Below are 114,148 nucleotides of genomic sequence, written 5' to 3' on the forward strand. Positions count from 1 at the left end.
CGCCCCTCGACGGGCGTCCCGCCGCAGCGCCGCGCGGCGCGGCGCGACCCACGCTCATGCAAGAACAACGATCACCGGCGGCCGGACATTCCCGCTCTGGGCCGGACAGCGCAGGTCGCGCGGAGCGCGCTTCGTGCTGTGCACCGTGCGCCGTGCGCCGTGCGCCGTGCCAGGCTCAGCCGCCGAGCGGCGTCTCGTCGTCCCGGCCGCGGCGGAACGCGAGGAAGTTCTCGAGCTCGGCGGCGATCTCGTCGGCCGAGGGCAGCTCACCGTCCTCGTCGGTGAGCGGCGACCGGAGGACGGTGTCCTCCATGTAGGAGTCGTGGCGTTCCTCGAGCGTGCCGACGAGCTTGGCGAGCTCGGCGTTCGTCGCCACCTGCTCGTCGATGCGTCCGCGGAACTCGCGCCCGCGTTCGCGCAGCGCGTCGGTCGGGAAGATACGCCCCGTGGCCGCGGTGATCGCCTCGAGCGCGCTGATCGCGGCCGACGGGTACTCGGTGTCGGAGAGGTAGTGCGGCACGAGCAGGACGAACCCGGTGACCGGCCGGTCGAGGGCCTGCAGCTGGTACTCGACCAGGTGCAGCGCGTTCGCGGGCGCCTCGGTGGTGGGCCGCCACACCGACATCGCGTCCGTCAGCTCGGGGCGGTTGCCGCTGACCGTGAGCGAGATCGGCCGGGTGTGCGGCACCGGCATCGGGATCGCGTTGACCCAGGTCAGGCTCGAGACGCCCAGCTCCTCGATGAGGCCGAGCACGGCGGCGCCGAAGCGATTCCACTGGAAGTCGGGCTCGTACCCCGTCAACAGCAGGAACTGCTGACCGATCTCGTCGCGCGCGAGCCGGAGCTGGAGCTTCGGCGGCCGGTAGTCGCCCAGGTGGTCGCCCTCGAACAGGATGATCGGACGGCGGGCCCGGTAGTCGAGCAGCTCGTCGGCGTCGAACAGCGCCACGAGCGTGGAATCGAGCGTCGAGAGCAGGTACTCGGTGGTCTGTGCGACCGCAGCGCCGGCGTCGGCGAACCCGGTGAGCCCGGCGACGAGCGGGAGCCCCTGGGGCACCGTGACGTCAGCGGTGAGCTCGTACAGGGATCGGGGATCGCGCATGCTTCAAGCGTACTGAGGCCGCGCGGGAGGTCGGGCGAATGCCGCCGCAGGCGCCTGTGCCGAGAGCGAACACCGTCCCGCGCTGAACGCATAGCATCGAGCCATGTCGATCCCCACGCTCGAGCTCAGCTCATCGCCCGTCTCCGAAAGCTCCGCCGACGTCCTGGTCGTGTTCGCCACGAGCGCTGACGACGGTCCGGCGCTCGTCGCGGCCACCGAGGCCGACTGGGTGGTCGGTCAGTTGAGCGCGCTCGGCGCCTCGGGGTCCGCGGAGGAGCTCACGCGTCTTCCGGGCCGCGAGGGCGGCGCGCGCGTCGTCCTGGTCGCCGGCGTAGGCGAGCGGGCGGATGCTCCGAGCCTCCGACTGGCCGCGGGCGCCGCGCTGCGCGGGCTGAACGACGCCCCGCGCGTGGCCCTCGACCTGGCGGGGCTTCCCGCCGAGGCCGTGGCCGCCGCGCTCGAGGGCGCGTCGCTCGGCGCGTACCGCTACAACGAGTACCGCTCGGAGCCGAAGCTCGGCGCCGAGCTGATCACGGCGCACACCGGGCACTCCGCCGAGTCGGTCGGCGTCGACCGGGTGCGGGTCGTCGCCGAGGCCGTCGCGCGCACGCGCGATCTCGTGAACGCCTCGCCGGCCGAGCTGTTCCCGGAGGCGTTCGCCGATCGCGCGGTGCAGCTCGCGGGCGACGCCGGGCTCGAGGTCCGGGTGTGGGATGACGCGGCGCTGCGCGCCGACGGCTTCGGCGGCCTGGTCGGCGTCGGGCAGGGGTCGTCGCGCGGTCCGCGGCTCGTGCGCATCGAGCACGCGCCGGAGGGCGCGACGTTCACGCTCGCGCTCGTGGGCAAAGGGATCACGTTCGACTCCGGCGGGCTCTCGCTCAAGCCCGGCGCGTCGATGGTCGGCATGAAGGGCGACATGGCGGGCGCGGCCGCGGTGCTCGAGACGATCGTGGCGCTCGCCCGGCTCGACGTGCCGGTCCGCGTCGTCGGGTGGCTGTGCCTCGCGGAGAACCTGCCCTCGGGCACCGCGCTCCGCCCGAACGACGTGCTGCGCATCCACGGCGGGAAGACGGTCGAGGTGCTCAACACGGACGCCGAGGGACGGCTCGTCATGGCCGACGCGCTCGACGCCGCGAGTGCCGAGCAGCCCGACGCGATCATCGACGTGGCGACGCTGACCGGCGCGCAGATCGTCGCGCTCGGCCATCGCATCAGCGGCCTTATGGGCGACACCGGCCTGGTCGAGCAGATCTCGCGCGCCGCAGAGGCCGTCGACGAGGCGGTCTGGCCGATGCCGCTGCCCGACCACCTCCGGCCGCTGCTGAAGTCCGAGGTCGCCGACCTCGTGAACACGAAACTCGGCACGGTCGTTCCCGGCATGCTGCTCGCCGGGGTCTTCCTGCGCGAGTTCGTCGGGCGCGACGCGAACGACACGCGCATCCCGTGGGCACATCTCGACATCGCCGGACCGGCCGATCACACCGGCGGCGGCTGGGGCTTCACGGTCCCCGGAGCGACCGGCGTCGCGGTGCGCACCCTCGTGCGCCTGGGCGAGGACCTCGCGGCCAGGTAGTAAGGTCGTGTGGGGCGAAATCACGTCCCAGCAGCCCGCGTCCGAGCACGATTCGGCGCGGTCCGTGCGGCAGGCCTGATCGCAAGGGAGATATCCGTTTGTCCGAGCAGAACTTTGACCTCGTCGTCCTCGGTGGCGGCAGCGGCGGGTACGCGGCGGCGCTTCGCGCCGCAGAGCTGGGCTCCACCGTCGCGCTGATCGAGAAGGACAAGCTCGGTGGCACGTGCCTGCACCGCGGCTGCATCCCGACGAAGGCCCTGCTGCACGCGGCCGAGATCGCCGACAACGCGCGCGAATCGGCGAAGTTCGGCGTTCAGGCGACGTTCCAGGGCATCGACATGGCGGGCGTCGCGACCTACCGCTCCGACATCATCACGAGCAAGTGGAAGGGTCTCCAGGGGCTCATCAAGGCTCGCAAGATCACGGTCGTCGAGGGCGAGGGCCGGCTCGTGGGCGGCACGACCGTCCAGGTCGGAGACGACCGGTACACGGGCAAAGACCTGGTGCTCGCGACGGGCTCGTACTCGCGCTCGCTTCCCGGCCTCGAGATCGGCGGCCGCGTCATCACGAGCGAGCAGGCACTCGAGCTCGACGTCGTCCCCGGCAAGGTCGCCGTGCTCGGTGGCGGCGTGATCGGCGTCGAGTTCGCGAGCGTCTGGAAGTCGTTCGGCGCCGACGTGACGATCGTCGAGGCGCTCCCCCACCTCGTGCCGAACGAGGAGGAGTCGATCTCCAAGCAGCTCGAGCGCGCCTTCCGCAAGCGGGGCATCGAGTACAAGCTGGGCGTCCGCTTCCAGAGCGTGACCCAGAACGATTCCGGCGTGGTCGTCACGCTCGAGAACGGCGACACCGTCGAGGCCGAGTACCTGCTGGTCGCGGTGGGCCGCGGGCCCTCGACCGCGAATCTCGGGTTCGAAGAGGCCGGGCTCACCATCGACCGCGGCTTCGTCATCACCGACGAGCGCCTGCGCACGAACCTGCCGAACGTGTACGCGGTCGGCGACATCGTGCCCGGTCTCCAGCTCGCACACCGCGGCTTCCAGCAGGGCATCTTCGTCGCAGAGGAGATCGCGGGCCTGAACCCGATCGTGGTCGAGGACGTCAACATCCCGAAGGTCACCTACTGCGACCCCGAGGTCGCGTCGGTCGGCTACACCGAGGCCCGCGCCGCCGAGAAGTTCGGCGCCGACCAGGTCTCCTCGTACGACTACAACCTCGCGGGCAACGGCAAGAGCCACATCCTCGAGACCAGCGGCTCCATCAAGGTCGTCCGTGTCAACGACGGCCCCGTGGTCGGCGTGCACATGATCGGCGCGCGTGTGGGCGAGCTCATCGGCGAGGCCCAGCTCGCCGTGAACTGGGAGGCGTACCCCGAGGACGTCGCACCGTTCATCCACGCCCACCCGACGCAGAACGAGGCGCTCGGCGAGGCCTTCCTGAAGCTCGCGGGCAAGCCGCTCCACGCGCTCTGAGCGCCAACACGACTGCAATAAGCTAGAACGCGTCCCACGCTGTGAAGGAGACAAGCGCATGAGCGAATCCGTCAGCCTCCCGGCACTCGGTGAGAGTGTCACTGAAGGCACGGTCACCCGCTGGCTGAAGAACGTCGGCGACCGTGTCGAGGTCGACGAGCCGCTGCTCGAGGTCTCGACCGACAAGGTCGACACCGAGATCCCCTCGCCGGTCGCCGGCGTCATCGAGGAGATCCTCGTCCAGGAGGACGAGACCGTCGAGGTCGGCACCGCACTGGTGACGATCGGCGACGGCTCGGGTGGCGGTGAGGCTCCCGCTGCTGAGGCTCCTGCTGCTGAGGCTCCTGCTGCTGAAGCCCCCGCCGAGCAGGCGCCCGCTGCCGAGGCCCCGGCTGCTGAGGCCCCGGCTGCTGAGGCCCCCGCTGAGGAGGCGCCCGCCGCCGAGGCGCCCGCGGCACCGGCTGCGGAAGCCGCGCCTGCCCAGGCAGCTCCCGCCGCGCCGGCGCCCGCACCAGCCCCGGCAGCTCCCGCGCCCGCTGCTGCCCCCGCTCCGGCGGCCCCCGCACCGGCCGCTGCTCCCGCAGCACCGGCACCCGCGGCCGCACCTGCACCCGCAGCACCGGCACCCGCGGCAGCACCGGCACCCGCGGCTGAGGCACCGTCCGGCGCACACGCAGGCGGCCCCGGCTATGTCACGCCGATCGTCCGCAAGCTCGCGAACGAACAGGGCGTCGACCTCGCCTCGGTCACCGGAACCGGCGTCGGCGGGCGAATCCGCAAGCAGGACGTGCTCCAGGCGCAGAGCGGCCAGGCCGCCCCTGCGGCTGCCCCGGCCCGACCGCAGCTGGAGACCTCTCCGCTGCGCGGCACGACGGTGCCCATGACCCGCCTCCGCAAGGTCGTCGCCGAGCGGGCGGTCGTCTCGATGCAGTCGACCGCGCAGCTCACCTCGGTCGTGGAGGTCGACGTGACGCGCGTCGCCCGCTTCCGCGACCAGGTCAAGGGCGACTTCCAGGCCAAGACCGGCAACAAGCTGTCGTTCCTGCCGTTCTTCGCGAAGGCCGCGGTCGAGGCGCTCAAGGCGTACCCGATCGTCAACTCGACGGTCGACGGCGACTCCATCGTCTACCCCGAGCGCGAGAACCTGAGCATCGCGGTCGACACCGAGCGCGGACTGCTCACGCCCGTCGTCCGCGACGCCGGTGAGCTCGACATCGCCGGGCTCGCGGCGCAGATCGCCGACCTCGCCGAGCGCACGCGGAACAACCAGCTGAAGCCGGACGAGCTCTCGGGCGGCACGTTCACGCTGACCAACACCGGGTCGCGCGGCGCCCTGTTCGACACGCCGGTGGTGTTCCTGCCGCAGACGGCGATCCTCGGCACGGGCATCGTGGTCAAGCGGCCCGTGGTCGTCAAGGCCGATGGCCAGGACACGATCGCGATCCGCTCGATGGTCTACCTCGCGCTGTCGTACGACCACCGCATCATCGACGGCGCCGACGCGGCGCGCTTCCTGACCGCGGTCAAGGACCGGCTCGAGCACGGTGACTTCGAGGCGGACCTCGGCATCTAGCCGAAGATCTCCCGCAGACGCCAGCCGGCCTCGCTCCTCATCACGAGGACCGAGGCCGGCGGTCGTTCGGGCGACCGGTAGGGCACCTGCACGAGCCACGCATCGCCCATCTCGCCAGTGGCCTTCGCGGACTCCACGTCGAACTCGGGCCGACCGTCGGGCGCGTTCCCATCGCGTGCGGTCGTCAGCGCGTCGCGGTCAGCGGATTCGAGGCCCGAGCCGGGCTGCACGACGTCGGCGAGGCACGCCGCGTCGAGATCGTCGAAGCACCGCGCGCGTTCGCGCAGGAGCTCGACGGTCGCGGCGATCGCCTCCGCCTCGGTCACGGCTGTGGCTGCCGGCGGGACACCGGTTTCAGGCACCGCCTCGGGTGCGCCGTCGGCCGAGCCCGGCGCGGGCGCGGTCACGGGCGGCGGTTTCGGTTCCAGAGCGCCGGAGCTCCCGCCCGCGTCCGAGTCGGTGCCCTCACCGCTCGTGCGCGTCGTGCCCGCCGAGCCGACCGCGGTGGATTCCCCGCCCGGCGGCACGAGCGTCAGCGCGAGCACCAGCGCGCCGCTGCCCGCGAGCCCGCCCACGAGCAGCACCGACCGCCGGCCGGCCAGCATGCGCTGGATCCGGCCGAGGAGGCCACCGCGTCGGGCCGAGCCCGAGCTCACGGCCGGCGCCTCCTCATCGGGCGGCAGCGCCTCGCCGATCACCGCGTCGAAGGATGCGAGCCCACGGGGCAGCCACCGACGTGCCGGTGGGGTGGTCGGACCGACGCTCACGCCACCGGTGCCGACCTCGACGTGGCCGCCGTCGGCGACCCGGTGCCGCCGGCCGCCCGTCGCAGGTGGCGCGAACGCACTGAGCCCGGTCGCGACGGGCGCCGGAGGCGCCACCGCGAACACCATGCGCTCGAGCTCCTCCGCGTGCAGGCGGAACGGTCGTGCCGCGAGCAGCTCGCCGATCAGGTGACGGATCGGATCGAGTGCACCCGGCGGGCGCGTGATCGCACGCATCTCGTCGACGAGTCGCGCGAGCGCCGCGTACGACTCGCGGACCAGCGCGGTGCGTGCGCCCGGCTCGGCGCCGGTCGGGTCGAGCCGGCGCAGGCCGCCCGTGCCGATCAGCCGTGGCCGCCCGGCCTCGTCGAACATCACATCCGACATCGCGAGCCGGATATGGGCGAACCCATGTCGTTCGAGCTCGTGCACGGCCACCACGATGGGCGCGAGCACGGTCACCGCCTCGCCCGCGGTGAGCCCGCCGCCGGTCGCGAGCGCCGCGAGCGTCGGACCGGTGAGCCGCTCCACGACCACGCACGTGCGACCGTCCTCGAGCGTCGCCAGGTCGAGCAGCGCGGGCAACGATGACGCGAGCGCCATCGCCTCGACCTCGGTCATGATCGCCTCGGCGTCGGCGTCGCGTTCGTAGACCCTCAGGGCCACGAGGCCGCGGTGCCCGGCCGTGTCGTCCTCGCCCGCCACGGCACGCCCGGTCACCGGCCCCGGCACGGCCGGCGCTTCCACCGCCCGCCCCGGCGGCTCCACGACGGCCGCGAGGTAGACGTCGGCCCGCTCCCCCGACGCGATGCGTCGCACGAGGCGGTAACCGGCCAGCCGGTCGGTTCCGTCGCGGGCCGAGCCTGCGCGCGGCGCCCCGGCGTCCGGGCCCGGCGAAGCGGGATCCGGTGGCGAGACTCGTTGGCTGCGGGAACGACGGCGCATGCCTTCGATCGTGCCCCGGCCCGAGGCATCCGGAGCCGTTCGCTCCCCGAACCGGGGAACGGCATCCTCCACAGGCCTCCTGTGGAGGATGCGTGCCGACCTAGACTGGGCGCCATGCTCGACTATGTCGTCACGGGGCTAAGCGCCAACTCCGTGCCGTACAGCGAGGGCCTCACCCTCCAGCGCGCCGTCCATCAGGCGGTGGTCGCGGGTTCCTCCCCCGACACCGTCATCCTCCTCGAACACGAGCCCGTGTACACCGCGGGCCGTCGCACCGCTCCCGACGAACGCCCGACCGACGGCACCCCCGTCGTCGACGTGGATCGTGGCGGCAAGCTCACCTGGCACGGTCCGGGGCAGCTCGTCGGCTACCCGATCCTGCGGCTTGCCGAACCGATCGACGTCGTCGGGTACGTCCGCCGGCTGGAGACCGTCCTGATCGGCGTGCTCGCCGACCTCGGCATCGAGGGGCGGCAGATCGCGGGCCGCTCTGGAGTCTGGGTCGACGATCCCGTCGCGGCGAAGATCGCCGCCATCGGCATCAGGGTCGCCGAGGGCGTGACCACGCACGGCTTCGCCCTGAACTGCTCGAACGCGATCGAGCCGTACGAGCGGATCGTCGCATGCGGCATCCGCGACGCGGGCGTGACCACGATCTCGCGCATGCTCGGCCGCGTCGTGGAGCCGGCCGACCTCGTCGCGCCCCTGCGACGCCGGTTCGACGCCGAGTTCGCGGGCGTCGCCGCGTGAGCGCGGCGCCGGAGGGGCGGCGGATGCTTCGCCTCGAGGTCCGCAACGCCCAGACGCCCATCGAACGCAAGCCCGAGTGGATCAAGACCAGGGCGAAGCTGGGTCCCGAATACCGCGCCCTGCAGTCGCTGGTGAAGTCCGAGGACCTGCACACGGTCTGTCAGGAGGCCGGCTGTCCGAACATCTACGAGTGCTGGGAGGACCGCGAGGCGACGTTCCTGATCGGCGGATCGCAGTGCACCCGCCGCTGCGACTTCTGCCAGATCGACACGGGAAAGCCGGCCGAGTACGACGTCGACGAACCGCGTCGCGTCGCCGAGTCGGTCGAGCGGATGCAGCTGCGCTACGCGACGGTCACGGGCGTCGCACGCGACGACCTCCCCGACGAGGGCGCGTGGCTCTATGCCGAGACGATCCGTGAGATCCACGGAAGATCGCCCGGCACCGGCGTGGAGATCCTCGTGCCCGACTTCTCCGGCCGGCCCGAGCATCTCGCCGAGGTGTGCTCGGCCGCGCCCGAGGTGTTCGCCCACAACGTCGAGACGGTGCCGCGCATCTTCAAACGGATCCGGCCCGCGTTCCGGTACGAGCGCTCGCTCGGCGTGCTCACGGCGGCCCGCGAGGCCGGCTTGATCACGAAATCGAACCTGATCCTCGGCATGGGCGAGGAGCGTGGCGAGATCTCGCAGGCGCTCCGCGACCTGCACGAGGCCGGCACCGACCTGGTGACGATCACGCAGTACCTGCGGCCGAGCCCGCGCCACCTGCCGGTGGCCCGGTGGGCGCGGCCCGAGGAGTTCGTCGAGCTCAAGGCCGAGGCCGAGGAGATCGGGTTCCTCGGAGTGCTCGCGGGGCCGCTCGTGCGGTCGTCGTACCGGGCCGGGCGGCTGTGGGCGCAGTCGATGCGCTCGAAGGGCCGGGTCATCCCCGACGAGCTCCTGCACCTCAGCGACCCGTCGCTCGGGTTCGAGCAGGCCGTGGGCTGAGGCATCCGTCACCCGCCCGGCGCGGGCGCGTCGACGGCGCGCCCGCGCCGGGCCGGAACGCGGTCGGAACGGTCCATCATCGCCGGTATCCTGGACCCTATGGCACGCACCAAGGACCGCTCGTCCGCCCCGAAGGAGCCCGGCCGCCTCAAGCAGATGTGGCAGGTCTTCCAGATGACCCGCCGGTACGACACGACGGCTCCCTGGTTGATGCTCCTCGCGTTCCTCGCGCCCGTCATCCTCGCGCTCGCGCTCGCGCTGTGGCTGAGCGGCGGCAACGGGTTCACCATCGCGCTGTGGGTCGTCGCCGGTGCGCTGGCCGGGTTGCTGCTCGCGATGATCATCCTCGGCCGCCGGGCGGAGCGTGCGGCGTACTCGCAGATCGACGGCCAGCCCGGCGCCGTCGGAGCGGTGCTCAGGAGCGGCCTGCGCGGCGGCTGGGTCGGCAACGAGATGCCCGTGGCCGTCAACGGCAAGACGCAGGACGCGGTGTACCGTGCGGTCGGCCGCGGCGGCATCGTGCTGATCGGCGAGGGCGACCCGTCGCGCTCCGAGCGCATGCTGAAAGACGAGGAGCGCAAGGTCGCGCGCGTGCTGCCGAACGTGCCGATCCGCTTGCTCACCGTGGGGCACGGCGACGACTCGGTCGAACTGCACCGGCTCGGCGCGACGCTGCGCAAGTCGAAGAAGGTGCTCACCAAGCCCGAGGTGCTCGCGGTGTCGAACCGTCTCAACTCGCTGCAGAACTCGCTGCCGATCCCGAAGGGCATCGACCCGATGAAGGTCCGCGCGCAGCGCGGCCGCATGCGCTGAACCCGCGAACCTGCTCGTCAGGAGCGGATGACGAGCGTGCCGGCGATCTTGTCGTGCAGGCCACGCTGGTCGGCGTCCCACACGAGCGCGGGGATCACGATCGCCAGCAGCAGACTGCGCACCACCGGCCGCCAGAGCCCGATCCAGCCGCCCATCAGCGGGACCACGTTCAGGCCGACGAGCCGGTGCCCGACGCTGCCGCCGATCGTCGGGATGAACACGATCTGCATGACGACGAACACCCCGAGCGTGACCCACGCGTGCAGCGGCGACTCGTAGGGGACGAAGAACATCGCGACCAGGAGCGCGATCGCCCAGTCGATCGCGAGCCCGCCGATGCGACGGCCGACCCGGCCGATCGATCCCCGGCCGTTCGCGGGAAGGCCGAGACGCTCACCGGGCCACCGGTTGGGCTCGACCCCGCCGATCTGGGACGCGGGCTCGTTCGGATCGCGGGGGGCTTGGGGCATCCGTCGATTCTACCGACCCCGGGTCGCGTAACATGGCCGAAACATTCGCGTCATGGCCGGGAAACGGCTGCCCGTTAGCGTCGGAGGAGCCTCTGCAAGGCCCCGCCGATCCCCCACCGCTTGGAGCGTCGTCACCATGTTCAAAGATTCGTCCGAAGTCCTCACCTTCATCCAAGAGACGGACGTCAAGTTCCTCGACATCCGGTTCACCGACCTCCCGGGCGTGCAGCAGCACTTCAACATCCCGGCGTCGACGGTCGATGAGGAGTTCTTCACGGTCGGTCAGCTGTTCGACGGCTCCTCGATCCGCGGCTTCGCGAACATCCACGAGTCCGACATGCAGCTCATCCCCGACGTGACGACGGCATACATCGACCCGTTCCGCGTCGAGCGCACGCTCATCATGGTGTTCGACATCTATAACCCGCGCAACGGCGAGATCTACGCGAAGGACCCGCGACAGGTCGCGAAGAAGGCCGAGAAGTACCTCGCGTCGACCGGCATCGCCGACACCGCGTTCTTCGCTCCCGAGGCCGAGTTCTACATCTTCGACGACGTCCGCTACGAGGTCACCCAGAACGGCAGCTTCTACTCGGTCGACTCCGAGGAGGGCGCCTGGAACACGGGCCGCAAGGAAGAGGGCGGAAACCTCGCCAACAAGACCCCCTTCAAGGGCGGCTACTTCCCCGTCTCGCCGGTCGACAAGCAGGCCGACCTGCGCGACGACATCTCGCTGAAGCTCATCGACGCCGGGCTCATCCTCGAGCGCGCGCACCACGAGGTGGGCACGGGCGGCCAGGCCGAGATCAACTACCGCTTCGACACGATGGTGCACGCGGCCGACGACATCCTCAAGTTCAAGTACATCGTGAAGAACACGGCCGAGCAGTGGGGCAAGACGGCCACGTTCATGCCGAAGCCGCTGTTCGGCGACAACGGGTCGGGCATGCACACCCACCAGTCGCTGTGGAACGACGGCAAGCCGCTCTTCTACGACGAGGCGGGCTACGGCGGTCTCTCGGACATCGCCCGCTGGTACATCGGCGGCATCCTCAAGCACGCACCCGCGCTGCTCGCGTTCACCAACCCGACCGTGAACTCGTACCACCGTCTCGTGCCCGGCTTCGAGGCCCCGGTCAACCTGGTCTACTCGGCGGGCAACCGTTCGGCCGCGATCCGCATCCCGATCACGGGCACCAACCCGAAGGCCAAGCGCATCGAGTTCCGCGCGCCGGATGCCTCGGGCAACCCGTACCTCGCGTTCGCCGCGCAGCTCATGGCCGGCCTCGACGGCATCAAGAACCGCATCGAGCCGCACGAGCCGGTCGACAAGGACCTGTACGAGCTTCCGGCCGAAGAGGCCAAGTCGATCCCGCAGGTGCCGGGCTCGCTCGACCTCGTGCTCGACGCGCTCGAGGCCGACCACGACTTCCTCCTCGAGGGCGGCGTGTTCACCAAGGAGCTCATCGAGACCTGGATCGACTACAAGCGCGAGAAGGAGCTCAAGCCGCTCGCGCAGCGCCCCCACCCCTTCGAGTTCGAGCTGTACTACGGGGTCTGACGCCCCTGCACTGTGACCGCCCGGGCACCGGCTTCCGCCGGTGCCCGGGCGGTTTCGCGTGAGCGTCTACTTCTGAGCCCGCCGCACGGCGACCAGCTGTGCGGCGCTGCCGAGGATCGCCGGGATCAGGGCCGCGACCGAGACGGCCGGCATGCCGGCGATGACGAAGCCGATCGCGACGATCATGCCCGTCATCGCGAGCGAGTAGGCTCCGATGACGCCGAAACGCACCGCGAAGGCTTCGGCACTGCTCAGGCGTGCGATCGAACCCGAGTACCGATCCTGTGACCGCAAGTGCGAGTCGAGGAGCCGTTCCGCGGCACCGGGGACGATCTCCTCGAAGCCACGTAGCATGGCCGGCGGTGGCAGTGGCCCGCTGGAGATCTGCGTTACCTGGATGAGTCCGCTTCGCTCTCGTCCTCGCTCCACGCTCCGGGCGTGTAGGGCTGCCGGGTCGACGTCAGGAGCCGCTCGATCTCCAATCGCATCTCCGTCGCTCTGGTCCGGTCGCCGGTCAGACCCACGTACGCTCCGTGCAGGAGGCCTCGAGTCACCGCTTTGGTCATGGTGTCCATGGTTCACAACGCCCTTCGATTCTCGGCACGAGTGGGTTCGGAGAGATCAGTGTATATTACCATCTCATCGCTCGCTCACCCCGGAACCGTCGTGACACCACGTCGTCGCATCGCGAGGGCCGCCCGGACCGTGGCGACGAGCACGAGCGCGGTGAATCCCACCAGCACGGGCACGAGTGGCGCCACGACCAGCACGGCGCCCAGCACGAGCACCGGGAGCGCGACGCCCGAGTACGCGATCAGGAAGAGCAGGGCGAGAGTCTCGCCGCGACGCTGCGGGTCCGCGACCGCGCCGGCCGTCGCGACCGCGGACTTGAACAGGATGCCGACGCCGAGCCCGGCGAGCACGCCGCCGCCGATGAAGACCGCGAGCACCGAGGTCACCGCACCGACGCCGACGCCCACGAGCCCCGCACCGCACGCACCCGCCGCGAGCAGCAGTTGCGTCCGCAGACCGAGCGCACCCAGGGCGAGCTGTCCGAACGCGGACGCCCCGAAGATCGCGAACGTCACGGCACCGGCGACGAGGTGGTCGCCCTCGTCGAACGTGTCGACGAGGAACGTCGGCGTGAGCGCGGACAGCAGACCGAACACCGCGAAGCCGGCGAACGCGCCGAACGCGGCCGACCGGAACGCCGACCGTGCGGCGGGCGGGACCGAGAGCCGCTGCGGACGGTAGCCCACCCGCGACACCGGGCGGACGACCGTCTCAGGCACGAGCATCACCACGAGGGCGATCACGAGGAGCAGCACCAGGAACACCACATGCGGCACGACCAGCGGAGCCGGCAGCGTCTCGGCGAGGATCCCGCCGATGAGCGGACCCAGCGCCAATCCACCGAGGTTGGCGGCGCTCGCGATCGACGCCGCGAAGACGGGCGACTCCCCCGGTCTCGCTGCGGCGCGGAGCTCGCCGAGGTAGGCGGTCGCGGTCGCGGTGAACAGACCGATGCTCATGCCGTTCACCAGCCGGGCGAGGGTGAGCCCGGCGACGTCGAGTTGCCAGATCAGGAACATGACCGCCGAGGCCCCGGCCACCAGTGCGGCGATCACGAGGATCCTCCGGCGGCCCACCCGGTCGCTCAGGTGCCCCGCCAGGTACAGCGACACCATCACCCCGAACGCGTACGCCGCGAAGATGACGGTGATCACCGACTCCGGAAACCGGTCGGCGCGCTCGTAGAGCGGATACAGCGGCGTCGGCACCGTCGAGTACGACATGAACAGCAGGAACCCGGCCGCGACGACCCAGAACCCGCGCCCATGCCCGATGCCCACGCGCTCATTCTGTTCCCGCGGCCGCAGTTCCGGCCACCCCGGTCACTCCCAGCGGAAGAGCAGCCCGGCGACGACCGCACCGACGACCACGGAGACACCCAGGCTCAGCACCGAGGCGAGCTCGACCTGCACTCCCGCCCACGCCGCGGAGAGGGCGTCGACCGCGGCGCCGAAGGGCAGCCAGCCGCCGAGCACGGCGAGCGGTTCGGGAAGCGAGTCCTGCCCGCCGAACATGCCGCCGAGTGCGCCGAGCGCGAAGAACGCGATGAGCCCGATCGCCACGGCCGAGTTCGGCGTGGGCGCGATCGCGGCCACGATCATCCCGACGCTGTACATGGCGGTGATCGCGAGGACGCCGACGCCGATGGCGACGCCGAGATCGACGGGCGGGTTCGCACCGAAGAACAGCCCGGCGACCGTGAGCGCGAGGGCGATCCCCAGCACCGCCTGGATGACGCTCACGACGACCTGTGCGACGAGCACCATCGCTGGCGACGCCGGAGTGACGGCGAGGCGTCGGAGGATCCCGCTCCGACGGTAGTACGCGAGGAAGCTCGGCATGTTGATGATGCCGATCGTCGCGATGACCATCACGAGCACGAGCGGCACGACGAACAGGTCGAGCGCGGTGCGGCCGTTCACGATCACCTGCTCCCCCGCGCCCTGGGCGCTCATGATCAGGATGAGCAGCGGAAGGCCGAGCGGCACGACCAGTCCGGCGGTGTCGCGCGCGGTCATCTTCGCCTCGCAGACGATCATGATCAGCATCGACCGCATGCCGGGCCGGCGGGCCTCGATCACGGCGCTCATGCGGCATCCTCCAGATCCTTGCCGGTCAACGCGACGAACGCGTCGTCGAGGGTGTCGACGCCCGCCCGCTCGACGAGGCCCTCGGGCGTGTCGACCGCGATCACGCGACCCGCGTCGAGCAGTGCGAGCCGGTCGCAGAGCCGCTCGACCTCCTCCATCGCGTGACTGACCAGCAGGACCGTCACACCATCCGCCTTGAGCTGCTCGATCGTGCCCCACATGCGGCGCCGCGTCTTGGGGTCGAGACCGGTGGTCAGCTCGTCCAGGATCAGCACCCGCGGCCGGCCCGCGAGCGCGAGCGCGATGGAGACGCGTTGCTGCTGGCCGCCCGAGAGCTTCTCGAAGCGGATGTGTCGTTGCTCCTCGAGCGCGACCATGTCGAGCAGCTCGTCCGAGGACCGCGGATCCGGGTAGAAGCTCCGATACAGCTCGAGGAGCTCCTCCACGCGCAACGCACCGTGCAGGTACGCCTGTTGGAGCTGCACGCCGAGCACCTGACGCACCCGGGCCCGATCACGGCGCGGATCAAGCCCGAGCACCCGGACCTCGCCGCGGTCGGGCGAACGGAGGCCCGCGATCATCTCGACGGTCGTCGTCTTCCCCGCGCCGTTCGCCCCGAGGACCCCGAAGGTCTCGCCGGCCTCGACCCGGAGGCTGACGTCGGCGACCGCGACCTTCTGCCGGTAGTGCTTCGCGAACCCCTCGGCGAGGATCGCGGGTTCAGTCGTGTCCATGGCTTCACGGTATGGATCGGCACCACCCGTCCGCGCGTGCGGATCGTCACGATCCCGGCCCATGACTTTCGGCACACGGACCGTCGCCGGCGTCCTCATAGAGTGGAGGGATGCGGCGGATCGGGACGGATGCGTGGGCGGGGCTCGCGATGCTCGCGATCTCGATCGGCGTGGCCGCGCCCGCGTTGTTCGGCGCGATCGAGCCCGTGATCGCGCGCGGACTCTGGGTCGTGCTGTTCGCCCTGTTCCTCGCGTCGATCCTCATCGCGACCGCGGCGCCGACGTCGAAGCTGCTCCGGTACGGCGGCTTCGCCGTCGCGGTGGTCGCCGCCTGGACGCTCGTCCTCACCGCGCAGGCGACGGGGCTGCTCCTCGTCCTGCTCGTCATCACCGCGGCGACGAGCGTCTACATCGTCCCGCTCTGGATGGGGCTCGTGGTCGTCGCGCTCAACACCGGGGTCGTCCTCGCCGTGACCGTGCCGAACGCGGTCAACGTCACCGAGAGCGTCATCCTCACCGGGTTCTACCTGCTCATCCAGCTGGCGACCCTGCTCAGCTCCGCGACGCTGATCCGGGAACAGCGGATGCGCCGTGAGCTGGCCGAGGCACACGTCGAGCTCCGGGCCGCGAGCGTCATGCTCTCGGAGTCGGCACGCACCGCGGAGCGACTGCGGATCTCGCGCGAGCTGCACGACCTCATCGGGCACCAGCTCACCGTGCTCACCCTCGAGCTCGAGACCGCGCGTCACGTCGACGGCGAGGACGCCCGGGGCCACCTCGACCGCGCCGACCGGGTCGCGCGCGAGCTGCTGCGCGACGTGCGCCGGACCGTCGGCCAGCTCCGCAGCGAGGGGCCCGACCTCGAGCACGCGCTCCGGCAGATGACCTCCGAGCTGCCCGGGCTCGCGGTCACCATCGACGTCGACCCGCAGCTGCGGATCGGCGAGGCGCAGAGCGCAGCTCTCGTGCGTGCCGCGCAGGAGATCGTCACCAACACGCTCCGTCACGCCGAGGCCCGCGAGCTCTGGATCGAGGTCCGCTCGGAGCAGGACGCCGTTGCGCTGCGCGCGCAAGACGACGGGCGAGGCGCGCCTGACGTCGTGTTCGGCAACGGACTCGAGGGGTTGCGCGAGCGGCTCGCCGAGCTCGGCGGCGAGATCTCGGTCGACGGTCGGCGCGGCTTCGCGGTCGCAGCCAGGGTGCCCGCATCATGACGCGCGTGGTCATCGTCGACGACCAGGCGCTCATCCGTCAGGGCATCGCCGGCCTGCTCGCAGTCGCCGGGATCGAGGTCGTCGGCGAGGCCGACGACGGCCGGACGGCGCTCGAGCTGATCGCGACCACGGACCCGGATGTGGTCATCCTCGACATGCGGATGCCCCGCTTCGACGGCGTCTGGACGCTGCAGGAGCTGCAGCGGCTGGGCAGCGAGATCCCCGTCCTGGTGCTGACCACGTTCGACGACGACCTGCTCGTCCTCGATGCGCTGCGCGCCGGGGCCCGCGGCTACCTGCTGAAGGACGTCACGCTCGAGCAGCTCACGCACGCGGTCGACACCCTCGCCGAGGGCGGCACGCTCATCGCTCCGGCGCTCACCGACCGGCTCCTGCGCGCGATCCGTTCAGGTCCGTCACCGGTCGCCGCCGACGCTCCGGCGGCGCAACCGCTCACCGACCGCGAGCTCGACGTCCTGCGCCTGATCGCATCGGGGTATCCGAATCGTCAGATCGCCGACGCCCTGTTCATCGCCGAGGGGACCGTGAAGAACCACATCTCGGTCATTCTCACCAAGCTCTCCGCGCGCGACCGCACCAACGCGGTCCTCCGCGCGCTGCACGAGGGCATCCTGAGCTGATCCGAGCGGGTGCGCGCGCTCAGCGCGTCGGCTCACGGCGCGACTCGACGCCGTAGAACCCGCGCTCGAACACGGCGCGCGCCCGGCGGGTGGCCGCGAGGTAGTCGTCCTCGAGCGCACTCGCCGAGCCTGGCGGATAGCCCATGATGCGAGCGACGCCCTCGAGCTGGGCGCGTTCGACCGGCAGGACGTCGGTCGTCTTGTCGAGCCAGAGCGTCAGCGCGGAGCGCGCGCGGGACGCGATGATCCAGGCCGCGCGCAGCGTCTCGGCATCCTCCGCCTCGATCAGCCCGGCGTCGACCGCGTGCGCGAGCGCGTCGAGCGTCGACGTCGTGCGCAGTGCGGGCACCTCGGCGGCGTGCTGCAATTGCACGAGCTGCACGTACCACTCCACGTCGGAGAGCGAGCCGCGGCCGAGCTTGAGGTGTCGTGCGGGGTCGGCGCCCTGCGGAAGACGCTCGTTCTCGACCCGCGCCTTGATGCGCTTCACCTCGCGGACGTCGCGCTCCGAGATCGACGGCGGGTAGCGCACCGTGTCGGCGAGCTCCCGGAAGGCCTCGAGCAGCGAGGCGTCACCGGCCACCCCGCGCGCCCGCAGCAGTGCCTGCGCTTCCCAGGTGAGCGACCAGCGCGCGTAATACGCGCGGTACGCGTCGAGCGAGCGCACGATCACGCCGTTGCGCCCCTCGGGCCGGAGGCCCGCGTCGAGGTCGAACGGGAGTCGCGCGTCCTCGGTGAGCCGCACGAGCTCGGAGACGATCCGTTGTGCGCGCGGGTGCGCGCCATCCGCGTCATCGCCCGTGGCACGGTACACGTACATGATGTCCGCATCGGACCCGATGCCGAGCTCGCGCCCGCCGAACCGCCCCATGCCGATCACGGCGAACTCGATGCCGTCCGGATTCGCCGCGCGGATCGCCTCGACGACACCCGCGATGTGGTTCTCGGCGACGTCGCTGAGCCCGTGCCCCAGCTCTTCGATGCTGCATACGTCGAGGATGCCGGCCAGGGCGAGCCGGAGCACCTCGCGGCGCCGCATCGCGCGCATGACCTTCGCCGCGGCGTCGGGGGTCGTGTGCCGCGCGAGCACCGCGCGCGTCTCGTCCCGCAGCGCGGCGAGACTCCGCGGCCGCAGTTCGTCGAGGTCTTCGAGCCACGCGACCGCCTCGGGCGTGCACTCGAGCAGCTCGCCGACGAACCGCGAGCCGGCGAGCACGCGCGTGAGCCGCATGGCCGCGTCGGACGAGTCGCGCAGCAGCCCGAGGTACCAGTGCGTGCCGCCGAGCGCGTCGCTCAGCCGCCGGAACGCGAGCAGCCCGTAGTCGGGATCGGCGCCCTCGGCGAACCACGACATGAGCACGGGCATGAGATGCCGCTGGATGGTCGCCCGCCGGGAGACGCCCGCCGTCAGGGCGCCGATGTGCGCGAGCGCGCCCCGCGGGTCACGGAAGCCGATCGCCGCGAGCCGGGCCTCGGCCTGTGCGCTCGTGAGCTCGAGCCCGCTCGCGGGCAGTGCCGCGACCGCCGACAGCAGCGGCCGGTAGAACAGCCGCTCGTGCAGCCCGCGCACGCGTTGCCGAGTGGCCTGCCAGGCGAGCGTCAGCTCGGCGGCATTGCGTCCGAGCCCTGAGGCCCGGGCGAGCACGCGCCGTTCGGCATCCGTGCCCGGCATGAGATGCGTGCGGCGCAGCCGGGACAGCTGGATGCGATGTTCGAGCACCCGGAGCATGCGATAGTCGAGGCTGAACTCGGCCGCCTCCTCCCGCCCCACATACCCCTCGGCCGCGAGGGCTGCGAGCGCCGGGAGGGTGCCCCGTTGCCGGATCGAGTCATCGGATGCCCCGTGCACGAGTTGCAGCAACTGCACCGTGAACTCGATGTCCCGGAGCCCTCCGGGGCCGAGCTTCAGCTGGACATCCACCTCGTCGGCGGGGATGTGCGCCGTCACCCGCTCGCGCATGCGCTGCACCGACTCGACGAAGCCGTCCTGGGACGAGCTCGCCCACACCTTCGGACCGACCGCCGCGGTGTACCGGTCGCCGAGGTCACGGTCGCCCGCGAGCGGGCGAGCCTTCAGCAGGGCCTGGAACTCCCAGCCCTTGGCCCACCGGTCGTAGTACTGCACGTGCGACTCGAGCGTGCGCACGAGCGCGCCGTCCTTGCCCTCGGGTCGCAGGTTGGGGTCCACCTCCCAGAGCGGCGGCTCGATGCCAGGCTCCCCGATGATGCGCTGCGTCAGCATGGCGAGCCTGGTCGCGATCTCGATCGCCCGGCCGGTCGGCACGGCCTCCTCGTCGACCGACTCCCCCACGTAGATCACATCGACGTCGCTCACGTAGTTCAGCTCGCGCGCGCCCGCCTTCCCCATGCCGATGACCGCGAGCCGGGTCGCCTCGACCTCCTCGGCGGGGAAGACTCCCGGTGCCGCGGGCTCGCCGGGCGCTCGCGAGACCGCGGTACGCGCCAGGTGCAGCGCGGCGTCGAGCGTCGCACCCGCGAGGTCGGCGAGCCCTTCGGCGACCGTGTCGACCGCCTCGATCGCGCTCGGACGGGTGAGGTCCCACACCGCGAGCCGGGCGAGCAGTCGCCGGTACCTGGTGCGCAGCGCGCGGGTCGCGCGGTCGAGGTCGACACCGTCGCCATTCGCCTCGGCGACCGCTTCCGTGAGCCGCGCCGTCGCATCGGCTTGCGGCTCGGGGGCCGACGGCTCGGCCGCCAGCACCGCGAGCTCGCTCGGATGCCGCTCGAAGAAGTCCGCGAGCCCGCGCGAGGCACCCGCCACGCGGGCGAGACGTTCCGCCGCTCGTGCATCGGGGAGGAGCCGGTCGATCTCGTCGGGCGCGCGCTCACGCAGACGTACGCAGGTCGCGAGCGCCGCGTCGGGGTCCGCGGCGACCGCGAAGACCGCGATCAGCCCGTCGGGATCCACTCCGCCGGCCTCCGCGAGCGTGCCGAGTGTGGCCGACGCCCGGTCGAGATCGTCGAACCCGGCGCGCGCCAGCGCGCCGAGCAGGCTGGTCCGACGAGACATCCGCGCTTCGATCTATAGGATCTCGAGGTTCCGCTGCAGCTCGAAGGGGGTGACCTGCGCGCGGTAGTCGCGCCACTCGGCGCGCTTGTTCGCGAGGACGAAGCTGAAGACCTCTTCACCGAGCGTCTCGGCGACGAGCTCCGACTCCTCCATGAACTCGATCGCGTGGTCGAGGCTCGCGGGCAGCGGGTCGTACCCGAGCGCACGGCGCTCGCTGTCGCTCAACGTCCAGACGTTGTCTTCGGCCTCGGGCGGGAGCTCGTAGCCCTCTTCGATGCCCTTGAGCCCCGCGGCGAGCAGCAGCGAGAACGCGAGATACGGGTTCGCCGCCGAGTCGATCGCCCGGTACTCGACGCGCGCGCTCTGCCCCTTGTTGGGCTTGTACAGCGGCACGCGGACGAGTGCCGACCGGTTGTTGTGCCCCCAGCACACGAAGCTCGGCGCCTCGTCGCCGCCCCAGATGCGCTTGTACGAGTTCACGAACTGGTTCGTGACGGCCGAGATCTCGCGCGAGTGCCGCAGGAGCCCCGCGATGAACTGGCGACCGATCTTCGACAGCTGATACTGCGCCCCGGCCTCGTAGAAGGCGTTGGCGTCCCCCTCGAACAGCGACAGGTGGGTGTGCATGCCGCTGCCGGGATAGTCGGAGAACGGCTTGGGCATGAACGTCGCGTACACGCCCTGCTCGATGGCCACCTCTTTCACGACGGTGCGGAACGTCATGATGTTGTCGGCCGTGGTCAGCGCGTCGGCATAGCGCAGGTCGATCTCGTTCTGACCGGGGCCTGCCTCGTGGTGGCTGAACTCGACCGAGATGCCGAGGTCTTCGAGCATGCGCACCGATCGGCGCCGGAAGTCGTGCGCGGTGCCGCCCGGCACGTTGTCGAAGTACCCCGCGGAGTCGACCGGCTTCGGCCCTTCTGGCCCGTATTTCGACGACTTCAGCAGGTAGAACTCGATCTCGGGGTGGGTGTAGAACGTGAAGCCGCGATCGGCCGCGCGCGCGAGGGTGCGCTTCAGCACGTTCCGAGGGTCGGCCACGGCCGGTTCACCGTCGGGTGTGGTGATGTCGCAGAACATGCGCCCGGTCGGGTCGATCTCGCCGCGCCAGGGCAGGGTCTGGAACGTCGTCGGGTCCGGGTACGCGAGCAGGTCGGACTCGTAGGTCCGGCTGAGTCCCTCGATCGCGGACCCGTCGAAGCCGATGCCCTCCCCGAACGCGCCCTCGACCTCTGCGGGTGCGATCGCGACCGATTTCAGGGTGCCGACGACGTCCGTGAACCAGAGTCGGACGAACTTGACGCCTCGCTCCTCGATGGTCCGGAGCACGAAGTCCCGCTGCTTGTCCATGCACACCCTTCCTCGCTCGTTTCAGCGTACTGGCTCGCGGACGCACGGGACGCACCGGCCCGGGCCGAGGCGGTCGCCGGGCCCCTCCGGCCCACGCCGGAGGCATCCGCCCGTATGCGAGACTGTGGAAATGCCTCCTGAGTCGAATCCCGTCAACGCCGACGCCACCGCCCAGCAGGGCGGCGAACAGACCCCATACGGGGGCGCGGCGGCCCCGGCCGGGCCGAAACGGGTGCGCACTCGGCACTTCCAGAACGCCAAGCGCGACGGCATCAAGATCACCGGGCTCACGAGCTACGACCAGCTGACCGCCCGCATCTTCGACGAGGCGGGCATCGACTTCCTGCTCGTCGGCGATTCCGCGGGCAACACCGTGCTCGGCTACGACACCACGCTGCCCGTGACGGTCGACGAGCTCATCCCGCTCACGCGCGCCGTGGCCGGCGCGGTGAGCCGGGCGTTCGTCGTCGCCGATATGCCGTTCGGGTCATATGAGAACGGGCCGGAGGACGCGCTGCACACCGCGATCCGGTTCATGAAGGAGACCGGCGCGCACGCCGTCAAGCTCGAGGGCGGCGAACGCAGCCAGAAGCAGATCCGCCGCATCGTGCAGGCCGGCATCCCGGTCATGGGCCACGTCGGGTTCACCCCGCAGAGCGAGCACGGGCTGGGCGGCCATCTGATCCAGGGCCGCGGCGAGGGCCTCGAACAGCTGCTGGCCGACGCCGTCGCCGTCCAGGAGGCCGGCGCATTCGCCGTCGTGCTCGAGATGGTGCCCGCCGAGGCCGCCAAGCAGGTCACCGAGCGGCTCAGCATTCCGACGATCAGCGTCGGCGGCGGGCCGCACTGCGACGGGCAGCTGCTCGTCTGGACCGACTGGGCCGGGCTCACGACGGGCCGGATCCCGAAGTTCGTCAAGCAGTACGCGAACCTCGCCGGCATCCTGGGCGAGGCCGCGAGGACGTGGGTCGCCGACGTCGCAAGCGGAACCTACCCCGACGCCGAGCACTCGTACGAGTGATCCGCGCAGCCGGGGCCTGCCTCGGACTGCCCGCCTGGAACCGTGTCTAGTCCTCGGCGCGTTCCTCTTCGGCCCACTTCGCGCTGTTCGCCCTGAGGATCTCGAGCGCGTGCTCGGCCTCTTCGCGGGTCTTGAACGGCCCGACACGGTCGACGGACGGTGACTGGAAGCCCTGCTCCACCTCGCCGGTGTGCATGTTGTACCAGTACTGGTGCTCGATATCCTCGGCCATACGCCGATCCTATGCCCGCGACGGCACCTGACGCCCGCGGGTGCGGGCGTGTGGCGCGATAGGGTGACGCCATGGCGACATCCCACGCGATCGGCATCGACATCGGAGGCACGGGCATCAAGGGGGCGGTCGTCGACCTGGCCACCGGTGAGCTCGTGTCCGACCGGCGGAAGCTCGCGACGCCGGCGGGCGGCAAGCCCGCGGACATCCTCAAGGCCACGCGCGAACTGCTCGGCGAACTCGACGACCCGGCCGGCGCCCCGCTCCCGATCGGCGTCTGCTTCCCGGCCATCGTCAAGCGCGGCCGCACGCTCTCGGCCGCGAACATCTCCGACGAGTGGATCGGCCTGCCGGCCGAGCAGATGTTCGAGGACGAGCTCGGGCGGGACATCCATTTCATCAACGACGCGGATGCCGCGGGCATCGCCGAGGTCCGCTTCGGCGCGGCGAAGGGCGCCGACGGCCTCGTCATCCTCACGACCCTCGGCACGGGCATCGGCAGCGCGTTCCTGTACGACGGGGTGCTCGTCCCGAACACCGAGCTCGGGCATCTCGAGATCGACGGGCACGATGCCGAGGACCGCGCGGCCTACTCGGCCATGGAGCGGGAGTCGCTGTCGTGGGAGGCCTGGGCCGAGCGCCTGCAGCGCTACTACTCGGTCGTCGAGTTCCTCTTCTCGCCGGACCTGTTCATCGTGGGCGGCGGCGTCTCGAAGCATCAGGAGCATTTCCTGCCGCTGCTCGACCTCAAGACCCCCATCGTCCCGGCCGTGCACCGCAACAACGCGGGCCTGCTCGGGGCCGCGTCGCTCGCCTCCGACTGAACCGCGCGATACGGTGGTATGCACGGCCGACATCGGTCGTGCTGAGCGCTGAGGAGACGAGATGAGCAACAAGACCCCGGCCGAGGAGAAGATCCGCGAGGAGCGCGAGCACCGTGAGGCGGAGCGCGAGCGCGAGGAGCGTCAGGAAGAGGCCCGCCTGGACGACCAGGACCGCTGAGCGTACGCCCGGTGGTCGAGGAGGGGCGAGGGGTCGCGGTGGATCTCGATGCGCTCCTTCGTCGCTCCTCGATCAGCGGGGCGGCGCCCGCGATCGGCGGGCGGCGTCGCCACGATCAACGGGCGGGGCGGGCGACGTGGGGTGCGTGCGAGCGGGCCGGCTGATACGCCGGGTTCTGTTCACCGGGCGCTTGCGCGACACCGGCTGGACGGCCATCTCTCTCGGGGGCACGTTGCCGTGACCCTCTAGCGGTCTACCCGGGAACGAGGCGGGCCGCCTCATGGTTCCCTGTCTGACCTTGCTCCGGACGAGGTTTACCGAGCCGACCGCGTCACCGCGGCCGCTGGTGGGCTCTTACCCCACCGTTTCACCCTTACCGCAGGCGAGCCTGCGGCGGTCTGTTCTCTGTGGCACTGTCTCGCGGGTTGCCCCGGGTGGGTGTTACCCACCGTCCTGCCCTGCGGAGCCCGGACGTTCCTCGGCGCCCGATCGCTCGGGCGACGCGGCCGTCTTGCCGACCCACTCGCCCTGCCAGGCTATCGGATGTCTCGTCAGAGGCCCGACTCGTCAGAGGCCCGACTCGTCAGAGGCCCGACTCGTCGGTGCGCACGAGGATGCGGTCGCACTCGGGGCACTGCAGCACCTCGTCGTCGGCGGCGCGGCGCACCGCCTCGAGGTCGGATCCGGTGAGCGTGATCGTGCAGCCGCCGCACGTGCGCTGCCGCAGCAACGCGGCGCCGACGCCGCCGCCGCGCGTGCGCCGCTGCTCGTAGAACGTGAGCAGCGCGGCGGGGATGCCCTCGGCGATCACGTCGCGGTCGCGTTCGGCGTGCTCGCGGTCGGTCGCGAGTCCGGCCGCGGCCTCGTCGCGCTCACCCTCGAGCTTGGACTGCGCCACGGCGATGGCCGCGCGCTCGTCGTCGATCGCCGCGACCGCGGACGTCGCCTGCTCGACCCGTTCCATGACCACGAGCTCGGCGTCCTCGAGGTCGGAGAGTCGCTTGCGCAACGAGGCGAGCTCGGCCTCGAGCGCGCTCACGTCCTTCAACGACGAAGTGTGCGTGAGCCGTTCGCTGTCGCGTGCGATGCGTGCCTCGACGAGCGAGACGTCCGATTCGAGCCGCGCCAGCTCGGCTTTGGTGTCTTCGAGCGTGCCGAAGGCCTCGGCGCGCGAGCGCCGGACGGCGTCGTCCTGCGCGGCCAGCTCGGCGAGCGGAGCGGACTGCGGCAGCGCGCCCAGCTTGTGCGCGAGCTGCGCGAGCCGGGTGTCGACGGCCTGGAGCCTGAGCAGCTCCTGCTGTTCGGCGGGAGTGGCCTTCACGTGGTCCTCCAGAGGATCGGGACGGGAGTCGGGTCGGTCGGGGTCCGGATGAGCCCCGTCACTGCACCACCTGGAAGTCCCAGGGGTCGGTGCGCAGTTCGCTCACGGCGAGCTCGAGGTCGGGATGCTCCGCGCGGAGCTGTGCGGCGGCGCGGTCGAGCCAGAGCCACTCGCTGGCCCAGTGCGACACGTCGACGAGCGCCGGCCCGCGGCCGAGCAGCGCCTGCTCGCGGGCCTCGGAGGCGGGATGATGACGCAGGTCGGCGGTGACGTACACGTCGGCGTCGAGCACCGCGGGGTGTGCGAGCAACGAGTCGCCCGCTCCCCCGCACACGGCGACCGTCTCGATGACGTCCTCGTAGCCGCCCGAGACGCGCACGCCGGTCGCGGTGGCCGGCAGCACCTCGGCGAGCCCGCGCGCGAACCGGCCGAGCGTGGTCGGCTCCGCGAGCCGGCCGACCCGGCCGAGCCCGCGAGCGGGATCGACGCCCGGCACGATGGGCGTGGCATCCGTCACACCGAGGCGCTCGGCGAGGATCGCCGACGTGCCGTCCTCGACGACGTCGGCGTTGGTGTGCGCCGCGATCAGCGCGCAGTCCGCACGGATCAGGCGCGCGAGGAGCGCGCCCTTGTACCGGTCTTCCGCGACGCTCGTCACGCCGCGCAGCAGCAACGGGTGGTGCGTGAGCAGCAGGTCGGCACCGGATTCGACGGCCTCGTCGACGGTCGCCGCGACAGCGTCGACAGCGAGCACCACACGCGAGACGGAGCCGTGCGGGTCGCCGGTGACGAGGCCGGGCGCATCCCACCCTTCCGCGCCCGACAGCGGCCACAGTCGTTCGACCGTCTCGAGGAGTTCGCGGAGCGGCACAGGCACCCGCCCAGCCTAGCCGTCAGGTCGAGGTGCGCGACTGCTGCGCTGCCGAAGGCGGATGCCGAGGAGCCGGAGCGCGGCGCTGCCGACCGCTCATCGCGAGTGTCCGAACGTGTGGTCGAAGGTGCGCCGCACATTCGCGAGATAGCGGTGGCGCGGCGCGGGCGCCTCCAGCGCGAACGCCGCGTCCTCGATCCATCGGCACCTCGCGTGGAATCGGATCCGGCGCACCTCGTCGTCAGTGAGCGGATGCCCCAGCGACTCGGCGACCCGGAACGCCGACGCCGGCCCGAGGTCCCTGTGGATCGAGCCGAGGTCGCGGGCCGGATCCGCCCGAGCGGCGTCGGTCCAGTCGATGACGCCCGTGACCCGGCCGACGTCGTCGACGAGGATGTGCTCGGCGCCGAGGTCGTTGTGCTGGGCGATCGCCTCGGGCCGGTCCGACGGTGGGCGTTCGTCGAGGAACTCGCGCACGCGGCGTGCCCGGCGGCCCGCGAGGTGCGGGGCGACGAGCGCGAACGCGCGCGTCGCGTCGCGGTGCCAGGCGTCGTTGGAGTAGGCGTCGGTCGGCAGGAGCTCCGGGTCCAGCGACCGGAGCGCACCCAGCACGTCGATCAACGCGCGCTCCACGCCGCAGGGATCGGCGGAGGGGCGCACGATGAGCGGCGTGCCCGGGAGCCGTCGGTACGCGAACAGCCCGAGCTCGGGGTCGTACATGAGCGGGACCGGCACCGGAACGCTCGTGGCATCGGCGAGGGCGCTCAGGAGCGCGACCTCGCGTGCGAGCGCCTGCGAATCGGCACTCCGCCGCACGACGCACTCGGCCACCGCGAACGTCGTGTTCTCGGTTCCTCGCGCGAGCAGCTCGGGCTCGCTTCCGGCGTCCCACAGCCGGTGGCGACGTCCGAGCTCGAGCAACATCGAACGCTCGTCGTCCTGCAGCACCACGTTCCGATCCCTCGGTCATTCAATGGCCGTGTCCTCCGTCCGGGTCGCCCGGATCGAGAGCCGATCCCGCGGTCGACGCCGGCGTGGGAGGCGACGTCGGTGGGGCGGAAGGTCATGCTGAGCACGGTACCGGTCGGCGCCGCCCGAGCGTCACCGCTCGCGGTCGACACTCACGTCGTCCGGGAGCGACATCGGCCGGTCGCCTCCCCGGCCCCCTCCTCGTCGACGCGAACGAGCTCGATCGCGACCCGGTCGAGCGGCGACGTTGTCGCTCCAGGACGACTGACGGATCGGCGTGGTCGGCCCTACGATCGCACTGTGATGGAGCAGATCGCCGCGCCCGGCCGGAGTGACGCCCGGCCGGCCCCCTGGGTGATCGACCTCCTGCTCGGGATCGGCGTCACCCTGACCGTGTCGATGTTCATCGCCGCGGACATCCAGGACAGCGAGCCCGATGGGTGGGCGTACCTGTGGGCGGTGGGGCTCGGCGGGCTGATGCTCGTCCGGCGGCGGTATCCGGTCATCGTCGTCGTGCTGTCAGCCGGTGCCGTCATCTCGTACTACGTCGCCGGCTACCCTGCGATCGGCGTCGCGGTGCCGCTCGCCGCCGCCGCCTTCTCCGCGGCCGAGTTCGGCCGGATGGGCGCGGCGGTCATCACGTGCGGCACCGTCCTGGTGATCTCCGTCGTCTACCGCATCGCCGCCGGACAGGATCCCGCAGTCGTGCTCTGGTTCGACGGGCCCGGTCACGTGCTGCTCCTCGCCGCCGCCATCGCGCTCGGCGACAGCGTGCGATCACGGAGGGCGTTGCGGCGGCAGGCGTCCGAGATCGCCGCGCTCACGGCGGAGCGTTCGGTGCGCGAGGCCGAGCAGCGGGCCATCGCGGAACGTCTCGCCATCGCGCGGGAGCTCCATGATTCGGTCGGCCACGCACTCACGGTCGTGACCCTGCACGCGCAGATCGCCGAGGAGGCCCTCGATGACGACGAGTCCGGTCAGGGCGACGTGGCAGCGGCTCTCGCCGCGATCCGGATCATCGGGGACACGACCTCCTCGACCTTCGAGGACGTGCGTCGGACGGTCGCACGTCTGCGCAGAGAGCAGGGCGGAGCCCGTCCCCCGCTGCGGGTCACCGACCTCGATGCCGCGCTCCGGCCGGCTGAACAGGCGGGCCTCGAGGTCCGGTCGAACGTCGAGATCACCTCGCCGATTCCCGCCACGGTGGAAGCGACGATCTACCGCATCGTCCAGGAGTCCGTCACGAACGTGATCCGGCATGCCGACGCGTCGCGCGTGACGGTCGACGTCACCGAGCGGGAGGGAGCCATCGACGTGCGCATCGTGAACGACGGCACGTCCGAGCCGTCCGCCCCGGGCCGCGCTACGCCCGCCGGCAGCGGGCTCGCCGGCATGCGTGAGCGAACGACCCTGCTGGGAGGCACCTTCTCGGCCGAGCGCGTCGGGCGCGGGTTCGTCGTCCGAGCGTCGATCCCGCTGGACGTGCCCGCATGACCACGGTCGTGCTGGTCGACGACCAGGACCTCGTCCGCGCGGGACTGCGCACGCTCCTCACCCACGACGGCTCGATCGAGGTCGTCGCCGAGGCCACCGATGGCCGCCGCGGAGTCGAGGTCGTCCGCCGGCACCGGCCGGACGTCGTGCTCATGGACCTTCGGATGCCGGTGCTGGACGGCATCGAGGCGACGCGCCTCATCCGCGACGACGTGCGACTCGGCGGGACGAACGTCGTGGTCCTCACGACCTTCGACGATGACACCGACATCGTCGAGGCGATCCGGGCGGGCGCGATCGGCTACCTGCTCAAGAACACGCCTCGCGACGACCTTCGCGACGCCGTCGCTCGCGCGGGCCGAGGTGAGCGGCTGCTCTCGCCGGCGATCACCGGACGGCTCATGCAGCTCGTGGCCGAGGGCCAGCGCGTGGCCGAGCCCGATCCTCGCCTCCGGCGGCTGAGCGAACGCGAACTGGAGGTGCTCGCCAGGATCGGGCACGGCGACAGCAACGACGAGATCGCGGCCGCGTTGCATTTGAGCCCCGCGACCGCGCGGACCTATGTCAGTCGCATCCTGGCCAAACTCGGCGCACGCGACCGCCCTGAGCTGGTGGTCGTGGCGCACCGCTCAGGACTCGTCGCTCCGTGAGTGCCAGCTTCGCCTCGCCTCGCCTCGCGATGTCGTCAGATCTCGACGCCGTTGTCGCCCCGAAGCGGATGCCCATCCCGCGTCACGCGGCCTACTTTGGCCGCATGCTTCCTGACCAGACCTCGCAGACCGTCGCCACCGCCCGCCGGAGACCGCTCGGCTTCTCGATCCTCGCGCTCGTCGGCCTCGCCGCCATCGGGGTGCCGCGCGTCATCCTGCACGACCTGCATCTCCTCGGGGAAGCCAGCGGCCTGACCTGGGTCCTCGCGCTCGGACCGGTCGTGCTCTGGATCATCCTCGCGGTCGTCAGGCGAGTGCCGAACCCCTTCCTGACCGTGCTCGTGATCGGCGCGATCTTCGGGCTCATGCTGGTCATCACGCATCAGCTGCTCTGGGACGTGGCGTTCCAGGGCAACCCGCCGGCACTCGGTGACGGCCCGGCCGCGAGCCTGCTCCCCCGGATCGCCGCGATTCCGAGCGGCCTGTTCACCGGCGCGATCATCGGCGCCATCGGCGGCCTGATCGCCTGGGGCATCCAGGCCATCGCGAAGCGCGCCCGCGGGCGCTGACGCCGGGTCGTCAGCCGAACCGAAGCGCGAACCGGATCAGGGGATCCAGCTGGCTCACCTCGGCGGCGTGCTCACTCAGAGCGGCTTCGACGTTCGACGCGAAGGTGGACAGGCTCCGGATATGCGCGTCCTCGGCCTGCGAGAGCACCGGCACCATACGAGCCAGGATCTCACGCCCGTCGTCCAGGACCCCCTGGACGGACATGTGATCCAGCTCCAGCTCGACGCCGGAGTTCGACGTCAGGACGTGCCGCCGAATCTGCCACACCACGTCGTCCGGGATCGGTATCCCGCGCGCCGTGGCTGTCAGCTCGCGCCACAGACCGCCGCTCGAGGTGGCGCTCATGCGCCGTTCAAGCCGGTGGGTGCGTTTGGCGAGGAGCCTCGCGTCAGTTCCGATCGCGCTCCAGAAGCCGATGTAGGCCCGTATGTGGTAGGCGGTGAGCGGCATGAGCGTGAGTGCGCTGGTTTGATACTCCGCAGCTTGGACGAGCCTCGCACGCTCGCGCTCGAGCTCGGCGAGCATCTGCTCGTAGCTCGCAGCCCGCTGCTCAGCGTGTGCTCGCCGTTCCAGGTTGCCGAGATGCTCGAGCTCGATCGCGGCTGGCGCCGGGCGCTTCCGGCCGATGAGGCCACCCACCCACTTGGCGGTGACGAGCGAGGCTGCGGTCGCGGCGAACCCGACTACGGCGCCCACGGAGGCCTGCATGAACTCGACGTGCTGGTCGTTCACGGTGGTTGCGACGGTGACGAACGCGTCGAAGATCGTGGCGGCGAACATGCCGAGCACCGGGACCGTGGCTCCGGCCGTGACCGCTGAGGCGATCGCGGTGCCGACGCCGACGGCGATGCCGAACGCGGCCAGAGCCCAGTGCCCGAAATCGTCGAGGCCGGCTCGCCCGGTCGGGTCGACGCGGGTGATGGGGTTCGCGTCGGCATAGGCGTACCGGTTGTGCAGCTCGGCGGTGTCGAGCGTCGTGAAGCGGCCCGTGGCCGGGTCGTACGACCGCGAGCTGAGGTGCTGCGACCCGGACGGGTGGGTGTACTCGCCCGCATACCCGAACGGATTCCCACGCAGACCGGCCCAGGCGTGCTCGGTGAGTGGAACGCCGTAGTCGGAGTATCGATAGCGCTCCGTGACGCCGCCGTCGGCGTCGGTCAGCTCGGTGACGCTGCCGTGCCGGTCGGTGACGAGGAACGCCGTCGACGTGGTGCCGTCGGCGTCGACGACCGTGCGAGCGTGCCTGGCATTCCCGAAGAGATAGCTCACCTCGCCGGCCGCGTCGCCGCGATGGACCTCGTTTGCGAGCGCGCCCCCGTCCCAGTAGAACGTCGTCTCGCTGCGCGAGCCTGCGGGGTCGTCGGTTCGGGTGAGACGGCGGCGCGTGCCGTCGACCCAGTACTCGACCGTGACCGCGGTGCCGTCGGCGCGTGTCTCGGCGATCGGCCGGTTGAGGGCGTCGTAGTCGTAGCTCGTGCCGTCGGCGTCACGCGTGACCCGGCCGAGGCGGTCGTACCGGCTTCGGCTCACGTTCCCGAGCGGATCGGTCGCGGCGAGCAGACCGCCGCTGACGAGCGAGACTTGCCTGCGCGACGACGACTCCGCCGGCGTGCCCACGGCGGCGGTCTCGGTGCCCGTCTCCGTGCCTGCCACGGGATCGACCTCGTACCGCCACCTCGTCACCACCGGCGCCTCGGCGCGGTCACCGCTCGGGAACGCCCGCTGCTCGGTGACCCGCCCGTCCGGCGCGATCTCGAACTCGTCGCGCGCGATCACGAGCGGAACCGCCCCGTCGTGCCGCATGCTCACCACATCGGTCGCCGTCACGGACCTGCGCGCGTCGTCGAGGGTGCGCCGGGTCACGCCGACCTGCCCGTCCGGCACACGCACCGTCTCGGCGACGACCAGGCCGATCGGGAGCTTCGAGCCCTCGGGCACGACCCGGTCGTACTCGGTCTCGGTGAGCGTGCCGTCGGCCGCGGTCCGTGAGATCAGCCGGCCCAGCTCGTCGAACACGGTCGACTCGCGGCTCGTTCGCGAGCCGCCATCCGGCGCGCGATGGATGACCTCGACCGCCGTCGGGCGCGACCAGTTGACCGGAAGCGCCGCCGGGCGTGCGACTCCGCCACCCTCGGTGCCTGGGTAGGTGAAGGCGTGCTCTTGAAGCACGCGCTGCCCCGACGCCGAGGCGGCGATCATGCGCCGGCCGACCAGCAGATGCAGGCTGTTGAACTCGGAGATCACGTCGGTCGCGCCGTCGGAAATCGTGGTGCGAAAGCGGAACGCGGAATCGCTAGACCTGAGGAGGGCGTCCTCTCCCGCATGGACGGGCCAGCCAGACGAGAGCTTCTCCCCCACAGGTGCCCATTCCCGGGCGGTCATCACCGCGCCCGACGCGTCCGTCACGCTCACCCGCCCGGCGCGTGGCACGCCATCGCGGCCAGTGCTCCATGACACCCGCGTCGTGCCACCAGATGGTCCGGCGATCGCGGCGACCAGGCCGGTGCGCTCATCCGTGCCGATCGACGTCCTGCCCGCCGATGGGTCGACAATGGCGGCGACGTGGCCGGTGTCCAACTCGACACGCCATGCCGCGCCTCGTGCCCCGGCGTCGGATACGCCCTCGCCCTTCGGCGTGGCAGCCAAGCCGGCGGCCCGCTCGATGAAGACCGCCCGCGGGTCGGTGTCCCAGTCCAGCGTCGTCGCGATCCCGTCGGCGTCGATCACCCCGATGAGCCGGCGCGGGACATGCGCGTGCCAGAGCCAGTCCTGTCGCGCCCCGTGCGCACCGATGCGCGCCACCGGATCGCCGTCGGCATCGAAGTACGTAGTGACGCCACCGAGCTCGTGAAGCAGGAAGCGATAGCCGACCGGCCCGCGCGGCGCCCGATCACCCGGGACGCCGGTCGCCCTGGGCTGGAGTGAGCCCTCGACCTGCTCGAACACGACGTCGGTCAGCCCGTACCCGGCGAGGCCCGAAGGATGCGCCGGATCCGGCTGGAACACCCCGCGGCCGGACGCGGGGCGCACCTGAATCCCGCCCGGGACATCGATGCGCCCCATGTCCCACGCCCATCCGGGACCGAGACCGTGGGGGTCGGAGCCGGCCGCCCGGGAATCCCACCGTGCCGTCAGCCCGTCGACGACCACGGTGAAGCCGAACGATCCGTCGCGCGGGTCGAGGAGGCCCTCGAGGCCGTCGCCGAGCGCGAAATCCCCCACCATCGGTCGGTCCGGCGTCTCCCCGGGAGCCGCCGCCAAAGCGGGCGTGACTCCGGCCAGCATGAGGACCGCGCACACCAGTCCGCCGAGTGAAGCACCGCCAGGCATCGAAGTCCGCACGGCATATTACTATTGTCAATGCTGATGCGCCGTCAAGGAGTCAGAGTGCATCGAGGCACCGGAGGTGCTGCTGGAATTCCTGGCCGACCTCCGATATGACGCGAGGTGGATCGGCCTACCCGCTTCCGCAGTCGGCGCACGCTATCCCCGTTTCCGAATCTTTGTCGCACTCGGACGCTACGGCCGCGTAGGTGTCGTGTAACGCAGCAAGGTAGGGTCCGCTGGCACGCCCAGGTGCCGCTGGGAAGCTCGATCACGTCGCTATCTCCCGGCGCGGTCGTCGCGGCGTCGAGCGCGACGCCATCCAGGTACGTGAATTCGCTCCATTCGGTTGAGTCGAAATCGACATCGGCGCCGGCCCGGGGTAGACCCGGCTGCCTGACATGTGCATTACGGTTGACGGAAGTCCGACCGGCGGAGGGCGCATGATCGAGATCGAAGCGACGGACCCCTCCTGCCCGACGTGCGAGACCCGGTGCTATCCAGCAGGATCGGCATGGGTCTGTCGCACTTGCGGAATCAGGGTTCTTGGGCTTGCTGAGCCCGACTAGCCGCTGCATTCTCCTGACGCGGCAGACGAGCTTCTGGCGCCCTCATTCGCGGCCTGTCGCGCCTTCGCTGAGCAACAGAGACGCCCGAGCGACAATCCCGGCCGGCTCGATGCCAAGGCCCACGGCGATGCGATATAGCGCGTTTATGGGCAGATCCCTATCGGTGAACAAGTAACGCAGCAGCGTCCCCCGTTGGAAAGCGCCCCGCCTCACAAGCTCATCGACAGGGATCCTTTGACGTTCACGCTCCTCACGAACTCCCTTCACCACCGCGCGACGGAACTGCTCAGCCGACCCAAGCGGCCGTATCCGCCGGGTCGCGGTTGGAGCCGGGCTACTCGCGAACAACTGCTCCACGCCGGCGCTGGGGAGATCGCTCGCTTCGGGTATTACGAAGGCCTCGTCGGCGTTATCCTCCGCGGCCGTGAGTTCGGCCGCGTCCTCCTCGTAGAGCTGGGAGGGTTGCGGCCGTGCCGAGGTCCGCTCCCGGCCGGACGAGCACGAACCCCGGATCCGCCCAATCCAACTCGGTAACCACGCCGCCAGGGGACACCACCGTAGTCAAGCGCCCAGGCGTGCCCGGCTCCCAGACCCAGTCCGAACGCTCCCCCGTCGCGGCGACCGCCGCGACCGGGTCACCGGCCGCATCGAAGTACGTCACCTCACCGCCGAGCCGGCTCATCCGGAACGCATACCCGACCTCACCCACCACCCCATCGGCACGAGCCGGCAGCACTCCCGGGGTCTGCTCGAACACGACATCGAGGACCCCGTACCCGGCAAGCCCAGTCGGGTGCGTTACATCCGCCTCGAACACCTCACCCGACGCCGCCGCCGCCACCCGCACGCCGCCGACCGCGTCGACCGACGGCAGATCGAACCGCACCCGGCACCGAACCCGTACCGATCCACCCCGAGCCCACGCGAATCCCACACCAGACTCAGACCAGCTACGGGCACGCTGAACGAGAACGACCCATCCCGCTCACCCAACCGCCCCGACACCCCATCACGAAGGGCGAACTCACCCACCACCGGCGCCGACGAACCGCCACCACGCCCCTCAGCCGACCACACCGGCGACACCATGCCCGCCACCAAGCCGGCGCACACCACCCCACCCAGCACCGCCCCGAACCGGACACCACCAAACCCAGTCACCACAACACCCTCATCCCGCACGCCCACCGAACCCCACGTGTGATGTTGTAATACACCACACGAGCCGCGCACAAGCGTTCGAAGCGGAGTACCGATATGCCTGAAGGACGATGGCGTACCCCGTATGCGTGAGGGCTGGCAAAGGACCCTATCGACCCCGCAGCTGACGACTGACGAATGGGCTCGCGCCACGTGCCCTTGAGAGATCCCGAACGGTATGCCCACAAATGCAGGTCCCGACGCCTCAGAAGACGCGAACCTAACGAAAGAGCGGCTCATTGGCTGGGGGATGCGAAAATCACGTAGCTTGGTGAAACCGAGGAAACCGGATCCTGACTTTTGAGGCCCATCGTCGAGGGGGACTTGTGGCGCAGCAAGAACGTTCCAAGAAGACCCGCGAGGACATCCTCCTGGCTGCCTCACGTCTCATCAATGAACGCACCTGGGACCACTCTTCCATCACGAGAATCGCCCAGGAGGCGGGCTACACCACAGGCGCTATGTACTTTCACTTCGCGGTGAAGGAAGACATCGCTCTCGCCATCATCGAGGAGCAAAACAAGAGATCATCAAGCGCGGCCGCAGAAACCTTGAACCGGAACCTGCCGGCGGTCGAGACAATTCTGCAGATAAGCGCAGGATTTACGCGAGACATTCTCGCAGACCCACTTGTCCAGGCGGGGGCCAGGTTAACCTCACAACCACAAATGTTCACAAACCCCCCACTGTTGCCGTGGGCGAGTTGGGCGGCAGTCCACGCCCAAAACCTGTCCCGCGGAATTCAAGAGGGCGATGTCAAACCAGAGATCGATGTCCACCGATACGCGGCTCATTTCAACGGAGCATCCGCAGGCACATTCCTCCTTTCCGGATTGTCGAATGGCTTGGCCGATCTGACGGAACGCGCAAGCGACCTGTCAATCATCCTCTTGTCAAGCTATGTGGTCCCGGAGAAACAGGAATATTGGGCTAAGCGCGCTCTTGCGATCTACGGTGTGACGGAATCGCCTCTCAGATACGACAACCCGAGCCCTCACACACACTCAACAAGCTATTCCGCGCCGGACTAACCGACGTCATCACCTTGGAGGGTTCTCAGGGACATTCGCACTGGTTCGTAGACGCACTTTCATGTGTCCCGTTGACCCCCGACGTGTTGAGAGAGAACGGCGCAAAACTGTGTGATCTCGGAATCGGTCATGTTGGCTCGGAGTCTGATGCGTAGCCCGGCTTTACCCCACATGACGGCAGGGAAGCCATCGGGTTCTGCGTAGTACCCCGAGTCCATGAGCAACCGTGTCGAGCGAATGGTTTCGGTTTCGTTGCCGATAGGGACAAATCGGACTGGGCTTCTGGGGTTTGCGTGTGGGAGGGGAAAATGGTCATCGAATGTTCGGGTGGCTCTTTGGAGTTCCCGCTGGAGATGAATGAGTTCCGGGCTTTCGTGGATGTCGCAGGACCCGATGATCGCACCTAGTCCAGGTGTGTTGACTCGTTGAGACCAGGTGAATGGCCCACCGTTTCCGAGAGCGAGTTGGCGTCTCGTTGGGTTCCCGCGTGGCCCGAATATGATGGCACCACCTGTCGCTCCGAACCCTTTGTTCAGAGATGTGACGAGGATGGTGTGTTCGTTGATGTCGCCCATTGCATCGAGCACATACCCTCGGCCTTTTTGCCCGATGATCGATGTGCCGTGAGCGTCGTCGAGGAAGAGGTACATCCCGTACCGATCCTGCAAGCGCATGAGCTCGCCCATTGGGGCCACGGTTCCCCCGGTGCTGTAGATGCCGTCGCCGACGTATGCCACGCATGGATTCTCGCGGCAGATCTGCTCGAGCTTCTCGATGTCGTTGTGAGCGATCGTTTGTATTTCGGTTTCCGCGGCACAGAGGGGGCGCATGGATTGCAAACAGAAGTGTGCGTAACGGTCAAACACCATTACGGGACGCACGCCGTCGCTGAGCACCCCTGAAGCGAGAAGCGGCAGCACGGACCACACGCCAGCCGCGCACGAGGTGACGGTACCGACATCAGCATCGAACAAACTCGAAAGCCGCTCTTCTACTTCGTTGAGTACACCGAGCCGGACTCGGACGCGGGAGAGCGAGCTATTGAGTATGTGGGATTCGTTGAGGCACTCGGCTGCGGCTTCCATGATTCTGGGGTGTTCATCCAGACCAAGGTAGGAGTAGGAGGACATGTTCGTAAGTTCCCGGCCCTCGATCACCATGGAAGCAGACGGGCCAGTTTTTTCGATCACTAGCCCGTGTACGCCTTCACGGACCGCCTCGTCCAGCGAAGGTCTGGAAACGCCTACCGCGCGAGCCAATGGGGAGAATTTCGGTGTCCGACGATGCACGTTGGAGTTCTCGCTTTCGATGGTGGATTCATTCAGGACAAAAGCGGTTCATGAATGAGGCCCTTGCGACTCTGATCGATAGGTCATGGTCATCCTGGAAGGCTGAGCAAGACGAGGAGGACGAGCGTTTCGGCAGGTTCGGGGTCACCCTCACCACAAACGAGCGGCGACCAGGCTCCCAAGAGCGAATCTCCGCGATCGCTGTGACCCCGCCACGTAGCGCCACCCCTTCAAAGAATCACGAATCCGATACACCACTGAGAAGGCATAACTCATGCCCATACCCTTCGCGCGGAATGACTGGACGCCAGACACGCCCGGTCGTGAGGGCAGGCCCGGCCTGCCTCATCGGTGGGGTATCACAGGTGCGGAGCCGACTGGCTCAGCTCGGTTTCCTCACGTTCCACGGCCTGAAGCAGAAGAGGTTCTCCCGCGTCGAGATCGCCTCTTCTCGGGCCGGTTACGCGCGTGCCCGAATTTGGTTGTTGCGGGTGTCGTGCGTGAGTTCGGCCAGGCCGAGCTCTTCCAGCAGCGGCGGCAGGTACATGCCAAAGCGGCCGCGATAGCCCTTGCGGGTGCCGTACCAGCCGCCGACCGGGTTCGATTCGGATCGACCCCACGCTTCGACCGTGCCCGCAGCCGCAGGCTTCTGCTCGTCCGTCGCACCGAGGGGCACCCACCCCGCCTGCTCCTTCAACCACGCGTGGAGGTCTTCGATCGCGCGTGCCAGGTAGATCAGCCTGGTCGATCCGACCTGGCAGACCAGCTCATCACCGTCCCGGTACATCGTGTATGCGGCAGAACCCGGCGGCGTAGTCAAACGCCACGGGTCATCCCTCCTACCTTGTGCCATGAGCGCCTCCTTCACTACGACCCACGCGGCTCGGTCAGAACTAGGCATCAGCGTGCATGCTCACGCTGTGGAATAGACGGCCCGCCGAAAACTCATCATCGACTCCCGCCTGCACGATACCTCGCGATCGCGTCTGCCGACACTAAAATATTACGAATGGCATATTGGTGGGTTTGCTCAGGCGATCTCTGGCCGAGCGTCACCCCGCGATGCGGCGATACTCCACATGGACGTCAGTCACTTCACGGTGAACCGTGAGACTGTTCCGGACAGAGCCAGGAGCCTTTCCGTCCCCCAGGTCCTCCCTCGCCAGCTCAGCGTGACAGAGATCGTCCCGCGCGGTCACAATACGACCGCCGGCCGGTGGTCCGAGAGGCGCAGCGGATCGCCCTCCATGTCTTGTGCCATGGTCACGATGGGCGCCTGTGCAGTGAGAGCTTTCAGGCCCGGGTGGCGGCTGCCGTCCAGGCTTCGAACGCGGCAGGGAGGACGTCAGGTGTGTTCCGCTGAAGTGCGGCGATCAGGTCGGTGTGCAGGGCCCGGTTGGCGTCGTCGAGTGCGGGCAGCTGCGGTTGGGCGAGCCTGAGCCGGTACGCGGCGGCGGTCGTGGCGAGTCGCAGACTGAAGATGTCCGCTCCCACGCGAAGCCGGGTGAAGAACGCGAAGCTCGCGGCGACCTCCCGGGTCGCTCCCGCCCTGCGGACGCGATTGCGCAACCTCCGAAGCTCAGCCAACAGCGCCTGATCGGGCACACCGCACAGCACGCGGGCCAACGCGAGATGCACCATCGCCCAGCCTTGCGCTTCCTGACGCGCGGTCTCCGGCGTGAAGCTTGAGATGCGGGTGTACCTGGCCGCGGCGATATCGATGATGCCGTGGCCCTCCAACCGCTTGATCGCTTCTCGAATCGGCGTGCGAGACACGTTGAGCCGCTCGGCCCATTCCTGATCGTGCACCTTGTCCCCCGCTACGAGATCACCCTCGACGATGGCGGCCAGCAGCACCTCATGTGCGTAGTCGACGACGGTACGAGTTCGGGAAACAATGCGGTCGGGCTGACTGAACAGTGGTGGAACCATGGCTACTACTCCAGAAAAAATAGAGAATACTCGTTTTGTAGTATGCATACTAGTCGCCGGAATTTCAACCCTTCGTAGGCGGCCGTCCCGCGCCACCAGGAGGCGCCGTCAGGATTTCAACCACGCACGCAGAACCGTCGGACTCGCGAGATACGTGCGATCTAAGGATTCGGCCATGAGGCTGGTCCCGTTCCCGGGCAACAACGGCAATCCACTGATGTGGGTGAACCCCGAGCACGTCGCAAGCGTCACCCGAATCGACCAACAGACTGGGGAAGGTGTGCAACTTCGCGCCGAACTCAACGTCGAAGGGATGGTGTTTCAGCGAGTCGACCTCCGCGATTATCCAACGACCAACGCAGCAGATACGGCATGGCTCGCATTCCTCAACTCCTTCACCGAGGAGCACTGAACCACCATCGGCACCAGCTCGAGCGTCGGTCCGCTGAAAAATTTCTTAATGTACTACTCCTCTAGTTCACGACACGACAGGGCCGGCGTATCGTTCCGCGCATGCCCAGCAAGACCTTCCCAGACAGCCCAGATGTATGGCTCATGATCGCCGATTCGCGATTTCCCTACGACGTCATGTGGTGGGAGCCCCGAACGAATCAACAGCGCGAGGTCACAGAAGCCGAGGCCCACGAATACGGCCTGATCGACACGAACATCGCGACACCGCAAGGCCAGTTGCCTTAGAGCTCGCCGTTCGTGAACGCGACGTCGATGTGCAGGTGACTGCAGGTATTCGGAAATCCGCGGAAATGGGTCAGTGAGATGACCACGCCGGCGTGGGCGCGACAAAGGGCGAGGCGATCGCGTGGACGGATGGCGCCGTTCTTGTCCGTTGGCGCGAGGAAGGCCACACGCAGGAGCGGCACACGTGGGTGTGGGCGAACGCGGTACGTCTGCGATGACCCTGAAAGTGTGTCGGGGCCACCCCTCCCACAGGCTGCCCCGGTCTCTAGAGCCATGGGTGGCTTCCCCTACATATCCGGCTCGCCGCTGAGACCCCGCAGCCATGTCGCGAGCGAGGCGGTGACGAGTTCAGGATCGGTGTTCCACTCCATCGTGTGAGGTGCTCTCGCAAACTCGACGACCGTACAGTGCGTGCCTGAATGTTCGACCATCGATGCTGCGGTGGTGGCGGTGAGTGTCTCATCGCCACCGGAACGCAGCAAAGCGCCTGTCGGACCAGTCCGCTATCCAGCTCGTGCGCGCGGCGGGAGAACGGCGCTTCGACGAGAGCAAGCCGCGAAAGGCATCGAGTTGAAAGGACGAGGTATGCCGCGACCGCGACCGCGACCACCCGCGGGATCCCGCGGGCGCATCGCCCGCCGGCTCGCGTTCCTCGACTCGCGCATCGACGCCAGGCTGCGTGCTGGAGAGGACGTGAAGCCCGCTGACGTCGCGGGTTTGAACATCCATCCTACGGTGGGCCCTGCCGGGCTCGAACCGACGACATCCACGGTGTAAACGTGGCGCTCTACCAACTGAGCTAAAGGCCCCTGCGGCGCCGGCGGAGTGCGTGAGCGTCCGCGCGGCGCATCCCATGGTACCCACGCCGTCCTTAGACTCGCGCCATGGAGGTCGTCGAGCGGCACCCGAGCCGCACCGCAGTGCCGGAGCACCGGTGGCCGGCGGTCGTCGCGCTGCTCTCGGCGCTGGCGCTCTATGCGTTTCTGCCGAACGAGCTGATCGGCGGTCAGCGGTTCACGATCGTGGCGATCGGCGTCGCGGTGCTCGTGCCCCTGCTCATCGTCAACCCGCACCGGTTCGTCCGCGAGACCCGGTGGAGCCGCATCCTGTCGGTCGCGCTGACGCTGCTGCTCGTCGCGACCAACCAGGTCGCGCTCGTGATCCTCGTGACCAAGCTCGTGGGCGGCCATCACGATGCGCCCGGCCTGCTGCTCGCGGCGCTGCAGGTCTGGGTCGCGAACGTCATCGGCTTCGCACTGCTCTACTGGGACCTCGATCGGGGCGGCCCCGTGGTGCGCACGAGCTGGGCGCGCACCGAGCTGCCGCCCGCCGACTTCAGGTTCTCGCAGGACGAGGACCACGACGCGATCGACGAGGTCGCCAAGGGGTCGTCGGCGCGCGTCGACTGGACGCCGCGGTTCGTCGACTACTTCTACACGTCGCTGTCGAACTCGATGGCGTTCAGTGCGAGCGACGCGATGCCGCTGCGTCAGCGCACGAAGCTGCTCATGGGGCTGCAGGCGTTCGGCGGGTTCGTGATCCTCGCGCTCGTGATCGCCCGGTCCGTGGGCATCATCGCCTGACGGCGGCGCGAGGCATCCGTCGCCACCGAGGCATCCGTCACCCGCTGAGCGACGCGAGCGCCGCGCGGTACTGGGCGAGCGTGCGCGGCTCGCCCGCGCCGGTCGCGAACGACGAGCGGATGACCCGACCCTCGTCGATCACGAAGGTCGCACGCGCGGCGAATCCGCGTTCGGGCAGGAACGCGCCGTACGCGCGCGCGACCTCGCCGTGCGGCCAGAAGTCGGAGAGCAGCGTGAACGCGAAACCCTCGCGTTCCGCCCACGCCCGCAGGGTGTGCTTCGAGTCGACCGAGACGCCGACGATGCGCACGCCCGCCGCGTCGAACTCGGCGACGTGGTCGCGCAGCTCGCCGAGCTCGCCCCGGCAGGTCGAGGAGAACGCGAGCGGGAAGAACACCAGCACTACGGGTCCCGCCGCCAGCAGCTCGGACAGCCGGGTGCTCCGGCCGAACTGGTCGGCGAGGGCGAAGTCGGGCGCCGGGTCGCCGGGTTGCGGGCTCACGCGTCGATCCTCGCACGGTGCCGGCGCCGCCGCCTGCGGCGGAGCCGACCGACCACCACGCCCGCGTGTCGGACGGTCAGGTCTAGGATCAGTAGGATGGCGTCGTGCCGCCCGACCGGCGGTGTCCACAAAACCCCAGCCGGTCGGCTTCGTCGTGCGCACGCTGTGTTCCGCAGGCATCTGACCTGCAGAAAAGAGCAGGCATGACCTGCTGAAGAGAGAGGTCGAGTGTGACTGTCAACGACCAGGACCCTTACTCGGTCGAAGCCATGGACTCCGATCCCGACGAGACGAGCGAGTGGGCCGAGTCGCTCGACGCCCTCATCGCCGCGAAGGGTCACCAGCGCGGGCGCGAGATCATGCTCAGCCTGCTGAAGCGCTCGAAGGAACTGCACCTCGGCGTGCCCATGGTTCCGACGACCGACTACCTGAACACGATCGCGCCCGAGAACGAGCCCGCGTTCCCCGGCAATGAGGAGATCGAGCGCCGGTACCGCGCGTGGATCCGGTGGAACGCCGCGATGCTCGTGCACCGCGCGCAGCGCCCCGGCATCGCGGTGGGCGGCCACATCTCGACGTACGCGTCGAGCGCGGCGCTCTACGAGGTCGGCTTCAACCACTTCTTCCGCGGCCAGGACCACCCCGGCGGCGGCGACCAGATCTTCATCCAGGGTCACGCCTCCCCCGGCACGTACGCGCGTGCCTTCCTCGAGGGCCGGCTCACCGCCGACCAGCTCGACGGCTTCCGCCAGGAGAAGTCGCACGCGCCGAACGGGCTCTCGTCGTACCCGCACCCGCGGCTCATGCCGGAGTTCTGGCAGTTCCCGACCGTGTCGATGGGGCTCGGCCCGATCAACGCGATCTACCAGGCGCAGCTCAACAAGTACCTGACCAACCGCGGCATCAAGGACGCCTCCGACCAGCACGTGTGGGCGTTCCTCGGCGACGGCGAGATGGACGAGGTCGAGAGCCGCGGCCAGCTGCAGGTCGCCGCGAACGAGGGTCTCGACAACCTCACGTTCGTGATCAACTGCAACCTGCAGCGCCTCGACGGCCCCGTGCGCGGCAACGGCAAGATCATCCAGGAGCTCGAGAGCTTCTTCCGCGGCGCCGGCTGGAACGTCATCAAGGTCGTCTGGGGCCGCGAGTGGGACGACCTGCTCGCGCGCGACACGGACGGCGCGCTGCGCAACCTGATGAACGTCACGCCCGACGGCGACTACCAGACGTACAAGGCCGAGTCGGGCGCGTACGTGCGCGAGAACTTCTTCGGCCGCGACCCGCGCGCGCTCGAGCTGGTGAAGGACCTCAGCGACGACCAGATCTGGAACCTCAAGCGCGGCGGTCACGACTACCGCAAGGTGTTCGCGGCGTTCCAGGCCGCGATGAACCACAAGGGCCAGCCGACGGTCATCCTCGCGAAGACGATCAAGGGCTACGGCCTCGGACCGTCCTTCGAGGGTCGCAACGCGACCCACCAGATGAAGAAGATGACGCTGGACAACCTCAAGACGTTCCGCGACCAGATGCGCATCCCGATCAGCGACGCGCAGCTCGAAGAGAACCCCTACCTGCCGCCGTACTACCACCCGGGCGAGCAGGACGAGGCGATCCAGTACCTGCACGAGCGCCGGAGCGCGCTCGGCGGCTACCTCCCCGAACGGCGCACGAACCACACCGCGATCTCGCTGCCCGACGAGTCGGCGTACGCGATCGCGAAGAAGGGCTCTGGCACGCAGGAGATCGCCACCACCATGGCGTTCGTGCGACTGCTGAAAGACCTCATGCGCTCGAAGGACTTCGGCAACCGCATCGTGCCGATCATCCCCGACGAGGCGCGCACGTTCGGCATGGACGCGTTCTTCCCGAACGCGAAGATCTACAACCCGAACGGGCAGCACTACACCTCGGTCGACCGCGAGCTGCTGCTGGCGTACAAAGAGAGCCCACAGGGGCAGATCATCCACGTCGGCATCAACGAGGCCGGCGCGCTTGCGGCGTTCACGAACGTCGGCACGTCGTACTCGACGCAGGGCGAGCCGCTCATCCCGATCTACGTGTTCTACTCGATGTTCGGGTTCCAGCGCACGGGCGACGCCATCTGGGCGGCCGGCGACCAGATGACGCGCGGCTTCATGATCGGCGCCACCGCGGGTCGCACCACGCTCACCGGTGAGGGCCTGCAGCACGCCGACGGGCACTCGCTGCTTCTCGCCGCGACGAACCCCGCGGTCGTCTCGTACGATCCCGCCTACGGCTACGAGATCGGGCACATCGTGCGCTCGGGCCTCGAGCGCATGTACGGCGGCCAGCACCCCGACCCCAACGTCATGTACTACCTGACGGTCTACAACGAGCCGCTCGTGCAGCCGGCCGAGCCCGAGGGCGTCGACGTCGAGGGCATCGTCCGAGGCATCCACCGCATCGGCGAGGGCCGGGCCGAAGGCCCGAAGGCGCAGCTGCTCGCCTCCGGCGTCGCCGTGCCGTGGATCGTCGAGGCGCAGCAGCTCCTCGCCGATGACTGGGGTGTGTCGGCCGACCTGTGGTCGGTCACGAGCTGGACCGAGCTGGCACGCGACGGCGAGGCGGCCGAGGAGCACAACTTCCTCAACCCCGACGACGAGCGACGCTACGGCTACGTCACGCAGAAGCTGTCCGGCGCGAGCGGCCCGTTCGTGGCCGTGAGCGACTTCATGCGCGCGGTGCCGGAGCAGCTCCGTGCGTACGTGCCCGGCACGTACGCGACGCTCGGCGCCGACGGGTTCGGCTTCTCCGACACGCGTCCCGCCGCGCGGCGCTTCTTCAAGATCGACGGACCGTCGGTCGTGGTCCGCACGCTCGAGCTGCTCGCCGATCGCGGCGAGATCGACCGTTCGATCCCGGCGCAGGCCATCGCGAAGTACCGCCTCCACGACGTGAACGCGGGTACGACGGGATCGGCCGGCGGCGAGAGCTGACGGACGACGCACTGTGGCGACGAAGCCCCGGACGAAGGCGGAGACGCTCGCGTGGTTGCGCACCATCGCGGGCGAGCTGTCCACCCAGACGCTGAAGCGCCTGGAGGACACGCTGCCGTGGTACGGCGACATGCCGCCGTCCCGCCGTTCGGCCGTGGGCCTCGTCGCGCAGGCCGGCATCACGTCGTTCATCTCGTGGTTCGACGACCCGAAGTCGACGCCGTGGATCGCGGCCGACGTGTTCGGCGCCGCGCCGCGTGAGCTGCTGCGCTCGGTGAGCCTGCAGCAGACGCTGCAGCTGATCCGGATCACGGTCGAGGTCGTCGAAGCCCGGGTCAAGGACGGCGGCGAACCGCTGCGCGAGGCGATCCTGCTCTACTCGCGCGAGATCGCGTTCGCCGCGGCCGACGTCTACGCGCGCGCCGCCGAGGCCCGCGGACTGTGGGACGCCCGCCTCGAGGCGCTCGTGGTCGACTCGATCCTCTCGGGCGAGTACGACGAAGAGCTGCCGAGCCGCATCGCGGCCCTCGGCTGGCACGGCCATGGCGAGGTCGCGGTGCTCGTGGGGACCGCACCGAAGCTCTTCGACGTCGACCAGGTGCGCCGCGCGGCGCGGCACATGCACGCCGACGTGCTCGTGGGCGTGCAGGGCAATCGGCTCGTCGTGGTCATCGGCCGGTCCGAGCCGCGGACCCGTGAGGGCGAGGAGACGATCGGCACCGCCCCCGCGATGTCGTTCATGGAGATCGCCATGCAGCTCGAGCCCTCCTTCGGACCCGGCCACCTGGTGCTCGGGCACGAGGTGCCGAACCTGGTCGACGCGTCGAAGAGCGCCCGCGCGGCCCTTGCGGGGTTCGCGGTGGCACGGTCCTGGCGCAACGCCCCGAGGCCCGTGCACGCCGACGATCTGCTGCCCGAGCGCGCGCTCGCTGGCGACCCGCTTGCGAAGGCGACGCTCGTGCACCGCATCTACCGCCCGTTGCAGGCCCACTCGACCGAGCTGCTCACGACCCTCTGGAGCTACCTCGACAACGGCCGCTCGCTCGAGGCGACCGCGCGCGAGCTGTTCGTCCACCCGAACACCGTGCGCTACCGCCTCAAACGGGTCTCCGAGGTCATCGGCTGGGATGCGACGGGCGCGCGCGAGGCGCTCATCCTGCAGAGCGCGCTCATCGTCGGCTCCATGAGCGACCACGACGGCTCGCCCAGGCGACGCGCCGCCAACTGAGCCGCGCACCCCGCACCACCTCGCACCCCGGACTGTGCCAACCCGCACAAGCATCGGCCGGAGAGCTTGTGGCGTGTGCACACACGAGTGACGGTCAGGATTGGCAGACTGGAGCGGTGATCGTCGTCGTCTGCCCTGGTCAGGGCTCGCAGACCCCCGGATTCCTCGCACCCTGGCTCACGGAGCCCGCGTTCGCCGACCGCCTCGGTGCGCTCTCCGACGCGGCCGAGGTCGACCTGGCACGCCACGGCACCGAGAGCGACGCGGAGACCATCCGCGACACGGCCGTGGCTCAGCCGCTCATCGTGGCCGCCGGAATCCTGACCGCGACCGCGCTCCTGGCCGATGGACGCGCCGCGCGGGTCGGCGGCATCGCGGGTCACTCGGTCGGTGAGATCACCGCCGCAGCGGCGAGCGGCATCCTCGGCGACGCCGACGCGATGCGGTTCGTCGCGGCCCGCGGGCGCGCGATGGCGGATGCCTCGGCGCAGACGCCGACCGGCATGAGCGCCGTGATCGGGGCCGACGAGGACGCACTGCTCGCCCGGCTCGCCGAACTCGGGCTCGAGCCGGCGAACTTCAACGGCGGCGGGCAGATCGTCGTGGCCGGAGCGCTCGACGCCCTCGAGACGCTGCGCGCCGAGCCCCCCGCCGGCGCGCGGGTCATCCCGCTGCAGGTGGCGGGCGCGTTCCACACCCGGTACATGGCGCCCGCGGTCGACCGGCTGCGCGCCGTCGCCGAGGGCCTCTCGCCCGCCGATCCCGGGCTTCCGCTCTGGACGAACCGGGACGGTTCGCGCGTCACGGAGGGCGCCCGGTTCGTCGAGCTGCTCGTCGGCCAGGTATCCTCGCCTGTGCGTTGGGACCTGTGCATGCAGGCGTTCGCCGACGCGGGCGTCAGCGGCATCATCGAGCTCGCGCCCGCGGGTGCGCTCACCGGGCTCGCGAAGCGAGCGCTCAAGGGCGTGCCCAGCGTCGCCGTCAAGACCCCCGACGATCTGCCCGCGGCGTTCGAGCTCATCGACGGCGCCGCGGCCTGATCCGCTGACCCGAAAGATCGCGAGACGCATGTCGACCCCCACACTTCAGCAGTCACACGGCCCCGCCTTCACGCGGATCTACTCGATCGGCGCGGCGCGCGGCGACCGCGCGGTGCCGAACGAGGACCTGATCGGACCGATCGACTCGTCCGACGAGTGGATTCAGCAGCGCACGGGCATCGTCACGCGCGCCCGTTCGGGGCCCGACGTGTCGGCACTCGATCTCGCGACGGCCGCGGCGACCGAGGCGATCGAGCGGTCCGGCGTCTCCCCCGAGACGATCGACGTCGTCATCGTGGCGACCATCTCGAACCCGCAGCAGACGCCGTCGGTCGCGGCCGTGGTCGCGGACCGGGTCGGCGCGAACCCCGCAGCCGCCTATGACATGAACGCCGCGTGCGCGGGTTACGCGTACGCGGTCGCGCAGGCCGACGCCCTCATCCGGGCCGGTGCGGCCCGCCATGCGCTGGTGATCGGTGCGGAGAAGCTCTCGGACGTGGTCGACCCCACCGACCGGAGCATCTCGTTCCTGCTCGGTGACGGCGCCGGCGCGATCGTGATCGGGCCGAGCGACACGCCCGGGATCTCGAGCACGGTGTGGGGCTCCGACGGATCCAAGGCCGGTGCGGTCGGCATGAACCACACGCTCGTCGAGTTCCGCGACGGCACAGCCCCCTGGCCCACACTCCGCCAGGAGGGGCAGACCGTGTTCCGCTGGGCTGTCTGGGACATGGCGAAGGTCGCGAAAGAGGCGCTCGACCGCGCGGGAGTCACCCCGGCCGACCTCGCCGCGTTCATCCCGCACCAGGCGAACATGCGCATCATCGACGAGTTCGCGAAGCAGCTCAAGCTGCCCGAGACGGTCGTGATCGCCCGCGACATCGCGACGACCGGCAACACGTCGGCCGCGTCGATCCCGCTCGCGACCCACCGCCTGCTCGAGGAGCACCCCGAGCTCTCGGGTGGCCTCGCGCTCCAGATCGGCTTCGGCGCCGGCCTCGTGTTCGGGGCGCAGGTCGTCGTCCTCCCCTGACCCCCGCTCATCCATCCATCTAGACTGTGTCTCGGTCATCCGAGACACCCGCAAGGAGAAGAAGCACATGGCATTGTCCACCGAAGAAGTCCTCGCCGGCCTGGCCGAGCTCATCAACGACGAGACCGGCATCGCGACCGACACGGTCGAGCTGGACAAGTCGTTCACCGATGACCTCGACATCGACTCCATCTCGATGATGACGATCGTCGTCAACGCCGAGGAGAAGTTCGACGTGAAGATCCCCGACGAAGAGGTCAAGAACCTCAAGACCGTCGGCGACGCCGTCAGCTTCATCGTCAAGGCCCAGGCCTAGTCGGGCCGAAGAGCGGGCCGCGTCCAGCGGCCCGCTCTTCGCCGACGTGTTCATCCCTCCAACGGAGTCTCGCTTCATGACCAAGAAGATCGTCATCACGGGGATCGGTGCGTCCTCGCCCCTCGGCGGCACCGCCCGTGACAGCTGGAACGCCCTGCTCGCCGGGACGTCGGGCGCGCGAACGCTCGAGCACGAATGGGTCGCCGAGTACGACCTGCCGGTGACGTTCGCCGCCGAGGCGATCGTCCGGCCCGAGGAGGTGCTCGAGCGCCCCGTCGCCAAGCGTCTCGACCCGTCGGCGCAGTTCGCGCTCATCTCCGCGAAGGAGGCCTGGGCCGACGCCGGCGCCCCCGAGGTCGAGCCCGAGCGGCTCGGCGTCGACTTCGCGACCGGCATCGGCGGCGTGTGGACGCTGCTCGACGCGTGGGACACCCTGCGCGATCGCGGCCCCCGCCGCGTCATGCCCATGACGGTGCCCATGCTCATGCCGAACGCGGCGGCCGCCGCGGTCTCGATGCACTTCGGCGCGCGCGCGTTCGCGCGGACCGTCGCCTCGGCGTGCGCGTCGAGCACGGAGTCGATCGCGAACGCCTACGAGCACCTGCAGCTCGGGCTCGCCGACGTGATCATCGCGGGCGGCACCGAGTCGGCCATCCACCCGATCACCATCGCCTCGTTCGCGTCCATGCAGGCGCTGTCGCGCCGCAATGACGACCCGGCCACCGCCTCGCGGCCGTACAGCGTCGACCGTGACGGATTCGTCATGGGCGAGGGCGCGGCGAGCCTCGTGCTCGAGACCGAGGAGCACGCGCTCGCACGCGGCGCGCGCATCTACGGCGAGCTCGCTGGTTCGGGCGTGACCGCCGACTCGTACCACATCACCGCGAACGATCCCGAGGGCCTCGGTGCGAGCCGCGCGGTGCTCGCCGCGCTCGAGCAGGCCGGCGCGACGCCCGACGAGGTCACGCACATCAACGCGCACGCGACGAGCACGCCGGTCGGCGACATCGCCGAGTACGCGGCACTCCGCTCGGTGTTCGGGGAGCGCGTGCACGAGATCCCGGTCTCGGCGACCAAGGCGTCCACGGGCCATCTGCTGGGCGGCACCGGCGCGCTCGAGGCGGTCTTCTCGCTGCTCGCGATCGTCGAACGTCAGGCCCCGCCGACGATCAACCTGACGACCCAGGACCCCGAGATCCCGCTCAAGGTGTCGGGCGAGCCGCAGCCGCTCGGCGACGCCCCGCAGCTGGCGATCTCGAACTCGTTCGGCTTCGGCGGCCACAACGCCGTCATCGCGATCCGCACCGTCTGATCCGTTCGCCGCGAGGCGGCGCAGACACGCAACGGCCCCGGCAATCGCCGGGGCCGTTGCGTCACGTCGTGCAGGTTTCGCGGATCACGTGAGCCGGGACTTCCGTCGACCGACCTTCGCACCGCGCCACCGCGCGTCGTGGATCCTCACCCGTCACCCCACGTGGTGCAACCACACGACGGGGGCGAAATCGCTGGCGTGCCGGAACGGCTCGAGCTCGTCGTCCCAGGCCTGCCCGAGCGCGAGCCGCAGCTCGCGGTGCAGTTCGAGCGCGTCGTGACCGCCGACCTCCATGGCGTAGCGGATGCGGTCCTCGGGCACGACGACGTTGCCCGCCGAGTCGGTCTGGGCGAAGAACACGCCGAGGTCCGGCGTATGCATCCACCGTGCGCCGTCCGAGCCGGCACCGGGATCCTCGCTCACCTCGTACCTGAGCTGGGTCCAGCCTCTGAGCGCCGACGCGATCCGGGCACCGTCGCCGACCTGGCCCTCCCAGGTGAACTCGGCGCGCATCGAGCCGCGCAGCACGGGCTGGGGCTCCCAGTCGAAGTTCACGGCCGTGCCGAGCGCGCCACCTGCGGCCCACTCGACATGCGGGCATATGGCGCGCGGCGAGGAGTGCACGTAGAGCACGCCTCGCGTCGCTCGCGTCACGTCGTACGCCATCTCGTTCTCCGTTCCAGTGAGGTGCGTCTTCCCCTACGACCTCGGAACGCCTCGATAGCGCGTGCATCTTCGATTGTGTGCGACGGCGGACCGTCACCCGCGATTATGCCGCGGATCCGGCGATCGGACAAGCGAGGCACCCGCGTGGCCGCCCGTTTCGACCCCGATGAACACTATGCTCAGTGAAGTATTCCACCTCGGCGCGGCCCCCGGCCGCCGACCCCCTGGAGCGCACATGGCCGTCCGCGACGCCCTGCTCGGCATCCTGCTCATCGGTCCCGCGTACGGGTTCCAGCTGCACGGCGAGCTCGCCGCGCGGACGGGCGGCCGCCGCACCATCAACGTGGGCCAGACGTACGGCACCCTCGACCGGCTCGCGGCCCGCGCGCTCATCGAGCCCGCGGGCGCGACCGACGACGGGCTTCCGCTGCACCGCCTCACCGAGGCGGGTCGCGTCGAGGCGCTGGCCTGGCTGCACGGCACGGATGCCTCGGTCAGCGACCCATGGGACGAAACGGTCGACCGGGTGCTCCTGAGCGCGTCGCTCCCCGGCGTCGAGCTCGCACCGATCCTGGCGGGCGAGCGACGGCGCTGGGCAGAACGACTCGAGGCCGCCGGGGCGGTGTCCGGCGAGGCATCCGTGGCAGACGAGGCATCCCCACCGGGCGAGGCAGCCGTGCTCGCCCGCCATGCCGCGGCCATCGACCGCGCGCGCGCCGGCGCACTCATCGACTGGCTCGATTCGATCGCCGCGGCACCGCCGCCGGCGTTCGGCTTCGCCGACACCCGGCCCAAGCGCGGGCGTCGCCGCTCGACCCCGGCTCAGCCGGCCTCGGCGTAGCTCTCGACCACGCGCAGGTCGAGCGGGAACTCGACCGGGAACTCGCCGAACAGCAGGCGGCCGGCCTCGGCCGCGCTCGCGTGCACCGCGGCCGCGACGGCCTCGGCGTGCTCGGCCGGCGCGTGCACGATGACCTCGTCGTGGAGGAAGTACACGAGGTGCGGCACGCGCGCGAACACCGGGCCGGATGCCTCGGCCGGCACCACGGCGGGTGAACGCTCGCCGATCGTGGCGAGCCGGCGGCGGAGCTCGGCCATCCAGATCACGGCCCACTCGGCCGCGGTGCCCTGCACGACGAAGTTGCGCGTGAACCGGCCCCAGTCACGCGCGGCAGTGCGTGCCCTGCGCTCGTCCGCCGGCGACGCATCCGGTTGGCTGGCTCGCGACTGCGCGGCACGCCAGCCGTCCCCCGGAAGCGGTGACGAGCGGCCGAGCAGGGTGGTCACGCGCGCGCCGCGAGCGCCCTCGTCGGCCGCGCGGTCGACGAGGGCCATCGCACGCGGGAAGGTGCGCGCGAGGCGCGGGACGAGGCGGCCGCTCTCCCCCGACGTCGCCCCGTAGATCGCGCCGAGCATCGCGTACTTCGCCTCGGTGCGGGTCGCCACGACGCCGGCGTCGACCAGGCCCGCGTAGAGGTCGCGGCCGCGGCCGGCGGCGGCCAGCTCGAGATCATGGGACATGCCCGCGAGCACGCGCGGCTCCAATTGCGCCGCGTCGGCGACGACGAGCCGCCATCCGGGGTCGGCGACCAGCGCCCGCCTGATCTGCTTCGGCAGTTGCAACGCGCCACCGCCGGCCGTCGCCCACCGCCCGCTCGCCGCGCCACCCGGCACGTACTCGGGCCGGAACCGGCCCTCGACCACCCACTCCTCGAGCCAGGCCCAGCCGTTCGCACTGAGCACGCGTGCGAGCTTCTTGTACGCGATCAGCGGCTCGATCGCGGGATGCTCGAGCTCGCGGAGCTCCCACCGGCTCGTGGACTCGACCCCGAGCCCCGCCGCGCGGAGCGCCCGCAGGAGATCCGCCTGGGAGTCGAGGTTCACGCGCGGCGCGTCGAGCGCCCGGCGCACCTCGGTCGCGAGCTCGAGCATGCGCGCGGGCTTGCCGTTCGCGAACGGCCGGGGGCCGAGCAGGTCTTCGAGCACGTCCTCGTGCACGGCCGAACTCCACGGCACACCCGCCGCGGCGAGCTCGCTCGCGATGAGCGCTCCCGCCGACTCGGCCGCGAGCAGCAGCCGGAGGCGGCCCGCGCCGTCGCTCGCCTCGACCAGCGCGAGCTGGCGGCGGTACTCGGCCACGAGCAGCCTGGCGGGCCCGCCGGGTGACATGTCGCCATGGGGCGCGTTTCCCGTCGTCGGACTTCCGGCCGCGGCGGTGCCGGTCGTCGCGTGGTGCGACATCGCGGGGTCATCGGATGCCTCGTCCCACCCGTCGTCGAAGAGCGTGGCCGCGCCACGGCCCGCGACATGCCCGGCAGCCGAGGAGACCGGCACAGACTCGCCCGCGGCGATCGCTTCGGCGGGCCCGCGTCGGAGCCACTCGGGTCGCGGCGGCGCGGTGAGCCGGGCACCGGCGGTGAGCGTGCTGTGCTCGAGGATCGCCGCGCCGAGCCGAAGGTCATGGCACCGCTCGACGCGGACCCCCGCGGCGAGCAGCACCGGAGCCCAGTCGCGCGTATCGTGCCAGACCCACCTGGGCCGATGCGCCTCGTACTCGCGCACGAGCGCCGCGAGCCCCGCCCGGTCGGTCGTCGCGAGGCGTTCGCCGGTGTCGGGGTCGACGAGCGTCAGCCGGGCTCCCCCGTCGTCGGCCATCACGATGCGCACGAATCCATTCTCGGGTGCGCCGCCGACACGTCTCACGCCGTGGTGGATGTCGGCGGTGCGGGTGAGGATGTGCGCATGAGCCTGAGGAAGCGCACGACGGTCGGGGACCACGCATGGCCGCGGTGAGCTTCGCCTGCGGGCACGGCGCGGTCGCGGGCGAGCCAGGGGTCGTGGCGCTCCGCCGCGCGTGCCCGGTGTGCATGCTCGTGCACGAGACGCAGCGCAGCCGGGGCGAGCTGCTGCGCCGGGCGGCGCCGTCGCAGCGCGCCGCGCTCGCGGCCGAGACCCGCATCGGCGCCGAGTACGACTGGCGGTGCGCGCGCGGCCACGATCGCTACCGGGCCACGATCGTCGAGCAGCTCACGGGCACGGCGTGCGCGAAATGCCGGCAGAGCGCCGCCGCACCGGCCTCGCGCGCTGAGGCCGGCCTGCCCTTCATGCATCCCGGCCTACGCGTGGGCACCTCCATCACCGAGCACCGGCTGAAGGCCATGCTCGCCGAGCGCATCCGGCTGAACCACCGGGTGAACGCGATCCGGATCGCGCGCACGTTCCACGGCCGCACCGAGGTGTGGCCCGACATCATCGTCCCGCAGCTGCGACTCACCGTGGAGTACGACGACCCCGGCCGCACACGCATGGCGCACCGCGGGCTGAAGGCCGGTACCGACGCCGACAAGGACGACGCCCTGCGAGAGGTCGGCTGGGAGGTGATCCGGGTCCGCGCCGGCGGGCTCGAGGCCCTCGGCCCGAACAGCATCGTGTGCGGGCGGCTCAGCTCGGAGGTCGTCGACGAGGTCGTCCGGCGCATGCGGAGGCTCCGTGGCGATGCCGCGGTCGACGCCCTGCTCGTCTCGAACGCTCGGTGAGGCATCCTGAGACGACGGATGGTGTCGTATACTAGGACGCACTCGGTCGGCTCGAGCCCGACCGTTCACCGCACTTCCCCACATGGAGGAACCCACATGCCGCGCCGTGCTTCCACGCTCTTCGCCGCTTCCTTCGCCCTGTCGGCGATCCTCGTGCCGGCCGCGAGCCACGCCGCGCCCGGAGGCGCACCCTCGCTGCTCGACGTCGACACGACCGCCCGATACGCGTGCCCCGATGGCGGCACCTGCTGGGGCGTGGTCATCGCCGAGGGCCTGCAGCCGGTCAGCGAGGTGAACGTCTCCTGGAACACGACGTCCGCGCCGGGGGTGTTCGATGCCATCGTGGACTCGTTCGGGAACCTCAGCCTGCAGCTGAACCTCGAGTGCGGCGCCTCCGAGCCGGCGACCGGCGTCCGCGCCCTCGGCACGACGAGCGCTGGACTCTCCATCGAGTCGGATCTCGTCGACGCCCCCTGCTGACCCGCGCGGCACGGGCAGGGCCGCCGGTCACACCATGATCGACAGCGGCTCCTCGATGCGGTCCTGTGGGTCGTGCTCACTGCCCGACACCCGGGTGGCCGAACGAGCGGTAAACTGGAATGGCATTCCGGAATCATGACGCGCAGCGTCACCGATGAGAGGCACGCCATGACCGAGCACGCCGAGGACCCCAAACGGCGCGGACCCGACGGACTCCGGGCGATGGACCGCGCGACGACGATCCTGTTCGAGCTCGCGGCTCACCCCGGCGGCCTCAGCCTGGCCGACCTCGCCAGGCAGACCGGCCTCACGCTGACCACGGTCCATCGCATGATCGGCACCCTCCGCGCGCACCGGCTCACGCGCGAGACCCCCGACGGCCGGCAGGCGCTCGGGCCCGGCACGCTCATCCTCGCGCGGGGCTTCCTCGGCGGCCTCGACTTCCGCGTCGAGGCCCTCCCCGTGCTGGCCGAGCTCCGCGACGCCACCGACGAGGCCTGCCACCTCGGCACGCTCGCCAATCCGCACATCGTGTACGTCGACAAGCTCGACAGCACCCGCTCAGTGGGCGTCGTCTCACGCATCGGCGCCACCGCGCCGGCCGTCACGACGGCGGTCGGCAGGGCCATCCTCGCGCATTCGGCCCCCGCGGTCGTCGACGCCGTCATCGCCTCGACCGAGACGCAGCTCGGCACGCCCGTCGACGCCGAGGGGCTGCACGCCGAGCTGGCGCGCACTCGCCGCGACGGATTCAGCCGCGATCTGGGCGAGAACGAGCCGTGGGTCAGCTGCGTCGGCGCACCGGTCTTCGACGAGAACGGCGCGCCGGTGGCGGCGATCAGCCTCTCGATCCCCACGGAACGTTTCGATCCGGAGCGCGCAGCCGAATGGGGCGCGCTCGTGCGCCGAAGCGCCGACCGCATCTCGGAGGCGCTCGGGCATAGCCCCGAGTGGCCGCGCCAGGCCACGGCGCCAGGCACGGCCGATCCCGCCGCACACGACCGATGAACACACACGACCGCTGAACGCGCACGACCGATGAAGAGGACTGAGATGACGTCACCCCTGCGCATCGCCATCGCCGGCGCCGGCCGGTTCGGCTCGCTGCACGCCCGCGCGTGGCACGAGGCCGGCGCCGAGATCGTCGCGGCCGTCGACATCGACGGCGAGCGGGCCGGGGCCCTCGCTGACGTGTACGGCGCCACCCGGCACGGCACCGACCTCGGCGTCGTGCTGGAGGACGCCGGGGTCGACGCGGTGGTCGTCGCGAGCGACGAGGCGTCGCACACGCGCCTCACCGACACCGCGATCGCGCACGGCAGCCACGTGTTCGTCGAGAAGCCGTTCGCGCTGAGCAGCGCGGAGGCGGCCCGCAGCATCCGCGCGGCTGAGGCGGCCGGACTGCAGCTCATCGCGGGCCACATCTCGCGGTTCGCGCAGCCCTACGCCTACATGCGCGAGGCCCTCGACGCGGGCCGGCTCGGCGAGCTGTGGAGCGTTCGCCTCCGCCGGGACTTCACGCGCAGCTGGCTCGCCGCCTTCGGCCACCGGGTGCACCCGGCCTGGGAGTCCTGCATCCACGACATCGACCTGGCGATCTTCTTCACGGGCGAACGACCCGAGTCGGTCTACGCGCTGCAGGTCATCGACGGCGACAGCGGGTTCCCCGCGTCGATGACGGCACTGCTCCGCTTCCCGTCGGGGCGCACCGTGACCATCGAGTCGGCGTGGAGCGTCCCGGACCGCGGGCCGCAGTCGCTCGCGGGCGCACTGGCGCTGGACGGCACCATCGCCGGCGCAGCCGAGCTCATCGGCTCGCGCGGCACCGTCACGCAGCGGCTCATCAACGACGCGCTCGTCGAGTGGAATGAGCAGGGCGTCTTCGCGCCCGATCTCTCGCTGTGGCCCGAGCGGAACGGCCGCGTCGGCGGCGCACTCCGCGAGGAGATCGAGCACGCGCTCGCGGTCTTCTCGGGCTCGATCGCGAACACCCGGATGCCGCACCGGGAGGCGCTCTGGAGCGTCGGGACCGCCGAGGCCATGATCCGCTCGCTCGAGAGCGGTCAGCCGGAGGCCGTGCTCACGGATTGAGGACGTTGCGCGGCGGGATCAGCCGCGCGAACGATTCGGCGGCCGCCGTCACGTCGAGGTGCGCGTCGCGCAGGACCAGCCCCCCGTGACCGGGGAAGAGCTGGTCGACGCCGAGCCCCGCGAGCGCGATGACACTCTCGGCGTACCGGTCGAGGCGGCAGTCCGGGATGGCCTGCAGGCTCACGAGCCCACCCGCGAACAGCACGTCGCCGGTGAACAGCGCCCGCGCCGCAGCGCCCTCGACGAGGAAGACCACGTGACCGTCGCAGTGCCCGGGCGCCGGCAGGCTCGTCACGCGCAGGCCCGCCAGGTCGATGACGTCGCCGTCGCCGAGGATGCGCTGCGGCGTGTGCGGGCGCAGCGCGAACTCGGCCGGGTAGACGCCGAGGTCCCTCGCGCGTGCGACCTGGGTGACGGACTCGTCGCCGGCCGTGAGTGCTGCGGCCGTGGTCTCGCCGGCCGCGACCGCCCAGCCGTGCGCGGCCGCGGCGGCCGCGCCGCCCGCGTGGTCGCCGTGATAGTGCGTGACGAGCACGAGATCGATCGCGTCACGATCGGCGACGGATGCCACGTTGGCGAACCATGCGTCGGCGCCGAGCCCGGTACCGGCGTCGATGAGCAGCCCGCGCGCACCGTCCCAGACGAGGTACAGGTTGGCGTCGTACGTGCTCGTGAAGGCCGGGCTCGCCTCGTCGGCGGTGCCCACGAGCCACACGTGCTCGCCCAGCCGGACGGCGCTCATGCCGCCGCGGTCCCTCCCGGCTGCGGCCGCACGGCCATCACGTCGATCTCGACGAGGATGTCCGCGAGCGTGCTGCCCACGGTGGTGCGCACCGGGTACGGGGCCGGGAAGCGGCGCTCGTACACGCCGTTGTAGGCGGCGAAGTCGCGGTCGAGGTGCTGCAGGTGCACCGTCGACTTGACGACGTCGGCGAGCGTGAGCCCGACGAGACCGAGCGCGGTCTCGACGTTGCTGATCACCTGCTCCGTCTGCGCCTCGATGCCCTCGGGCACGAGCCCGGTCGCCGGGTCCTGCGGACCGAAGCCGGCGGTGACCACGAACGTTCCGCAGTCGATGACGTGGCTGTACGGGCCCGCCGGGTTCGGGAGGGTGTCACTCGTGTGGGCGATCCTGGTCATGCGCGTTCCTGCCTCCGAAGGTCGAAATAGGTGTCGATGAGTGTGCCGTAGAGCCGGTGGGCCTCATGCAGCTGCGAGACGCCGACCTTCTCGTTCGCGCCGTGGGCGACGCTGATCCAGCCCGGGCCGAGACTCGCGATGGTCGGGATGCCGCCGCGGCCCATGAAATAGGTCGCGTCCGTCCCGCCGGGGAAGGCGGCGAACGGCACCGGCCGGCCGAGCACCGACTCGGCGGCCGACCGGGCGGCTCGGGCCACGGCCGTGGTGGGCGACAGCTCGACGGCCGGCATCCAGCCCTGGCCGCTGTCGAGGTAGCTGATCCGGTAGTCGACCTCGGCGGGGAGGGTGGCCCGGACGAGCGCGTCGATCTCGCGGTGGAGCGTCTCCTGACGCATCCCGGGGACGAGGCGGACCTCCATGCTGACGCGGCAATGACCGGGCCAGGTGCCGAAGCTCACGCCGCCGGTGATGAACATGCCGGGGTTCACGGTCGGTGCGCACTCGACCTCGCCGGGCGTGTCGACGGTCGGGGTGAAGGTCTCGAACGCGTGCAGCAGATCTGCGGCGTGCAGCGTGGCGTTGCGGCCGAGCGTGTGGGACAGCCCGCTGTGGCCCTGGTGGGCGAGGACGTCGATGTGAAAGCAGCAGATGCCCCGGGAGACGAGATAGACGGCCTCCCACGGGTCGGTGATGCCGCTCGGCTCGCCGATGACGATGTCGTCGAGGTCGGGCAGCAGCCCTTCGGCGGCGAGGGCCTTCGCGCCCGCGTCGGAGCCCTGCTCCTCGTCGGCCGTGAGCACGAGCGACACCCGGCCCGACGCCGGTCCACCGGAGGCCGCTCCCCCGCGGCCCGCGGCGAAGTCCTCGAGCGCGAGCATCATGGCGGCCACACCGCCCTTCATGTCGGTGCTGCCGAGTCCGAAGGCGTCGTCGCCCACGACCGTGAGCTCGAGCGGCGGCGTGTGCCACTCCGAAAGCGCGTCGCCGATGGGCTTGGTGTCCAGGTGGCCCGAGAGCCCGAGGTGCCCGGGTCCGCCGCGGTCGACCGTGATGACGAGATTGGGGCGCCCGGTGACGGGTTCGAGGACGCGAGCGTCGAATCCGCGGTCCTTCGCCCAGCTCGCGAGATGCCGGACGATCTCCGACTCCTGCGGGCCGGGGTTCTGCGAGTCGATGGCGACGAGTTCGCGGGTGAGCTCGAGCACGTCCATGGATTCTCCTGATCCTGCCGCGGACGCGTCGTCCCGGACTTGTGAAAACCGATCGTAGCTTTCAGAATGGCCTTCCACAATCTATCGGAGGTGAGACGGGTGCACGATCCCAGGGGCGGCACGCCGAGCGGAGGCACGCGCGCGCACCGGTTCGCATGCTTCGCTTGCGAGCACCGGGAAGACACGTTCACCTACGACTGCGCCGTGTGCGGCGGGCCGATGCTCGTCGACCCGGCCCCGGTGACGGCCGACGACCTGACGACGCCCGAGCTCGGTGCGCGCGGACCCTGGCGCTATCCCGCACTCCTGCCGCGCTCGACCGCACGCGTCACCATCGGCGAGGGTGACACGCCGCTCGTGGCGCTGCCGTTCGCCCATCGCGGCTCGAGCCCCGTCTACGCCAAGCTCGAGTCGCTCAATCCGTCGTTGTCCTTCAAAGACCGCGCGATGGCCGTCGGAGCGTCCGCGGCCGTGGATCTCGGCCTCCAGGGGCTCGTGGTCGCCTCGACGGGGAACGCGGCGGTGTCCGCTGCGACCTACGCCGCGGCCGCTGGACTCGCGTGCACCGTGCTCGTGGGGTCGGAGTCCCAGGCGGCGAAGAAGCTCGATGCCTGCCGCGCGCTCGGCGCCGAGGTCCGCGAGATCGAGGGCGACTACAGCGCCGCCTACGCTCGCGCCCGGACGCTCGAGGGCGAGGGCTGGATGAACGTGTCGACGACCTACCGCAATCCGCTGCTCGCCGAGGGGTACCGATCCATCGCGTTCGAGCTCATCGAACAGCTGGGCCGCACGCCGAGCAGGGTGATCGTGCCGATCGGAGCCGGCCCGCTCCTCCGCGGCGTCGAGCGCGGGTTCGCGGACGCCGTGGCGGCCGGGCGTGCCACGCACGTGCCGGCACTGGTCGGCGTGCAGGCCGAGCGGGTCGCGCCCATCCACGCCGCGTGGCGGCGCCGGCACGGCGATGGGAGCGCGTCGCCCACGCGTGGCGGCGCCACGCTCGCCACGGCGATCGCCGACCGACTCACGGGCTACGAGGCGCACGGCGACGTCACCATCGCCGCGGTCGAACGCACCGCGGGGACGGTCATGGCGGTCGACGAGACCGAGATCATCGCAGCCACGCGCCGGCTCGCCGCAGCCGGGATCTGGGTCGAGCCCTCCGCGGCCACCGCGCTCGCGGCGCTCGGCCATGGCGACGCCGCCGACCCGGGAGTGCGAGCAGCCCACCCGGCCCTCGGCGACGATGCGGACGGACCGGTCGTGCTCATGCTCACCGGCCACGGCATCAAGGCCCCCACCCTGCCGACGCGTGCGTGAGCGTCGGGTCGTCATGAGCCGGGCCCGATCAGCCGCGATTGATGTCCGTGCGCACTTCATACCGGTCGAAGCGGTAGCGCGAGCGGACGTACTGCATCGGACGACCCATGGTGTCGAAGAACGTGTCCACGATCTCGAGCGCCGGATAGCCGCGCGGCAGCTGCAGCAGCTCGCTCTCGCGATTCGAGGCGAGCACGGCGCGGACGACCCGCTCGGTCGACACGGGCGTGACGCCGCGCTCGGCCAGTCGTTCGTGGATGGAGCCCGAGAGGTCGGCACCCAGGAGCGCGGGCGCGAGCTGCGGCGGAAAGACGCTCATCTCATGGCACATGGGCTCGTTGTCCGCGTACCGCAGCCGCTCGACGAGCACCGGGCACTCCCCCGGCCGCAGGTCGAGCACCGCGATGGTCTCCACGTCGGGTGTGATGGTCTCGGCCCGCATGACCTGCGAGCTCGGAGTGAAGCCGCGCTGCCGCATGTCCTGCGTGAACGAGGTGAGCGTCGGGCCCATCGAGATCGTCGGCCGGCTGACGTAGGTCCCGCTCCCGGGCGTCTTCTTGACCCAGCCCTCCGCGACGAGCCGGCCGAGCGAATGTCGCACGGTCATCACGCTGACCCCGAACTCCTCGGCGAGTGCGCGCTCGGGCGCGAGCTTGGCCCCGATGGGCAGGCTGGAGCAGCGACTGCGGAGCGCGTCGAGGATCTCCAGGTACTTGGGTTGGACCATTCAGCGCCCCATCGTCGTAGGTGTCGTCTCCGGCAATTGTTCAGGAAACACGGAAGTCTTCGAAACACGTCCGTTATGTAGCAAAGCCTATATTGATCTAGAGCGGATCGTGCTATGGTCGCTCCAGCGTTGCACCAGACGGTCCTGAAAATGCCGTCACCGCGCCATTCTCACTGTCGAGTGGCGTTCCCATCAACCAGAAAGTTGTGAGATGCGATCTAAAGCAATTACGGCTGTGGCACTCGGAGCGGCGGCTGTGCTCGCCCTCGGCGCGTGTTCCGGCGGCACCGGCGGCTCCGAGTCCGGCGGGGACCAGGAGCTCGTGCTCTGGCACATGGAGGGCACGCCCAATCGCGTGGCCGCCTTCGAGTCACTGGCCGAGAAGTACAACGAGACCGACCCCGAGTACCCCGTCACGGTGCAGGTGCAGGACTGGGACCAGGTCTACACCAAGATCGCCGGCGCGGCGCAGTCGGGCAAGCAGCCCGACATCCTGTTCGCGATCCCCGACTTCGCCACGTACGTGCGCAACCTCGGGCTCGGCCAGCCGGTCACCGAGGTCGTCGACACGCTCGACAGCGACTACGGCCTGATCGACGCCGCCAAGGCGCCGTACCAGGACGAGGACGAGTACTGGGCCGTTCCGCTCTACGGCATGGTGCAGATGCTCTGGTACCGCGAGGACAAGCTCGCCGAGGCCGGCATCGAGGCGCCCACCACGTGGAGCGAGCTCGTGGCCGCCGCGCAGGCGCTCACCACCGACGGCACCAGCGGCATCGCGCTGCCCGCCGGCAAGAACCTCGCGACCGACCAGGTGCTCTACAGCCTGATGATCACGGGCGGCGCCGCGAACTTCTTCACCGAGGACGGGCAGGTCGACATCGACACGCCCGAGACCGTCGCCGCGTTCGAGGTCTACAAGGAGCTGCTGCAGTACTCCCCCACGGACTCCGCGAACTACGCGTGGGGCGAGCCGCAGGCGGCGCTGAACAGCGGCGCGGCCGCGATGGCGATCGAGAAGGGCCAGTACCTGGCCCCGTTCGCCGAGGAGTCGGGACTCGACCCCTCGCAGCTCGGCTGCGCACCCATCCCGGTGGCCGACGACGGCGGCGAGCCCGGCAGCATCTACTACTCGAACGGCGCCATGGTGCTGAGCGACGACGAGGCCAAGCAGGCCGGAGCCGGCGAGTTCCTCGAGTGGCTGCTCGAGCCCGAGAACTACGGCGACTTCCTGAACGCCGAGCCGGGTCTCTTCCTGCCCGTCACGACCGACGGCGCGGAGCTCGAGCAGTGGCGCTCCAACGAGGTGCTCACCACGTACGCCGAGTGCGTCGACGCGATGCTCGAGCAGTCCGAGACCGGCGAGCTGTTCGGCTTCGTCGACGGGCAGTACATCGACACGATCGGCGAGATCTCGGGCCAGAACTTCCTGGCGCAGGCCGTCCAGCAGATGTACGTCAACGGCATGACCGCCGAAGAGGCGGCGGCGTGGGCCCAGGAGCAGATGCAGGCGGCGATCGGCTGACGATGACCAGCTCGGTAACGAGCCGTCCGGCGGCGCTGGCGGAGACCCGTCAGCGCCGCCCCTCGTCGGCTCCCGCTCCAAAAATGAGGCAGAGCTCGGGTGAGCGCATCCTGGGCTACGCGCTCATCGCCCCGATCGTGATCATCATGGGACTCGTCATCGCGTTCCCCCTGGTCAATGCGGTCATCACGAGCTTCCAGGACCAGCGCACGATCGGCAGCCCCGCCGACTTCGTCGGCTTCGACACCTACTTCAAGGTGCTGGGCGACAGCGCGTTCTGGGAGGCGCTCGGCCGTTCGGGCATCTGGCTCGCGGTGAACATGATCGTGCAGACGATCCTCGCGTTCGCGACCGCACTCCTGCTGCAGCGCACGAGCCGCTGGTCGCGCGCCGCACGCACCTGGATCGTCCTGCCGTGGGTCATCCCCACGGTCGCGGTCGCCGTGGTCTGGCAGTGGATGCTCAACAGCAACTACGGCATCGTCACGCAGCTCTTCCGAGGCATCGGCATCGATCTCGGCTCGCCGTTCGGCGACTCCTCGGTCGCGCTCATCGCTGTGATCCTCGTCAACAGCTGGCACTGGTTCCCGCTCAGCGCCGTCGTGATCTACGGCGCGCTCGCGACCGTGCCGGGCGAGGTGCTCGAAGCCGCGAAGATGGATGGCGCGGGCGCCTGGCGCACGTTCTGGGCCGTGACGTTCCCGCTCCTGCAGCCCGTGCTCTTCGCGCTCGCGCTCGTGGGCTCGCTCTGGTCGTTCAACGTGCTCGACACCATCTACCTGATCACCGGCGGCGGCCCCGTCGGTTCCACGACGACCATGCCCGTCTACGTGTACGACACCGCGTTCAGCGCGTTCCGCTCCAGCCAGGCGGCTGCCGCGAGCGTCCTGACCGTGATCGTGCTCGGCATCGCGGCTCTGCTCTTCGTGCGCTTCGCCCGTCCGAAGGAGGACTCGTGACCAGCCTCACCGCGTCCCGCCGATCGGGCCGCACGCTACGCCACCGGCTGGGGGCTGTGCCCCGGGTCATCGCCTGGATCGTGCTCACGGTCATCGTGCTCGGCCCGCTGTACTGGATCGCCATCTCGGCCTTCAAGGGCCGTGAGGAGATCATCCGGTCGACGCCGACCTTCTGGCCCGAGACGTTCACGCTCTCGAACTTCGAGCAGCTGTTCATGTCCACCGAGTACCCGGTGTTCCTCACGAACAGCATCATCGTCGCAGTGGCGACGACGGTCGTCACGGTGATCGTCTCGCTCGCCGCCGCGTACGGCCTGTACCGGCTGAAGGTGCCGGGCAGCGGCAAGATCGCCGGCATCGTGCTGCTGTCGTACATGATCCCCGGCACGCTCCTGATCGTGCCCCTGTACCGCACGCTCGCGGGCCTCGAGCTCATCGACACCCACGCGGGGATCGTGCTGGTGAATGTGGCCTTCACGGCTCCGTTCTGCACGTGGCTGCTGCGCGGCTTCATCTTCGCCGTCCCCCGGGAGATCGACGAGGCGGCCGCGATCGACGGCGCTGGTCCGACGAGGACCATGATGCAGATCGTGCTGCCCCTGCTGCTGCCGGGCATCGCGACCGTCGCCGTGTACTCGTTCGTGTTCTCGTGGACGGAGTTCGTGTTCGCGTCGCAGTTCATCGTGAGCGACGCGCTGCAGACCCTGCCCATCGGCCTGAGCGCGATCATCGGCCAGTACACCGTCAACTGGGGGCTCGTCATGGCCGGGACCCTGTTCACCCTCCTCCCGACCGTCGTGCTCTTCCTCTTCGTCGGGCGCTACTTCGTCGGTGGCCTGATCGCGGGAGCGACGAAATGACCGACATCGCGACGGGCCTCATGCGGCCGACGCGGACGTACCTCGGCACCACGGAGGAGCTGCTGCACTCCGCGATCGAGCTGGCGGCCGCGCCGCTCGAGCTCGCCGGACGGATCGTGGCCGAGTGCTTCGACCGGGACGGGATGCTCTACGTGTTCGGCAGCGGGCACTCGCACGTCTTCGCCGAGGAGGCGTTCTACCGCGCCGGTGGCGCGGCACGCGTCTGCCCCATCCTGAAGCCCGAGCACATGCTGCACGAGGGCGCCAGGCGGAGCACCGAGCTGGAACGTCAGTCGGGGCTCGCGGCCGCCCTCCTCGACCCGTACGAGATCGACCCGACGGTCGACGTGCTGCTCGTCGTCTCGAACTCGGGCGCGAACGCGCTCCCCGTCGAGGTGGCCGAGACCGCACGCGCACGCGGCATCACCGTGATCGCGATCACGTCGGTGGCCTACGCGACCGCGTCGACGAGCCCGGGCGGCCGGCTGCACGAGGTCGCGGACGTCGTGCTCGACAACCAGTGCCCGCCCGGTGACGCGCTCGTGGCGCTCGGCGACGACCTGCCTCGCGTGGGCCCCGCGTCGAGCGTCGTCGGGCTCGCGCTCCTCAACGCGATGATCGTCGAGGCCCTGGCGAGGCAGACGGCCCAGGGGCACCGGCCCGACATCTACCTGAGCGCGGGCATGCCCGGTGCGCGTGAGCACAACGCGCGCACGGCCGAGCGATTCAGCCTCAGGAACCCGCATATCTGATCGCCCCGGCCCGAGCGCGCGACGGCCGACTGCGACACGACCCGCGTCACCCACCCGAACCGAGTAGCAAAGGAAACCTGCACATGAAACTGAGCTTCGAAGTCTGGCCCAACATGCCCTGGGGGCGTCTCGAAGCGGCCGGCCCGGCCTGGAACTCGTGGGGCGACCTGCCCTCGCCGGAGACCGCGACCAAGGTGGCGGAGTACGGCTACGACGCCGTCGACTTCCTGCTCGGCCACCTGATGAACGGCCCGGCGAGCGAGTACGAGGCCAACCTCGCCGCGACCAAGGCGGCGGCCGACGCCGCCGGCATCGAGATCGGATACGTCGCGAACCACACCACGTTCGTGAGCCCGCGCGAGTACGACCGCGAGCGCGGCATCGAGAGCTTCAAGAAGGCACTCGATGCGGCCAAGGCACTCGGCGCGAAGTCGGCCTGCACCCTGCTCGGCGACGGCTTCTACGACCCGCCCCTGAACGTGCTGATGTCGCGCAAGGAGGCCTGGCGCCAGGCTCGCGAGGCGATCACCGAGGTGTGCGACTACGCGTCGAAGCTGGACCTGAACGTGAGCATCGAGCTGCTCCAGGGCACGATCCTCAACAAGGTCGAGTCGGTCGAGCGGATGTTCGACGAGATCGGCGCCGCGAACCTCCGGATGACCATGGACACCGGCGCGTTCTACGTCGCCGTGAAGCCGTTCATGAGCGTCACCGAGGGCATCAAGCGGCTCGCGCAGTACATCGACATCGTCCAGATCAAGGACGAGGTCGGGCTGCCGACCATCGTGAACACCAACCACATCTGGTTCGGCGGCGGCCTCGTCGACTTCCGCGAGACGTTCGACGCGCTCACGGAGATCGACTTCGACGGCTACGTGAGCGTCGAATGGGAGGGCTGGCAGGTCGGCGGCAACATCGGCGTCGGCGAGCCCGCGGGCATCGGCCTGGCGAACTTCGACCGCGTCGCCGAGGAGTCGCTCGAGTTCCTCCGTGAGTACGGGTTCACGACCGCGAAAGAGCGTGCGTGACCGACGCTTCCGCTCCGGTGCTCATCGGCATCGACGTCGGGACGACGGGGGTCAAGGTCATCGGCCTCGACCCCCGTTCCGGCGTGGTCGCCGCTGCGGCCGCGCGCGAGTATCCGAGCACGACGGCCGCCGACGGCACGCATGAGCAGGACCCTGCCGCGTGGTGGGAGGCCGTCGCCGCCTGCACCAGGGCCGTCGTCGACGCCCTGCCCGGCCGGCCGGTCGCGGGCGTCGGGCTCTCGGGCCACATGCACTCGCTGCTGCTCGTCGACGCCGACGGCGAGGCCGTGCTCCCCGCGATGACATGGGCGGACCGGCGCTCGGCGGCGGAGACGACCCGGCTCGCGGGCGACCCGCGATTCCGCGAGACGGCCGGGAACGACGTCGTCGGCGCGTTCACGGCCCCGAAGCTCGCCTGGGCGGCGCGGACGCACCCCGATGCGGTCTCGCGCGCGAGCCGCCTCGTGCTCACCAAGGATCTCATCGGCCACCGGCTCACCGGTGCGTGGGCCACCGACGAGACCGACGCCCTCGGCACCCTGCTCTACGACTTCCGCGCGCAGCGCTGGAGCCCCGAGCTGTTCCAGGCGACCGGGGCCTCACCCGAGCTCGGCCAGCCGGTCCTCGCGTCGACCGCGATCCGCGGGGTCGTCCATGAGGCCGCCGCCACCGCGACCGGGCTTCCGGCGGGGACGCCCGTCGTGGCGGGCGCGGGCGACGTCTCCGCCTCGGTCGTCGGCGCGGGCGTCGTTGACCGCAGCCGGATGGTGCTCAACGTGGGCACCGCGGCCCAGGTGATGGGCGTCAGCCCCATCCCCGACCCAGGCCCCGGCTTCCTGTTCGGCTCGGCGACCGGCGAGGGCTTCGTCACGATGGCGTCGCTCTACGCGGCGGGTGCGAGCGTCCGCTGGGCCGAGCGCACCGTGCTCGGCGGCGCCGACATCAACGAGGCGGCCTCGACCGCGGAGGCCGGGTCCGCCGGGCTCACCTATCTGCCCTTCATGTTCGGCTCGACCGTCCCACGCAAGAACGATGCCGTCCGGGCCGCGTTCCTCGGCCAGACCGAGCAGCACGGCACCGCCGAGCTCGCGGGCGCGGTGCTCGAGGGCATCGCGTTCGCATGCGCCGACGCGATCGACGCGGTCGCCGAGGTGACCGGACGGCCCGACGTCGTCCACCTCGTCGGCGGGGTGACCAGGTCGGAGCGGTGGCGTCAGGCGCTCGCGAGCGTGGTCGACGCACGGCTCGAGCTCGTGCCCGACGGCGGCTCGGCGCTCGGCGCCGCGGTGCTCGCGGGCCTCGGCACCGGCGTCTACGCCTCCGCGGCCGATGCCGCCAACGCCATCGCCACCGTTCCCGTGCCGCTCCCCGACGAGCGCGACGTGCACCGCTCCCGGCACGCCCGCGATCGATATCGTGAGTGGTGCGAGCGGCTGCTCTGAGCCGCATCCGCCGCCCCTGACATCCACCCTCCGCGGCGCCCGACGCCGCGCCCAGCCCGCCCACCCGTTCGAGAGAGAGCACCAGTGCAGGTCATCATCGCGAAGGACGCCGACGACGTCGGCGAGATCGCCGCAGGAATCATCGCCCGCCGGATCGAGACGGACGACCTCTCGGTGCTGGGCGTGGCGACCGGCAGCTCCCCGCTCCCGGTCTACCGAGCGCTCGAGCGTCGCCACCCGGCCGGACTCGGCGAGCTGACCGTCTTCGCGCTCGACGAGTACGTCGGCCTGCCGTACGAGCATCCCGAGAGCTACCACTCGGTCGTCGAACGCGAGGTCGCTGCGCCGCTCGGCCTGCGGCGCGACCGCGTGCACGTGCCGGACGGCATGGCCGACGACCTCGATGACGCGTGCCGGCGATACGAGGAGGCCATCGACCAGGCCGGCGGCGTCGACCTGCAGATCCTCGGGGTCGGCGCGAACGGGCACATCGGGTTCAACGAGCCGACGTCGTCGTTCACCTCGCGCACGAGGGTCAAGACCCTGGCGCAGGCGACCCGGGACGACAATGCGCGCTTCTTCGACCGCCCCGAGGACGTGCCCATCCACTGCATCACCCAGGGGCTCGGCACGATCATGTCGGCCCGATCCGTGCTCCTCGTCGCGCAGGGCACGGCGAAGGCCGCCCCCGTCGCCGCCGTGGTGGAGGGCAGCGTGACGAGCATGTGCCCCGGCTCGATCCTGCAGATGCATCCCGACGCCACGATCGTGGTCGACGAAGCGGCAGCCGCGCAGCTCACGCTCGCCGAGTACTACCGATTCGTCTACGACAACCGCCCCGACTGGCAGCGCTGACGGGCGCACGCCGCCGACCGACGCCGCCCGCTGCCGCCACCGCCGCCCGCTGAAGGAGCATCCCATGACCGACGCCCCCGCCCGCACCGCCCTCTCGCCCCGGCTGGCCGAGACGCCCCTGGTCGCCGTGCTGCGCGCGGACGCGGCCACGCAGTACGACCCGGTCGTCGACGTCCTCGTCGAGCACGGCATCCGGTCGATCGAGCTCACGCTCACGACCCCTGACACGCTCGACCGCGTCGCGAGTCTCGTCGAGCGGGTCGGCGACGTCGCCGACGTCGGCGTGGGGACGGTCACGACGGCCGAGCAGGCCCGGACGGCGATCGAGCGCGGAGCCGACTACCTCGTGACGCCGGTCTGGCTCCCCGGGGTCGTCGAGGTCGCCGTCGCCGCCGGCACCCCCGTGTTCCCGGGCGCGTTCACCCCCAGCGAGGTGTTCGCGGCGTGGACGGCGGGCGCGACCGCGGTCAAGATCTTCCCCGCGCAGACCGTCGGCGCGGTGTACGGGTCGCACCTGCGCGGCCCGTTCCCCGACCTGGAGTTCATCCCGTCGGGCGGCGTCGCCGAGGCGGACGTGCTCCCCTGGCTGCGCGCGGGTGCCGCCGCCGTGAGCGTCGGCGGCCCGCTGCTCGGCGACGCGTTCTCGGGCGGGTCGCTCACGGCGCTCGCCGATCGCGCGAAGCGCTTCCGCGATCTGGTCGGCGAGTTCGCGGTCACACGATGAGCCCGGCCGAGGCTGCAGCTGCGTCGGGCGGCGTCGTCACGATCGGCGAGACGATGGCGCTCATGTCCACGCGCGGCCACGGGCCGCTCGCGCACAGCCCGGGCCTCGACCTCGGGATCGGCGGCGCCGAGAGCAATGTCGCGATCGGCGTGCGACGACTCGGCGTCCCGGCCACCTGGATCGGGAAGGCCGGCCGGGATCCGCTCGGTGACCTCGTGGTCCGCGAGATCGCGGCCGAGGGGGTCAGGGTGCTCGCCATACGCGACGCCGAGGCGCCCACGGCGCTCATGATCAAGGAACGTCGCACGGCCGCGCACACCTCGGTCTGGTACTACCGCACGGGTCACGCCGGTTCCCGCCTGCGCGCCGACGAGATCGACCTCGACGCCGTGCGGTCGGCTGCCGTCCTGCACGTCACCGGGATCTCGCTCGCGCTCTCCGACACGCTCGCCGAGACCGTCGAACAGGCCATCGCGGTCGCGCACGACGCAGGCGTCCCGGTGTCGTTCGATCTGAACTACCGCGGCAAGCTCTGGTCACCAGAGACCGCAGCCGCCGCCTACCGGCGCGTCATCCCGCAGTGCCACGTCGTGTTCGCGGGCGACGACGAGGCGCGCATCGCGCTCGGCACGCCCGAGGAGACCGACCTCGATCCCGGCGAGCTCGCGGCGCGCCTCGCCGAGCTCGGGCCCGATCAGGCCGTGGTCAAGCTCGGGCCGCGCGGCGCCGTCGCGCTGGTCGATGGCGTGGCGTACGAGCAGCCGGCCATCCCCATCACGCCGCTCGACACCGTCGGCGCGGGCGACGCGTTCGTCGCCGGATACCTCGCAGAGCTCGTGGGCGGGGCCGGGGTGGTGCAGCGGCTGCGCACCGCGGTCACCGCTGGCGCGTACGCCTGCCTGAGCGAGGGCGACTGGGAGGGTCTGCCGCGACGCGACGAGCTGGCCGGCCTCGTCGCGGGCGACGTCTCACGCTGATCCGCCCGCGATGCCTCGCATCATCGCTCGGTCCGCGGTGCCGGCATCGGGGTCTCGCCGCGTCAGCCGGACGAACGCGACGGCGAATCCCGCCAGCAGCCCGCCGACCCCGTCGGCCGCGAGGTCGCCGATCGTGTCGGTGTAGGTCACGAAGATCTCGTCGGTCACGAACGTCTTGCCGAGCCACTCGATCATCTCCCACATCGCGCCGAGCGCGAGCCCCAGCGCCGTGACGACCACCACCGGCGTGCGGCGGAGTGTGCCCTCGCCCCGAGCCGCCGGAACGACGTCGAGGCGCGCCAGCGCCAGGTAGAGCAGCGCGGCGAGCACTCCCGTGCACACGACGTGCATGACGAGGTCCCAGCCGGGCACGCTTCGGTAGAGGTCGAACACGTTGCTCCACGCGGCGGCAAGCACGACGAGGCCCGACACGAGGTCGAAGCCGGCGCGCGCGCCGAGGAACCTCGGCGCGAAGACGGCCGGCAGCGCGGCGGCCACCACGCCCGCGTCGGTCGGCGCGAACCAGATGAACGCCGCGGCGATGCCGAGCACGCCGAGCGCCCGCACGAGGTCGGCACCCCATTCCAGCGGGGTCCGGGGCAGCCGGAGGAAGTCGTCGATCATGCCGCGCTCCCCTCGATGTGCAGGACCGCCTGCACGGGGAGATGGTCGGAGGGCCAGGCTCCGTCGATCCGGCGCGCGTTGATCGCCACGCGGTCGACGGTGACGCCCTGCGACACGAGGATCCGGTCGAGCCGCGGCCCGCTCGGGCGAGGCATCCGATAGCCGCCGTATGTGCCGACCTCGGCCGTGAGCCGCCGCTCCCCCGCCGTCCACGCGTCGACGAGCAGCCCGCCCGCGAGCAGCGCACGGACCGTGCGCGACCGGTCGCCCGCGTTCAGATCGCCGGTCACGATGGTGGGCGCGTCGCCCACCATCGAGCGGAGGACGGCGACCGAGCGCAGCCGCGATCGGGACGAGAACGGGTCGAGATGGGTGTTCACGACCCTGAGCTCGCGGCCCGTCGAGCGGTCGCGGAAGCGGGCGACGACCGCGATCCGCGGCATGAGGTTGCCCCAGGAGCGCGAGCCGTCACGATGCAAATGCTCCGACAGCGCGTGCTGGCTCCACTCGAGCAGCTCGAGCCGGCGGACGTCGTAGACGACGGGGCATCCCTCACCCGTCCGTCGCCGCCCCCGACCGTAGCCGACCGGCCGATGCCCCGGCCCGAGCGCGGCGAGCACCTCGCGCAGCTGGCGCGGCACCGCCTCCTGCAGGCACAGCAGCGTCGGCCGCTCGGCGGCGAGGAGCGCACGCACCAGTGCGCGGCGGTGCGACCAGCGATCGGCACGACGCCAGGCGAGCCGCCCGAGCGGCCGCCTGATGTTGAAGGTCATGACGGCAAGGCCCGGCGACTCGACCGGTCCCACGACCGGCTGGCCTGCGCCGGCGCTCGATTCCGGGATCAGTCGAAGATCCCGTCGAGCACGCTGCCGATGACGAGACCCCCGAGGATGCCGCCCATCATGTCGCCGCCGCCACCGCGCGGGCGGCCGCCGCCCCAACCGCCGCCGCCACCCCACGGGTCCTGCGGGCGGGACGAGTCGATGTCGCGCCGCGCGAGATGCAGCGCCTCGCCCGCGAGGTGCGCCGTGCGACGGGCCATCGCCATGGCCTGCTCGCGATCGTCTTCATCGATCGCGGTGGCCGTGGCCGCACGCCCGAGCAGATGGTCGAGCTCGGCGCGGATCCGGTCGGCCTCGGCGAGCCGTGTGCGGGCGTCGGCGCCGATCCAGCCACGGTGCCCGGCGATCAGGTCGCGGGCCACGGCGAGCTGGCGGTCCGCATCGTCGATCGCGTGGATGACGTGGTCGAGCGGCGGGATGGGTCGTGCCGCACGCTCGCGCGCCGCAGCGATCGCCGCGTCCAGGCCGGCGTTGGCGTCGCGGAGCCGGTCGAGGTGCGTGAACGGATCCGCGTTGACGCCGCCCGCCGGCAGCGCCGCGAGCGCGGCCTGCAGCTCGGCGATCGCGGCCGTGACCTTGGGCGATGCGGGCTCTTTGAGCGCCACGACGAGGTCACCGCGCGAATCCTCGACGATCGCGCCCAGCGTCGACTCGGCGCGCAGCGCCTCGACCTCGAACGTCTCGACCGCGTCGAGCAGGGTCGCCGCACGACGCACCGACTCGGTCGCGGCCTCGAGTGCGAGGTTGGCCTGCTCACGCTGTCCGGCCTCGCGCCGGCGCTCGGCGACGCCCGCGCTGTGCTCCGCGAAGCCGAGGAGCTGGTCGGCCTCACCCGGGTTGGCCTCCACCTGGGCGAGCGCATCGGCGGCATAGCGTGCGGCGAGGCGCGCCACGGTCTCCCGCGCGTGCGGGATCCGCTCGCGCAAGCGCGAGGCATCCGCTCGCACCTGCGCGAGGATCTCGGGAGCCCGACGCGCCCGCGCGATCTTGTCGGCGAGGGCGGCCGTGTGATCGTCGAGGAGCTCCTCGCCCCACTCGCACAGCTGCACGATCCGCGCGTTGCGGATGCGCAGCTCTTCGGCGGTGTCGGGGATCTCGTCGTGGTTGAGCTGATGCAGCCGGAACGCCTCGCCCATGTGCGTGCGCACCGCGGTGAGCGCCTCCGCGAGCCCGGTCGTCGCCTCGGGGCCGAGCTCGGCCTCCGCGAAGACCAGTTCATCGGAGGTCACCCGGATGCGCTCGTCGGCGGCGACCAGGGCCGCTCTGGCGCGCTGAGCGAGGTCGGCGTCCTGCGCCTGCACCTGCTGCTCCTGCTCGCGACGGCGCTTGCCCCAGAATCCGGCCATGCCTTCGATCCTATTCGCCGGAACCGAGCACACCAGCTCGGCGAGCCCATCTGGGACGTCGTGCACGGTACCGCGAAGGCTCGCGGCATGCCACGATAGTGAGGTTCGTTCATGATCGGGGTGGCGTGGGCGCCGAGACGCGTTGGCGGCAGCATGCCCGAGCCGACTGGACGAAGGAGCGAAACGTGGCAGAGGATGCGCACGCCGACATGCTGGTGATCTTCGGGATCACCGGAAATCTCGCGAAGGTGATGACCTTCAGATCGCTCTACCGACTCGAGGCGCGGGGCCTGCTGGACTGCCCGATCCTCGGGGTGGCGTTCGAGGATTGGACGCTCGACCGACTCGTCGACCGCGCGCGTACCGCGATCGCGTCGAAGGGCGAGCCCATCGACGAGGCGGTCTTCGCGCGCCTCGCGCAACGACTGAGCTATGTGCACGGCGACTTCTCCGATCCGGCGACCTACGCCCGGGTCGCCGAGGCGATGCACGGGGCGACGACACCGGTCTTCTACCTCGAGGTCCCGCCCGGACTGTTCTCGACGGTCGTCGCCGGGCTGGCCGGAGCCGGGGTCGCGGCGGACGCCAGGTTCGTGATCGAGAAGCCGTTCGGCCACGACCTGGCGTCGGCGCGCAGACTCGCCGCGGACCTGCACCAGCACGTCCGGGAATCCCAGATCTTTCGGATCGACCACTACCTCGGGAAGATGGGCCTCGAGGAGATCCTCTACCTGCGGTTCGCGAACACGATGCTCGAACCCGTGTGGAACCGGAACTACGTCGCATGCGTGCAGATCACGATGGCGGAGGACTTCGGGGTCTCGGACCGGGGCCACTTCTACGACCCGGTCGGCGCGCTCCGCGACGTGGTCGTGAACCACCTCATGCAGGTGTTCGCGGCCGTCGCGATGGAGGCGCCGTCACACGGCGACACCGAGACGATCACGGACATGGAGACGGCGCTCTTCCGGTCCACCGCCGACGCCGATCCCAGCGCGTACGTGCGCGGCCAGTTCGAGGGATACCGCGACATCGACGGGGTCGCGGCCGACTCCACGACCGAGACGTACTGCGCACTCCGGCTCGAGGTGGACAACTGGCGCTGGGCTGGCGTGCCGTTCTTCATCCGCGCGGGCAAGATGCTGCCGATCAGGCAGACCGAGGCGCGGCTGGTCTTCACGCGGCCACCGAACCTCGGCTTCGGCCAGTTCGACGCGACGAGCGAGTCCGATCAGCTCGTGATGCGCCTCGACCCGTCGACCGGCCTCCGGCTTCAACTCAACGCGCACCGTGCAGACACGCCCGAGCCCGGCCCCGTGACGCTCGACCTGCGTTTCGCGGAGGAGGGCGGCGAAGGCCCGACCCCGTACGAGGTGCTCCTGCACGCCGCACTCGTCGGCCGCCGTGCCCGCTTCTCCCGACAGGACACCGTCGAGGCCGCCTGGCGGGTGATGCAGCCGCTGCTCGACCATCCCCCGGCGGTCCAGCCGTACGCCCCGAAGACCTGGGGCCCCGCCGCAGCCGACGCGCTCGTCGCCGGCGTGGGCGGCTGGCGGAAGCCGTGGCGGTGAGGGACTGGCATCAGTACGGCAATTTGCCGTACACTGGCTCGATGAGCAGCGCGACGAAGGACGACCGTCTTGAGTTGCGCCTGACCAAGGCGCAGAAGCAGGAGATCGAGCAGGCTGCGAGCATCTCGGGACGCTCGGTCACTGAGTTCTCAGTGCCGCTCCTCGTCGATCAGGCCCGGGAGGTGATCCGTCACGAGCGGGAGCTCCGAGTCTCGAAGGAGGCTTGGGACACGTTCAACGCGGTGCTGGACCGCCCGGCGCAGCCGGTGAAGGAACTGGCAGAGCTCCTCAGGCGGCCATCGGTCTTCGTCGACTGAGCATGTTCGAGCGTCCGCGTCCGCTTGCCGCCTCCGACGATCGCGCCGGCTTCATGAGCGCGGAACCGTCATTGAACGAGTGGCTCGCGCGGCGAGCCCTGAGGAATGAGAAGGCCGGGAACTCACGCACATTCGTCAGCATCGAGCGCGGCTCGCGGGTCGTGGCGGGCTACTACTGTCTGTCGTCGTGCTCGCTGATTCGAGACGACGCTCCGTCTCAGATGCAGCGCAACGCGCCCGACCCGATTCCCGGCATCCTGATCGGGCGCCTCGCGGTCGACAGCCGTTTCGAAGGACGCGGCCTCGGCCGGTCCCTCTTGCAGGATGCCGTACTGAAGGGCATCCAGGCTTCGCGCCTCATCGTCGCCCAGGCCTTCATCGTCCACGCGCTCAGCGCATCGGCCGTCTCCTTCTACGCGAAGTACGGTTTCGAGTTGATGCCCGGCAGCGAGCGCGCGATGTATCTGCGGGTCGCCGATGCGGAAGCGACGTTGGGCGTCGTCGCAGCGGAGTGAGCGACAGCAGCCGGCATCGCCCAGAACGGCTGCTCAGAGGCTGCGGGGTGCTTCCAGGTCGTCGGCGAGGCGGTCCGCCTGACGCGCCACGGCCTCCTGCTCGGCCTCGCTCAGCGGGGGCAGCCCGACCTGGTCGGCCGGAATGCCCGCATACGGGTCAGCGCCGGGGAACTCCTGGTCGAAGGAGCCCGCGACGATGCCCCCAGGGGGCACCTCGTCACCCGCGGCGCCCAACAGCGTCTCCTCGCCGGCGGCCTGCTCAGGTACGTCGTCTCCGAGGTGCTTCCGATGCCACTCGCCGCTCATGTCGTCTCCCACCAGGTCCGAAGCTCCACACCGAAGGTCGGGCGACGCCGTCGTTCGCCTGCATCATGCACGGAGTGTCGATGAAGTCTACGACGTGCGAGCGCCGCACTCACAGACGCGGATCGACCGGCTCGGACTCCATCGCCAGGACGGCGAACACGGCCTGATGGACACGCCAGAGCGGTTCGCGTCTCACGAATCGTTCGAGCGCTTCGAGTCCGAGCGCGTACTCGCGAAGGGCGAGCGCGCGCTTGTGTGCGACGTTGCGCTCGCGGAGCCGGGACAGGTTCGCCGGCGCGGTGTAGTCGGGTCCGTAGATGATGCGCAGGTACTCGCGTCCGCGGACCTTGATTCCCGGCTGGACGAGCCCTCGGCCTGCCCTCGTGAGGTTGGCCATCGGCTTGACCACCATGCCCTCCCCGCCGTTCGCGGTCAGCTCCTCCCACCAGATGGTGGCTTCGGTGACGGATGCCTCGTCGTCGAGCCGCACGGATCGAGATCGCGTGACCCGGATCAGCTCGCCGTCCGCCGCGGCGAGTCGTGCCGCGATCTCGAGGTGCCAGGAGTGCGGTCGCGTCTCGAACGTCCGGCCTTCGGCGGCGAGGAGTTGGAACGGTGCGAGCTGAACGCCTTTCAGTCCGTCGGATTCGGCCGCGTACGCGCGATAGGCGTCGACGTAGCTCTCGGCATCCTCCTTTCGCTGACGTGTCCGCTGAAGGAGATCTCGCACCTCCACGCCACCCGCGGAGGCCTGCTCGAGGGCGGCGACGGCCCGTGGGAGGGCCGCGGTCGCGCCCGCACCGACGGAAGCGTACTGCGCTCGGATCAGCTCCCCCGCCTTGAGCGACCACGGCAGGAGCTCGGCATCGAGTACGAGCCAATCCGTTTCGAGCTCGGCCCACAGCCCGGCTTGCTCGACGGCGGCATCGAGCCGCTGAAGGAACTCATCGGTCAGCCGGTCGTCGAAGAACGCGCGACCGGTCCGGGTGAAGACCACGCCGCGCCAGCCGGCCGGCGCATCGAAGCGTTGCGGATTCCGGGTGAGCACGACGACCGCACGCGAGCCCATGTGCTTCTCCTCGCACACCAGGTCGTTGACGCCCTCGCTGCGGTAGTAGGCGAAGGCCTCGTCCGGGTGCTCGAGCAGGTGCTCCCGCTTGGACGTGGCCGGGGGGCTCATCGTCGGCGGGAGGGTGACGAGCCAGCGCGGATCGATCGACCAGCGGCTGATCACCTCGAGTGCGCCCGCGGCGAAGTCCTCGCGGACGGTGATCCGGCCGTGCGATCCGGTCTCGACGATCTGTTTTCCGAGCACGTCGTCGATGGACAGCGTGCCCGCGGCCCGCTCCGTCTTCGGCTCGGCTGGAGGAGCCAGAGGTTTCACCGGCACGTACCAGACCTGCTCCGCCGGCACCGAGACGATCTCCCGCTCGGGGTAACGGAGCGCCGTCAGCCGCCCGCCGAACACGCAGCCGGTGTCGAGGCACATGGTGTTGTTGACCCACTCGGGCTCGAGGGTCGGCGTGTGCCCGTAGAGCACCATCGCCGCACCGCGGTAGTCCTCGGCCCATCGGAGACGAACCGGGAGTCCGTATTCGTCGGTCTCACCGGTGGTGTCGCCGTACAGCGCGAACGCGCGCACCCGGCCCGACGCCCGCCCGTGGTAGGACTCGATCAGTCCGGCGTGGGCGACCACGAGCCGTCCATCGTCGAGCACGAGGTGACTGATCAGACCGTGTGCGAACTGCTCGACATCGGCACGGAACTCCGGGCTCTCCGCCGCGAGCTGGCTGAGCGACTCGGCCAGGCCGTGACCGGTCTGCACCTTCTTGCCCTGCAACGCGCGCACCAGTTTGGCCTCGTGGTTTCCCTGCACGGCGAGCGCATGCCCGTTGCGGACCATGCCCATCGCGAGTCGCAGGACTCCTGGCGTGTCGGGCCCGCGATCGACGAGGTCGCCGAGGAACACGGCCCGACGGCCGTCGGGGTGCTCGGCATCGACCGCTCGACCGGTGTCGTCGCGCTGCAGCTCGTAGCCGAGCTCACCGAGGAGCGCTTCGAGCTCCGAACGGCATCCGTGGATGTCGCCGATGACGTCGAACGGACCGGTCTCGCCTCGAAGGTCGTTGAGCAGCGGCTCGCGGACGATCGTGGCGGCCTCGATCTCCTCGACGCCCCCGAGGATGTGGATGCGACGGAAGCCCTCCCTGCCGAGCCCCCGCATCGAACGCCTGAGGGCGTCCTGCTGGCGCTTGATCACGCCCACGCCGAAGGCGCGGTCGGCGCGCGCCTCAGTGCGATCGATGCAGATGCGTTCCGGCACATCGAGCACGATCGCCACCGGGAGCACGTCGTGAGCGCGGGCGAGCTCGACGAAGCCCCGGCGGTCCTCAGAACGCACGTTCGTCGCGTCGACGACGGTCAGGAGACCAGCGGTGAGCCGCTGCGCCGCGACGAAGCGCAACGCCTCGAATGCCGAGGCCGTCGCGGCCTGGTCGTTCTCGTCGTTCGACACGAGGCCCCGGAAGAAGTCGCTCGACAGCGTCTCGAACGGTGCGAACTTCTCGCGCGCGAACGTCGACTTGCCGGATCCGCTCGAGCCGATGAGCAGGACAAGGGCCATCTGCGGGATTCTGAGTTCGGCCATCGGTCACACCCTCCTGAACACTGCGAGCTGGGTGGGCGATCCCACGGACGCGTCGACGTCACCGATCGACCGGTACTCGACCGTGTAGCCGTTGCGCTCGGCGACGCCGCCCGCCCAGGCGGCGAACTCCGCCCTGGTCCACTCGAATCGGTGGTCGGGGTGGCGGTACCGTCCGGCGGGCAGCGTCGGATACACGACGTTGTACTCGGCGTTCGGGGTCGTCACGATGACGGTGCCCGGTCGTGCATCGCCGAAGACGGAAGACTCCATCGCGGGGTGGCGCTCGGGATCGATGTGCTCGATGACCTCCATCAGGACGACGGAGTCCAGATCCCGAATCCGTGGGTCCTGATACGTCACCGACGACTGGATGAGCCGGACGCGCTCACGCTGCCGATCGCTCAGCTCGCGAAGACGCAGCGCCTCCTCGGCCGCGTTCAGACCGCGCATCGAGACATCCGCCCCGACGATCTCGGTGAACGACGCATCCGCCATCAGACGACGCAGCAGCGCACCCTCGCCGCAGCCGAGGTCCGCGACGCGCTGCGCGGAGACATCCTTCAATGCGGCGACGACCGCCTCGGTCCGCAGCCGAGCGAGCGGAGTCGTGGTCTCAGGAACCGGCTCGTCGTTGGGAACGTCGTCGCCGACCTCGACCAGCCGAGCGGTGGCGTCGGCGACCATCGATCGCTGATGGGCGAGGTAGCGGCGCGTGATGAGCTCGCGCTCTGGATGCTCCGGCAGCCAGCCCTCCCCCGCTCGCAGCAGCTTGCCGACCTCGTCATCGCTGACCCAGTAATGCTTCGCATCGTCGAGGACCGGGAGCAGCACATATATCTGTCGCAACGCGTCGGCCACGCGCTGCACGCCGACCAGCCGAACGTTCGAGTACGGCGACCTGCCCCACCCCGGAAATTCCGGGTCGAGCGGGATCTGGGACTCGGTCACCGTCCACCCGAGCGGCTCGAACAGTCGGCCGATCAGCCTCTCGGCGCCCCGGCTCGGGACCGCCGTGAGTTCGATGTCGAGCGGGATCGGCGAGGCTGCGAGCTCGGGCCGCGCGTCGCAGCGTCCCGTCATGGCGGTCCGGAACACGTGCCGCATCGCGACCGCGAGCATGGACGAGGACGCGTAGGGACGGTCGTTGACGTAGTGGCCGAGCGAGAACGAGTCGTTTCGCCCGAGACGTCGGTTTCGTACCAGCGAGATCGGATCGACCTCGAGCATGAGGGCTGCCGTGCACCGCGCTTCGTCCGTCTGCGGGTAGAACACGTGAGCGCTGCCGACACTCAGATCGAAGGTCTGCAGCTTGCCGGGATGCTTGTGCAGCAGGTAGCCCAGGTCGGTCGCGTCCGGACCGGAATAACTGATGGTGAGCAGCACTGACATCCGATGTTCGAGCGGGCACGCGTCCGCTCAGACTAGCGGCAGCCGTCGCGCCTGACGCGGGGACGGTCAGGTCACCGGTGAGCATTGAACCCGCTCTCACGCACTGGCTGTACAGCGGGGAGGTCGGCGCCTTCTCGGTGCTGATGATCTGTCTGTTCATGGGACCGGAGCATATGCCCATCCGTCGGGGGCTGGACCGGGCGGGGCGACCCTCTCATGAACGGCCCGTAGTGCTGTCCGTAGGGCCCGCATACCCAGGAGGGTCACCCATCACCCGAAGGCAGTGTCACCAAACAACCGAAACAGTGTCACCCGGATACCAAACCGCACCCATCAAGCGAAACGACACACGACGACCGTAGGGCGGACGGGACTTGAACCCGTGACCGATGGATTATGAGTCCACTGCTCTAACCGGCTGAGCTACCGCCCCGCTCATCGAGGCTGGGACCGGCGCTATTCGGGAAGCGCCGCCGACTCGACGTCGGTGACCGGGTCGGCCACCGGCCTTCCACGATACAGGCTCTCGAACGTGTTCAACGTGGTCTGGATGTCGTGCGGGGCGATCATGCGGAGCGAGCCCTCTTTGAGCGCCCGGTACTCGTCGTCAGGGGCTTCGAGCACCGTCCGGAGCTTCGCGGCGAGGTCCTCGGCGTTGCTCGGTTCGAAGAGGAAGCCGTTCTCGCCGTCGTGCACGAGGTGCGGCAGCGCCATCGCGTTCGCGGCGACGACGGGCAGTGCCGACGCCATCGCCTCCATGGTCACGATCGACTGCAGCTCTGCGATCGACGGCATCGCGAGCACGCTTGCGCGATGGTACGCCTCGCGGAGCTCTTCGTCGGTCACGTAGCCGGTGAACGTGACCCGGTCGGCGAGCCCGAGCTCGGCGGCGAGCTGCTGCAGGTTCTTGAGCTGGTCGCCGCCGCCCACGATCTCGACCTTGGCGTCGAGTTCGGCGGGCAGCAGGGCTGCCGCGCGTAGCAGCACGTCGATCTGCTTCTCACCCGTGACGCGGCCGACGAACAGGATGCGGTTCTCGGTGCGCGGCTCCCAGTTCGGCGAGTACTTGTGCGCGTCGATTCCGCAGGAGATCGCGTGCACGCCGCGCAGCCCCGTGTGCTTCTCGAGGAACTGCGCCGCCTTGCGGGTCGGCGTCGTGACCGCCTGGGCCCGGCCGAAGCTGCGCCCGGCGGCCTTCCAGGCGAGCCCCACCGCGAAGTCCTGCACCCACTTCGGGAGCAGCGTGAACTCGAGCATGTTCTCGGGCATGAAGTGGTTGGTGCCGACGATGCGGATGCCGCGCTTCTCGGCCTCGACCGACAGGCCGCGGCCGACCACGATGTGCGACTGGAAGTGCACCACGTCGGGCTGGACCTGGTCGATGACACGCGCACTGTTCTGCTTGATCCGCCACGGCAACGCGAAGCGCAGCCAGTCGTGCGGGTACCAGCGCCACGAGTACAGCCGGTGGGCCGTGACCTCCTGGCCCTCGTGGATCTCCGTCCAGGTGCCGTGCTTGCGGCTCGCCGCCGGAGCCATGACGTGCACGTCGTGCCCGCGCTCGACGAGTCCGGCCGCGAGCCGTTCGGCGAATCGCGCGGCCCCGTTCACGTCGGGCGCGAACGTGTCCGCTCCGATGAGGATGCGCAGCGGGCGGTCGGGCTCGGCGGCCTCGACGGGCGACGCACCGGATGAATCAGGCACGGGGTGTGGTTCCTCACAGTTCGGTCGGGGGCGATCGGCCCTCCGATGGCTGGCGCGGTTCGTGGCGCGCGCGGGCTGTGTCAGAACATAGTCTACGCAGCGCAGATCCGAGGGGCTTGGGAGCGCATGTCACCCGATCGGATGACTCGGGGCGCCGCCGTGCTCAGACGCGCGTCTGCGGGTGGTTCCTGGCCAGCTGGAACACACCCCACACGGCGATGATGCCGGCCAGGACGAACACGCCGATCGCCCAGAGCGGCGCCTGCGACGCCTCGCCGAGCACGACGATGCCGATGGTGACGGCGACGATCGGGTCGACGACCGTGAGCCCGGCGATCACGAGGTCGGGCGGGCCCGAGGCATGGGCGTTCTGGACGAAGTAGGCCCCGAGCGCGGTCGCCAGGAGCAGGGCGATGAGGCACAGCAGCGTGAGCCACTCGAACTCGCGCTGCTGCAGCCGGCCGAGGATGACCTTCGCGAGCGTCGCGACGAACCCGTAGATCACGCCCGCCATGATCACGTAGAAGATGGCCCTGAGCCGGTCGCGGAAGATCACGAACGCCGCGCCCGCGGCGGCGAGGACCACGGCGAGGATGATCAGGATGGTGATCAGGTGCTGGTCGGTGACGGGCTGGTCGACGGCGGTGAAGGCGGCGACGCCGACGAACAGGAACACGCCGCCGACGCACATGGCGATCGCCGTGATCGCCTTGTGGTTGAGCTTCACGTGCGCGACGCGCGAGTTGACGATCGAGGTGAGCACGAGCGCGATCGCCCCGAGCGGCTGCACGACGATGATCGGTGCGAAGTAGAGGCTCGAGAGCTGGAACGCGATCGCGAGGCCGAGCATGAGCGTGCCGAGCACCCAGGAGGGTCGTGCGAGCAGCAGCATGAGCTGCTGCCCGTTCAAGCCTTTGCCGAACGAGTCGACGGTGCGCGACTCGACCTTGACGACGCCGCGGTGCTGGAACTGGGCGCCGAGCGAGAGGAAGACCGCGCCGACGAGCGCGAGCGGGATACCGATGAACTGAACGGGGTCGAGGGCGATCTGCTCAGTCAGGTCGCTCAGGTCCGGATTCACGACCACGACCCTACCCGCTCGGTCCCCGATATCCTTGGCGAATGGCCGTTCGACCGATCCGAATCACCGGCGATCCCGCCCTCCACTCCCCCGCCGCATGGGTGCCCGAGATCCACCAGGGAATCCGCGAGCTCGTCGACGACCTGTTCGAGACGATGGACCGGGCTCCGGGCGTCGGTCTCGCCGCGCCCCAGGTCGGTGTCCCGCTCCGGATCTTCACCTACGGCTGGACCGACGAGGACGGTGTCGCATGGCGCGGCGTCGCGATCAATCCCGAGCTGTGGATCAGTCCGCCGCCGCCCGGCGAGCCGGGCTCGGACGAGGAGGAAGGGTGCCTCTCGTTCCCGGGTGAGCGGTTCGGGCTGCGCCGGGCCGAGAAGGCGATCCTGCGGGCCACCGATCTCGAGGGCGCGCGCTTCGAGATCGAGGCGACCGGATGGCTCGCCCGTATCTTCCAGCACGAGTACGACCACCTCGAGGGCGTGCTGTACACCGATCGGCTGAGCGAGGACGACCGGCGGATCGTCCACAAGATCACGAAGAAGCTCGGCTGGGGCAAGCCAGGGAAGCAGTGGCTGCCGGGCGTCGACGACCTCGAGGGCTGACCCGAGCGCGTCGTCTCACGTCAGCGCACGGATGGCGGCGGCGACGCCGGCCGCCACGAACACGACGATCACGAACGGCACTCTGAGTGCGAACAGCGCGGCCGCGACGATGACGGCCGGCAGGCGCGCGTCGATCTCGAGCGCCTGTCCGGCGCCGAAGGTCTGCACGGCGATGAGCGCGGCGAGCAGTGCGACCGTCAGCAGGTCGGCGATGCGGGCGGGCCGCTCGCGCTCGAGGAAGCCCGCCGGCACGAAGTAGCCCGCGAGCTTCAACGCGAGGGTCGCCACGCTCGCGAGCAGGATGATGTGCCACACGGTCATGCCGCCCGCCTCCGCCCCAGAAGGTCGAACCAGCCGACCGCGACGGCGACGAGCGCGGCCACGAGCACTGGCAGCCCCGGCATGAGCACGGGGGTCGTGAACGCGGCGACCAGGCCGGCCGCGACGGCGACCGCACCGGCCTGCAGCGTCTTGAGCCTGGGCCACAGCAGCCCGAGGAACGCCGCAGCCGCGGCCGCGTCGAGCCCCCAGGCATCCGTGTCGCCGATCGCGTCGCCGATCAATGCGCCGATCAGCGTGGTCACGTTCCAGCCGACGAAGATGGCGAGGCCGGTCACCCAGAATCCGATGCGGGCCTGGCGTTCGTCGGTCTGCGCGAGCGCGACCGCCGTCGACTCGTCGATGGTGACCCACGCCGCCGCCGCCCGGCGCCACGGCCCGCCGGTGTCGACGATCGGCTTCATACGCATGCCGTAGACGACGTTGCGCACGCCGAGCAGGGCCGCGGTCGCGATCGCGGACCCGCCCGCCGCGACCCCGCCGCTCGCGAGCACGCCGACCAGCGCGAACTGCGACCCGCCGGTGAACATGATCAGGCTGAGGAACGCGGTCTGCCAGACGTCGAGCCCGGCCGCGACCGCGAGCGCACCGAACGAGATGCCGTATACGGCCGTCGCGAGACCGACCGCGAGCCCGTCACGAACGGCGGGTGACCGAGCGAGCGAGCGCCCCGAGGCATCCGCTCGCTCCACGCCGTCGTCCACGTCACCTCCCGCGCCCGCTCACCGAATCTCGAACGCTCCAGGATAGCGAGCGCCGGCCCCCGACGCGGACCGCGGGGCGGCGCCGCCGCGTCGTCCGCGTGCACGGCCGTGCGCCCCGGACTGGGGGCATCAGTGCGCCCGGTCCCACCCCTAAGCTGATCGGCGTTGCGCAAATGCAGGTTGAGCGTCCGCTTCGCGAACGCTCGGCGCGACCAGCGCAGACCCCACGACTTCGCGGCCCGATGAACACGGCCGCAGCACACCTCGCCGGCGATCCCGGCGACGCAAGGAACCCCGCACCCCTCCGTGGCGGGGTTCTTTGCTTCAGTCCGCGCGCCAGTGCACACCCATGATGCGCGCGACCGCCTCGAGCAGCTCGGCGGCCCGCACGGTCACCAGATACTCGGCGACGGGCTCGAGCTGGGCACGGTGCACCGGCCCGAGCGACACCGTCGCGGTGTCCAGCTCCTCGGCGTCGTCGACGGTCAGGACGACGTCGAACGCGTTCGCCACCACCTCGCTCGGCGCCACACGTCGCAGCCGCCAGTACGGGCCGAGCGGTTCGAGGTCCGACTCGTAGGCCTCATCGAAGCTGACCGGCAGCTCGAACGCGAGCGCCCGGATCAGGTCTCCGCCGTGCAGCATCGTCTGCGCATCAGGGATCGCCCGGCCAGGCAGCGACGAGCCGTAGAGCAACAGCTCGTCATCGGCGTGACCGGCGAGCAGCAGCATCCGCCGTCCGTCGACGTCGGGCACCATGGCCCCCGAGAACGGCGGGACTCCGTGTCCGACGTCCACCTCGAAGCGCTGCGCCTCACCCACGGTTCGAGGATCGCAGACCGAGCGCGTTGCGGGAACGCTCTGAGTGTCAGGCGCCCACGCCGTCGGCACCGCGACCGTCGACTCGTCATGCGACCGCGCACTGCCTACGGCCGTGGAGTGAGGAGTTGCGCGACGAGGTTGTCGGCCAGCCAGACCTCGAACCGGTCGACGGGCCAGCCTGATTCGCCGACGAGCTCCCCGTAGACACCCGGCGCTGCGTAGGCCCGGAAGACGGCTTGGGCATCGGTCAGCGAAACGACGAGGTCGGCTTCGACGGAGGCGATCAGACTGTCCATCACGCGGTTCCGGCCTCGCAGTTTGGCGCGAAGCAGGTCGCGTGTCTCGCGGTCCTCGTCCATCGCGGCGTCCAGGATGCGCACGACGTCGAAATCCGCCGAGTAGAGGGCGGTCAGCCACATCGCTGCGCCCCGCACCCGCGCGGCAGGTTCCTGCAGATCGAGGATGCGCGTGGCGAGCTCGCGCGCATGCGCCCGCTGCAGCCACCGATCGCAGATCACGTTCAAGATCTCCCGCTTCGCGCCGAACGCCGCGTACAGCGTACGGTTCGCTACCCCGGCCTCGTGCGCGATGGAATTCATACTCGTCGTCGCGTAGCCGTGCTGTGCGAACAGGCGCTGTGCGGCGTCGGCGATCCGATACCGGGTGGCCTCAGCCTGTTCCTGCCGATACGACCTGCGCGGGGTCTTGACGGATTCGCTCATCGGGTCCACACTACTACTGCAGTCGATGCAGCGTTACTGCACTGAGTGCATTACATCTGCAGGAGATCATCATGAAGACCAATCAATTCCCACCCACGGTGCGTGCAATCGAGCGCATGCTCGTCGAGGGATTCGCGGGCGGAGACCTCAGCATCGTCGACGAACTGTGCCATCCCGACCTGGTCGAGCATCAGTTCGGGTTACGGGGCGTCGGCGAGGAGGCCAAAGCGAAGATCCGACAGGCGATGCTGCTGGTCCACGGAGCATTCCCCGACCTGTCATTCACAATCGGAGCCTGGACACAGGACGACGACACCACGTGGGTGCGCGCTGAAGGTGTCGCCACGAACACCGGTCCGTTCCTTGCCCCGCCGAGCGGGCGACCGGTGGAGTTCACCGTGGTCGACGTGGCTCGCTTCGCCGACGGACGCATCGTCGAACACTGGGGCGTTCCCGACCGGTTCGCACTCTCGGTGCAGACCGGCCTCCTGGATGAGGCACTCGCCAGCCACCTCGCGCATCACCCCGGCTGAACGCCGGTCATGTGCGGTGCCGTCGGAGTCCACCATCACGGGAAAGCAACAACGCCCCCAGCCTGAAACCCCAGGCTGGCGGCGTTCTCTCGCTCCCCCACTTGGACTCGAACCAAGAACCTATCGGTTAACAGCCGATTGCTCTGCCAATTGAGCTATGGAGGATCACTGCGCGTTCGGCAGCGTCGTCAATCCTAGCAAAGCCGTGCGCGGACTCCCAATCGAGGCCGGCTCAGCGCGCGACGCCGCAGACCGGTCAGGATCCGGGTGCCCGATCGAGGTCGTCGATGATCGCGTGACCGCCGTCGAGCGCGCCCGCGAGCGCCTTCACATACGGGTGATGCGGGTCTTCGAGCACCTCGGCGATGGTGCCGATCGCGACGATCGCCCCACGGTCGAGGACGGCGATGCGGTCGGCGACGCGGCGCAGCACGGGTAGGTCGTGCGAGATCACGACGGCCGCGAACCGCTGCGAGGCGCGGAGCTCGCTGATGACCTGCGCGACGACGTCGCGCACGGTGAGGTCGATGCCCGCGGTCGGCTCGTCGGCGATGTAGAGCATCGGGCCGAGGACGAGCGAGCGCGCGATCGCGACCCGCTGACGCTGGCCGCCGCTGAGCTCGTACGGGTAGCGGTCGAGCATGCCGAGCGGGAGCCGGACGGCGTCGACGAGCGCGGCGACGCGCGAGGCGAGCGCACGCTGGTCGTAGTGACGGTCGCGGGCGAGGATCGGTTCTCCGACGATCTCGCCGACGGATCGGTCGGCCGGCAGCCTGGATGCGGCGTCCTGGGGCAGGTACCCGACATGGAACTGGTGCTCGGCGAGGCGCCGACGAGACATCCGCCGCCCCATGCGCTGGCCGAGGACGCGCGCCTCGCCACCCGTGACGACCGGCCGGACCTCGGCGTCCCTCGGGTCGAGGAACGCACCCGAGAGCACCTTCGCGAGCGTGCTCTTGCCGCTCCCCGCGCTGCCGAGGACCCCGACCACCTCGCCGGGGGCGAGCCGGAGCTCGATGCCGTGCAGCGCGACGTGCGCCTCAGACGCGCCGTGCGCGGGGTATTCGACCGACAGGTCGCTCAGATCGACCGGGTGACCGTGGGCGGGTGAGCGGTGCATCAACCAGCTTCCTGCAGGCGGTGCAGCTCGGCCCGGCGTTCCGCCTGGGCCACGGGGTCGGGCACAGGCAGGCTGGCGAGCAGACGCTGCGTGTACGGATGCCTCGGCGAGCCCAGTACCTCGGCACCGGTGCCCTCCTCGACGAGTTCCCCATGATAGAGCACCGCGATGCGGTCGACGAGGAGGTCGACGACGGCGAGGTCGTGGCTGATGAACAGCGAGGCGAACCCGAACTCGCGCTGGAGCTCGCCGAACAGCTCGAGCACGCGGGCCTGCACCGAGACGTCGAGCGCGGAGGTGGGCTCGTCGGCGATGAGCAGCTCGGGTTCGAGCGCGAGGGCGCGCGCGAGGCTCGCGCGCTGCCGCTGTCCGCCAGAGAGCTCGTGCGGGTACCGGTCGCCGTAGGCACGTGGCAGCTGCACCGCCTCGAGCAGCTCGTCGACGCGGGGCCGCGCGTCGGCGGCCGAGCCCGCGCGACCGTGGATGATGAGCGGCTCGGCCACGCACTCGGCGATCGTGAGGAGCGGGTTGAAGCTCGACGCCGGGTCCTGGAACACGAAGCCGATCCGGCTTCGCACGGGGCGGAACTCGCGCTCCTTGATGCCGCGCATCTCGTGCCCGAGCACCCGGAGCGACCCGTTCGTGACCGCCGTGAGTCCGGCGATCGCGCGACCGATGGTCGTCTTCCCGGACCCCGACTCCCCCACGAGCCCGAGGACCTCACCAGGCCGGATGACGAAGTCGACGCCGTGGACCGCCCGGAACCCGGATCGTCCGAACCTCCCGGGGTACTCGATCTCGAGCCCCCGTGCCTCGACCACTGGCGCCTGCTCGGCCCACCCTCCGGGCCGCTGCGCGGCCCGCTCAGCGGCGCGCGCCACGCCGTGCCCCACGTACGGGACGGCCGCGAGCAGCTGCTTCGTGTACTCGGCCTTCGGGGCGGTGAACAGCGTGCGTGCGTCGGCCTGCTCGACGACGTTGCCCTGGTACATGACCGCGACCCGGTCGGCGAGGTCGGCGACGACGCCCATGTTGTGCGTGATCAGCACGATGGCGGTGCCGAACTCGTCGCGGAGGGTGCGCAGCAGGTCGAGGATCTCGGCCTGCACGGTCACGTCGAGCGCCGTGGTCGGCTCGTCGGCCACGATCAGCCCCGGGTCGAGCACGAGCGCCATCGCGATCACGATGCGCTGCTTCTGGCCGCCCGAGAACTGGTGCGGGTAGTGGTCGACCCGCTGCTCGGGGTCGGGGATGCCGACCCGGCGCAGCACATCGATGGCCTTGGCGCGCGCCTCCTGCTTCGAGACGGTGCCGTGCGCGCGCAGGCCCTCCATGATCTGCCAGCCGACCGTGTAGACCGGGTTGAGCGCGGTCGACGGCTCCTGGAACACCATGGCGACGTCGGTGCCGCGGATCTCGCGCAGCCGCGCGAGGTCGAGGCTGATCACGTCGTGCTCGCGCGTGCCCTCGCGGTTCGCGAGGATGACGGCGCCGTTCGTGGTCGCGGTCTCGGGCAGCAGGCCGAGGATGGTCTTGGCGGTGACGGTCTTGCCACTGCCCGACTCGCCGACGATCGCGAGCACCTCGCCGCGCTCGACGTGGAGCGACACGTCGTCGACGGCTTTCACGGGCCCCGCGTCGGTCGCGAACGAGACGCCGAGGTGCTCGATGTTGACGATGGCGCTCATGGCTTGACTCCGATCCCGTGCTCGTCGAACGTCGCCCCGGGCTCGAGCCCGTCGACGCCGCCGGGTCCGGCGACGAGCGTGCCGCCCGGCACCACCGACGTCTCCGCGACCTGGCCGGCGGCCTGCGCGACCCGTCGGCGCCCGCGGAGACGCGGGTCGGCGAGGTCGTTCAGGCTCTCGCCGACGAGCGTGATGCCGAGCACGGTGAACACGATCGCGAGGCCGGGATAGAGCGCCGTCCACCAGATCCCGCTCAGCACGTCGGACTGCGCCTTCGAGAGGTCGTATCCCCACTCGGCGGCGGCCGTCGGCTCGATGCCGAAGCCGAGGAAGCCGAGGGCGGACAGCGTCAGGATCGCCTCGGACGAGTTCAGCGTGATGATGAGCGGCAGCGTGCGCGTGGCGTTGCGGAACACGTGCTTGAACACGATGCGACCGTTGGACGCCCCGAGCACCTTCGCCGACTCGACGTACGCCTCGGCCTTGATCCGCACGGTCTCGGCCCTGATGACCCGGAAGTACTGCGGGATGTAGATCACCGTGATCGAGATGGCCGCGGCCAGCACACCGCCCCAGAGGCTCGACTGTCCGCCCGAGATGACGATCGCCATCACGATCGCGAGCAGCAACGACGGGAAGGCGTAGATCGCGTCGCTCACGACGACGAGCACCCGGTCGAGCCAGCCGCCGAAGTAGCCCGCGTAGAGCCCGAGCGCGACACCGATGAAGATCGACAGCAGCACCGCGACGATGATCGTGAGGATCGCAGTCTGCGAACCCCAGATGACGCGGGACAGCACGTCGTACCCACCGACGGTCGTGCCGAACCAGTGTTCGGCCGACGGCGGTCGCTGCGAGCCGAACGACTCGCCGTCGGCGCTGCGCTGTGCGAACCCGTACGGGGCGAGCAGCGGCGCGAAGATCGCGGAGAGGATGAAGATGCCGAGCATCACGAGACCCGCGATGAGCATGCCGCGCTGGAGGCCGACGCTCTGCCTGAGCTGGTGGACGACCGGCAGCCGATCGACGAGACGGCGCTTGCGCGCCGGTGCGGGGGCGGGCACGGCCGACGAGGTCGCAGTCATGCTCAGTACCTCACCCTCGGGTCGACGAACGCCGCGATGATGTCGACGAGGAAGTTCGTGATCGCGACGATGACCGCGAGCAGCGCCACGATGCCCTGCACGGCCACGAAGTCCCGCGCCTCCAGGAAGCGGGCCAGGGTGAACCCGAGCCCCTTCCACTCGAACGTCGTCTCGGTGAGCACGGCGCCGCCGAGGAGCAGGGCGATCTGCAGGCCGATGACCGTGATGATCGGGATCAGCGCCGGCCGGTACGCATGCTTCCGCAGGAGGCGTGACTCGCGCACGCCCCGGGAGCGTGCCGCGTCGACGTAGTCGGTGTTGAGCGTGCCGATCACGTTCGTCCGGACGAGCCTCAGGAAGATGCCGGCCGTCAGCAGCCCGAGCGCGACGGCGGGCAGCACGGCGTGGGCGAGCACGTCGCCCAGCACCTGCGGGTCACCCGTCATGATCGCGTCGATCGTGTAGAAGCCCGTTCGGTTGGGCAGCTGCTGCATCGCGATCTCGGATTCGACGTCGGCGCGTCCGGCGACCGGCAGCCACTTGAGCCAGACCGAGAAGATGAGCTTGAGGATGAGGCCGGCGAAGAAGACGGGCACGGCGTACCAGTAGATGGCCAGCACGCGGAAGATGGCGTCCTGCGGCTTGTCGCGGTGATACGCCGCAAGCAGGCCGAGCGGGATGCCGACGGCGAACGCGACGATGAGCGAGTAGAAGACCAGCTCGAACGTCGCGGGCCCGTAGGTCATCAGCACCTCGAAGACCGGCCGGTTCGTGGTCAGCGTCGACCCGAAGTCGAGCACGGCGATCTGGCCGAGGTACTCGAGGTACTGCACGAAGATGGGGCGGTCGTAGCCGGCCTCGGCGCGGAGCTCGGCGAGCTGGTCGGCGCTGAGCCGCCCGCCCTGCGCCGCGGTGATCGGATCGCCCGTCAGCCGCATCAGGAAGAAGACGAGCGTCACGAGGATGAAGATGGTCGGGATGATCAGCAGGAATCGGACGAGCAGATAGCGTCCGAATCCGCCACCGGCGGCTCGCGATCTCGCCTGGCGCGGACCCTGTGGGTCCTCGGCGGTCGTGAGCGCATCGACTGCGGTCATGGGTTCCTCAGCTTGCTTGGGACGACAGCGTGCATGGAAAGGGGGCGACCCGCGTGTGCGGGTCGCCCCCCCGGTCGTGGGATGGGTGCGACCCCCGCCCGGATCAGTCCTTCGAGAGGGCCGCGTACCGGAACTTGAACGACGCGTCGAGCGTGTCTTCGGCTCCTTGCACGTCAGCGCCGACGACCGCGACCTGCGCCCCCTGCATGTAGGGGATCGTCGAGAGGTCGGCCGCGACCTTGTCCTGGATCTCCTCGATCAGCGCGGTGCGTGCCGCTTCGTCGGGCGTGACCGCCTGCTCGAGCACGAGGTCGTTGACCTCGGGGTTGTCGTAGTGGTTCGCGAGGAAGTTCTCCGTGAGGAAGAACGGCGTGAGGTAGTTGTCGGCGTCCGAGTAGTCCGGGAACCAGCCGAGCTGGTACGCGGGGTACAGATCGGCGACCCGGTCCTTCGAGTACTGCACCCATTCGGTCGACTGCAGGTTGACCGAGAACAGGCCGCTCTCCTCGAGGTTCTCCTTGATGATCGCGTACTCGTCGGCTGACGACGGACCGTAGCGCTCGGAGACGTACTGGATCGAGATGTCGAGCGGAGTCTCGACGCCCGCCGTCTGGAGGCGCTCCGCGGCCTTGTCGGGGTCGGGTGCACCGTTGCCGTCGCCGTACAGACCCTTGAGCGACTCGGTCGCGCCGGTCAGCCCCTCGGGCACATACGAGTACAGCGGGGTGAAGGTGCCCTTGTACACCTCCTCCGAGATCGCGTCGCGGTCGATGAGGTCCGCGATCGCCTGGCGCACGGCCAGGGCCTTCGCCGGGTCGGCCTCGGGAGTGGTCGCACCGAACGGCATCGTGTTGAAGTTGAACACGAGGTACCGGATCTCCCCACCGGGGCCGTCGACGACCTTCACACTGTCGTTGCCGCGGAGGTCATCGATGTCGGTCGCGCTGAGCGTGCGGTGCGCGACGTCGATGTTGCCCTCCTGGACGTCGAGCTTCAGGTTCGAGGCATCCGTGTAGTACCGGACGTTGACGGTGTCGGTCTTCGCAGCCCCCAGCAGCCCCTGGTAGTCGGGGTTCGCTTCGTAGGACACGAGCTCGTTGAAGTTGTAGTTCGTGATCGTGTACTGACCCGCGAATGCGTTGCCGTCGACGATCTCGTCGTCGCTCGTGACCGAGTCGGCCGAGAAGACGTCTTCGTCGACGATCGGGCCGGCGGGGCTCGACAGGACCTGCGCGAACGTCTGGTCGTTCGGCGACTTCAGCGTGAACACGACCGTGAGGTCGTCGGGCGTGTCGATCGAGTCGATGTTGAACAGCAACGCCGACGGCCCGTTCGGGTCGGCGATCGCGAGCTGCCGGTCGAACGTGAACTTCACGTCGGACGACGTGAGCTCGTTGCCGTTCGCGAACGTCAGCCCGTCCTTGAGCGTCACGGTGTACTCGTTGTCCGAGGTGAACTCGGCGGACTCCGCAATGTCGGGCTCGACGTCGGGGCTGCCATAGGGCGTGTTCATCAGGAACGGATAGACCTGGTTCATGACGGCGAAGGAGCCGTTGTCGTACGAGCCTGCGGGGTCGATCGAGGTGATCTGCTCGGTCGTTCCGATCGTCAGCGAGCCGGCCGAGTCGCCGCCGTCGCCACCGCCACCCGCGGTGCATCCGGCGAGTGTGAGCGCGGCCACTGAGAAGCCGGCCACCGCGACGAGTGCGCGGCGGCTCTGGAATGCGGACGTCATCTGCGTCTCCCTCTTCCTTTTGGGAACGAGCGCGCGGACGAGAAGCGCCGGCGCTTTGGTCGATGTCACCAGATGTAGCACGGGCCTGCAGATTCGGCGCCATCCACCCCGTTCGGGGGCCGGAGTATTTACCGAAGTGCAACGTTCGCCGCAGGAGATGCGCGCAGATGAGCACGAAGCGGAGATGGTTCGCCGCCTTATCGCGGGATACGAGGCGTCGGATTCACTCGGGACCGAGCGCGCGCCGCTCTCGCTCGAGGTCGACGAGGGCACGCTGGATGGTCGCGAAGGTCTCACGGTCGGCCGGGTCGGTGCGCTGCAACCGCCCCAGCAGTTCGCGCTTCTGACGGAGCAGCTCGCGTTCGACGAGCGCGGTCAGCACCCCGAGGACGTATGCGTTCAGCACGGCCTCACTGCTCTGCGGCACGGGTGCGACGACGAGTTGGTGCACGATGCTCGCGTACGGCGCGGGCACCTCGGCGACCACGCGGTCGACGCTCAGCGCACCACCGCTGGCCAGCACCGAGGCAACCCCGTCGCGCACGACGGCGAGCGTCTCGTTGCCGAATCGGGTGTCGGTCGCCTGCGCGAGCAGCTCCGCGCCCGCGACGTCGGGGAACTGCAGCATGGCCTGCAGCGCGTCGCGTTCGAGCCTCGTCGACGGGTCGGCCGGGAGCTCGGTGATCGAGAACGGGCGCGCGGGAGCCTCGGCTGCGGGTTCGCGGTCGCCGGGCGCACCGCCCCGGCCGGATGCCTCGCTCCCCCGCCGCTCGCCTGCGTCGCGTGCTCGGGCAGAGGCGGCCTTCGCGCCGCGCACGGCGCGCTCGACCTCGGCGAGCTCCGTGCCGAGCATGCGCGCGAGCTCGCGAGTGTATCCCGGTCGGAGCGACGCGTCGCGGATGTCGGCGACGATCGGCGCCGCGGCGCGCAACGCCGCCACACGACCTTCGACGGTGTCGAGGTCGAACCGCGCCAGCGTGTGCCTCAGCACGAACTCGAACATGGGCGTCTTCTGCTCGACGAGGGCGCGTACGGCGTGATCGCCTTTCGCCAGCCGCAGATCGCAGGGGTCGAGCCCGTCGGGCGCGACCGCGACGTACGTCTGCGCCGTGAACCGCTGCTCGTCCGCGAAGGCGCGCATGGCCGCCTGCTGACCGGCCGCGTCGCCGTCGAACGTGAACACGACCTCACCGCCGGCGTCATCGCCGAGGACGCGGCGCAGCACCCGGATGTGCTCGACGCCGAACGCGGTGCCGCAGGTCGCGATCGCCGTGGTGACCCCCGCGAGGTGGCAGGCCATGACGTCGGTGTAGCCCTCGACGACGACCACGCGATGGTTGCGTGAGATGTCGCGTTTCGCGAGATCGAGACCGTAGAGCACCTGTGCCTTGCGGTAGATCGGCGTCTCGGGGGTGTTCAGGTACTTGGGGCCGTCATCGTCCTCGAGCAGCCGCCGGGCCCCGAAGCCCACGGTCTGGCCGGTCACGTCGCGGATCGGCCAGACGAGCCTGCCCCGGAACCGGTCGTAGACGCCGCGGCCCTGCGAGACGAGGCCGGCGGCCGCGAGCTCGTCGACGCTGAAGCCCCGGCCTTTGAGGTGGTTGGTGAGCCGATCCCAGCTCTTCGGTGCGAACCCGACCCCGAACCGGCGGGCGGCCTCGGCGTCGAAACCGCGTTCGCCGAGGAATCGCCGGCCCGGGTCGGCCTCGGGGGCGATGAGCTGTTCGGTGAAGAACTCGGCGGCGGCCTGGTTGGCGGCGAGCAGTCTGGCGCGATTGCCGTGGTCCTGCGACGGACCGCCGCCCTCCTCGTAGTGCAGCTGGTAGGCGATGCGCCCGGCGAGCCGTTCGACGGCCTCGGAGAAGGAGACGTGGTCGATCTTCTGCAGGAACGTGTAGACGTCGCCGGATTCGCCGCATCCGAAGCAGTGGTAGTAGCCGAGTTGCGGGCGGACGTTGAAGCTCGGGCTGCGCTCGTCGTGGAACGGGCAGAGCCCTTTCAGCGCGCCGACGCCTGCGGACTTGAGGGTCACGTGTTCACCGATGATGTCGGCGATGTTCGTGCGGGCTTTGACCTCTTCGACGTCCTGTTGTCGTATACGGCCCGCCATGTTCACATCCTATTCGCCGGGACTCGGCCGGAGCCTGGGGCACAGCCTCGCGACCTCACCCGACCAGCCGATCGTGCCACGCGAGCGCGGACTGGTCGGTGAGGCTCGCGACCTGGTCGACGACGACGCGTGTGCGGCCTGCGTCGTCGGCGGCGTTCCGCCAGTCTTCGGCGAAGCCGGGGTCGAGGTCGGCGTCGCCGGTGGCGAGCAGGGCGTCGGCGAGCTCGGTGAGCACGTCGCGCTGCTGCTGGTAGATGGGCTGCCGGGTGTTGTGGCTCATGACGAAGGTCGCGACGATGCCTTTCAGCACGGCGATCTCGGCCTGGATGCTCCGGGGCACGACGACGTCCGCATCGAACCGGATCAGGGTCGCGAGGGGGAACGCCGAGCGGGTCGCTTCGGTCGCGGCGTGCGCGAACCGCCCGATGAGCTGGCTGGTGAGGTTCTTGAGCTTCGCCTGGTCGCGCCGGCTGCCGTCCCACGAGTCGATCCAGACGTCGAGGGAGTCGAGGCGATCGAACGCCGCCATGAGCTCGTCGTCGGGGATCGCTCCGCCGATCCATTCGGACATGGAGGCGACGAGCTCGTCGTGGTCGACGCGCGCGCCGAGCGCCGCGACGTCGATGGAGCCGTTGACGACGGCGTCTTCGAAGTCGTGCACCGAGTACGCGATGTCGTCGGAGAGATCCATGACCTGCGCTTCGATGCAGAGCCGGCGCGCGGGCGCGCCCGCGCGCAACCACCGGAACACGTCGACGTCGTCCGCGTAGAACCCGAACTTCTGCCGGCCGGAGGGGTCGGCCACGCCGCTCGCTTCGGGCCACGGGTATTTGCAGCTCGCGTCGAGGCTCGCGCGCGTGAGGTTGAGCCCGTAGCTGCGCCCGTCGGGCCCGAAGACCTTGGGCTCGAGCCGGGTGAGCAGGCGCAGCGTCTGCGCATTGCCCTCGAAGCCGCCGATGTCGGCGGCCCACGCGTTCAGGGCTTTCTCGCCGTTGTGCCCGAAGGGCGGGTGGCCGAGGTCGTGGGCGAGGCACGCGGTGTCGACCACGTCGGGGTCGAGCGCGAGGTTGGTCGCGAGCTCTCGCCCGATCTGCGCGACCTCGAGCGAGTGCGTGAGCCGGTTGCGGGCGAAGTCGAGGCCGGCGGTCGGGCTGAGCACCTGCGTCTTCGCCGCGAGCCGGCGGAGGGCGCTCGAGTGCAGCAGGCGCGCGCGGTCGCGCGCGAAGTCGCTGCGCCGGGAGGAGTGGTCCTCCGGCAGCCGGCGTTCGACGTCGGCGTCGCCGTATCCGCCGAAGAGCGGTGTGCCGCCGAACAGGGCGTCGGCGCCGGCGAGTCGCTCGCGGCCGAGGAATCCTTCGCGCACGTCAGCCGCCGCTCGTGTCGAGCTCGGCGTCGACGAGGGTCACCCGATCGTGCCCGGCGAGCTCTTGGGACTCGAGCCACTTGTCGGGCAGCGCGGGCTGCTTCGGCGTGCCGGCACGGCCACGCGGGCCCTCCGCGCCCTCGCCCGGATAGGGCATCGACCAGTCGAGGGTCGCGAGCAGCTCGTCGAGTGCGGCGAGCGACTCGACGGTCGCGAGCTTCGCGCGGAGCTCGCCACCGACGGGGTAGCCCTTGAAGTACCAGGCCACGTGCTTGCGGATGTCTCGGCAGCCGCGCTCCTCGCTGTCGAAGAACTCGGTGAGCAGTTCGGCGTGACGCCGGAACGTGCGCGCGACCTCGCCGAGGCTCGGCTCGTATTTGGCGGATGCTGCGGTGGACGACTCTCCCTTGAACGCCGCCGCGAGGTCGCCGAAGAGCCACGGCCGCCCGAGGCATCCGCGCCCGACGACGACGCCGTCGCAGCCGGTCTCGGCGACCATGCGCAGCGCATCGTCGGACGACCAGATGTCGCCGTTGCCGAGCACCGGCACGCTCGTCACGGTCTCTTTGAGTTTCGCGATGGCCGACCAGTCGGCCTGGCCCGAGTAGAACTCGGCCGCGGTGCGTGCGTGCAGCGCGACGGACGCGACGCCGGCGCCCTCGGCGATGCGCCCGGCCTCGAGGTAGGTGAGGTGGTCGGCGTCGATGCCCTTGCGCATCTTGATGGTCAGCGGCACGTCGCCCGCGGCCTTGACGGCGCCCTCGACGATGTCGCGGAAGAGCCCGCTCTTCCACGGAAGCGCCGCACCGCCGCCCTTTCGGGTGACCTTGGGCACGGGGCATCCGAAATTGAGGTCGATGTGGTCGGCCCGGTCTTCGGCGACGAGCATGGTGACCGCTTCGGCGACGGTCTTCGGGTCGACGCCGTAGAGCTGGATCGACCGCAGCGTCTCGGACTCGTGATGCGTGATGAGTCGCATGGACTCGGGCGTGCGCTCGACGAGCGCGCGGCTCGTGATCATCTCGCTGACGTAGAGGCCGGCGCCGAACTCGCGGCACAGCCGCCGGAAGGCGGTGTTGGTGATGCCGGCCATCGGTGCGAGCACGACGGGGACGTCGAGTTCGATCCCGCCGATCGTGAGCGGGCCGGGGGTGGCGGTGGTGAGTGACATCGGGTCCGATTCTCCCAGATTTCGCGCGGGCTCCCGGCAGAGCGCCGCTCGGGTGTGCGTAGGATGCGACCAGGTGCGACCTGTGGAGGACGAGATGACGGATGCGGCGGCGACTGGCGTCGAGCGGGTGCGGGCGGATGCCACGGCACGCGGCCTCGACATCGAGATCATCGAACGCCCGGCCGCGAAGAGCCTCGACGAGGCCGCGAGTCTGCTCGGCATCTCCCCCGGCGACATCGTGAAGTCGCTCGTCGTGAAGCGCAGCGACGACACCTACGTCTTCGCGCTCGTCCCCGGCGGCCGCAAGATCAGCTGGCCGAAGCTCCGCGCGCTGCTCGGCGTCAACAAACTCCAGTTGCCGGATGCCTCACTCGCACTCGCGGCGACCGGCTACGAGCGCGGCACCATCACGCCGCTCGGCTCGACCACCGCCTGGCCCGTCGTCGCCGACGAGACCATCGCGGGCCGCCGCGTCTCGATGGGCGCCGGCGAGCACGGCCACAGCCTCTTCGTCGACGCCGACGCCCTGATCGGCGCCTTCGGCGCCACCGTCGCCGACATCACCGACCCCGAGTAGCCCCGCCTGCTGGCTCGCGTGGGAGGTCGTTCTGCGCGTTGGAGGACCGAATGAACCGACCTCCGACGCGAAATCCGACCTCCATCGCGATGGTGGCGGCTGGAGGGTCAGGCGAGCGGTTGGGCGCCGGGCACGAAGCAGACGTCGTCGGTGCAGACCATGGCGGCGGGGTCGCCGGTCACCATGGTGAACGGCGTCGCCGTCGGAGCGGCGGGAGCCGAGGCATCCGTCACCGGCGGGGCATCCGTCACCGGCGAGGCATCCGTCACCGGCTCGGCCGACGCGGTCACGCGGCGCTCCCCTCGCGCTCGCCCGCGACCTGCGCGATGGCCTGGCTGAAGACGTCGGCGGGCTGCGCGCCCGAGATGCCGTACTTGCCGTCGAGCACGAAGAACGGGACGCCCTGGATGCCGTAGTTCCGCGCCTGCGCGATGTCGGCCTGCACGTCGTCGGCGTAGCGGCTCGACTCGAGCGCCTCGCGGGCGGCGGCGCCGTCGAGGCCGAGCTCCTCGGCGAACGCGACGAGCTGGTCGATGCGGTTCACCCGGCCTCCCTCGACGAAGTACGCCTTGAGCAGACGCTCCTTCATGTCGAGCTGCTTCCCATGCGCCTTGGCGAAGTGCAGCAGCTCGTGCGCTTTCAGCGTCTTCGTGTGCGCGACGAGCTCGAAGTGGTAGTCGAGTCCGGCCTTCGCGGCGACGCCCGTCACGTGCTGCAGCATCTGCTCGACCTGCTCGACGGGCATGCCCTTGACGCGCGACAGGTACTCGACGGTCGAGCCCTCGAAGTCGAGCGGGGTGTCGGGCGACAGCTCGAACGAGTGGTATTCGATCTCGACCTCGGGGGCGTCATCGCCCAGCGCGGCGAGCCCCGCCTCGAGGTGCCGCTTGCCGATGTAGCACCACGGGCACGCGATGTCGGACCAGATGTCGATTTTGATCGGTGAAGTCACACTGCATGCAACGCGGATACCACCTGCCCGCATTCCCACGTGCGTGCCGCGCCACTTCTGACGAACCGCGCCACGCACGACCGTCACACGTGGCGCGATCGGTGCCAGAGGGAGCAGTCGGCGCGAGTTGGCGCAGTCGGCGCGAGGTGGCGCGGGTGGCGCGAGGTGGCGCGGTCGCCGCCCGAGGTGGCGCGGTCGGCGAGAAGTGGCGCAGCCGCCGCGAGACCGCGCCGCGCACGCGCGGTGGACGTCAGCCGGCCCCGATCAGGTGGCCGCAGCGCCGGGCGCGTCGACCGCGCCGCCGAAGCGGCGGTTGCGGCTCGCGTACAGCTCGATCGCGCGCCAGAGGTCGACGCGCGAGAAATCCGGCCAGAGCGTGTCGAGGAACACCATCTCGGCGTACGCCGACTGCCAGAGCAGGAAGTTCGACGTGCGCTGCTCGCCCGAGCTGCGCACGAACAGGTCGACATCGGGCAGTTCGGGCACATAGAGGTTGCGCCCGATGAGCTTCTCCGACACCGCGGACGGCCGCACCCTCCCCGCCGCGACGTCGTCCGCGATGCGACGCACCGCGTCGACGAGCTCATTGCGCCCGCCGTAGTTCACGCACATGGTCAACGTGAGCGTGTCGTTGCCGGCCGTGAGCCGTTCGGCGTACTGCAGCTCCTCGATGACCGACTTCCACAGCCGCGGCTTGCGCCCCGCCCAGCGGATGCGCACGCCCCACTCGTTCAGCTGGTCGCGCCGACGGTGCAGCACGTCACGGTTGTAGCCCATCAGGAACCGCACCTCGTCAGGGCTGCGCTTCCAGTTCTCGGTCGAGAACGCGTACACCGAGAGATGCTTCACGCCGATCTGCACCGCGCCTGCGACGACGTCGAGCAAGGCCGCCTCACCCGCTTTGTGCCCCTCGATGCGAGTGAGCCCGCGGCGGTTCGCCCACCGGCCGTTGCCGTCCATGACGACCGCGACGTGCTCGGGCACGGCACCCTTCGGCAGCGCGGGCGGGTAGAGCCCGGTCCAGTCAAGCGGGCGGTAGGGCACCGCATCCTTGTGCGTGTACGGCTTGGGGCTCACGTCGATGCGGACTCTCTCGTCACGTGCGACAGCGAACGGAGTCCCCGCTCGAGATGCCACTGGGTGTAGGCGGCGACGATGCCGCTCGCCTGATTGCGGTCACGATCGGGCGCCTGCTCCGCGTGCGCCCAGTCGCCCGTGAGCAGGGCACCGAGCAGACCGATGGTCGACCGGTCGATGCGCGGCGAACCGGGCGGTGCGCAGGCGTCGCACACGATGCCGCCGAGCTGCACGATCACCGCGGTGTGCTCGCCCTCGCGGCCGCACCGCGCGCAGTCATGGAAGCTCGGCGCCCATCCCGCGAGCGCGAGCGAACGGAGCAGGTACGAGTCGAGCGTCAGCCCCGGGCCGTGCTCACGGCGCGAGAGCGAACGCAGCGCGCCCACGAGGAGCAGGTACTGCTGCAGCGACCCCTCGGCCTCGGTCACCCGGTCGGCGGTCTCGACCATCGCGTTCGCCGCGGTGTAGGCCGCGTAGTCCTGCGAGATCTCGGCGCCGTACGAGCCGAGCGACTCGGCCTGCGTGATCACGTCGAGCGTGCGACCCTCGTAGAGCTGCAGGTCGGCGACCATGAACGGCTCGAGCCGCGCACCGAACTTCGACGCCGTGCGGCGGACCCCCTTCGCGACCGCGCGCACCTTGCCGTGCCGTCTGGTCAGCAGTGTGACGATGCGGTCGGCCTCACCCAGCTTGTGGGTGCGCAGCACGACGGCTTCATCTCGGTAGACGGGCACCCCTCGATTCTCCCATCCCCCGCCGACGGTCGCGGCGCACGGCGCGGGTCGGTCGCGACGCTCCCCGATCCGACCCGGCGAGAGCGCCATCCTGGTCGTCGACCGGCCCTCGAAGCGACCAAGATCGCACTCTCAGCGGGGAATCTGGTGAGCAGGCGCGCAGCGCAGCGGCGGGCGGATGCCTCGGCGGCACGCTCGCGCAATGACCCGCCCGAGGCATCCGCTCGTGATTCACTGGCTGGCGTGGACGCCGCCCTCTTCACCATCCCGCTCTGGCTGGACCTCACCGCGGTCGCGGTGGGCGCCGTGCAGGGCGCGATGTTCTCGGCGCGGCTCACGGAACGACGGATCGACCTGCTGGGCATCGCGCTCATCGGCATCATCGTCGGCCTCGGCGGCGGTCTGCTCCGCGATCTGCTGTTGAACCAGCTGCCGGCGGCGATGTCGAGCAACTGGTACCTGCCGATCGCGACCGCCGCAGCGCTGCTCGGCATGCTGCTGCTGCGCGTGTTCACCCGGCTGAACGGCCTCATCATCGCGCTCGACGCGATCACGATCGGGCTCTTCGGCGCCATCGGCACCTCGAAGGCGCTCGCGGCGGGCGTGCCCGTGATCCCCGCGATCTTCGTGGGCGTGGTCTCGGCGGTCGGCGGATCCATCCTGCGGGACGTCGCGCTCAACCTGCCGATCGCGCTCATGCACGTCGGCTCGCTCTACGCGGTCGCCGCGACCGCGGGCACCGTGCTGCTCGTCGCACTGTCGGCGGTCGGCGTCCCGCTGATCTGGGCCGCCGTCGCGTGCGTGGTCGTCACGACGCTCACGCGCCTCGGCTCGGTGCGCTACGGCTGGAGCCTGCCCGAGCAGCGTGCGCTCGGGAGCTGGCCGAGGTGGCGGCGGCGCTGACCGCCGACACCCCGGCACCCGATGTTCAGACGAGCACGGCGCTCAGACGAGCACGGCCTGACGCCCGGCGCCCGCCGAGCTCGACGCGCGCAGCGCGCGGTTCACGGCCGAGACGACGGCCTTCAGCGACGCGGTCGAGATGTCGGCGTCGATGCCCACGCCCCACAGCACGCGGCCGTCGACCTCGAGCTCGACGTACGCCGCGGCCTGCGCCTCGCCGCTCGCCGCGAGCGTGTGCTCGACGTAGTCGCGCAGCTCGACGTCGACCCCCTCGGAGCTCAGCACGTTGAGGAAGGCCGAGATCGGTCCGTTGCCGTTCGCGTCGCGTTCGACGCGCTCGTCGTGGTCGCGGAGCCCGACGTGCACGTGCACGATGCCGTCGAGCGCGCTCTCGGTGCGCAGGGCGAGCAGTTCGAACCGGCCCCACTTCTCGTCGGGACGGTGCTCGGGTGCCGGCAGGTACTCGTCGGTGAAGATGCCCCAGATCTGATCGCTGGTGACCTCGCCGCCCTCGCTGTCGGTCTTGGCCTGCACGACGCCCGAGAACTCGATCTGCAGCTTGCGCGGCAGGTCGAGTGCGTGGTCCGTCTTCAGCAGGTAGGCCACGCCGCCCTTGCCGGACTGCGAGTTCACGCGGATCACGGCCTCGTAGGACCGGCCCAGATCGCGCGGATCGACGGGCAGGTACGGGACCGCCCACTCGAGGTCGTCGACCGCGACCCCGGTCGCCTCGGACTTCGCGGCCATGGCCTCGAAGCCCTTCTTGATGGCGTCCTGGTGCGAGCCGCTGAAGGCGGTGTAGACCAGGTCGCCGGCCCAGGGGCTGCGCTCGTGCACCGGCAGCTGATTGCAGTACTCGGCGGTGCGCTTGATCTCGTCGAGGTTCGAGAAGTCGATCTGCGGGTCGACGCCCTGCGTGAACAGGTTGATGCCGAGCGCGACCAGGTCGACGTTGCCCGTGCGCTCGCCGTTGCCGAAGAGGCACCCCTCGATGCGGTCGGCGCCCGCCAGGTAGCCGAGCTCGGCCGCCGCGACAGCGGTGCCGCGGTCGTTGTGCGGGTGCAGCGACAGGATCACGTTCTCGCGGTGGACGAGGTGCCGGCTCATCCACTCGATCGAGTCGGCGTAGACGTTCGGCGTGGCCATCTCGACCGTCGCGGGCAGGTTGATGATCACCTTGCGCTCGGGCGTCGGCTCGAAGATCTCGATGACCTGGTTGCACACGTCGACCGCGAACTCGAGCTCGGTGCCCGTGTACGACTCGGGTGAGTACTCGTAGTAGACGGTCGTGCCCGGCACGGTCGTCTCCATCTCGCGGCACTTCCGCGCCCCGTGCAGCGCCAGGTCGATGATGCCCTGGCGGTCGGTGCGGAAGACCACCTCGCGCTGCAGCACGCTCGTCGAGTTGTACAGGTGCACGACGGCCTGCTTGGCGCCGCGGATCGACTCGTAGGTGCGCTCGATGAGGTGGTCGCGCGCCTGCGTCAGGACCTGGATCGTGACGTCCGCGGGGATCGCGTCCTCTTCGATCAGGCTGCGCACGAAGTCGAAGTCGGTCTGCGACGCCGACGGGAAGCCGACCTCGATCTCCTTGTAGCCCATCTTCACGAGCAGGTCGAACATGATGCGCTTGCGCTCGGGGCTCATCGGGTCGATGAGCGCCTGGTTGCCGTCGCGGAGGTCGACCGCGCACCAGCGCGGTGCGACCTCGATGCGCTTCGACGGCCACGTGCGGTCGGGCAGGTCGACGCGGATCTGCTCGTGGAACGGCCGATACCGGTGGACCGGCATCGAGGACGGCTGCTGGGTGTTCTTCATGAGGTGTGCTCTTCTCGCTTCGTTGGATTCAGCCGACGACGAACTCCGCAGCGAGGGAGGCCTGAGAACTAGGACTCGCTGCGGCAGCTAAGGAGAAGAAGCCCGCGGAACACCGTCTCAGGGTACCACCGTCGCGCGTACACCGCGCACACCCGCGTCGTGCTCCGCTCAGTCGGTCGCGAGCGCGACCACGGGCGAGACGCGCATGGCGCGTCGCGCAGGGCCGATGGATGCCACGAGCGTGAGCAGTGCCGCCGCCACCGCGAGGATGCCGAACATGGCCCACGGCACGCCAGGAAGCACGAGACCGGGCTCGGCGAGCGTGGTCCCGAGGAGCGATTGCGCACCGGCCCAGCCGTAGACGAACCCGAGCACGAGCCCCGCGAGCGTCGCAGAGACCGTGAGCGCCGCCGCCTCGGCCACGATCATCCAGCGCAGCTGCGCCCGATCGAATCCGAGCGCACGCAGCAGCCCGAGCTCGCGCGTGCGCTGCAGCACGCTCAGTGAGAGCGTGTTGACGAGGCCGAGCGCCGCGATGAGGGCGCTGAACCCGATGAGCACGCTGAACACCGCGATGGTCACGTTCAGCATCTCGTCGATCCCGAGATAGACGTCGGGTCGTTGCTCCTGCGCGGTGAGGATCAGCGCCCGGTAGGACTCCATCGTGACCGAGAACGTCGTGACGAGCGTGACCCCGATCACGAGGCCGATCGTCATGCGCGAGCTCCGCTCGGGGTGCCGCACCGCGTTCTCGGCGGCGAGCCGGGCGGCGGGCGAGGCGCCGAGCAGCCGTCCGACGAGCCTGAGCACGGGCGGCATGACGACCTGAGCGGCGAGCACGATCCCGGTGAACGACACGATCCCGCCGATCATGGCTACGAACACGCCGAGCGGCATGACGAGGCCGAGCACGACGCCCCCGGCCAGCAGCGCGGTACCGGACACGACGAGCACGAGCGCCGTGACGTGACGCCCGCGACGGCGGACGATCTCCTCGCGGTCGTGCTCGGTCGCCGCGCCGATCGCCTGCGCGGGGCGCACCGACAGCACCCGCCGGGAACCCACCCACGACGCGAGCCAGGTGGTCAGCACCACGGCGACCGCCGGCAGCACGACCACGGCGTTGACGAAGTCGTAGGCGGTCTCCGGCATGAGTCCTGTCGCGACCGCGACGCGCTGCAGTCCGAACGCGACGGCGGTGCCGAGCACGATGCCGAGCGCGGCGCCGGCGAGCCCGACGAGCAGGCCCTCCTTCGCGATCCGGGCGCGCTCGGCCTGCGCACTCGAGCCGATCAGCCGGAGCAGGGCGATGAGCCTCGTGCGGCCCGCGACGACGGTCGCGACCGTGTTCGCGGTCACGATCGCGCTCACGTAGATCGCGATCACGATGAAGACGCCGGCGACGATCATGAGCATGATCGCCACGGTGTCGCTGGTGCCGGTGACGTCGTCGGCGGCGATCGCGGCCGCGAGCAGGCCGGTGACGTGCAGGAGCATCACGCCGAACGTTCCGGCGAGCGTCGCGACGAGCAGCGTCGGCCACTGGTCCTGGAGTCGGGTGCGCATCAGGACGCCGCCTCCATCGACAGCATGAACGCCGAGATCTCCTCGGCCGTCGAGCGGCCGGCGTCGCGGACGATCCGGCCGTCGGCCAGGAACAGGATGCGGTCGGCGTGGCTCGCCGCCACGGGGTCGTGGGTGACCATCGCGATCGACTGACCGCCGCCGGCGCTCGCGGACGCGAGCAGTCCGAGCACTTCGCGGCCCGTGCGCGAGTCGAGGTTGCCGGTGGGCTCGTCGGCGAACACGAGGTCCGGGCGGGTCGCGAGGGCGCGCGCGATCGCCACGCGCTGCTGCTGGCCGCCCGACAGCTCGTGCGGCCGGTGCGTGAGGCGGGAGCGGAGACCGAGCGAGTCGAAGAGCTCGTCGATCCAGGACTGCTCGTCGCGCGTCGGCTTCCGGCCGTCGAGCTCGAACGGGAGCAGCACGTTCGCGCGGACGTCGAGCGTCGGCACGAGGTTGAAGGACTGGAAGATGAACCCGATGCGCCGCCGCCGGAGCACCGTGAGCGCCGAGTCCGAGAGGCTGGTGATCTCGGTGTCGCCGAGCCAGACCTGTCCGGAGGTCGGCGAGTCGAGGCCGGCCATGATGTGCATGAGCGTCGACTTCCCGGAACCCGACGGCCCCATGATCGCCGTGAACTCGCCGCGCCGGAGCCCGAGTGAGACGTCGTCGAGTGCGGTGACGGCGCCGGGACCTGCGCCGTAGCGTTTGCCGAGCGTCGTCACGCGCGCGATGAGGCCGAGGTCTGAGGGCTGGATCTGCATACTTCGACGTTACGAATCGGCCGCGATCCGAGGCATCCGGCCGTGGTCTGGTTCGCGGTCATCCTCGAGGATGACGCGCGCTACGCGGGGATCTCGTGCTCGTATGCGAACACGACGAGCTGCACCCGATCGCGGAGCCCGAGCTTCGCGAGGATGCGGCTCACGTGCGTCTTGACGGTCGCCTCGCTGAGGAACTCGGAGGCCGCGATCTCGCCGTTGGAGAGCCCCTTCGCCGCGAGCGCGAAGATCTCGCGCTCGCGGGCCGTGAGCTCGTCCCACGCCGCGGGCACGGCGCGTCGTCCGCTTCCGCGGCCCACATGCGCGAACAGCTCGCGGGTCGCGGTCGCCGCGAGCACCGCGTTGCCCTGATGCACCGTGCGGATCGCGGCGAGCAGGAAGTCCGGATCGGCGTCCTTCAGGACGAACCCGCTCGCCCCGGCGCGGATCGCGCGCGCGGCGTTCTCATCGAGGTCGAACGTCGTGAGGACGAGCACGCGCGGCGCGGCCCGTCCGGCGTGATCCGCCTCGGCGAGGATGCGTTCGGTGGCCTGGATGCCGTCCAGAAGCGGCATCCGCACGTCCATGAGGACGACGTCCGGCCGGGCGCGCGCGACGAGCGCGACGGCGGCCGCGCCGTCGCCCGCCTCGCCCGCGAACTCCAGGTCGGGCTGCGATTCGACGAGCATGCGGATTCCGGCGCGGAAGAGCGCCTGGTCGTCGACGAGTGCGACGCGGATGCGGCTCATGCGTTCCTTCCCGAGGGAGCGGTGGCTGGGGCGTCCGGGGCGGCCGCGGTCGCCGGGATCTCGGCGACGAGCCGGAACCGCTCGCCCGCGACGTCGGCGTGCAGCGTGCCGCCGGTGAGCTGGGCCCGCTCGCGCATGCCCGGGATGCCATGCCGGTGACCGGATGCCTCGCGCACGGCGCCGGCCCGCATCACGTTGACGATCTCGACGCGCACGCCGCGTGCATTCCAGGAGAACGAGAGCTCGACGGGCGCGTCGCGATCGCCGTGCCTGAGCGCGTTCGTGAGCCCCTCCTGCACGATCCGGTACACCGCGATCTGGTGGCCGGTGCCGAGCGTCACGCGCTCCCCCGCCTCGGCGAACCGCACGTCGAGGCCCGCGGCTCTCACCTGCGCGAGCAGCTCGTCGAGGTCGTCGAGCACGGGTTGCGGGGCGCCGCCCTCGGCATGGCGCAGCTCGGTGAGCAGCAGCCTGACATCGCCAAGCGCACCGCGCGCGACGCCCGCGATCGTGCCGAGCGCCTCGACCGCGGTCCCGGGACGCGTCGCCGCCGCGAATCGCGCGCCATCGGCCTGCGCGATGACCACCGCGAGCGAGTGCGCCACCACGTCGTGCATGTCGCGCGCGATCCGGTTGCGTTCCTGCTCGACCACGTAGCGGTACTCGACCAGCTCGCGTTCGCGGGTCGCGACCTCCTCGCGCCGGCGGATCTCGCGCGAGTCACGCACCGCCCGGACCAGCAACCCCGCCGTCCAGGCGAGCACCAGCACCGAGAGCGAGGCCACCAGCATGAAGGCGAACCACACGGTCAGGCTCAGCGCGTCCTGCTGGGTGGTGCCGAGCATCGAACTGCCGGTGAGCGGCTTGACCACCATGAGGTACACGGTCGCGACCAGCGCACCGACCCCGGCGGAGCCGAGACCGAGCCACTTCAGCACGCGGCCGCCGTGCGCGGCGGTCGAGTAGAGGACGCCGAGCACCGCGGTGTCGTAGAGCTGCAGGTCGCGGAGCGCGAGCATCTGCACGAGCGCGGCGAACCAGGCGACGCCGAGCGACCAGCCCGGTGCGAGCCGCCGCACCGCGAGCGCGCCCGTGAACAGCGCGAGCGCGGCGACGTCGAAGCCGTTGCCGAGCAGCGCGAACGGCAGGCACACGAGTGCGAACAGCACCGCGAGCACCACGTCGGTCACGAGGCGGCCTCGGCTGAGTCGGGTGGTCACCGATCCACCGTACGCGCGCGGCGCGGCCGAACCGCGCCGGCGGAGCCGGAATCATCCGCTGGATGTAGGCCCGGACGCGACCGGCGCACGCGACGCGACCGGCGCACGCGACGCGACCGGCGCACGCGACGCCGGAGCGCCGCGCTCAGAAGCCGAGCCGCCCGAGCTGCTTCGGATCGCGCTGCCAGTCCTTCGCGACCTTCACGTGCAGCGCGAGATAGACCTTGCGGCCGAGCAGTGCCTCGATCTGCGCGCGCGCCGTCGCCCCGACCTCGCGCAGGCGCGAGCCGCCCTTGCCGATGATGATGCCCTTCTGGCTGTCGCGCTCGACGAAGAGGTTCGCGTACACCTCGACCAGATCTTTGTCGTCGCGCTCGATGAGGTCGTCGACGGTGACCGCGATCGAGTGCGGCAGCTCGTCGGACACGCCCTCGAGCGCGGCTTCGCGCACGTATTCGGCGATGCGCTCCGTGACGTCCTCGTCGGTGAGGGTCTCAGCCGGGTACAGCGGATGCGTCGCCTCGGGCATGAGCTTCAGCAGCTCGGTCACGAGCACGTCGAGCTGCTCGCCGCGCGGCGCCGAGACCGGGATGATCGCGGCCCACTCGCGCAGCTCGGACACCGCGAGCAGCTGCTCGGCGACCTTGGCCTTCGACGTGGCATCCGTCTTGGTGACGATCGCGACCTTCTTCGCGTGCGGATACTGATCGAGCTGCTCGTTGATGAACCGGTCGCCCGGGCCGATCGTCTCGTTGGCGGGCACGCAGAACGCGATCACGTCGACATCGCCGAGCGTGGTCTGCACGAGCGTGTTCAGCCGCTCGCCGAGCAGCGTGCGCGGGCGGTGCAGGCCCGGCGTGTCGACGAGGATCAGCTGGCCGTCCTCGCGGTGCACGATCCCGCGGATCGCGCGCCGCGTGGTCTGCGGCTTCGAGCTCGTGATGGCGACCTTCTCGCCCACGAGCGCGTTCGTGAGCGTGGACTTACCCACGTTCGGCCGGCCCACGAACGAGACGAACCCCGCCCGGTAGTCGCGATGATCGGTCATGCTCGATGCTCCACTTCAGTGCCGTTCTGGCGTTCGTCGCCCTGGTCTCGTGCGTCGCCCTGGTCGGGCACCGGCCCGGTGCCGCCGTCGAGCGCGGCCCGGGCGTCGATGAGTGCCTGATCGGGCCAGGCGAGGACGGTCGAGAGGCGTTTGCGGCGCCCCTCGGTGCGTTCGGCCTCGAGCAGGAGCCCGCTCACTGCGACGCGCTCGCCCGGCTGCGGCAACCGGCCGAGCTCCTTCGCGAACAGCCCGCCCACCGTGTCGACGTCTTCGTCCTCGAGCTCGAGGCCGAAGAGCTCACCGAACTCATCGATCGGCAGCCGCACGTTCACGCGGTACCGGCCGTCGTCGAGCGGCTCGACCTGGGCGGCCTCGCGGTCGTACTCGTCGGAGATGTCGCCCACGAGCTCCTCGATGAGGTCCTCGAGGGTCACCAGCCCGGCGATGCCGCCGTACTCGTCGACGACCATGGCCAGGTGGTTCGACTCGAGCTGCATCTGCCTGAGCAGTGCGTCGGCCTTCATCGAGTCGGGCACGAAGACCGCGGGCCGGACCAGCTCACCGACCGTGAGCCGCTCCGCGCCGAGCGGCTGCTCGAACGCGAGGCGCGCGAGATCCCGCAGGTAGAGGATGCCGCTCACGTCGTCGGCATCGCGGTCGATGACCGGGATCCGGGAGAAGCCCGCCTTCAGGAACAGCGCCATCGCCTGCGGCAGGTGCGCATCCGCCTCGATCGTGACCATGTCGGTGCGGGGCACCATGACCTCGCGGGCCACCGTGTCGTTGAACTCGAAAATGGAGTGGATCAGCTCGCGATCCTCGGCCTCGAGCACGTCGAGCTCGGCGGCCTCGTCGACGATGCTGAGCAGCTGCTCCTCGCTCGAGACCCCCGCGAACCTGATGCGCCCGGGCGTCACCCGGTTGCCGAGCGCGACCAGCGCACCCGCGATCGGGCCGAGCAGCACCCGCAGGAACCGCACGATGGGGGCCGACCAGCGCAGGACGGCGCGCGCGTGCGCGCGACCCACGCTGCGCGGGCTCGCGCCCACCAGGACGAACGACACCGCGGTCATGATGAGCGCCGACCAGAGCAGCACGTACCAGTCGTTCACGATGAACGCCGCGAACGCGAGCGTCACCAGCACCGCGGCCGTGGTCTCGGTCAGGATGCGGACGAAGTTCACCGCGTTCACGTGGGCGCCGGGGTCCTCGGCGATCGCGAGCAACGACCGGCGCGCCCGCGACACGAGCGCGAGATCGGTGACGTCAGCCCTCGACAGCACGCCGAGCGCGGAGTCGACGGCGGCCATGAGGCCGCCGAAGCTCACGAGCAGGAACGCGGCGACGAGGAACGGCCAGGGTTGCATCGTCAGCGGCGACGTTCCTGCATCGCGAACCCGACGAGGATGTCGCGCTGGATGCCGAACATCTCCTTCTCCTCGTGCGGCTCGGCGTGGTCGAAGCCGAGGAGGTGCAGCATGCCGTGCGCGGTGAGCATCTGGAGCTCGTCGAGCAGCGGGTGGCCCGCCTCCTTCGCCTGCGTCTCGGCGACCTGAGGGCAGAGCACGACGTCGCCGAGCAGGCCGGGCGGGGTCTGCCGGTCTTCGGTGCCGGGCCGGAGCTCGTCCATCGGGAAGCTCAGCACGTCGGTCGGTCCGGGCTCGTCCATCCACTGCACGTGCAGTTGCTCCATGGCGCCCTCGTCGACGAGGAGGATCGCGAGCTCGGCGTCGCGGTGCACGTGCATCGCATCGAGCGCGTACACCGCGAGTCGCTGCAACGCGGACTCGTCGACCTCGACGCCCGACTCGTTCGTGATCTCGATGCTCATGGGCGGCGGCTCTCCTGGCGGGTGCGCGGCTGGGTGGTGCGTGGCTGGGTCGTGCGCGGCTGGCTGGTGCGCGGCTGGCTGGGCATGGGCGCGGGCCTACTTCTTGGGCCGCGGCGGCTGGTGGTCACGCGGGGCCCGGCCGCGCCGCTCGGCACGGTTCGCGAACTCGCGGGCCTGATCGCGCTCGAACCGCTGCGCCTGCGTGCGCTGGTCGTACTCGGTGTACGCGTCGACGATGCGGCCCACGAGCGTGTGGCGCACGACGTCGTCGCTCGTGAGCGTCGAGAAGTGGATGTCGTCGATGCGGTCGAGGATTCGCGTCACGAGCCGCAGACCCGATGCGCCGCCCGGCAGGTCGATCTGGGTGACGTCGCCGGTCACGACCATCTTCGATCCGAACCCGAGCCGGGTGAGGAACATCTTCATCTGCTCGGGCGTCGTGTTCTGCGCCTCGTCGAGCACGACGAACGAGTCGTTCAGCGTGCGACCGCGCATGTACGCGAGCGGCGCGACCTCGACCGTGCCCGATGCGAGCAGCTTCGGCACGAGCTCGGGGTCCATCATCTCGTTGAGCGCGTCGTAGAGCGGCCGCAGGTACGGGTCGATCTTGTCGGTCAGCGTGCCCGGCAGGAAGCCGAGCCGCTCGCCGGCCTCGACGGCCGGCCGGGTGAGGATGATGCGGCTGACCTCTTTGCGCTGCAGCGCCTGCACGGCCTTGGCCATCGCGAGGTAGGTCTTGCCGGTGCCGGCCGGGCCGATGCCGAACACGATGGTGTGCTCGTCGATCGCGTCGACATACCGGCGCTGGCCTTCGGTCTTCGGCCGGATGGTCTTGCCCCGGCTGGACACGATGACCTGGCCGAGCATCTCGGAGGGGCGTGCGCCGGGATCCTGCTCGAGCATGCGCGCTGAGCTCCTGACTTCGGTGGGTGTGGGGTCCTGCCCCTGGCGGACGAGCTCGAGGAGCTCTTCGATGAGGCGGCGCACGCGGAGCCGGTCGGGCTCGTCGCCGCGGATGGCGATCTCGTTGCCACGGGCGTGCACGGTGACGCCGGGGTACTCGCGCTGGATGCTCGAGAGGAGCCGGTCTTGCGGGCCCAGCAGGCGGACCATCGCGATGCCGTCGATGGTCAGCCGCTCCTCGTCGCTCGCGCCGAGCGACCCGGCCCCGGCGGAGTCGAGCGATGCCGGGTCGGCCGCTGCCGGGTCGAGCGAGTCAGAGTCCGGCAAGCGACCCCTCCTCGAGACCGCCCGCGAGCACGTGCGCGTGCACGTGGAAGACGGTCTGCCCGGAGTTCGCCCCGGTGTTGAACACGAGCCGGAAGTCGCCGTCGCCCAGCTCCGCGGCGACGCCCCTGGCGACGTCGATGACCTCGGCGAGCAGCGCCGGGTCGCCCGCGGCGAGCTCGACGACATCGCGGTACTCGGCCGTCTTCGGCGTGACGACGACGTGCACGGGCGCCTTGGGGGCGATGTCGTGGAAGGCGATGACGCGGTCGGTCTCGGTCACGATCCGCGCCGGGATCTCGCGCGCTGCGATGCGTTCGAAGACGGTCGGTTCGCGGGTCTCGGTCATGGGTCCATCGTAGCGACGCATGGTCACCAGCGTCCGAGCGCGGCGGAGATCACCGCGATCGCCGCGGGACCCGCGGTCGAGGTGCGCAACACGGATGCCCCGAGGCGCACCGTTTCGGCGCCGGCGGCGGCCAGCGCGTCGAGCTCGGACGGCGCGATGCCGCCCTCGGGCCCGACGACGAGGGCGAGATCGCGACCGTCGAACGTGAGGGCGCTCAGCGCGGTCTCCGCGGTCGGCTCGAGCACGAGCAGCCGGGAGCCCTCGAGTCGCTCGGGCAGGCGCGCGGTCGCGGTGACGTCGTCGACCCCGGGCAGCCAGGCCCTGATCGACTGCTTCGACGCCTCGCGCGCGATCGTCGCCCACCGCTGCCGGCCTTTGGCGGCCTTCGGTCCCTCCCATCGCGACACCGAACGTGCCGCGGCCCACGGCACGATGCGATCCACGCCGAGCTCGGTCGCCGCCTGCACCGCGAGCTCGTCGCGGTCGCCCTTCGCGAGGGCCTGCACGAGCGCGATGGCGGGCGCGGCGGGCGCGGCGGCGAGCACCTCGCCGACCGCGAGGCGCAGCTCCTTCGGTGCGGTCGCGACGACCTCGCCGCGCACGATCGTGCCGCGACCGTCGCCGATCGCGAGCCGTTCGCCGACCCGGACCCGGGCGACCGAGACCGCGTGCCTCGCCTCGTCGCCGGTCAGCTCGACCGTGTCGCCGGCCTCGAGCCCACGGAGCTCCAGCGTCTCGTCGAAGTACAGGCTGCTCATGGCGTCACCTCGCTCCTTCGCTCACCACAGTCGTCGAGTCATCCGCCGGTCGTCACCCAGCGCACTCAGCTCAGGAACCGGTCGCGCAACCGCGCGAACAGACCCTGCTGGAAGTGGCTCAGCTCAGGCGCCTTCGTCTTGTGCGATGCGGCGAGCTGCTCGACGAGTTTGCGCTCCTTGCCCGAGAGCTTGGTCGGGGTGAGCACCTGGACGCCGACCTTCAGGTCGCCGCGGCCGCCACCGCGGAGCCGCCCGACGCCGCGGTCCTTGATCGTGAGCACCTCGCCCGCCTGCGTGCCGGGCTTGATCTCGAGCGACACGTCGCCGTCGAGTGCGGGCAGCGTCGCGGTCGTGCCCAGGATCGCGTCGGTCATGGCGACCTCGAGCGTGCACAGCAGGTCGTCGCCGTTGCGGCTGAACACGTCGTGGGTCTTGACCTTGATCTCGAGGTAGAGGTCGCCGTTGGGCCCGCCCGCGGGTCCGGCCTCCCCCGAGCCCGGCATCTGCAGCCGAAGCCCCGTGTCGACGCCCGCGGGGATGTCGACGGGCACCGTGCGGCGCGCACGCACCCGGCCCTGGCCCTGGCAGGTCACGCAGGGGGTCGCGATGACGGTGCCGTACCCGCGGCAGGTCCCGCAGGGGGTCGACGTCATGACGTTGCCGAGCAGCGAGCGGACCGAGCGCTGGATCGACCCCGTGCCGTGGCAGATGTCGCACGTCACGGGCGCGGTGCCCGGCTGGCAGCACGAGCCGTTGCAGGTCTCGCACACGACCGCCGTGTCGAGCTCGAGCTCGCGATGCGTGCCGAAGATGACCTCGTCGAGCCCGACCTCGACTCGGATGAGCGCGTCCTGGCCGCGCTCGCGGCGCGAACGCGGGCCCCTCGTCTGCTGCCCGGCTCCGAAGAACGTCTCGAAGATGTCGCCGAAGCCGCCGAACCCCTGGCCGCCGAACGCCCCCTGGCCGCCGCCGTGGTCGTACTGCTCACGCTGGCGGGGGTCGCTGAGCACGTCGTAGGCGTGCGTGACCTGCTTGAAGCGCTCCGACGCGTCGGCGCCGGGGTTCACG

The 114,148-nt window shown here is 70.3% G+C and carries 107 protein-coding genes, 3 tRNA genes and 1 other RNA gene (1 of these 111 only partly in view); 46 read left to right on the forward strand and 65 right to left on the reverse strand.

What is annotated here, in order from left to right; translation table 11 throughout:
- Positions 1-175 precede the first annotated feature (175 nt).
- Entirely contained in the window at positions 176-1,102 is a 927-nt protein-coding gene (locus RH864_RS09855; protein WP_310517372.1) for a proteasome assembly chaperone family protein, read from the reverse strand.
- A 103-nt stretch (positions 1,103-1,205) separates the two neighbouring features.
- Between RH864_RS09855 and RH864_RS09860 the strand changes: the two genes are divergently transcribed.
- The 3 genes from RH864_RS09860 to sucB all read left to right on the forward strand — a co-directional run bounded on the left by RH864_RS09860 (position 1,206) and on the right by sucB (position 5,720).
- Positions 1,206-2,675, forward strand: a complete 1,470-nt coding sequence (locus RH864_RS09860; RefSeq protein WP_310517373.1) for a leucyl aminopeptidase — start codon at positions 1,206-1,208, stop codon at positions 2,673-2,675.
- Between the two features lie 98 nt (positions 2,676-2,773).
- A complete protein-coding gene (gene lpdA / locus RH864_RS09865) occupies positions 2,774-4,147 on the forward strand; it encodes a dihydrolipoyl dehydrogenase (RefSeq protein ID WP_310517374.1) in 1,374 nt (457 codons plus the stop codon).
- 58 nt (positions 4,148-4,205) lie between these two features.
- Positions 4,206-5,720: a 2-oxoglutarate dehydrogenase, E2 component, dihydrolipoamide succinyltransferase gene (gene sucB / locus RH864_RS09870; RefSeq protein WP_310517375.1), complete on the forward strand. Its 1,515-nt coding sequence runs from the start codon at positions 4,206-4,208 to the stop codon at positions 5,718-5,720.
- Here sucB and RH864_RS09875 read toward each other — a convergent pair.
- A complete protein-coding gene (locus tag RH864_RS09875) occupies positions 5,717-7,429 on the reverse strand; it encodes a serine/threonine-protein kinase (RefSeq protein WP_310517376.1) in 1,713 nt (570 codons plus the stop codon). The two genes, sucB and RH864_RS09875, sit on opposite strands and share 4 nt — an antisense overlap.
- Before the next feature lie 114 nt (positions 7,430-7,543).
- On the opposite strand from RH864_RS09875, the gene lipB reads away from it, so the two are divergent.
- The 3 genes from lipB to RH864_RS09890 all read left to right on the forward strand — a co-directional run bounded on the left by lipB (position 7,544) and on the right by RH864_RS09890 (position 9,978).
- Positions 7,544-8,179, forward strand: coding sequence for a lipoyl(octanoyl) transferase LipB (gene lipB / locus RH864_RS09880; RefSeq protein ID WP_310517377.1), 636 nt, complete (start codon positions 7,544-7,546; stop codon positions 8,177-8,179).
- Positions 8,176-9,165 (forward strand): lipoyl synthase, encoded by a 990-nt coding sequence (lipA, locus tag RH864_RS09885; RefSeq protein WP_310517378.1) that lies wholly within the window; start codon positions 8,176-8,178, stop codon positions 9,163-9,165. Before lipB ends, lipA begins: the two co-directional genes overlap by 4 nt.
- 99 nt (positions 9,166-9,264) lie before the next feature.
- Complete coding sequence (locus RH864_RS09890; RefSeq protein ID WP_310517379.1) at positions 9,265-9,978, forward strand: DUF4191 domain-containing protein; 714 nt, start codon at positions 9,265-9,267, stop codon at positions 9,976-9,978.
- 17 nt (positions 9,979-9,995) lie between these two features.
- On the opposite strand, the gene RH864_RS09895 is transcribed toward RH864_RS09890, so the two are convergent.
- A complete protein-coding gene (locus tag RH864_RS09895) occupies positions 9,996-10,448 on the reverse strand; it encodes an RDD family protein (protein ID WP_310517380.1) in 453 nt (150 codons plus the stop codon).
- Between the two features lie 136 nt (positions 10,449-10,584).
- Here RH864_RS09895 and glnA point away from each other — a divergent pair, with 136 nt between their 5' ends.
- A complete protein-coding gene (glnA, locus tag RH864_RS09900; RefSeq protein WP_310517381.1) occupies positions 10,585-12,009 on the forward strand; it encodes a type I glutamate--ammonia ligase in 1,425 nt (474 codons plus the stop codon).
- A 66-nt stretch (positions 12,010-12,075) separates the two neighbouring features.
- On the opposite strand, the gene RH864_RS09905 is transcribed toward glnA, so the two are convergent.
- The 4 genes from RH864_RS09905 to RH864_RS09920 all read right to left on the reverse strand — a co-directional run bounded on the left by RH864_RS09905 (position 12,076) and on the right by RH864_RS09920 (position 15,406).
- A complete protein-coding gene (locus tag RH864_RS09905) occupies positions 12,076-12,363 on the reverse strand; it encodes a hypothetical protein (RefSeq protein ID WP_310517382.1) in 288 nt (95 codons plus the stop codon).
- Between the two features lie 296 nt (positions 12,364-12,659).
- Positions 12,660-13,862, reverse strand: a complete 1,203-nt coding sequence (locus RH864_RS09910) for an MFS transporter (protein ID WP_310517383.1) — start codon at positions 13,860-13,862, stop codon at positions 12,660-12,662.
- 42 nt (positions 13,863-13,904) lie between these two features.
- The gene (locus RH864_RS09915) at positions 13,905-14,672 is read right to left on the reverse strand and encodes an ABC transporter permease (RefSeq protein ID WP_310517384.1); all 768 of its coding nucleotides are present in this window, start codon (positions 14,670-14,672) and stop codon (positions 13,905-13,907) included.
- Positions 14,669-15,406, reverse strand: coding sequence for an ABC transporter ATP-binding protein (locus RH864_RS09920; protein WP_310517385.1), 738 nt, complete (start codon positions 15,404-15,406; stop codon positions 14,669-14,671). Before RH864_RS09920 ends, RH864_RS09915 begins: the two co-directional genes overlap by 4 nt.
- Positions 15,407-15,516: 110 nt before the next feature.
- Between RH864_RS09920 and RH864_RS09925 the strand changes: the two genes are divergently transcribed.
- Positions 15,517-16,620: a sensor histidine kinase gene (locus tag RH864_RS09925; protein WP_310517386.1), complete on the forward strand. Its 1,104-nt coding sequence runs from the start codon at positions 15,517-15,519 to the stop codon at positions 16,618-16,620.
- Entirely contained in the window at positions 16,617-17,261 is a 645-nt protein-coding gene (locus RH864_RS09930; RefSeq protein WP_310517387.1) for a response regulator transcription factor, read from the forward strand. Before RH864_RS09925 ends, RH864_RS09930 begins: the two co-directional genes overlap by 4 nt.
- A gap of 19 nt (positions 17,262-17,280) precedes the next feature.
- On the opposite strand, the gene RH864_RS09935 is transcribed toward RH864_RS09930, so the two are convergent.
- Together RH864_RS09935 and RH864_RS09940 are read right to left on the reverse strand one after the other, a co-directional pair.
- Entirely contained in the window at positions 17,281-20,292 is a 3,012-nt protein-coding gene (locus tag RH864_RS09935) for a bifunctional [glutamine synthetase] adenylyltransferase/[glutamine synthetase]-adenylyl-L-tyrosine phosphorylase (RefSeq protein WP_310517388.1), read from the reverse strand.
- A gap of 12 nt (positions 20,293-20,304) precedes the next feature.
- Positions 20,305-21,642, reverse strand: a complete 1,338-nt coding sequence (locus tag RH864_RS09940) for a glutamine synthetase family protein (protein WP_310517389.1) — start codon at positions 21,640-21,642, stop codon at positions 20,305-20,307.
- Positions 21,643-21,772: 130 nt separating this feature from the next.
- Between RH864_RS09940 and panB the strand changes: the two genes are divergently transcribed.
- Positions 21,773-22,663 (forward strand): 3-methyl-2-oxobutanoate hydroxymethyltransferase, encoded by an 891-nt coding sequence (gene panB / locus RH864_RS09945; protein WP_310517390.1) that lies wholly within the window; start codon positions 21,773-21,775, stop codon positions 22,661-22,663.
- Positions 22,664-22,709: 46 nt separating this feature from the next.
- On the opposite strand, the gene RH864_RS09950 is transcribed toward panB, so the two are convergent.
- Positions 22,710-22,895 (reverse strand): SPOR domain-containing protein, encoded by a 186-nt coding sequence (locus tag RH864_RS09950; protein ID WP_310517391.1) that lies wholly within the window; start codon positions 22,893-22,895, stop codon positions 22,710-22,712.
- Positions 22,896-22,966: 71 nt separating this feature from the next.
- Between RH864_RS09950 and ppgK the strand changes: the two genes are divergently transcribed.
- Positions 22,967-23,719 (forward strand): polyphosphate--glucose phosphotransferase, encoded by a 753-nt coding sequence (ppgK, locus tag RH864_RS09955; RefSeq protein WP_310517392.1) that lies wholly within the window; start codon positions 22,967-22,969, stop codon positions 23,717-23,719.
- Between the two features lie 326 nt (positions 23,720-24,045).
- On the opposite strand, the gene rnpB is transcribed toward ppgK, so the two are convergent.
- The 4 genes from rnpB to RH864_RS09975 form a co-directional block, all read right to left on the reverse strand.
- Positions 24,046-24,419, reverse strand: an RNA gene (gene rnpB / locus RH864_RS09960) — RNase P RNA component class A.
- Positions 24,420-24,480: 61 nt separating this feature from the next.
- Positions 24,481-25,218: a zinc ribbon domain-containing protein gene (locus tag RH864_RS09965; protein ID WP_310517393.1), complete on the reverse strand. Its 738-nt coding sequence runs from the start codon at positions 25,216-25,218 to the stop codon at positions 24,481-24,483.
- A 58-nt stretch (positions 25,219-25,276) separates the two neighbouring features.
- The gene (locus RH864_RS09970) at positions 25,277-26,095 is read right to left on the reverse strand and encodes a Nif3-like dinuclear metal center hexameric protein (protein WP_310517394.1); all 819 of its coding nucleotides are present in this window, start codon (positions 26,093-26,095) and stop codon (positions 25,277-25,279) included.
- A 90-nt stretch (positions 26,096-26,185) separates the two neighbouring features.
- Positions 26,186-27,040 (reverse strand): phosphotransferase family protein, encoded by an 855-nt coding sequence (locus tag RH864_RS09975; protein WP_310517395.1) that lies wholly within the window; start codon positions 27,038-27,040, stop codon positions 26,186-26,188.
- Between the two features lie 321 nt (positions 27,041-27,361).
- Here RH864_RS09975 and RH864_RS09980 point away from each other — a divergent pair, with 321 nt between their 5' ends.
- From RH864_RS09980 to RH864_RS09990, 3 genes are all read left to right on the forward strand, one after another.
- Positions 27,362-28,552, forward strand: a complete 1,191-nt coding sequence (locus tag RH864_RS09980) for a sensor histidine kinase (protein ID WP_310517480.1) — start codon at positions 27,362-27,364, stop codon at positions 28,550-28,552.
- Entirely contained in the window at positions 28,549-29,202 is a 654-nt protein-coding gene (locus tag RH864_RS09985; RefSeq protein WP_310517396.1) for a response regulator transcription factor, read from the forward strand. The genes RH864_RS09980 and RH864_RS09985 overlap by 4 nt, the downstream gene beginning before the upstream one ends.
- 104 nt (positions 29,203-29,306) lie before the next feature.
- Positions 29,307-29,771 (forward strand): hypothetical protein, encoded by a 465-nt coding sequence (locus RH864_RS09990; RefSeq protein WP_310517397.1) that lies wholly within the window; start codon positions 29,307-29,309, stop codon positions 29,769-29,771.
- Between the two features lie 10 nt (positions 29,772-29,781).
- On the opposite strand, the gene RH864_RS09995 is transcribed toward RH864_RS09990, so the two are convergent.
- Together RH864_RS09995 and RH864_RS10000 are read right to left on the reverse strand one after the other, a co-directional pair.
- Positions 29,782-32,997, reverse strand: a complete 3,216-nt coding sequence (locus RH864_RS09995) for an RHS repeat domain-containing protein (RefSeq protein WP_310517398.1) — start codon at positions 32,995-32,997, stop codon at positions 29,782-29,784.
- Positions 32,998-34,074: 1,077 nt separating this feature from the next.
- Positions 34,075-34,551, reverse strand: coding sequence for a hypothetical protein (locus RH864_RS10000; RefSeq protein WP_310517399.1), 477 nt, complete (start codon positions 34,549-34,551; stop codon positions 34,075-34,077).
- A gap of 640 nt (positions 34,552-35,191) precedes the next feature.
- On the opposite strand from RH864_RS10000, the gene RH864_RS10005 reads away from it, so the two are divergent.
- Positions 35,192-35,896 (forward strand): TetR/AcrR family transcriptional regulator, encoded by a 705-nt coding sequence (locus RH864_RS10005; protein WP_310517400.1) that lies wholly within the window; start codon positions 35,192-35,194, stop codon positions 35,894-35,896.
- 59 nt (positions 35,897-35,955) lie between these two features.
- On the opposite strand, the gene RH864_RS10010 is transcribed toward RH864_RS10005, so the two are convergent.
- The 3 genes from RH864_RS10010 to RH864_RS10020 form a co-directional block, all read right to left on the reverse strand.
- The gene (locus RH864_RS10010; protein ID WP_310517401.1) at positions 35,956-37,185 is read right to left on the reverse strand and encodes an aminotransferase class I/II-fold pyridoxal phosphate-dependent enzyme; all 1,230 of its coding nucleotides are present in this window, start codon (positions 37,183-37,185) and stop codon (positions 35,956-35,958) included.
- A 460-nt stretch (positions 37,186-37,645) separates the two neighbouring features.
- A complete protein-coding gene (locus RH864_RS10015; protein ID WP_310517402.1) occupies positions 37,646-38,038 on the reverse strand; it encodes a DUF6855 family protein in 393 nt (130 codons plus the stop codon).
- Positions 38,039-38,478: 440 nt separating this feature from the next.
- On the reverse strand, positions 38,479-39,042 hold the full coding sequence (locus RH864_RS10020; protein WP_310517403.1) for a GntR family transcriptional regulator: 564 nt from the start codon (positions 39,040-39,042) through the stop codon (positions 38,479-38,481).
- Positions 39,043-39,292: 250 nt separating this feature from the next.
- Between RH864_RS10020 and RH864_RS10025 the strand changes: the two genes are divergently transcribed.
- On the forward strand, positions 39,293-39,529 hold the full coding sequence (locus tag RH864_RS10025) for a hypothetical protein (RefSeq protein ID WP_310517404.1): 237 nt from the start codon (positions 39,293-39,295) through the stop codon (positions 39,527-39,529).
- A gap of 101 nt (positions 39,530-39,630) precedes the next feature.
- Positions 39,631-39,816: a hypothetical protein gene (locus tag RH864_RS10030; protein ID WP_310517405.1), complete on the forward strand. Its 186-nt coding sequence runs from the start codon at positions 39,631-39,633 to the stop codon at positions 39,814-39,816.
- Positions 39,817-40,552: 736 nt separating this feature from the next.
- Here the strand turns inward: RH864_RS10030 and RH864_RS10035 are convergent.
- Positions 40,553-40,625: transfer RNA gene (locus RH864_RS10035), tRNA-Val, on the reverse strand.
- A gap of 75 nt (positions 40,626-40,700) precedes the next feature.
- Between RH864_RS10035 and RH864_RS10040 the strand changes: the two genes are divergently transcribed.
- Positions 40,701-41,399: a hypothetical protein gene (locus RH864_RS10040; protein ID WP_310517406.1), complete on the forward strand. Its 699-nt coding sequence runs from the start codon at positions 40,701-40,703 to the stop codon at positions 41,397-41,399.
- A 37-nt stretch (positions 41,400-41,436) separates the two neighbouring features.
- Here RH864_RS10040 and RH864_RS10045 read toward each other — a convergent pair whose 3' ends face one another.
- A complete protein-coding gene (locus RH864_RS10045) occupies positions 41,437-41,901 on the reverse strand; it encodes a peroxiredoxin (RefSeq protein ID WP_310517407.1) in 465 nt (154 codons plus the stop codon).
- Positions 41,902-42,131: 230 nt separating this feature from the next.
- On the opposite strand from RH864_RS10045, the gene aceE reads away from it, so the two are divergent.
- The 6 genes from aceE (at position 42,132) to RH864_RS10075 (ending at position 49,787) form a co-directional block, all read left to right on the forward strand.
- On the forward strand, positions 42,132-44,858 hold the full coding sequence (aceE, locus tag RH864_RS10050) for a pyruvate dehydrogenase (acetyl-transferring), homodimeric type (protein WP_310517408.1): 2,727 nt from the start codon (positions 42,132-42,134) through the stop codon (positions 44,856-44,858).
- A 13-nt stretch (positions 44,859-44,871) separates the two neighbouring features.
- Positions 44,872-46,086, forward strand: a complete 1,215-nt coding sequence (locus tag RH864_RS10055; RefSeq protein ID WP_310517409.1) for a PucR family transcriptional regulator — start codon at positions 44,872-44,874, stop codon at positions 46,084-46,086.
- Between the two features lie 116 nt (positions 46,087-46,202).
- Positions 46,203-47,126 carry an ACP S-malonyltransferase gene (locus RH864_RS10060; RefSeq protein WP_310517410.1) on the forward strand — a complete coding sequence of 308 codons (924 nt, stop codon included), beginning with the start codon at positions 46,203-46,205 and terminating at the stop codon, positions 47,124-47,126.
- Positions 47,127-47,154: 28 nt separating this feature from the next.
- Complete coding sequence (locus tag RH864_RS10065; protein ID WP_310517411.1) at positions 47,155-48,159, forward strand: beta-ketoacyl-ACP synthase III; 1,005 nt, start codon at positions 47,155-47,157, stop codon at positions 48,157-48,159.
- A 67-nt stretch (positions 48,160-48,226) separates the two neighbouring features.
- Positions 48,227-48,475, forward strand: coding sequence for an acyl carrier protein (locus tag RH864_RS10070; RefSeq protein ID WP_026378239.1), 249 nt, complete (start codon positions 48,227-48,229; stop codon positions 48,473-48,475).
- A gap of 76 nt (positions 48,476-48,551) precedes the next feature.
- Positions 48,552-49,787 (forward strand): beta-ketoacyl-[acyl-carrier-protein] synthase family protein, encoded by a 1,236-nt coding sequence (locus RH864_RS10075; RefSeq protein ID WP_310517412.1) that lies wholly within the window; start codon positions 48,552-48,554, stop codon positions 49,785-49,787.
- A gap of 153 nt (positions 49,788-49,940) precedes the next feature.
- On the opposite strand, the gene RH864_RS10080 is transcribed toward RH864_RS10075, so the two are convergent.
- Positions 49,941-50,453, reverse strand: a complete 513-nt coding sequence (locus RH864_RS10080) for a DUF3145 domain-containing protein (protein WP_310517413.1) — start codon at positions 50,451-50,453, stop codon at positions 49,941-49,943.
- Between the two features lie 235 nt (positions 50,454-50,688).
- Here RH864_RS10080 and RH864_RS10085 point away from each other — a divergent pair, with 235 nt between their 5' ends.
- Positions 50,689-51,294, forward strand: coding sequence for a PadR family transcriptional regulator (locus RH864_RS10085; protein WP_310517414.1), 606 nt, complete (start codon positions 50,689-50,691; stop codon positions 51,292-51,294).
- Here the strand turns inward: RH864_RS10085 and RH864_RS10090 are convergent.
- On the reverse strand, positions 51,276-53,120 hold the full coding sequence (locus RH864_RS10090; RefSeq protein ID WP_396129960.1) for a bifunctional 3'-5' exonuclease/DNA polymerase: 1,845 nt from the start codon (positions 53,118-53,120) through the stop codon (positions 51,276-51,278). The genes RH864_RS10085 and RH864_RS10090 overlap by 19 nt on opposite strands.
- Before the next feature lie 113 nt (positions 53,121-53,233).
- On the opposite strand from RH864_RS10090, the gene RH864_RS10095 reads away from it, so the two are divergent.
- From RH864_RS10095 to RH864_RS10110, 4 genes are all read left to right on the forward strand, one after another.
- Positions 53,234-53,989, forward strand: a complete 756-nt coding sequence (locus RH864_RS10095) for a hypothetical protein (RefSeq protein WP_310517415.1) — start codon at positions 53,234-53,236, stop codon at positions 53,987-53,989.
- Between the two features lie 96 nt (positions 53,990-54,085).
- The gene (locus tag RH864_RS10100; RefSeq protein WP_310517416.1) at positions 54,086-54,469 is read left to right on the forward strand and encodes a hypothetical protein; all 384 of its coding nucleotides are present in this window, start codon (positions 54,086-54,088) and stop codon (positions 54,467-54,469) included.
- A gap of 168 nt (positions 54,470-54,637) precedes the next feature.
- Positions 54,638-55,477, forward strand: a complete 840-nt coding sequence (locus RH864_RS10105) for an IclR family transcriptional regulator (protein WP_310517417.1) — start codon at positions 54,638-54,640, stop codon at positions 55,475-55,477.
- 45 nt (positions 55,478-55,522) lie between these two features.
- A complete protein-coding gene (locus RH864_RS10110; protein WP_310517418.1) occupies positions 55,523-56,560 on the forward strand; it encodes a Gfo/Idh/MocA family protein in 1,038 nt (345 codons plus the stop codon).
- Here the strand turns inward: RH864_RS10110 and RH864_RS10115 are convergent.
- From RH864_RS10115 to RH864_RS10125, 3 genes are read right to left on the reverse strand one after another with little or no spacing between them, the layout of a single operon-like run.
- Entirely contained in the window at positions 56,550-57,302 is a 753-nt protein-coding gene (locus tag RH864_RS10115) for an MBL fold metallo-hydrolase (protein ID WP_310517419.1), read from the reverse strand. The two genes, RH864_RS10110 and RH864_RS10115, sit on opposite strands and share 11 nt — an antisense overlap.
- Positions 57,299-57,700, reverse strand: a complete 402-nt coding sequence (locus RH864_RS10120; protein WP_310517420.1) for a RidA family protein — start codon at positions 57,698-57,700, stop codon at positions 57,299-57,301. The genes RH864_RS10115 and RH864_RS10120 overlap by 4 nt, the downstream gene beginning before the upstream one ends.
- Positions 57,697-58,911 carry a M20 family metallopeptidase gene (locus RH864_RS10125; RefSeq protein WP_310517421.1) on the reverse strand — a complete coding sequence of 405 codons (1,215 nt, stop codon included), beginning with the start codon at positions 58,909-58,911 and terminating at the stop codon, positions 57,697-57,699. Before RH864_RS10125 ends, RH864_RS10120 begins: the two co-directional genes overlap by 4 nt.
- A 99-nt stretch (positions 58,912-59,010) precedes the next feature.
- Between RH864_RS10125 and RH864_RS10130 the strand changes: the two genes are divergently transcribed.
- On the forward strand, positions 59,011-60,228 hold the full coding sequence (locus tag RH864_RS10130) for a pyridoxal-phosphate dependent enzyme (protein WP_310517422.1): 1,218 nt from the start codon (positions 59,011-59,013) through the stop codon (positions 60,226-60,228).
- Between the two features lie 28 nt (positions 60,229-60,256).
- Here RH864_RS10130 and RH864_RS10135 read toward each other — a convergent pair whose 3' ends face one another.
- Positions 60,257-60,955 (reverse strand): GntR family transcriptional regulator, encoded by a 699-nt coding sequence (locus RH864_RS10135; protein ID WP_310517423.1) that lies wholly within the window; start codon positions 60,953-60,955, stop codon positions 60,257-60,259.
- A gap of 235 nt (positions 60,956-61,190) precedes the next feature.
- On the opposite strand from RH864_RS10135, the gene RH864_RS10140 reads away from it, so the two are divergent.
- The 9 genes from RH864_RS10140 (at position 61,191) to RH864_RS10180 (ending at position 70,077) form a co-directional block, all read left to right on the forward strand.
- Positions 61,191-62,480 carry an ABC transporter substrate-binding protein gene (locus RH864_RS10140; protein WP_310517424.1) on the forward strand — a complete coding sequence of 430 codons (1,290 nt, stop codon included), beginning with the start codon at positions 61,191-61,193 and terminating at the stop codon, positions 62,478-62,480.
- A gap of 83 nt (positions 62,481-62,563) precedes the next feature.
- A complete protein-coding gene (locus RH864_RS10145) occupies positions 62,564-63,439 on the forward strand; it encodes a carbohydrate ABC transporter permease (protein ID WP_310517425.1) in 876 nt (291 codons plus the stop codon).
- The gene (locus tag RH864_RS10150) at positions 63,436-64,299 is read left to right on the forward strand and encodes a carbohydrate ABC transporter permease (RefSeq protein WP_310517426.1); all 864 of its coding nucleotides are present in this window, start codon (positions 63,436-63,438) and stop codon (positions 64,297-64,299) included. Before RH864_RS10145 ends, RH864_RS10150 begins: the two co-directional genes overlap by 4 nt.
- Positions 64,296-65,051, forward strand: coding sequence for an SIS domain-containing protein (locus RH864_RS10155; protein WP_310517427.1), 756 nt, complete (start codon positions 64,296-64,298; stop codon positions 65,049-65,051). Before RH864_RS10150 ends, RH864_RS10155 begins: the two co-directional genes overlap by 4 nt.
- An 83-nt stretch (positions 65,052-65,134) precedes the next feature.
- Positions 65,135-66,079 (forward strand): sugar phosphate isomerase/epimerase family protein, encoded by a 945-nt coding sequence (locus tag RH864_RS10160; protein WP_310517428.1) that lies wholly within the window; start codon positions 65,135-65,137, stop codon positions 66,077-66,079.
- Positions 66,076-67,521 (forward strand): xylulokinase, encoded by a 1,446-nt coding sequence (locus tag RH864_RS10165; protein ID WP_310517429.1) that lies wholly within the window; start codon positions 66,076-66,078, stop codon positions 67,519-67,521. Before RH864_RS10160 ends, RH864_RS10165 begins: the two co-directional genes overlap by 4 nt.
- An 84-nt stretch (positions 67,522-67,605) precedes the next feature.
- Positions 67,606-68,376 (forward strand): glucosamine-6-phosphate deaminase, encoded by a 771-nt coding sequence (nagB, locus tag RH864_RS10170; protein WP_310517430.1) that lies wholly within the window; start codon positions 67,606-67,608, stop codon positions 68,374-68,376.
- A gap of 64 nt (positions 68,377-68,440) precedes the next feature.
- Entirely contained in the window at positions 68,441-69,100 is a 660-nt protein-coding gene (locus RH864_RS10175) for a bifunctional 4-hydroxy-2-oxoglutarate aldolase/2-dehydro-3-deoxy-phosphogluconate aldolase (protein ID WP_310517431.1), read from the forward strand.
- Positions 69,097-70,077 (forward strand): sugar kinase, encoded by a 981-nt coding sequence (locus RH864_RS10180; protein ID WP_310517432.1) that lies wholly within the window; start codon positions 69,097-69,099, stop codon positions 70,075-70,077. Before RH864_RS10175 ends, RH864_RS10180 begins: the two co-directional genes overlap by 4 nt.
- Here the strand turns inward: RH864_RS10180 and RH864_RS10185 are convergent.
- The 3 genes from RH864_RS10185 to RH864_RS10195 form a co-directional block, all read right to left on the reverse strand.
- Positions 70,069-70,701, reverse strand: a complete 633-nt coding sequence (locus RH864_RS10185; protein WP_310517433.1) for a hypothetical protein — start codon at positions 70,699-70,701, stop codon at positions 70,069-70,071. The two genes, RH864_RS10180 and RH864_RS10185, sit on opposite strands and share 9 nt — an antisense overlap.
- The gene (locus RH864_RS10190) at positions 70,698-71,474 is read right to left on the reverse strand and encodes an endonuclease/exonuclease/phosphatase family protein (RefSeq protein WP_310517434.1); all 777 of its coding nucleotides are present in this window, start codon (positions 71,472-71,474) and stop codon (positions 70,698-70,700) included. The genes RH864_RS10185 and RH864_RS10190 overlap by 4 nt, the downstream gene beginning before the upstream one ends.
- Positions 71,475-71,542: 68 nt before the next feature.
- Positions 71,543-72,889 carry a hypothetical protein gene (locus tag RH864_RS10195; protein ID WP_310517435.1) on the reverse strand — a complete coding sequence of 449 codons (1,347 nt, stop codon included), beginning with the start codon at positions 72,887-72,889 and terminating at the stop codon, positions 71,543-71,545.
- 185 nt (positions 72,890-73,074) lie between these two features.
- Between RH864_RS10195 and zwf the strand changes: the two genes are divergently transcribed.
- The 3 genes from zwf to RH864_RS10210 are packed head-to-tail and all read left to right on the forward strand — an operon-like array spanning position 73,075 to position 75,292.
- Positions 73,075-74,460, forward strand: coding sequence for a glucose-6-phosphate dehydrogenase (zwf, locus tag RH864_RS10200; protein WP_310517436.1), 1,386 nt, complete (start codon positions 73,075-73,077; stop codon positions 74,458-74,460).
- Positions 74,461-74,501: 41 nt separating this feature from the next.
- Complete coding sequence (locus RH864_RS10205) at positions 74,502-74,777, forward strand: type II toxin-antitoxin system TacA family antitoxin (protein WP_310517437.1); 276 nt, start codon at positions 74,502-74,504, stop codon at positions 74,775-74,777.
- A 2-nt stretch (positions 74,778-74,779) separates the two neighbouring features.
- Complete coding sequence (locus tag RH864_RS10210) at positions 74,780-75,292, forward strand: GNAT family N-acetyltransferase (protein WP_310517438.1); 513 nt, start codon at positions 74,780-74,782, stop codon at positions 75,290-75,292.
- 33 nt (positions 75,293-75,325) lie between these two features.
- Here the strand turns inward: RH864_RS10210 and RH864_RS10215 are convergent, their stop codons facing one another.
- The 6 genes from RH864_RS10215 to RH864_RS10240 form a co-directional block, all read right to left on the reverse strand.
- On the reverse strand, positions 75,326-75,598 hold the full coding sequence (locus RH864_RS10215) for a hypothetical protein (protein ID WP_310517439.1): 273 nt from the start codon (positions 75,596-75,598) through the stop codon (positions 75,326-75,328).
- Positions 75,599-75,707: 109 nt separating this feature from the next.
- The gene (locus RH864_RS10220) at positions 75,708-78,245 is read right to left on the reverse strand and encodes a polynucleotide kinase-phosphatase (RefSeq protein WP_310517440.1); all 2,538 of its coding nucleotides are present in this window, start codon (positions 78,243-78,245) and stop codon (positions 75,708-75,710) included.
- Positions 78,246-78,248: 3 nt separating this feature from the next.
- Positions 78,249-79,628, reverse strand: coding sequence for a 3' terminal RNA ribose 2'-O-methyltransferase Hen1 (locus tag RH864_RS10225; RefSeq protein ID WP_396129962.1), 1,380 nt, complete (start codon positions 79,626-79,628; stop codon positions 78,249-78,251).
- A 365-nt stretch (positions 79,629-79,993) separates the two neighbouring features.
- A tRNA-Ile gene (locus tag RH864_RS10230) sits at positions 79,994-80,067 on the reverse strand.
- Between the two features lie 23 nt (positions 80,068-80,090).
- Positions 80,091-81,338 carry a glycosyltransferase gene (locus RH864_RS10235; protein WP_310517442.1) on the reverse strand — a complete coding sequence of 416 codons (1,248 nt, stop codon included), beginning with the start codon at positions 81,336-81,338 and terminating at the stop codon, positions 80,091-80,093.
- A 163-nt stretch (positions 81,339-81,501) separates the two neighbouring features.
- Positions 81,502-82,419 carry a DMT family transporter gene (locus tag RH864_RS10240; RefSeq protein ID WP_310517443.1) on the reverse strand — a complete coding sequence of 306 codons (918 nt, stop codon included), beginning with the start codon at positions 82,417-82,419 and terminating at the stop codon, positions 81,502-81,504.
- A gap of 41 nt (positions 82,420-82,460) precedes the next feature.
- Between RH864_RS10240 and def the strand changes: the two genes are divergently transcribed.
- A complete protein-coding gene (gene def, locus RH864_RS10245) occupies positions 82,461-83,024 on the forward strand; it encodes a peptide deformylase (RefSeq protein ID WP_310517444.1) in 564 nt (187 codons plus the stop codon).
- A 15-nt stretch (positions 83,025-83,039) separates the two neighbouring features.
- On the opposite strand, the gene RH864_RS10250 is transcribed toward def, so the two are convergent.
- The 4 genes from RH864_RS10250 to RH864_RS10265 form a co-directional block, all read right to left on the reverse strand.
- Positions 83,040-83,345, reverse strand: coding sequence for an AzlD domain-containing protein (locus tag RH864_RS10250; protein ID WP_310517445.1), 306 nt, complete (start codon positions 83,343-83,345; stop codon positions 83,040-83,042).
- A complete protein-coding gene (locus tag RH864_RS10255) occupies positions 83,342-84,067 on the reverse strand; it encodes an AzlC family ABC transporter permease (RefSeq protein ID WP_310517446.1) in 726 nt (241 codons plus the stop codon). The genes RH864_RS10250 and RH864_RS10255 overlap by 4 nt, the downstream gene beginning before the upstream one ends.
- A gap of 324 nt (positions 84,068-84,391) precedes the next feature.
- A complete protein-coding gene (locus RH864_RS10260; RefSeq protein ID WP_310517447.1) occupies positions 84,392-84,889 on the reverse strand; it encodes a hypothetical protein in 498 nt (165 codons plus the stop codon).
- 104 nt (positions 84,890-84,993) lie between these two features.
- The gene (locus tag RH864_RS10265) at positions 84,994-85,611 is read right to left on the reverse strand and encodes a TetR/AcrR family transcriptional regulator (RefSeq protein ID WP_310517448.1); all 618 of its coding nucleotides are present in this window, start codon (positions 85,609-85,611) and stop codon (positions 84,994-84,996) included.
- A 71-nt stretch (positions 85,612-85,682) separates the two neighbouring features.
- Between RH864_RS10265 and RH864_RS10270 the strand changes: the two genes are divergently transcribed.
- Positions 85,683-86,144 (forward strand): ester cyclase, encoded by a 462-nt coding sequence (locus RH864_RS10270; RefSeq protein WP_310517449.1) that lies wholly within the window; start codon positions 85,683-85,685, stop codon positions 86,142-86,144.
- Between the two features lie 92 nt (positions 86,145-86,236).
- On the opposite strand, the gene RH864_RS10275 is transcribed toward RH864_RS10270, so the two are convergent.
- The 9 genes from RH864_RS10275 to dusB form a co-directional block, all read right to left on the reverse strand.
- Positions 86,237-86,309: transfer RNA gene (locus tag RH864_RS10275), tRNA-Asn, on the reverse strand.
- 91 nt (positions 86,310-86,400) lie between these two features.
- Entirely contained in the window at positions 86,401-87,264 is an 864-nt protein-coding gene (locus tag RH864_RS10280) for an ATP-binding cassette domain-containing protein (protein ID WP_310517450.1), read from the reverse strand.
- Entirely contained in the window at positions 87,264-88,952 is a 1,689-nt protein-coding gene (locus tag RH864_RS10285) for an ABC transporter ATP-binding protein (RefSeq protein WP_310517451.1), read from the reverse strand. The genes RH864_RS10280 and RH864_RS10285 overlap by 1 nt, the downstream gene beginning before the upstream one ends.
- Complete coding sequence (locus RH864_RS10290) at positions 88,949-90,037, reverse strand: ABC transporter permease (RefSeq protein WP_310517452.1); 1,089 nt, start codon at positions 90,035-90,037, stop codon at positions 88,949-88,951. The genes RH864_RS10285 and RH864_RS10290 overlap by 4 nt, the downstream gene beginning before the upstream one ends.
- A gap of 2 nt (positions 90,038-90,039) precedes the next feature.
- Positions 90,040-91,134, reverse strand: coding sequence for an ABC transporter permease (locus RH864_RS10295; RefSeq protein ID WP_310517453.1), 1,095 nt, complete (start codon positions 91,132-91,134; stop codon positions 90,040-90,042).
- Between the two features lie 103 nt (positions 91,135-91,237).
- Positions 91,238-92,869 (reverse strand): ABC transporter substrate-binding protein, encoded by a 1,632-nt coding sequence (locus RH864_RS10300; protein ID WP_310517454.1) that lies wholly within the window; start codon positions 92,867-92,869, stop codon positions 91,238-91,240.
- 223 nt (positions 92,870-93,092) lie between these two features.
- Positions 93,093-94,979 (reverse strand): DNA primase, encoded by a 1,887-nt coding sequence (dnaG, locus tag RH864_RS10305; RefSeq protein ID WP_310517455.1) that lies wholly within the window; start codon positions 94,977-94,979, stop codon positions 93,093-93,095.
- A gap of 55 nt (positions 94,980-95,034) precedes the next feature.
- The gene (locus RH864_RS10310) at positions 95,035-96,294 is read right to left on the reverse strand and encodes a deoxyguanosinetriphosphate triphosphohydrolase (RefSeq protein WP_310517482.1); all 1,260 of its coding nucleotides are present in this window, start codon (positions 96,292-96,294) and stop codon (positions 95,035-95,037) included.
- A gap of 49 nt (positions 96,295-96,343) precedes the next feature.
- Positions 96,344-97,513: a tRNA dihydrouridine synthase DusB gene (gene dusB / locus RH864_RS10315; RefSeq protein WP_310517456.1), complete on the reverse strand. Its 1,170-nt coding sequence runs from the start codon at positions 97,511-97,513 to the stop codon at positions 96,344-96,346.
- Positions 97,514-97,607: 94 nt separating this feature from the next.
- On the opposite strand from dusB, the gene RH864_RS10320 reads away from it, so the two are divergent.
- A complete protein-coding gene (locus RH864_RS10320; protein ID WP_310517483.1) occupies positions 97,608-98,090 on the forward strand; it encodes an aminoacyl-tRNA deacylase in 483 nt (160 codons plus the stop codon).
- Positions 98,091-98,197: 107 nt separating this feature from the next.
- Here the strand turns inward: RH864_RS10320 and RH864_RS10325 are convergent, their stop codons facing one another.
- The 4 genes from RH864_RS10325 to recO all read right to left on the reverse strand — a co-directional run bounded on the left by RH864_RS10325 (position 98,198) and on the right by recO (position 100,853).
- On the reverse strand, positions 98,198-98,380 hold the full coding sequence (locus tag RH864_RS10325; protein ID WP_310517457.1) for a hypothetical protein: 183 nt from the start codon (positions 98,378-98,380) through the stop codon (positions 98,198-98,200).
- Entirely contained in the window at positions 98,377-99,042 is a 666-nt protein-coding gene (locus RH864_RS10330; protein ID WP_310517458.1) for a DsbA family oxidoreductase, read from the reverse strand. Before RH864_RS10330 ends, RH864_RS10325 begins: the two co-directional genes overlap by 4 nt.
- Before the next feature lie 264 nt (positions 99,043-99,306).
- Positions 99,307-100,119 carry an isoprenyl transferase gene (locus tag RH864_RS10335; RefSeq protein WP_310517459.1) on the reverse strand — a complete coding sequence of 271 codons (813 nt, stop codon included), beginning with the start codon at positions 100,117-100,119 and terminating at the stop codon, positions 99,307-99,309.
- Positions 100,116-100,853, reverse strand: a complete 738-nt coding sequence (gene recO / locus RH864_RS10340; protein WP_310517460.1) for a DNA repair protein RecO — start codon at positions 100,851-100,853, stop codon at positions 100,116-100,118. The genes RH864_RS10335 and recO overlap by 4 nt, the downstream gene beginning before the upstream one ends.
- Positions 100,854-101,096: 243 nt before the next feature.
- On the opposite strand from recO, the gene RH864_RS10345 reads away from it, so the two are divergent.
- Complete coding sequence (locus RH864_RS10345; protein WP_310517484.1) at positions 101,097-101,756, forward strand: trimeric intracellular cation channel family protein; 660 nt, start codon at positions 101,097-101,099, stop codon at positions 101,754-101,756.
- A 42-nt stretch (positions 101,757-101,798) separates the two neighbouring features.
- On the opposite strand, the gene leuA is transcribed toward RH864_RS10345, so the two are convergent.
- The 12 genes from leuA to dnaJ form a co-directional block, all read right to left on the reverse strand.
- The gene (leuA, locus tag RH864_RS10350; protein WP_310517461.1) at positions 101,799-103,574 is read right to left on the reverse strand and encodes a 2-isopropylmalate synthase; all 1,776 of its coding nucleotides are present in this window, start codon (positions 103,572-103,574) and stop codon (positions 101,799-101,801) included.
- Between the two features lie 168 nt (positions 103,575-103,742).
- Positions 103,743-105,140 carry an ABC transporter permease gene (locus RH864_RS10355; protein ID WP_310517462.1) on the reverse strand — a complete coding sequence of 466 codons (1,398 nt, stop codon included), beginning with the start codon at positions 105,138-105,140 and terminating at the stop codon, positions 103,743-103,745.
- Entirely contained in the window at positions 105,140-105,901 is a 762-nt protein-coding gene (locus RH864_RS10360; protein WP_310517463.1) for an ABC transporter ATP-binding protein, read from the reverse strand. The genes RH864_RS10355 and RH864_RS10360 overlap by 1 nt, the downstream gene beginning before the upstream one ends.
- An 80-nt stretch (positions 105,902-105,981) precedes the next feature.
- Positions 105,982-106,647, reverse strand: a complete 666-nt coding sequence (locus RH864_RS10365) for a response regulator transcription factor (RefSeq protein WP_310517464.1) — start codon at positions 106,645-106,647, stop codon at positions 105,982-105,984.
- Positions 106,644-107,867, reverse strand: a complete 1,224-nt coding sequence (locus RH864_RS10370) for a sensor histidine kinase (protein ID WP_310517465.1) — start codon at positions 107,865-107,867, stop codon at positions 106,644-106,646. Before RH864_RS10370 ends, RH864_RS10365 begins: the two co-directional genes overlap by 4 nt.
- 145 nt (positions 107,868-108,012) lie before the next feature.
- Positions 108,013-108,915, reverse strand: coding sequence for a GTPase Era (era, locus tag RH864_RS10375; protein WP_310517466.1), 903 nt, complete (start codon positions 108,913-108,915; stop codon positions 108,013-108,015).
- On the reverse strand, positions 108,912-110,282 hold the full coding sequence (locus RH864_RS10380; protein WP_310517467.1) for a hemolysin family protein: 1,371 nt from the start codon (positions 110,280-110,282) through the stop codon (positions 108,912-108,914). The genes era and RH864_RS10380 overlap by 4 nt, the downstream gene beginning before the upstream one ends.
- A 2-nt stretch (positions 110,283-110,284) precedes the next feature.
- Complete coding sequence (gene ybeY, locus RH864_RS10385) at positions 110,285-110,746, reverse strand: rRNA maturation RNase YbeY (RefSeq protein ID WP_310517468.1); 462 nt, start codon at positions 110,744-110,746, stop codon at positions 110,285-110,287.
- 96 nt (positions 110,747-110,842) lie between these two features.
- Positions 110,843-111,859 (reverse strand): PhoH family protein, encoded by a 1,017-nt coding sequence (locus RH864_RS10390; protein ID WP_310517485.1) that lies wholly within the window; start codon positions 111,857-111,859, stop codon positions 110,843-110,845.
- Between the two features lie 103 nt (positions 111,860-111,962).
- The gene (locus RH864_RS10395) at positions 111,963-112,322 is read right to left on the reverse strand and encodes a histidine triad nucleotide-binding protein (protein ID WP_310517469.1); all 360 of its coding nucleotides are present in this window, start codon (positions 112,320-112,322) and stop codon (positions 111,963-111,965) included.
- 23 nt (positions 112,323-112,345) lie between these two features.
- Complete coding sequence (locus tag RH864_RS10400; RefSeq protein ID WP_310517470.1) at positions 112,346-113,080, reverse strand: 16S rRNA (uracil(1498)-N(3))-methyltransferase; 735 nt, start codon at positions 113,078-113,080, stop codon at positions 112,346-112,348.
- Between the two features lie 65 nt (positions 113,081-113,145).
- Positions 113,146-114,148, reverse strand: partial view of a molecular chaperone DnaJ gene (gene dnaJ, locus RH864_RS10405; protein ID WP_310517471.1) — the 3' portion only. It continues 98 nt past the right edge of the window; 1,003 of the gene's 1,101 nt are visible here — the last part of the coding sequence; its start codon lies off the right edge, out of view — the gene reads right to left on this strand; it ends in the stop codon at positions 113,146-113,148.

This window comes from Agromyces aerolatus, assembly GCF_031432255.1.
Classification (GTDB): Bacteria; Actinomycetota; Actinomycetes; order Actinomycetales; family Microbacteriaceae; genus Agromyces.

Coding starts and splice junctions, on each gene's coding strand:
- RH864_RS09855 (WP_310517372.1), bottom strand. CDS start 1,102: ATGCGCGATCCCCGATCCCTGTACGAGCTCACCGCTGACGTCACGGTG.
- RH864_RS09860 (WP_310517373.1), top strand. CDS start 1,206: ATGTCGATCCCCACGCTCGAGCTCAGCTCATCGCCCGTCTCCGAAAGC.
- sucB (WP_310517375.1), top strand. CDS start 4,206: ATGAGCGAATCCGTCAGCCTCCCGGCACTCGGTGAGAGTGTCACTGAA.
- RH864_RS09875 (WP_310517376.1), bottom strand. CDS start 7,429: ATGCGCCGTCGTTCCCGCAGCCAACGAGTCTCGCCACCGGATCCCGCT.
- lipB (WP_310517377.1), top strand. CDS start 7,544: ATGCTCGACTATGTCGTCACGGGGCTAAGCGCCAACTCCGTGCCGTAC.
- RH864_RS09890 (WP_310517379.1), top strand. CDS start 9,265: ATGGCACGCACCAAGGACCGCTCGTCCGCCCCGAAGGAGCCCGGCCGC.
- RH864_RS09895 (WP_310517380.1), bottom strand. CDS start 10,448: ATGCCCCAAGCCCCCCGCGATCCGAACGAGCCCGCGTCCCAGATCGGC.
- glnA (WP_310517381.1), top strand. CDS start 10,585: ATGTTCAAAGATTCGTCCGAAGTCCTCACCTTCATCCAAGAGACGGAC.
- RH864_RS09905 (WP_310517382.1), bottom strand. CDS start 12,363: ATGCTACGTGGCTTCGAGGAGATCGTCCCCGGTGCCGCGGAACGGCTC.
- RH864_RS09915 (WP_310517384.1), bottom strand. CDS start 14,672: ATGAGCGCCGTGATCGAGGCCCGCCGGCCCGGCATGCGGTCGATGCTG.
- RH864_RS09920 (WP_310517385.1), bottom strand. CDS start 15,406: ATGGACACGACTGAACCCGCGATCCTCGCCGAGGGGTTCGCGAAGCAC.
- RH864_RS09925 (WP_310517386.1), top strand. CDS start 15,517: ATGCGGCGGATCGGGACGGATGCGTGGGCGGGGCTCGCGATGCTCGCG.
- RH864_RS09930 (WP_310517387.1), top strand. CDS start 16,617: ATGACGCGCGTGGTCATCGTCGACGACCAGGCGCTCATCCGTCAGGGC.
- RH864_RS09935 (WP_310517388.1), bottom strand. CDS start 20,292: ATGTCTCGTCGGACCAGCCTGCTCGGCGCGCTGGCGCGCGCCGGGTTC.
- RH864_RS09940 (WP_310517389.1), bottom strand. CDS start 21,642: ATGGACAAGCAGCGGGACTTCGTGCTCCGGACCATCGAGGAGCGAGGC.
- panB (WP_310517390.1), top strand. CDS start 21,773: ATGCCTCCTGAGTCGAATCCCGTCAACGCCGACGCCACCGCCCAGCAG.
- RH864_RS09950 (WP_310517391.1), bottom strand. CDS start 22,895: ATGGCCGAGGATATCGAGCACCAGTACTGGTACAACATGCACACCGGC.
- ppgK (WP_310517392.1), top strand. CDS start 22,967: ATGGCGACATCCCACGCGATCGGCATCGACATCGGAGGCACGGGCATC.
- RH864_RS09980 (WP_310517480.1), top strand. CDS start 27,362: ATGGAGCAGATCGCCGCGCCCGGCCGGAGTGACGCCCGGCCGGCCCCC.
- RH864_RS09985 (WP_310517396.1), top strand. CDS start 28,549: ATGACCACGGTCGTGCTGGTCGACGACCAGGACCTCGTCCGCGCGGGA.
- RH864_RS09990 (WP_310517397.1), top strand. CDS start 29,307: ATGCTTCCTGACCAGACCTCGCAGACCGTCGCCACCGCCCGCCGGAGA.
- RH864_RS09995 (WP_310517398.1), bottom strand. CDS start 32,997: ATGGTGGGGGATTTCGCGCTCGGCGACGGCCTCGAGGGCCTCCTCGAC.
- RH864_RS10015 (WP_310517402.1), bottom strand. CDS start 38,038: ATGGCACAAGGTAGGAGGGATGACCCGTGGCGTTTGACTACGCCGCCG.
- RH864_RS10025 (WP_310517404.1), top strand. CDS start 39,293: ATGAGGCTGGTCCCGTTCCCGGGCAACAACGGCAATCCACTGATGTGG.
- RH864_RS10030 (WP_310517405.1), top strand. CDS start 39,631: ATGCCCAGCAAGACCTTCCCAGACAGCCCAGATGTATGGCTCATGATC.
- RH864_RS10040 (WP_310517406.1), top strand. CDS start 40,701: ATGGAGGTCGTCGAGCGGCACCCGAGCCGCACCGCAGTGCCGGAGCAC.
- RH864_RS10065 (WP_310517411.1), top strand. CDS start 47,155: ATGTCGACCCCCACACTTCAGCAGTCACACGGCCCCGCCTTCACGCGG.
- RH864_RS10070 (WP_026378239.1), top strand. CDS start 48,227: ATGGCATTGTCCACCGAAGAAGTCCTCGCCGGCCTGGCCGAGCTCATC.
- RH864_RS10075 (WP_310517412.1), top strand. CDS start 48,552: ATGACCAAGAAGATCGTCATCACGGGGATCGGTGCGTCCTCGCCCCTC.
- RH864_RS10080 (WP_310517413.1), bottom strand. CDS start 50,453: ATGGCGTACGACGTGACGCGAGCGACGCGAGGCGTGCTCTACGTGCAC.
- RH864_RS10085 (WP_310517414.1), top strand. CDS start 50,689: ATGGCCGTCCGCGACGCCCTGCTCGGCATCCTGCTCATCGGTCCCGCG.
- RH864_RS10095 (WP_310517415.1), top strand. CDS start 53,234: ATGGCCGCGGTGAGCTTCGCCTGCGGGCACGGCGCGGTCGCGGGCGAG.
- RH864_RS10100 (WP_310517416.1), top strand. CDS start 54,086: ATGCCGCGCCGTGCTTCCACGCTCTTCGCCGCTTCCTTCGCCCTGTCG.
- RH864_RS10105 (WP_310517417.1), top strand. CDS start 54,638: ATGACCGAGCACGCCGAGGACCCCAAACGGCGCGGACCCGACGGACTC.
- RH864_RS10110 (WP_310517418.1), top strand. CDS start 55,523: ATGACGTCACCCCTGCGCATCGCCATCGCCGGCGCCGGCCGGTTCGGC.
- RH864_RS10115 (WP_310517419.1), bottom strand. CDS start 57,302: ATGAGCGCCGTCCGGCTGGGCGAGCACGTGTGGCTCGTGGGCACCGCC.
- RH864_RS10120 (WP_310517420.1), bottom strand. CDS start 57,700: ATGACCAGGATCGCCCACACGAGTGACACCCTCCCGAACCCGGCGGGC.
- RH864_RS10125 (WP_310517421.1), bottom strand. CDS start 58,911: ATGGACGTGCTCGAGCTCACCCGCGAACTCGTCGCCATCGACTCGCAG.
- RH864_RS10135 (WP_310517423.1), bottom strand. CDS start 60,955: ATGGTCCAACCCAAGTACCTGGAGATCCTCGACGCGCTCCGCAGTCGC.
- RH864_RS10145 (WP_310517425.1), top strand. CDS start 62,564: ATGAGGCAGAGCTCGGGTGAGCGCATCCTGGGCTACGCGCTCATCGCC.
- RH864_RS10155 (WP_310517427.1), top strand. CDS start 64,296: ATGACCGACATCGCGACGGGCCTCATGCGGCCGACGCGGACGTACCTC.
- RH864_RS10160 (WP_310517428.1), top strand. CDS start 65,135: ATGAAACTGAGCTTCGAAGTCTGGCCCAACATGCCCTGGGGGCGTCTC.
- RH864_RS10175 (WP_310517431.1), top strand. CDS start 68,441: ATGACCGACGCCCCCGCCCGCACCGCCCTCTCGCCCCGGCTGGCCGAG.
- RH864_RS10180 (WP_310517432.1), top strand. CDS start 69,097: ATGAGCCCGGCCGAGGCTGCAGCTGCGTCGGGCGGCGTCGTCACGATC.
- RH864_RS10185 (WP_310517433.1), bottom strand. CDS start 70,701: ATGATCGACGACTTCCTCCGGCTGCCCCGGACCCCGCTGGAATGGGGT.
- RH864_RS10190 (WP_310517434.1), bottom strand. CDS start 71,474: ATGACCTTCAACATCAGGCGGCCGCTCGGGCGGCTCGCCTGGCGTCGT.
- RH864_RS10195 (WP_310517435.1), bottom strand. CDS start 72,889: ATGGCCGGATTCTGGGGCAAGCGCCGTCGCGAGCAGGAGCAGCAGGTG.
- RH864_RS10205 (WP_310517437.1), top strand. CDS start 74,502: ATGAGCAGCGCGACGAAGGACGACCGTCTTGAGTTGCGCCTGACCAAG.
- RH864_RS10210 (WP_310517438.1), top strand. CDS start 74,780: ATGTTCGAGCGTCCGCGTCCGCTTGCCGCCTCCGACGATCGCGCCGGC.
- RH864_RS10215 (WP_310517439.1), bottom strand. CDS start 75,598: ATGAGCGGCGAGTGGCATCGGAAGCACCTCGGAGACGACGTACCTGAG.
- RH864_RS10220 (WP_310517440.1), bottom strand. CDS start 78,245: ATGGCCGAACTCAGAATCCCGCAGATGGCCCTTGTCCTGCTCATCGGC.
- def (WP_310517444.1), top strand. CDS start 82,461: ATGGCCGTTCGACCGATCCGAATCACCGGCGATCCCGCCCTCCACTCC.
- RH864_RS10250 (WP_310517445.1), bottom strand. CDS start 83,345: ATGACCGTGTGGCACATCATCCTGCTCGCGAGCGTGGCGACCCTCGCG.
- RH864_RS10265 (WP_310517448.1), bottom strand. CDS start 85,611: ATGAGCGAATCCGTCAAGACCCCGCGCAGGTCGTATCGGCAGGAACAG.
- RH864_RS10270 (WP_310517449.1), top strand. CDS start 85,683: ATGAAGACCAATCAATTCCCACCCACGGTGCGTGCAATCGAGCGCATG.
- RH864_RS10280 (WP_310517450.1), bottom strand. CDS start 87,264: ATGCACCGCTCACCCGCCCACGGTCACCCGGTCGATCTGAGCGACCTG.
- RH864_RS10285 (WP_310517451.1), bottom strand. CDS start 88,952: ATGAGCGCCATCGTCAACATCGAGCACCTCGGCGTCTCGTTCGCGACC.
- RH864_RS10290 (WP_310517452.1), bottom strand. CDS start 90,037: ATGACTGCGACCTCGTCGGCCGTGCCCGCCCCCGCACCGGCGCGCAAG.
- RH864_RS10295 (WP_310517453.1), bottom strand. CDS start 91,134: ATGACCGCAGTCGATGCGCTCACGACCGCCGAGGACCCACAGGGTCCG.
- RH864_RS10300 (WP_310517454.1), bottom strand. CDS start 92,869: ATGACGTCCGCATTCCAGAGCCGCCGCGCACTCGTCGCGGTGGCCGGC.
- dnaG (WP_310517455.1), bottom strand. CDS start 94,979: ATGGCGGGCCGTATACGACAACAGGACGTCGAAGAGGTCAAAGCCCGC.
- dusB (WP_310517456.1), bottom strand. CDS start 97,513: ATGTCACTCACCACCGCCACCCCCGGCCCGCTCACGATCGGCGGGATC.
- RH864_RS10320 (WP_310517483.1), top strand. CDS start 97,608: ATGACGGATGCGGCGGCGACTGGCGTCGAGCGGGTGCGGGCGGATGCC.
- leuA (WP_310517461.1), bottom strand. CDS start 103,574: ATGAAGAACACCCAGCAGCCGTCCTCGATGCCGGTCCACCGGTATCGG.
- RH864_RS10355 (WP_310517462.1), bottom strand. CDS start 105,140: ATGCGCACCCGACTCCAGGACCAGTGGCCGACGCTGCTCGTCGCGACG.
- RH864_RS10360 (WP_310517463.1), bottom strand. CDS start 105,901: ATGCAGATCCAGCCCTCAGACCTCGGCCTCATCGCGCGCGTGACGACG.
- RH864_RS10365 (WP_310517464.1), bottom strand. CDS start 106,647: ATGAGCCGCATCCGCGTCGCACTCGTCGACGACCAGGCGCTCTTCCGC.
- era (WP_310517466.1), bottom strand. CDS start 108,915: ATGACCGATCATCGCGACTACCGGGCGGGGTTCGTCTCGTTCGTGGGC.
- RH864_RS10380 (WP_310517467.1), bottom strand. CDS start 110,282: ATGCAACCCTGGCCGTTCCTCGTCGCCGCGTTCCTGCTCGTGAGCTTC.
- ybeY (WP_310517468.1), bottom strand. CDS start 110,746: ATGAGCATCGAGATCACGAACGAGTCGGGCGTCGAGGTCGACGAGTCC.
- RH864_RS10390 (WP_310517485.1), bottom strand. CDS start 111,859: ATGGTCCGCCTGCTGGGCCCGCAAGACCGGCTCCTCTCGAGCATCCAG.
- RH864_RS10395 (WP_310517469.1), bottom strand. CDS start 112,322: ATGACCGAGACCCGCGAACCGACCGTCTTCGAACGCATCGCAGCGCGC.
- RH864_RS10400 (WP_310517470.1), bottom strand. CDS start 113,080: ATGAGCAGCCTGTACTTCGACGAGACGCTGGAGCTCCGTGGGCTCGAG.